The organism is Cobetia sp. L2A1 (assembly GCF_009796845.1).
Lineage (GTDB): Bacteria > Pseudomonadota > Gammaproteobacteria > Pseudomonadales > Halomonadaceae > Cobetia.
Map to the genome: position 1 here is coordinate 748,464 of NZ_CP047025.1, position 115,343 is coordinate 863,806.

Below are 115,343 nucleotides of genomic sequence, written 5' to 3' on the forward strand. Positions count from 1 at the left end.
GCGGGCACGATGGAATGATTTATCATTGCCTAGTGCACTGATGATGTCGCGTAGCCCATTGTGGCCGCCATGACCACCACCCTGCTTGTAGCGTGCGGTGCCGGGTTCGATGTCCAGCTCATCGTGAGCGACGAGCAGTTCATCCGGGGCAAGCTTGTAGAAGTTGCACAATGCGGCCACGGCCTGACCGCTGCGATTCATGAACGTCGATGGGAACAGCAAATGCAGATCCTGGCCGGCGAAGACAAGCTTCGCGTATTGGCCATGGAACTTGCGTTCCGGACGCAACGTGGTGTGACCGTGGCGCGCAAGGGCATCAAGGAGCCAGACGCCAGCATTGTGACGGGTGTCTTCGTATTCGTTCCCCGGGTTACCGAGGCCGATGATCGCTTTCACCTGTGACATGCGTTATCTGGCTCCTTGATTTAGAAGGCTGCGTTATTCTGCAGCAGCTTCTTCGCCTTCACCGGCAGCTTCGTCTTCTTCAGCAGCGGCGATGTTCGGACGAGTCACATTGACCACTGCGGCGTCGTGATCAGCACCGTGGGAAAGCGCAACAGACTCAGCGCCTTCCGGCAGAGTGATGTCAGACAGGTGCAGAGTGTGGCCGACTTCCAGTGCGGACACGTCCAGCTCCAGGTATTCCGGCAGTGCAGACGGCAGGCAGCTGATTTCGATGTCAGTCGCCATGACGTGCAGTACGCCGTCCTGGTCATTGACGCCGACACAGGCTTCCTGGCCAGTGATGTGCAGCGGCACATTCATGGTCAGTTTCTGGGTCAGATCGATGCGCAGGAAATCGATGTGAATCAGCAGCGGCTTGAACGGGTGACGCTGCAGGTCACGAATGACGACTTTCTCTTCCAGGCCAGCAACATTCAGCGTGATGATGGAGGAGTAGAACGCCTCGTCATCAACAGCTTTGTACAGGCTCGGCTTGTCGATCATGATCGGTGTCGGAGCTTTGTCAGCACCGTAGATGATGCCCGGCACGAAGTCGTTCGTATGACGCAGGCGGCGGCTCGCACCTTTCCCCAGGTCTTTACGAACTTCAGCATTCAGTTTGAACAGTTTCATTTTACACATACCTCAAGGGTCAATGAGAATCCGGCAACCCCCGCGACCAGAGCGCTGCCGGACTCATGAGGCCGACTCGAAGATGTTCGAGTCGGCCGCTTGTCAGCAGAAGACGGATCTTCTACTGCTGTCAGTGTCATCTTCCGAATCACTGGCGAAACATGTTCGCCGAGTGGGTCTTAGTGGAACATGGCGCTGACGGATTCTTCATTGCTGACGCGACGGATTGCTTCGGCGATCAGACCTGCCACGGTGAGCTGGCGAATCTTGCCTGAGCGACGAGCGGCGTCGGACAGTGGAATGGTATCGGCAACGACCACTTCGTCCAGCACGGAGTTGGTGATGTTGTCGACGGCCGGGCCGGACAGGATGGCGTGTGACGCATAGGCCACAACGCGATCAGCGCCGTGATCCTTGAGCGCTTCGCCTGCCTTGCACAGCGTGCCAGCGGTATCGATCATGTCATCGACCAGTACGCAGGTGCGGCCCTTGATATCACCGATGATGTTCATCACCTGGGCCTGGTTGGCCTGGGGACGACGCTTGTCGATGATCGCCAGCTCGCAGTTGAGCTGCTTGGCGATGGCACGGGCACGTACGACACCGCCCACATCAGGGGAGACGACGATCAGATTGTCATAGTTCTGACGTTCGATGTCGTCGAGCAGAATCGGTGAGCCGTAGACGTTGTCTACTGGCACATCGAAGAAGCCCTGAATCTGGTCGGCATGCAGGTCCATGGTCATGACGCGATTCACGCCAGCCTTGACCATCATGTCCGCGACCACCTTCGCCGAGATCGGTACGCGAGCAGAGCGCACGCGACGATCCTGGCGGGCGTAACCGAAGTACGGTACGACCGCAGTGATGCGCGCCGCTGACGCACGACGCAACGCGTCCACCATCAGGATCAGCTCCATCAGGTTGTCGTTGGTCGGTGCGCAGGTGGACTGCATGATGAAGACGTCCTTGCCGCGAACGTTTTCGTTGATTTCTACCGCAATCTCGCCATCGCTGAATTGACCGACGGTTGCATGGCCCAGGCGGGTATCGAGGGCTTCAGCTACCTTGCGGGCGAGAGCGGGATTGGCATTCCCCGCGAATACCATCAGTTTAGACACGCGCAGCCACCTTTGGAGTCTTGTGGGATCTCGGGAGTGGAGAATTCCGGGTTGACCGGGAACGGCCAGGATTGGCTGGGGTACCAGGATTTGAACCTGGGAATGTCGGTATCAGAAACCGGTGCCTTACCACTTGGCGATACCCCAGCAACGTTCACTTCAACCATTTGCTGTGCTCAGGCCTGAGCCAGAGCAGCATGTAGAGGGGAGATGTTGCAACCGCGTGCCAGGAAGGTGTGCCACATTGGGCGCTCGCATGCGAGTTTGCCCAGCACCTTGCTGGCCTGTCGTGCGTCATCAAACGCACAGAACACACAGGCGCCGGTGCCCGTCAGTCTGGCGGTGCCGAAATGATTCAGCCAGTTCAGAGCGTCGGCGACTGCCGGGTACAAAGTGCTTACGACGACTTCGCAGTCGTTTCGGCCCCCCTGCAGTGCGCGCGCCATACTAATAGCGGGGCTGGAACGTGTCAATTGCGGGTGGCCGAATACGGCAGGGGTTGAGACCTCGATTCCGGGGTGAATAACCACAAACCATGGGGTATCAAGCGTAGCGGGCGACAGCTTCTCGCCAACGCCCTCAGCCCAGGCAGCAAAGCCACGCACGAAGACAGGCACATCGGCTCCCAGCTCAAGGCCTAGTTCGGCTAGAGCGTCTTCGCCTAGCGATAGCTTCCATAGGCGGTCGAGTGCCAAGAGTGTTGTGGCGGCATCGCTACTACCACCCCCGAGGCCGCCGCCCATCGGCAGTATTTTCTCTAGTCGGATATCGACGCCAGGCAGTGCTGATACCGCCATCTTGTCTTGTGCCACTGCGGCTTCACGCAGTCGCCGTGCCGCACGTACGATCAGATTGGTTTCCTCGGGCACGCCATCAATGGCAGGCGTCAGAGTGATGGCGTCATCGTCACGCAACTGAAAGTGCAAGGTATCGCCGTGATCGAGAAACTGGAACAGGGTTTGTAGCTCGTGATAGCCATCGGCGCGCTGCCCGGTAATGTGCAGCATGCGGTTCAGCTTGGCAGGTGCCGGTAGGCTGAGGGCGGAGAGAGTCGAGTGGGTCACGGCGGGGCGGTCCTGTCAGGTATCGGGCGCATTGTGCAATGTTGGCATCAGAGGCTATCAAAAAGACGGCCGGCCTGTGAGCAGGTCGGCCGTCTTTTGATGATAGGCCGGCTGATGTGAGTGAGATAATGGTGCTTGAGCGATGGAGCTAGAGCTTGTGACTTACAGGGCCTGCCACTGATTGACGATCAGCGTCGCGGTCAGGTCGCCATAGTAGAGCTTGAGTTTGCGCGGCAGCCACATGCCTTCAGCACGCGTCCAGTCCTGGTAGCTCACTTTCCATCCGTCTTGATGCAACGTGGCGGGGAAGCCTTGTGCATCTTCCTCCAGCTGGTGGGCACCTTTACTCGGCAAGCCGCGCACCCAGTCATTCAGCGCGCCTAACGGCAATGACCACCCCAGCTGCTGCAGCATCAGGCTTTCGGCATCGGGAGCCTCAAAGTCACCATCTGAAGAGTTGAGGCGGACACCGTCAGCGTCACGCGTCACGGTAGTACGGCCTGCCCCCAGCGGACCCGTGATCAGCATGCGGTAATCGTCGCCATCCTGCTGCCAGTCAAGATTGGCGCTGTGGCCTTCATCTGGTGTGCGGATACCGACCTTGCCGGCCAGCTGCCAATGTGTCAGTGCTTCAAGGGATGTCGCTTGTTGCTGCCAATCACCATCACTACGGGTCAGGTCACCGGCATTATCGCTAGCCATCTGACTGGCGCAGCCGCTCAGCACCAGTGTCATGGCTAACAAGATGGAGGTCAGCAGACGGCGTGCGAAAGGTAATGAAGCATTGGATACAGACAGTGAAGAGGTCGTCATGACGCAGAAACCTTCCAGATGGCGAGGGAGTTGAGAGTGGTCACACGTTGAGCGATGGTAAAAGCAATCAGGACAATGGACTCGTGACCCTGCAGAAAGTGCCGCGCAGTTAACGCGGCAGTCAGTTAACACGGCAGTCAGTTTACGACAGCAGGAGCCGGATCGTCAGCGTACGTCAGGGCGCATCGACTACAGGGCGCAAGGCCGGAATACGCTGGAACAGTGCTTCCAGTTCGGTGGCCTCCTCGAAGCGTTCGCTTAATTCGACGGACAGGCTTCGCGCCTCGTCCTGACGATCCAGTGACCACAGCACCTCGATGAGATGAGCGCCAATCTCGGCGTCCTGTTGCTGGGCCCAGGCGGCCTCCAGCGGTGAAAGTGCACGCTCGTTATCGCCGGTCAGGTAGTAGCCCCAACCGAGGCTATCGAGAATGGCCGAGTCATCCGGCGACAGTTCATGCGCTCGTTCAATCAATGTCAGTGCTTCGTCACGGCGATCAGTTTCGACCAGCAGGGTATAACCCAAGGCGTTGTAGGCGCTGGCATTGTCTGGTTCCAGCGCGATCACTTCGCGTAGATCACTCTCCATACCTTCAAGCTGGCTATCCTCGAGGCGGCGAATGCCGCGCAGGAACAGCAGGCTGCCTAGCTCACTGCCGACAGCATTGCGTGCGTCGTTATCCTTGCTGGCAACCGCCTTGGTGAGTGCCTTGCGGCGTGTACTGATACTGCTGTCGAGCAGGGTATCAGCGTCAGCGAAGGCCTCATGAGTGTCGAGCAAGTCAATTTCGAAGCTGAGCAGTGTCATGGCGTGACGTGGATGACGTAGACGCTCCACCGCCAGGAACTGACGTGCCTCGTCGATGCGATCATGCTCAGCCAGTAGCTGGGCAGCACGTGCGCGGCTCGAGATATAGCGCTCACCATCCGGCACCTGTCGGTAGTAAAGGATGGCGTTGTCGATCTCGCCGCTGGCTTCGGCAGCCAGGCCGAGCATGGCAAAGGCTGCATCCGGGACGGGGTCTTCTTCCAGTAGCGGCAGTAGCAGGCGATGGGCATCCTGAGGAGCATCGGCATCCAGGAACAGGCTAGCCAGCGCCATGCGTAAGCGCGGTGCGTTGGGATGGCGAGTCACGAGTGTGTCGATGCGCTCGCGAGCGGAAGGCATGTCACCACTGGCGAGCTCGGTCTGTGCGGCACTCAATACCAAGCGACTGTCATCGGGTGCGATGTCCAGCCCACGGGTCGCCGCCTGACGTGAGGCGTTCAGGTGCCCGGCATCACGTTCAATTTCACTGCGTGCCAACCATAGCTCCGGAAGATCTGCATGAGAGGCTTCCAAGCGTGAGAGTCGAGCTCGGGCAGATGATTCATTGCCGAGACTAGCGTCCAGCAGGGCAGCCGCGATCTTTGGCATCGGTTGGGTGGGATACTGCGTAATATGCCTGGTCAGTAGCGACAACAGTGGTTCGAGATCGGCACCGGCATCAATGGCCTGTTCCATCAGGGTTGCCAGATTGCCATTGCCACCACTGGCTTCCACGACGAGTCGCTGCTCCAGCGCTGTCATCCAGTCACCGCGTTCCATCGCCAATCGTGCGCGGATGATGCTGGGCTCGCTGGCAGTATCATCCAGCTGTTGCCAGCGTTCAGCGGCACGTTCCAGCAGCGCGGGGTTATCGGCGTAGCGTGCGGCCAGCACTGCGCGGCGGGCCAGCTCCGGATCATCGAAGCGACGACTGGCCGCCAGATACCCATCGGCGGCGCGGGGATAGTCACCACGCTGACCGGCAAGTTCTGCACTCAGTAGCTGATTGAGGCTATCGGCATCCAGTCCCTTCTGTATGGCTGGCGCAGAGTCCAGTGGATCTGGCTGGTTGGCGAAGGGCGTCGAAGTGCTCACTGACTGACAACCGGCAAGCCCCAGCATCAGCCCGACCAGCAGCGTACCCTTGAGCCGATGGGATGCGATAGCGGGGTAACTGAGCGGTCTGCGAGCCGTTGTCGACGCGCGACAGGCAGCAGTGCCTGATGCACTCCGCGTGGCATCGGTCGGGGCATCCTGCAAGGTACCCATCTGTGCTTTCGCGTGTGGCGTCTCACGGGGCGTATGTTCAGCGGCAGTCGAAGCGTGCATGCAACCTCGCGGTCAGCGGTCGGAGTCTACAGAGTAACCCGCCAGCGGGGGCCGGATCAGAAAAATGGATGTCGTGATGTCCATCATTCCAGCATAACGGCTGCTGACCAGCGGGCATAGCGTTGCCGTTGCTGACGCAGTATTGAAAAGACATGAGAGCCTTTGTGAGAGTGATAGCGTCAGCCTGCCAGTGCCATGGAAAATCCTCATCAGCTGCGGCACGCTACAGGGTCGCGTGGTGCAGGCGCTGTGATAGAATGAGCACGCTAATATTATAATTCCAGCCGCTACGGCGACTGCACTTGCTGGCCTCGTTCCCATGCCTGCAAGCACTGCCCATGCCGACAGCAGCTTGTTTTTGACGCCAATCCTGCCGGCCAGACCCTGACGACTGACTGACTCCATGACCCTTCTTGCCCTTGGCATCAATCATCGCACCGCCGCCGTTGATGTGCGCGAACGCGTTGCTTTCACGCCTGCGCAGCTTGACGCCGCGCTGGGCGAATTGAAGCGGCTGCCGGCAGTCTCCGAGGCAGCCGTGCTGTCGACCTGTAATCGGACCGAGCTCTACTGCGTGACCAGTGATGGTGCGCAGTCGGTACTCGAGTGGCTGAGCCGTTTTCACGGCCTGCCGATGGAAGACCTCGAGCATTGCAGCTATCAGCATCTGGGCGATGAGGCCGTGCGTCATCTGATTCGTGTCGCGGTCGGGCTGGATTCCATGGTGCTGGGCGAGCCGCAGATTCTGGGTCAGTTGAAGGATGCCTACCAGTTTGCCCGCCAGTCGGTGGGCCTTGGTGGCGAGTTGGAGCAGCTCTTTCAGCATATCTTTCAAGTCGCCAAGCAAGTGCGTACTGAAACGGGTATCGGCGAAAACCCTGTCTCGGTAGCTTATGCCGCCGTCAGCATGGCAAGTCACATCTTTGACGACTTCACACGTGCCAACGCGCTGTTGATCGGGGCAGGTCAGACTATCGAGCTGGTCGCGCGCCATCTCAAGGAAGCTGGCATCGCCAATATCTGTATCGCCAATCGCACGCTGTCCCGCGCCGAACATCTGGCCAATGAGCTAGGCGGTACGGCGATTGGGCTGGAGGGCATTCCTCATGCGCTCGAAAAGGCTGATATCGTCATTTCCTCGACTGCCTCCCAATTGCCGATTCTGGGCAAGGGCATGGTCGAGCGTGCCCTGAAAAAGCGCCGTTACAAGCCGATGTTCATGGTCGATATTGCGGTACCACGTGATGTTGAGCCTCAGGTGGGCGAGCTTGACGATGTTTTCCTCTATACGGTCGATGATCTGCAGGAAGTCATCGAGGAAAATCGTCGCCACCGCGAGCTGGCCGCGGCACAGGCAGAAGAGCTGATTCGCCAAGGCGTCAGCGCCTGGTTGCATCTCAAGCGTGTGCGCAGTGGTGGCGAAGTCATCAAACGCTACCGCAGTCATGGCGAGCAGCTGCGCGCCGAATGTGAGGCGCAGGCATTGGCAGAGCTCAAGCAGGGTCGCGATCCGCAGGAAGTTGTCGCGCAGCTGGCGCGTCAGCTGACCAATCGCTTCATGCATTACCCGACGCTGGCGTTGCGCCAGGCCTCGGGTGATGACCGACAGGATATTCTTCAGACGGCACAGACGCTTCTGCTCGCGCCGGTTGATTCATCACAGGACCCTTCATGAAAGACAGCCTCATCACCAAGCTCGATACCTTCCACGACCGCTTCGAGGAGATCTCCGCACTGTTGTCGGAGCCAGAAGTCATCGGGAATCAGGCCAAATTCCGTGACCTGTCGCGGGAATACGCCGAGCTTGAGCCGCTGATCGAGGCATGGCGTCGCCATCGCGCGCTTATGGAAGGTCGTGAAGCGGCCCTGAGCATGTGTGACGACAGCGACCCTGAGATGCGTGACATGGCGCGTGAGGAAGTGCGCGATATCGATGCCGCACTCGAAGCCTTGGAAGGTGAAATCACCCAGTTGCTGATTCCGCGTGACCCAGACGATGGTGCCAACGTCTTCCTCGAAGTGCGTGCGGGAACCGGTGGTGATGAAGCCGCGCTATTTGCCGGTGACCTGTTTCGTATGTACTCGCGCTACGCCGAACTCAAGGGCTGGAAGGTTGAGACTGTCAGTGCCAGCCATGGTGAGCACGGTGGCTTCAAGGAAGTCATCGCACGGGTGAAAGGTGAGGGTGTTTATTCGCGACTCAAGTTCGAGTCGGGTGCGCACCGTGTTCAGCGTGTGCCGGCGACAGAGTCACAAGGACGCATTCATACCTCGGCGTGTACTGTCGCGGTGATGCCTGAGGCGGATGAAGTCGGCGACATTGATATCAATCCGTCTGACCTGCGGGTGGATACGTACCGCAGTTCTGGTGCCGGTGGTCAGCACGTCAATACCACGGATTCTGCCATTCGCATCACTCACCTGCCGACAGGCGTGGTGGTGGAGTGTCAGGACGAGCGCAGCCAGCACAAGAACCGTGCGCGCGCCATGTCACTGCTGGCGGCTCGTCTAAAGCAGGCAGCAGTAGACACTCAAGCGCAGGCGACCTCTGATGCGCGTCGCAAACTGGTCGGCTCCGGTGATCGCTCCGAGCGTATTCGTACCTATAACTTCCCGCAGGGGCGCCTGACCGACCACCGGATCAACTTGACGCTTTATAAGCTCAATGAAGTGATCGCTGGCCAGCTGGATGAGGTGATAGAACCGCTGGTGGTCGAATACCAGGCCGATCAGTTGACCGCATTGCAGGAGCACTAAGGTGAGAATTGATGTCACGCTAGCAGCAGCCACCGCACGCCTGAGTGAGGCGGGCAGTGACTCGCCGCGCCTGGATGCCGAGCTATTGCTGGGTGAAGTGATGGGGCGTGAGCGCACCTGGTTCTATACCTGGGGTGATCGGGATCTAGAGGCAGAAGCGAGCGCTGAGGATATTGCCCGCTTTGAAGCGCTGCTGGCGCGTCGTGCCGAAGGGCATCCGGTCGCTCATCTGCTTGGACGACGTGAGTTCTATGGCCTGACACTAGCGTGTTCACCGGTCACGCTGATTCCGCGTCCGGACACCGAGGTAATGGTGGAGTGTGCGCTGGAGCTGGCGGAAGCCTCGACAGGTCGTCTACTGGATCTCGGCACCGGCACTGGTGCCATCGCGTTGGCATTTGCACGCCACCGTCCACAGTGGCAGGTGCTGGGCGTCGACCTTGTCGAAGAGGCCGTGGCTCTGGCGCGCTGCAATGCTGAGACACTGGCGATTGGCAATGCTGAATTTCGGTGCAGTAACTGGTTCTCTGCAGTGAGTGAGAATGACTTTGCGCTGATCACTGCCAACCCTCCGTATCTGGCTGATGATGATCCCCATTTGATGCTGGGCGATGTGCGTTTTGAGCCGCGCTCCGCACTGGTGGCAGAACGTCATGGATTGGCAGACTTCATGCACCTCATTGAGGTTGCGCCACGCTACTTGGCGGCGGGTGGACATCTGATGTTGGAGCATGGCCTGAAGCAAGGGCCTGAAGTGCGAGGCGCGTTGTTGTCTGCTGGCTACACCGATGTTGATACGCTTGAAGATCTGGGTGGTCGCGAGCGAATCACACTGGGCAAGAAAATCTGATGGGTATTTGTGTCTGGCAGTAACGGGTACTGGCGGGTAGAGGTTTCATCCGAATTTGGTGGAGTGTGCGTGGAATCCTCGTCATGGTGCAGCCAGTGAAGGCATATCCTCTGCTGGCTGGGTATGATAATAATTAGTCACGCATGATTGGAAAGGACGTCTGATAACCCCCGTGTTATCCGATGGCCTGACTGCCCGAAAGACAGGAGTAAGGATGATCCTGCTGTAAGTCACCCCGCTGGGAAAACTATTACAATGAAAGCGAAATCACGTTCTCTGGACCGTATCGATCTCAAGATTCTGCGTTGCCTGCAAGAAAATGCACGTATTTCCTATGTCGATCTTGCCTCTGAAGTAGGCTTGTCGACCACGCCGTGTCTTGAACGCGTCAAGCGGCTTGAGCGCGCTGGCGTCATTCGCGGTTACAAGGCGGTGCTTGACCCCAAGGCACTCAAGGCCAATCTGTTGGTATTCGTCGAAATCAGCCTCGAAACCCAGTCTCCTTCAGTCTTTGATGAGTTCCGTCGTGCAGTGTCCAAACTGCCGCAGATTCAGGAATGTCATCTCGTCTCAGGCCAGTTCGACTATATTCTCAAATGTCGAATTCCCGAGATGTCAGCTTACCGTCAGCTGCTGGGTGATGTGGTATTGACCCTGCCCGGAGTCAAGGAATCCAAGAGCTACGTGGTAATGGAAGAGGTCAAGGAGCAGTTCTCGCTGCATGTGCCGGATATCGAGGAGTTGGAGGCCAAGTAAGCTTGTGCGCTCTTGTCTCGATTTAACGTCTTTCATCTGTGCAGTGATACTGCACAAGCGCCCGCTCAGGTATCGCTAGTCATGAATGGCTAGTGACGATCCGCTATCAAGCACAGGCAGTCCGTCTTCCATGCAAGATTCGCAATTACTGCGCTATTCGCGCCAGATTCTGCTTCCCCAGGTCGATATCGTCGGCCAGCAACGTCTGCTGGCGGCGCGAGTGCTGGTGATCGGGGCGGGCGGGCTGGGCTGTCCAGCGGCACTGTACCTGGCCGCTGCAGGTATCGGTACGCTGGTGCTGGCGGATGATGATCATGTCGAGCTCTCCAATCTGCAGCGCCAGATCGCGCATGGTGATGCAGATATTGATCAGCCCAAGGCAGCGTCGCTGGCAGCGTCGGTACTGGCGATCAACCCTGAGTTGAACGTTATCGTGTTGGCGCAGCGCCTGAACGGCAATGCGTTGTCAGAACAGGTCGCTGCGGCTGATGTGGTGCTCGATTGTACGGATCGCTTCAGTTCACGCTTTCCGATCAATGCGGCCTGCGTAGCGGCGGGCACGCCCCTGGTATCGGGGGCAGCGATTCGCTTTTCTGGCCAGTTGGTCGTGTTCGATCTACGTCAGCCGGAGTCACCCTGCTATGCCTGCCTCTATGCGCCGGATGAGCTGGGTGATGAAGAGATCACGTGTGCTGAAAGCGGAGTGATTGCACCACTGGTTGGCATCATCGGCGCCTTTCAGGCACTTGAGGCACTCAAGCTGATCAGTGGCGCGGGTAGCGCGCATCGTGGCCTGGCGACGTTTGATGGTTTGACCGGCGAGTGGCGGCGCATGGGGCTCAAGCGTGATCCTGGCTGCCAGGTGTGTGGGACTGCACGCTCATGAGCTTGTCTCGTCCGCTTCCTGCTGGCGCGGTCGTGGTAGGTTTTCCTTGATGGATGAGGGCAAGGGGGTGCTTGCAGGGGCTTACCGATTGCTGGCGGGCCTTGAGGCGTTTCGGATCTAGGCCAATGCGCTGCACCAGAGCTTGAGAGGTGCTTGCAGGGCTCGTCAGCACTCTCTTGTATTCTTCTTCCGTACTCCTCCCTCTATATCCCTACCGATCATCCTTCGCTCTTCTTCATACCTTCACGCGTCTTTCAATTCCTTAATTCCCTGCCTCCTGTTCTTGGCTCGTCATCGTCCAGCTTTAGCGCCTGACCTCATGCCTTCTGCGTGCTAGCCCCCCTTCCTGTTACCTGGTTGATAGCTTTTTCCTGTGCCTGGCGTTTGTTGATTATTGATTGACAGTCAATTGGCGCACGATTTCTTCCTCGTTCCTTCATTATTCGACGTCTGGAAGAAGATGTACTTTTATTCAGTAGTTCCAGCAAGTTGGATGGTTGCTTAATGTAGAAAGAATGTCGGTTCTGCGCAGCTTGCGTATAGAATCTCTCACTCAAGAGTGAATGATTGGTTGTTATTGAATACTTGACACCTGGTGCTGCTCTGGGGCCACATGAAGGCAAGATTGATGAACATGTTTTGCAAGATTCAACAACAACTACAAGACAGATGGATTCCTATCGCATGACTGACTCCTTGTCATCCACGCCGCCAGCCTCCTTGTCATCCACGCCGCCAGCCTCCTGGTATCGTGACTCGGTTGCGGTACACCTGGATTCTACTTCTCCCCTGGAGGGCGAGGTCACTGCCGATGTGTGCATCGTTGGCGCTGGTGTCACCGGCTGCTCGGCAGCCCTCCATCTCGCAGAGCGCGGTTACAAGGTCATATTGCTCGAATCCTCGACGGTGGGTCATGGCGCATCGGGTCGCAGTGGCGGCCAGATTCTGCCGGGGCTGGGCACGGACATCAGCACGGTGGAGAAGGCACTCGGTCACGAAAGAGCCAAGGATATCTGGGAAATGAGTCGCGAGGCTGTCCGCCTCACGGCTGATCTCATCGAGCGCCACGCCATTCCCTGTGAACTTGCCTGGGGATACCTGCATGCCGCAGTCAAACCTCGGCATGTGAAGGAGTTGCACGACTTTCAGAACCGCATGGCCCGCGATTATGGCTACGACTCCATGCAGTGGCTCGAAGGTCAGGTGCTGCGAGAGCACGTCGTGACTGATGAGTACCCTGGTGCCATGCGTGAAAGCGAAGGTGGCCATCTACATCCTCTCAATTACACCCTTGGCCTTGCGCGTGCTGCGCAGCAGGCTGGCGTCAGCCTGCACGAAAATAGTCCGGTGGTTGAGATCAAACGCGGCAAGCCGGCCACGATCATCACTGGCAAGGGTCGCGTGATCGCTGATCGAGTGGTGCTGGCCACCAATGCCTATGGAGATCGCCTCGTACCGGAAATGGCTGGGCGCATCATGCGTGCCGCCAACTACATGATCGCGACGGCGCCGCTCACTGCCGAACAGGCGGCTCAGGTTCTGCCCCAAAATGATGCCTTGTCCGATGCCAACTTCGTACTGGATTACTACCGGTTATCTGCTGATCGACGGCTGATCTATGGCGGCGAGGTGAGCTACGACGGACGCGAGCCGCGAGGGCTGGATGCACGTATCGATCGCAAGATCCGGCATCTGTTTCCGGTACTCGGGGAGGTGGATATCCAGTATCGCTGGGGCGGTGACGTCGCCATCACGCTCAATCGGGCACCTGACTTCGGGCGCATGGGTGCCAACCTCTATTACGCTCAAGGGTACTCGGGGCATGGCATGGCCATGGCCGGGCTGGCAGGGAAATTGCTGGCTGAATCCCTGAGTGGGGATAGCGAGCGTTTCGACACCTTTGCAGCGATGCCTCATCGCACCTTCCCGGGCGGGCGGCACTTGCGTACGCCGCTACTGGTGTTGGCCACCACCTTCTACAAGCTCCGCGATCGGCTGTGATGAGCTGCCTGAACGACAAGGATACCCCCATGAGTGATCCCCAGATGGTGATGGACGAGAGTCTCGCGCGTACACACTCTCGTGAACCTGTGATGAGCGAGCCTGCAGCAAATGAGATGGGTGGGCACCTGACGGCGTCTTCCATCGAGATGAAAGGGCTGCACAAGCGTTTTGGCAATGATGCCGTGGCGCTCAATGGTGTGGATCTGACCATTCGCGCAGGTGAATTCTTCACGTTGCTGGGACCATCAGGCTGTGGCAAGACCACCTTGCTACGCATTCTGGCTGGGCTTGAAGAGGCGGATGAAGGCACATTGATCATCGGTGGCAAGGATGTTACCGAGGTGCCGCCTCACCAACGTAGCGTGAACACGGTATTCCAGTCCTACGCGCTATTTCCGCACTTGTCCGTGCGCGAGAACCTGGCGTTCGGGCTCAAGATGCGCGGTGTCGGGGCAGTAGAACGCGACGCCAAGGTGGCGGACGTCGCCAATCTGATCAAGCTGGGGGAGTTGGTCGATCGACGCATCGATCAGCTTTCCGGTGGTCAGCGTCAGCGTATCGCGCTGGCGCGTGCACTGATCTGTGAGCCGGATGTGCTGCTGCTGGATGAGCCGCTCTCGGCGCTGGATGCCGGCCTGCGTTCTCAGCTTCAGGTAGAGCTGTTGCGTATCCAGAAACGTCTGGGGATGACCTTCGTGTTCGTGACTCATGATCAGGATGAAGCGATGGTCATGTCCGATCGGATCGCCGTGCTCAATGGCGGCAACATCCAGCAGATCGGCTCTCCGCGCGAGATCTATGAGACGCCCCTCAATGTCTTCGTGGCACGCTTCATGGGACACGACAATCTCTATCCCATCACTGAAAATGCGGGCAATCGGGCAATGACCGCGGTGGGAGCACTCGAACTCGAGACAGCAGGCAGCGTAGGTGAGTTCGTGCTGATACGGCCCGAGACACTGGATCTGAAACTGGGCCATGTCGCAGGCATCAATCACATGCACGGGCGCATTACCGAGCGACTCTATCGTGGCAGTCACGCCGAATATCGAATAGCGATCGGCGCTACCAGCCTTCAGGCGACGGTGAACAACCGTGGTCACCATCTTCCTGACGTTGACGACGAGGTGACCCTGGTGGTCTCCCCGGAAGATCTCGTCACGCTGAGTGAGTGAGGCCTGACATGCCGAAGACGACAGCCGTGATTGGACGTAGCCAAGCCATCGTGCGGGAAACACGTCATCTGCTGTTTACCGTGACACCGGGCGCCGCCTGGATCTTCTTCTTTCTGGTCTTGCCCAGCGCCTACCTGATGAGTGTGGCCTTCATGAGCAATGGCCCCTACGGGCTACCGGAAATGCCCTTGTCACTAACGTCATTTCATCAGTTGGCGGGGCAGGGTTTTCTGGGCTGGAGTCCGGGGAATCTGCTGACACTGATGCGCTCGTTATGGCAGACGGTGATTTCCACCGTGCTGGTCGTGCTGGTGGCGTACCCGGTCGCCTATTACATCTCGCAGGCAGACGTGCGCTGGCGGCCTATCTTGCTGCTGGTCGTGGTCGTGCCATCGTGGACCAATCAGGTCATTCGTACCTTTGGTTGGATGAACCTGTTGGCACCGGGCACGCCGCTGGCCGAACTGGCCGAGGCGATGGGCATGATCGCGCCCCATATGGGGCTTTATCCCTCAAACTTCGCGGTCACATTGGGGCTGATCTACAACTTCCTGCCCTTCATGGTGCTGCCGTTGTATGCCGCCTTCGAAAAGCTGAACTTCTCGTTGGTCGAGGCCGCGCGTGACCTGTATGCCTCTCCCATCAAGGCTTTCTGGTATGCAGTATTTCCTCAGACGTTACCGGGACTGCTGGCGGGGGTGGTGCTGGTCGCGATACCGGCCTTTGGCATGTACGTCATCCCTGAGTTGCTGGGAGGTGGCAAGGGCATGATGTTGGGCAATCTGGTTGCCAACCAGTTCTCGGGCAGCGCCAACTGGCCGCTGGGGGCGGCGGGCGCGATTCTGATGCTCATCGCCACTTTCATCGGTCTGTACGCGATGCGTCGCATCGGCAAGCGTCTGGGTGGCGGTGAAGAGGTGGTGATATGAAACATTCAGCCTTCAAGAAGGGATTACGCGGCTTCTGGTGGCTGACGGTCGGCTTTCTGTATCTGCCCTTGATCGTCGTGATGGTGTTTTCCTTCAATGCATCCAACAGTGCTGCCAGCTTCACCGGTATCTCGCTGCGGTGGTATCGGCGCCTGCTGGGTAATGACGCGATTCTGTCGGCACTGGGCAATTCGATGCTGCTGGCGGTGATCTCTTCGCTGGTGGCACTCGCGATTGGCTGCCTGATCGGCTACGGCATGTATCGCCATCGCCATCGCAAGCTGGGCTGGCTGATCGTGTTGATCTACCTGCCCATCGTGCTGCCCGACATCGTGTTCGGAATCTCGGAGATGACCTTCTTCATGAAGATCAACGAGCTGACGGGCCTGTTGTCCCCGGGACTCGGCACCATGATCATCGCGCATGTCACCTTCCAGATACCCTTCGTGGCACTGATCGTCTACTCACGCTTCGTCGGATTGGATCCCTCATTGTTCGAGGCAGCGAAGGATCTTTACGCCACGCCGCTTCAGCGAGTGCGGTTCTTCATGCTACCGACATTGAAGCCAGCGTTGATCTCAGCCTTCTTCCTGTCATTCACGCTGTCGCTGGATGACTTCGTGATCAGCTTCTTCACCTCTGGCCCCGAAAGCGCCACGCTCCCCATTTACATCTGGAGCGCGATTCGCAAAGGGGTGACACCGGAAATCAATGCCATCGCGACACTGATGATGATGGCGGTCGCCCTGGCGGCAATTGCCAGTCTGTGGCTGTCACGGCGCCGTACAGTGTCCTGAATACCCTGCTGAAAGCCTCACACGATCAGGTGGCTCTCCCATCAATGCACAGTGAGACGATGGGGGAGGACTTGAGCAACATGCAACATCTTCACGACAATCAAAGCGGAGCATCACAATGACAAACAACACGCTGCGTTTCGCTGTAGCCATCGGCAGTCTGCTGCTGGCCAGTGCCTCCCAGGCTGAAGACAAGAAGCTGTATCTCTTCAACTGGACCCAGTACATGGACCCGGAGGTCATCACCGCCTTTGAAAAGAAGTATGACGTTGAGGTGGTGGAGAATTACTACAACTCATTGCCGGAAATGCTGGCCAAGCTGAATGCCGGTGGTGTGTCTCAGTACGACATCATCGTGCCGTCCAATTATTACGTTCCGCGCTTGATCGAGACGGGTCTGGTGCAGAAGATCAACAAGGCGAAAGTGCCCAATCTGGCCAACGTCGATGAACAGTTCCGTGACCCGAGTTTTGACCCGGGTGCCGAATATACCGCGCCGTATCAGTGGGGCGTGACGGGACTGGTCTACAACGCCAAGACCTTCAAGGATGCCCCGAAGAGCTGGTCCGTGCTGTTTGATCCCGCCGTCAATGATGCCTATCCCTTCAGTCTGATGGGGGATGGTCAGGTCAGCATGGGGACAGCCTGTGCCTACCTTGGGCATGGCTATGACTGTACTGACATTGACGATTGGCGTGAGGCAGCCAAGCTGCTGATCGAAACCAAGCATCGTAGCAATTTCAGTGGTTTCTCCGATGGTACGCCTGCGCTGCAACAGATGGCGCGCAAGGTCACGCACGGCGCGTTGTCCTACAACGGTGACTACCTGTTCTATCTGGACGAAAACCCCGAATCCTTCTCTGACATCAAGTTCGTCATTCCTGACGAAGGCGCCGAGAAGTGGGTGGATTCCATGATGATTCCTGCCAAGGCACCGCATCCGGAACTGGCCAATGCCTTCATCAACTTCATCCTGGACGCCAAGGTCGGTGCACAGCTTTCCAACTACAACTACTACGCCAGCCCGAATGCGGCGGCGACACCGTATCTGGATGAGGTGCTGACTCAGCCGCCGATTCAGCCGTCAGAAGATGACATGGCCCGTCTGCGTTTCTCGCCGAGCCTCTCCGGCAAGCAGCTGCAGATATTCCAGCAGTTGTGGTCGGAAGTGCAGGCGCGCTGAGCACTGACACTTGATGCACTGCCATTCAAAAGCACCATCGTTCGGGTGTTCTACAAGCAGGCCACTGATGCCGTGGCCTGCCATGTCTTGTTCAAGGAAGGTTTCATGAAGTACGAACCCACTGGTCACGAAGATGAAGCATCCGCGTTGCAGGAATGGTTCACGGCTCATGGCATCACCGAGGTGGAATGTCTGGTCACTGACCTGACCGGCATTCTCAAGGGCAAGATCATGCCGGCGCGCAAGTACCTCAATGGTGGGCGGCCACGTTTGCCTGATTCGATCTTTATTCAGACCGTCACGGGAGGGTATCCAGACGACGAAGACAGTCGTTTCTGGAATCCTGCTGAGCAAGATATGGAGCTCATCCCGGACGTGAATGCGCTTTATCTGGTGCCGTGGGCAGAAGATGCCACAGCGCAGATCATCCATGATTGCTATTACCTCAATGGCGAGCCGGTGGAGCTATCGCCACGCTATGTGCTCAAGCGTGTATTGGCGCTCTATGCCGCACGAGGCTGGCAGCCGATTGTCGCGCCGGAGGCCGAGTTCTTCCTGGTCAAGACCAATACCGACCCCGACTATCCATTGGAGCCGCCCGTCGGCCGCAGCGGGCGGCAAGAGAGTAGTCGTCAGTCATTCTCCATCGATGCAGTCAATGAATTCGATCCGTTATTCGAGGAGATGTATGACTACTGCGAAGCGATGGGGCTGGATCTGGACACCCTGATTCACGAGGAGGGTGCCGGTCAGATGGAGGTTAATTTCGAGCACGGAGACCCGTTGATGCTGGCCGATCAGATAGTGATGTTCAAACGCACGCTGCGTGAGACAGCACTGCGCCATGGCATGTACGGCACCTTCATGGCCAAGCCGATGGCGAACGAGCCGGGTAGCTCGATGCACCTTCATCAGAGTTTGGTAGATGCGACGTCCGGCAAGAACCTGTTCGCCAATGACGAAGGGCAGCCGAGTACGTTGTTCCGTAATTTCATTGGCGGCCTGCAAACCTACATGCCGTCGGCTATTCCGTTCTTCGCACCTAATGTCAATTCCTATCGCCGCCTGATGCGTAACGATACCAGCGGCTCAGCCCCCATCAATGTGGAGTGGGGCTTCGATAACCGTACCGTAGGCTTGCGTGTGCCGGTCTCGGATGCGGCAGGCACTCGGGTCGAGAATCGTCTGGCCGGTGCCGATGCCAACCCCTATCTGGTGATGGCAGCCTCATTGGCGTGTGGCTATCTAGGCATGCTCTCTCAGCTTGAGCCGCGCCCACCCGTCGTCGGTTCTGCATGGGAGGGTGGTAACACACTCCCAGATGATATTGGCCCTGCGCTCAACGCTCTGCATGACTGCAAGCCACTGGCGGACATTCTCGGTGAGCGTTTCGTGAAGAGTTATCTCGCGGTCAAGCGTGCCGAGCATCGCGAATACTTCCAGGTCATCAGCTCCTGGGAGCGTGAGCATCTGCTGTTGAGAGTGTAAGCGGCGGTGATGACGGGGTTGGTGCGCTTTTCTCGACATCTGGTAGCAACAAGGGGGCGTGGTAGTCATCGCGGCCCCTTGTCGTTTCTGAGGCTCTCTTGGTTATCGCAAGATGATAGTGCTCTGACATCTGCCAATGTGGTGATTATTGCATGGCAAAAACTACAGATTTAGCAGTTTGTTCCGTGATAGTGTGTCAGGATGTTGATTAAAATAACCACAAGGAACTGTCATGAGTGCAATTCTGCCCATTGAACATGCTGCCTCCTGGTATGCATCCTCCGCCAATGCCTCTCCCGAGCGTCCGCCATTGTCAGGAGACGTCAGCTGTGATGTCTGTGTCGTCGGCGCTGGCTTCACGGGGATTTCAGCTGCGCTGCACCTGGCTGAGCAGGGGCTCAAGGTCATGGTGCTGGAGGCGGCCCGTGTGGGTTACGGCGCCTCTGGTCGCAATGGTGGGCAGATCGTCAACAGTTACAGCCGTGACATGGATGTCATCGAGGAGCGCTTTGGCGCACAGACTGCGCGCGCATTGGGTGACATGGCCTTTGAAGGCAATACCATCATTCGTGATCGTATTGCGCGCTACAGCATCGATTGCGATCTGCGTGAAGGGAATCTATTCGCGGCCTGCAATACTCGACAGATGAAAGGCCTGCGCGAACACAAGGCACTGTGGGAGCGCTACGGCAATACCAGCCTTGAGCTTTTGGAAGGCGATGCCTACCAGCGTGAAGTCAGTGCCGAAGGCTATGTGGGGGCACTGGTTGATCATTCTGGCGGTCATATTCATCCGCTGAATCTGGTGCTGGGTGAAGCCGCCGCTTTCGAGTCACTGGGCGGTGTCATCTTCGAGCAAAGCCCGCTGGTGAGTCTCGAACATGGCTCCCCTGTGGTGCTGAAGACGGCAGGTGGCACCATCCGTGCTGACCGTGTGGTAATGGCAGGCAATGCCTATCTGAATGGCGTGTTGCCGGTACTGGAAGGCAAATCGATGCCGTGCGGGACTCAGGTCATCACGACCGCGCCGCTGGAAGCGGACGTCGCGCGAGCACTGCTGCCCAACAACATGGCGGTGGAAGACTGCAATTACCTGCTTGATTACTATCGTCTGACTCGCGATAACCGACTCATCTTCGGTGGTGGCGTCAACTATGGCGGCGAAGATCCGACCGATATCGAGGCGCTGATTCGTCCCAAGATGCTCAAGGTGTTCCCGCAGCTGGCCAACGTCAAGATTGATTATGCCTGGAGTGGCACCTTCCTGATGACGCTCAACCGTCTGCCGCAGTTCGGCGTGCTCAATGACAACGTCTACTACGCCCAGGGCTACTCCGGTCATGGTGTGACCTGTAGTCACCTGGCGGGCCGCCTGATCAGTGAGGTGATGACAGGACGTGACGAGCGTTTCGATGCCTTCGCTGGCCTACCGCATCTGCCATTCCCCGGTGGGCGCATGCTGCGGGTACCGTTGTCAGCTGTCGGTGCCTGGTACTACCAGACACGTGACAAGCTCGGTATCTGATCAGCTCGCCATTCCTGCAGCGCCAGAGCCGCTCTCCCGAACAGGAGGGCGGTTTTTTTGATGGGTCCTCAACGCAAGATGCCCCGTCCAGGAGGACGGGGCATCTTGCGTGTCTTCAGGCAGACAGGCTAGCCGTTGATCCAGAAGCCCAGTACCAGGAAGCCAGTGGTGGTAACGGCTGCGCCAATCATTGTGTAGGGCAGTTGAGTCAGCGCATGTTGCATGGGTTGAACACCACACCCTTGAGACGACAGTACCGAGGAATCCGAGAAGAAGCAGGCATGGCTGCCGAAGCTTGAGGCCGACAGCAGAGCCCCGACGATCAGGGGAATCGAAGCATCCATGTGTATCGCAATGGGAAGCACGATTGGGATCGAGATCACGAACACCCCCCAGGACGATCCTGTCGCAAACACCACCACTGCCATGCTGACGAACACGATGGCCGGCAGAATCGCGGGTGTCAGGTAGGGCGTCAGGCTTTCGATCATGAAGGTGGTCATGCCGAGCTGATCATTGACCTCACGCAGCACGAAACCGACGGCGACGATGGCCAGAGGCAGCATCATGGTGCGAAAGCCATCCATCACGGCATCCATCAAGGCGGCAAATGACACCAGTCGCTGGGCGAGATAGAGCAGGATGGTGAACAGTGTCGCCACGATCACGCCCTTGAGCAGGTCGATCTCGAACCAGGCACTGGCCCCGATCAGTACCGCCATCGGCAGCACGAAATTCATCAGGCCGACCCACGGGCTGGACTTCGGTGCGTCAGCTTCCGGCATCGGTTCCGGGGCGCCATCGGGTATCGGTTGGCCAGCACGTGCACGTAGCTCTGCTGCTTTCATCGGGCCAATATCCGGCATCAGGCCAATGGCGACCAGCATGGCCAGCCCCATGGCGATCCAGCCGTACAGCATGTAGGGAATAGCCTGGATATAGAGCGACATGCCATTTTCGGTGGCGCCTCCTTCCTCAAGCAGCTGGGAGAAGTACACCGCCCAGGTCGACAGCGGCACCAGAATGCAGATCGGTGCAGCGGTGGAGTCGACGATGTACGCCAGCTTCTCACGCGAGACACCAAAGCGGTCGGTGAGGCGCTTCATGGCTGCCGGCGTGGCCAGTGCATTCAGGTAGTCATCAATGAAGATGAGGATGCCCAGTATCACGGTGCCGACCAATGACTGGCGACGTGTCTTGAGCAGCCGCCCGATCATGTTGCTGAAGCTCAGCGTGCAGCCGGATTTCTCCATCATCGCGATGAAGCCGCCCATCAGGCCACAGACCAGAATCAGCCAGGCGATGGTTTCATTCATCATCACGCTCAGCGAGATATCCGCCAGCTCGCCGATGTAGTCATCAGGTTGCAGTATCAAGAGCCCGGCGAGTGCGCCAATCGCCAGAGCTTCCAACGTGCGGTGCGTTGCGATGGCTATCACAAGCACGATCAGTGACGGCATCAGGCTTATCCAGCCAAAGGGAGTGCCGGCGTCATGCGTGAAGGTGATACCCAGCACCAGTGCCAGAACGGCACCGAACATGGCAATGCTGCGGCCCTTGCCACGCACGCTGACAGAGGGGGCGAAGGCATGTGGCTTTGGAGGCGTTGGGGAGGTCGTCTGGTTCATGCCAGCCCCTCCCGCTCAAGAAGGGACGCCTGAACGGCACTGACAAGAAGTGCGTTGGCAAGAAGTGTATTGCGGATGTTGCGGGCAGCGGCTGATCTTGTGATTGTCATGTTACGAGCCCAGAGAAGTCGCGTTGGAAAGGAAGTACTGTCTAGATATGACGCAGGTACCAGTCGTATTCCATGCGGCTGATGACCTGCATGGCAGACTCACGTTCGGAGCGACGGCCTGCGATAAAGACATCCAGAAAACGTTTGCTGAAGGCGGAGTTCAGCGGTGGGCTTTCTTCCAGCAGTGTCAGTGCTTCCGACCAGCTATTGGTCAGGCTGGGCTCGAACTGGTCATAGGCATTGCCAGTGACCGGCTCACCTGGGGAAACCTTGTGTTCAATGCCGTACGCCACGGATGCCAGCAAAGTGGCCAGTAGTAGATACGGATTGACGTCTGCACCCGCAACACGATGCTCCAGGCGCCGCGCTTCATTGGGGCCGGAAGGAATGCGGATAGCGACTGAGCGATTATCGAAGCCCCAGGTCGGTGCCATCGGGACGTATAGGCCCTGCTGAAAGCGACGATAGGAGTTGAGGTTGGGGGCAAACAGCGCCATGGAGGCGGGCATCAATTCCAGCAGGCCGCCGATGGCATGGCGTAGTGTCTCGGTACCCAGCGGATTTTCATCTGCAGCCGAGAAGACATTATTGCCATCGCGATCCAGTAGGCTCATGTGGGCATGCATGCCATTACCGGCTTCATCGCCATACGGCTTGGCCATGAAGGTGGCATCGAAGCCGTGGCGCAGGGCGACGCCCTTGATGAGACGCTTGAGCAGCACCGCGCTGTCACAGGCCTTCATGACGTCATCAAGATGGATCAGGTTGATCTCGAACTGGCCCGGCGCGCACTCCTTGAGAGCAGTATCCAGTGGCAGTTGCTGAACGCGCGCCGCATTCTGGATCTCTTCAAGGAAGTCGGCGTACTCGTCCAGCTCGCCGATGGAATAGAGCTGACTCTCGGTGGCGCGCTCTCCCGTAACGGGGGAGCAGGGAGGCTGTGCCATGCCCATGTCATCACGCTCACGATCGACCAGATAGAACTCGAGCTCTAATGCCACGACAGCCTTCAGGCCCATTGCGGCCAATACATCCACCTGCTTCTGAAGCTGGTTGCGTGGATCGGCAAAGAAGGGGCCGTCCTTGTCATCACGCATGTTCATCAGTAGCTGGCCCTGCTTGCCATTGCGCAGCCAGGGGGCCGGCATCAGTGTGCCAGCAATCGGACGGCAGACCTGATCGCTATCACCTGTTTCCAGGCCCAGCCCTGTCTCTTCGATGGTATTGCCGGCGATGTCGAGGGCGAATACCGAGCCAGGCAGGTTGATTCCGGACGCGTAGGCCTTCTCGAGATTTTCGCGAGGAATACGCTTGCCGCGCTGTATACCATTGATATCGCTGATCAGCAGGTCGATGTTTTCGACCTCGGGATGACGGTCAAGAAATTCTCTGACCTCATCGGCAGGAAGGCTGTGCATGTGAATCACCTGTGAACATGAAGGGCTGTTACGTATACATATATCGTCACGACGATGAGTGTTGTCAAATAATTTACAAAATATGCGTAATGCCACATTGAGTTTTTTTGATTAAATTGGATTTAATCTCTTTAATAACAATGAATTACTGTTGTTATATGCAAATAGTTTCTTTGGCAGGTTGGCAAGGAAAGACGATCAGTCTATGTTGATAAAAACATACCAACTATCCAAGGCCTGTCAGCATGCCTTGAAGGAGATTTCATGGCACCTCGTCCCTTGGTAGGCGTTATCGCTTGTCGCCGCACTATTGAAGGCCATCCGGCGCATATGGTGACTGACAAGTATGTGAGCGCGCTGCGCGATGTGGGCCTGCAGCCGGTGATGATTCCGGTGTGGGAGGATACCGATGCCGAGTCGGCGCGTGCTCTGTTGGCGCGACTGGACGGTCTGCTGCTGACGGGTAGCTATTCCAATATGCATCCTTCGCGCTATGGCGAAGCACTGGCGCCTGAGAACACCTATGAGGATGCCGCCCGCGATGCGGCGGCCCTTCAGTGGGTACCGCTGGCGCTGGCACTGAACTTGCCACTGCTGGGGATCTGTCGTGGTTTTCAGGAGTTGAATGTCGTCTTTGGCGGTAGTCTGCATCAGGTCGTGCAGCAGGTGCCGAGCCTGATGGACCACCGCGAGCCGAAGGGCGATCAGAACGCACAGTTTGCCCCCTCGCATGCCATCACCATCGTGGCGGGCGGCCAGCTGGCGGCGCTGTATGACGCACCAGAGGCGCGCGTCAACTCGCTGCATCAACAAGGCATTGCTCGGCTGGGCGAGGGTCTGCGCGTCGAAGCGCTCGCGCCGGATGGCCTGGTGGAAGCGGTATCTGTCAGTACGGCATCCTCCTTTGCGTTGGCAGTGCAGTGGCATCCAGAGTGGAAGCCGCGCCAGCATCCCTTGTATCTCGCGATTCTTGAGGGTTTCGCTGACGCCTGTCGTGACAAGGCGGCACATGGCGAGTGATCTTCTGGCGCCAATAATCAAGCAAACGTCAGACTGGCAGTATTTACCGCCATCTCAGGCAACATCCTCCAATGAGAGACATGACCATGACCTCACCCGGCACCGCGCGTCTCAAAGCGCTGGACAGTGATCATCATTTGCATCCATTCACCGACTTCAAGGCGCTGGGTGAGGAGGGTAGTCGTATCATCACGGCTGCGTCGGGAGTGTATATCCAGGACGTTGACGGCCAGCGGATGCTTGATGGCATGGCGGGGTTGTGGTGCGTGAATCTCGGCTATGGTCGACAGGAACTGGTCGAGGCTGCCAGCCAGCAGATGACGCAATTGCCCTACTACAACACCTTCTTCAAGACCGCGCATCCGCCGGCGATCGAACTGGCAGCCGAGCTGTGTCGTCTGGCACCGGATCACATCAATCATGTCTTCTTTACGGGTTCCGGTTCCGAGGCCAATGACACCATGCTGCGGATGGTACGCCGCTTCTGGGCGCTCAAGGGCAAGCCTGAAAAACAGTGGATCATCGCGCGCAAGAATGGCTATCACGGCTCGACTGTTGCTGGCATGAGCCTGGGTGGCATGGCACCGATGCACGAGCAAGGTGGTCCCTGTGTGTCGGGCATCACGCATGTCCGTCAGCCCTATTGGTTTGGCGAAGGGCGTGAGATGGATCGTGAGGACTTCGGGAAAGCCTGCGCCGAGGCACTCGAGGAGCGCATCATCGAACTCGGGCCAGATAACGTGGCAGCCTTCCTGGCGGAGCCGGTGCAGGGCGCGGGTGGCGCGATCATGCCGCCTGACAGCTACTGGCCGGCGGTCAAGGTGGTGCTTGAGAAATACGATATTCTGCTGGTGGTCGATGAGGTCATCTGCGGCTTTGGCCGTCTGGGCGAGTGGTTTGGCAGTCAGCACTATGACCTGAAGCCGGACCTGATGCCCATCGCCAAGGGTTTATCTTCCGGCTATCTACCGATTGGCGGCGTGCTGGTGGGAGATCGTCTCGCCGAGACTCTGATTCAAGAGGGTGGTGAGTTCTATCACGGCTTTACCTACTCCGGGCATCCCGTCTGCGCGGCAGTGGCGCTCAAGACGCTTGAGATCATGCAGCGCGAGAATATCGTCGAGCGGGTGCGCGATGACCTCGGCCCCTACCTTGCCAAGTGCTGGGCAACGCTGGCGGACCATCCATTGGTGGGTGAGGCTCGCTCGCTGGGCTTGATGGGCGCACTGGAACTTGTTGCTGACAAGGCAAGCGGTGAGCGCTTTGATACGTCGCTGGCAGTCGGCAGTATGTGTCGTGATATCTGCTTTGATACCGGATTGGTGATGCGCTCGGTAGGCGACACCATGATCATCTCACCGCCGCTGGTCATCACGCATGATGAGATTGATGCACTGGTCAGCCTGGCACGTGCTGCGCTCGATGAGACAGCTCGCCATCTCGCAGCATCACATTCCTCTCCCTCACGCTCTCAACATCTGGAATCCAGCCCATGAGTCGCCCACAGACCCTGAATGACTGGCAGGCGCTTGCTGCACGCCTAACCACGACGCTGAACGATCGTGCGTTCATCAATGATGAATTCGTGGCCGCCGTCAGTGGTGAGACGTTCGAGACGATCAATCCGGCCACCGGTGAAGTGCTGGCCCATGTTGCCAGCTGTGACAAAGCCGATGCCGAGATCGCCATTCGTCATGCGCGCGCAGCCTTCAAGAGCGGTGTCTGGTCACGCATGCCGCCGGGCGAGCGCAAACGCGTACTGCTCAAGCTGGCGGACCTGCTTGAGGCGAATCAGGATGAATTGGCACTGCTGGATACCCTCGACATGGGTAAGCCGGTGACCAGTGCGCTCGATGACATGGCGGGGGCGATCGGCTCCCTCCGTCATCAGGCAGAATCCATCGACAAGCTTTACGGCGAGGTGGCTCCTACCGGGCAGCATGCACTTGGCATGGTGCTACGTGAGCCGCTGGGCGTGGTGGCGTCCATCGTGCCGTGGAACTTCCCGATGATGATGACGGCATGGAAGATAGCGCCAGCGTTGGCTGCGGGTAATAGCGTCATTCTCAAGCCATCCGAGAAGTCACCGTTGTCTGCCTTGCGTCTGGCAGAGCTGGCACGCGAAGCGGGTATTCCGCAGGGAGTCTTCCAGGTGCTGCCGGGCTTCGGGCATACCGTCGGGCGTGCACTGGCGCTGTCGATGGAGGTGGAGTGCCTGGCCTTCACCGGCTCTACGGCGGTCGGCAAGCAGTTGATGCAGTATGCGGGGCAGTCGAATCTCAAGCGGGTATATCTGGAGTGTGGCGGCAAGAGCCCCAATATCGTCTTTGCTGACTGCGCGAATCTTGATCGTGTCGCGGAAAGCGCGGCCGCTGCCATCTTCTACAACCAGGGCGAGGTCTGCATTGCAGGTTCACGCCTGCTGGTCGAGCACTCGATTCGTGAAGTGTTCGTCGAGAAGGTCGTCGCTGCGGCTGAACGGATGCAGCCGGGCAATCCATTGGACCCGAAGAGCTTCATGGGTGCCATGGTCGACAAGGCCCAGTACGAGCGCGTGATGGGCTATATCCGTCAGGGAGTTGAAGAAGGCGCTGCATTGAGAGCAGGAGGCGAGGAGGTTGCCGGGCCTGGTCTGTTCATCCGTCCGGTGGTCTTTGATGGTGTGGTGCCGACCATGACGATCGGGTGTGAGGAGATCTTCGGGCCCGTGTTGTCGGTGTTCGGCTTCGAGACGGAAGAAGAAGCCCTGGTGCTGGCCAACGATAGTGACTTCGGTCTGGCGGCGGGGTTATGGAGTCAGGACATCGATCGCATCATGCGCATGACACATCAGTTGGAGTCGGGCCAGGTGTTCGTCAACAACTGGGCGGGCGGTGATCAGACCATGCCCTTTGGTGGCGTCAAGCAGTCGGGCAATGGTCGCGACAAGTCGCACCATTCACTCGCGGAGTACACTCAGCTCAAGAGTGTCTGGATTTCGCTGTCGTGATCAGAGTTGATCTTCTGGACAGCTGAGCCGCAATAAAAAGGCCACGCAGATGCGTGGCCTTTTGTGTTTCTACGCGGTGTCGAATCTTCGCTCAGAACATGCGTGCCGGCGTGGCACAGCTGACCAGACGACATTCGACATCACCGATATTGCGAAAGCGATGCGGCACGTTGGTATCGAAATAGTAGGCTTCGCCCGCTTTGAGGACTCGTGTGTCGCCGCCAATGGTGATCTCGATCTCGCCCTCGATGATCACGCCCGCTTCTTCACCTTGATGGGTGATCATCTCGCGGCCGGTATCGCTGATCGGCGGGTAGGTCTCGACCATGAATGACAGGCCACGACTCTTGCGGTTGGCCCCCACCAGCTTGAAGACCACTTCGCCGCTACCGACATTGGTAAGCTCTTCCTCGCCATAGAACACCTTGCCGGTATTCTCGAGCTCCATGGTAAAGAAGTCCCCTACGCTCATCGGAATGGCGCCCAGAATCTTGGTCAGTGAGCTTACCGAGGGGCTGACCTTGCCCTGCTCGATCAACGACAGGCTTGAGTGAGTCACGCCACAGCGCTTGGCCAGCTCACGCTGGGAAATACCGCGCAGGGTTCTCAATGCCCGCAGGCGAGCACCGACATCATCTGCCATCAGAACATCCTTGGGGGTAGCGACGATTGACTTGGGGATGGCAATCGCTGATATGAACATGTTGGCAATCACCTGAATGATTGCCGACGGCCAGCCTCAGGATTTCCGGAGACTGGCCGTTTTACCACATATCAGGCGATGTGCAATCAGGCGATAGGCAAGGTCGCGTGGAATCAGCTGAGGCTATCCAGCTTGTCCTTCAGCACCTTGTTGACCTGCTGCGGGTTGGCGGTGCCACGCGAGGCTTTCATGACCTGACCGACGAAGAAGCCGATCATCTTGCCGCGCTTGTCGACTTCTGCTTCCTGATACTGGGTGACCTGTGCGGGATTGTCGGCAATTACCTGGTCAACCACGGCTTCGATAGCGCCGGTGTCCGTTACCTGCTTGAGGCCGCGTGACGCGATGACCTCATCTGCGGTGGTGCCTTCGCCGTCCCACAAGGCGGCAAACACCTGCTTGGCCGCCTTGCCATTGATGGTCTCGTCGACGATACGCTTGATCAGACCGCCGAGTTGCTCGGAAGAGATCGGGCTGACGCTGATATCGAGATTTTCCTTGTTGAGACGACCTGACAACTCGCCCTGCACCCAGTTGGCGGCCTGCTTGGCATCGCCACAGACATTCTTCACTTCTTCGAAGAAGTCTGCCATTTCACGGGTGCCTGACAGCACACTGGCATCGTAGGCGGACAGGCCCAGTTCGCTTTCGAAGCGCGCGCGTTTTTCGGCCGGCATTTCCGGTAGGGTGCCGCGAAGATGCTCGATATAGGCTTCATCGACTTCTACCGGCAGTAGATCCGGGCACGGGAAGTAGCGATAGTCGTTGGCTTCTTCCTTGCTGCGCATGCTGCGCGTTTCGTCAGCATCCGGATCATACAGGCGTGTTTCCTGCACGACGCGGCCGCCATCTTCTATCAGGTCAATCTGACGCTCGACCTCGAAGTGGATGGCGCGCTCGATGAAGCGGAAGGAGTTGACGTTCTTGACCTCTGCACGCGTACCATAGGCCTCCTGGCCCTTGGGGCGCACCGAGATGTTGACATCACAGCGCAGCGAACCTTCGGCCATGTTGCCATCGGAAATACCGAGATAGGTCACGATGGCATGTATCGCCCGGACGTAAGCCACGGCTTCCTTGGCAGAGCGCAGATCCGGCTCGGAGACAATCTCCAGCAGCGGCGTGCCAGCACGGTTGAGGTCGATGCCCGTCATGCCCTGGAAGTCTTCGTGCAACGACTTGCCAGCGTCTTCCTCAAGGTGCGCGTGGTGGATGCGGATCGACTTGCGAGTGCCGTCTTCCAGCAGAATCTCGAGCACGCCCGGACCGACGATGGGCTGAGACATCTGGCTGGTCTGATAGCCCTTGGGCAGATCAGGGTAGAAGTAGTTCTTGCGCTCGAAGACCGAGTGGCCGGCAACGGCAGCATTGACCGCGAGGCCAAAGCGCACGGCCATGGCCACGGCTTGCTCGTTGAGTACCGGCAGCGTGCCCGGCAGGCCGAGATCGACGGCGCTGGCCTGGGTATTGGGCTCGGCACCATAGGTGGTGGACGAGCCGGAGAAGATTTTCGACTGAGTGGCGAGCTGAGCGTGAACCTCAAGCCCGATTACGACTTCCCATTGCATCAGGCGTGCTCCTGTCCGAATTCCGGGCGCTGGCGGTGCCAGTCGGTGAGTTGCTGGAACTGGTGCGCGACACCCAGCAGTGTTTGCTCGCCGAAGTGCGGGCCGAGAATCTGCAGACCTACCGGACGCTTGCCTGCCAGTCCGGCGGGCACGCTGATGCCCGGAATACCCGCCAGATTGATGGCGATGGTATAGAGGTCCTGCAGGTACATGGACAGCGGGTCCTTGTGTGCGCCGAGATCAAACGCCGGTGTTGGCGCTGCCGGGCCCATCAGCACATCGACTTGGTCGAAGGCATCGAGGAAGTCCTGGCGAATCAGACGACGCACCTTCTGTGCCTTGATGTAGTAGGCATCGAAGAAGCCTTCGGACAGGGTGTGAGTGCCGATCAGAATGCGACGCTTCACCTCGTCACCGAAACCTTCCTCGCGAGTGCGCTTGTAGAGATCTTCCAGGTCTTTCGGGTCAGCACAGCGATGGCCGAAGCGCACGCCGTCGTAACGCGACAGATTGGAAGACGCCTCGGCCGGTGCGATGACGTAATAGGTCGGGATGGCCAGATGGGTATGCGGCAGTGAGATTTCCTGCACGCTGGCACCAGCATCCTCGAAAACCTTGATCGCGGCGCGAACGGAAGCTTCGACTTCCGGCGTCAGACCTTCACCGAAATATTCCTTCGGCAGGCCAATCTTCAGGCCCTTGAGGCTGTACTTCAGTCCCTCGACATAATCCGGCACGCCACGCACGACGCTGGTGGAGTCACGCGGGTCCGCCCCGGCGATCACGTTCATCAGGCGTGCACAGTCTTCAGCACTGCGGGCCATCGGGCCGCCCTGATCCAGGCTCGAGGCATAGGCAATCATGCCATAGCGTGAGACACGGCCGTAGGTAGGCTTGAGGCCCGTGATGCCGCAGAAGGCAGCCGGCTGACGGATGGAACCGCCAGTGTCGGTACCCAGCGCGGCCGGAGCCAAGCCTGCTGCCACGGCAGCAGCACTGCCACCGGAGCTGCCACCGGGAACAGCGGTCAGATCCCACGGGTTCTTGACCGGCCCGTAGTAGCTGTTCTCGTTTGATGAGCCCATCGCGAACTCATCAAGGTTGGTCTTGCCCAGCATCACCACACCTTCCGCGCGCAGCTTTTCGATCACCGTGGCGTCGTAGGGCGAGATGAAGTTGTCGAGCATCTTCGAGCCGCAGCTGGTGCGAACGCCTTCGGTGCAGAAGATGTCCTTGATGGCCATCGGCACGCCGGTCAGCGGTGCCGCCTTGCCAGCCGCGCGGCGGGCATCAGCAGCATCTGCGTCACGCAGAGCCTCTTCTCGGCACACGGTGATAAAGCTATTGAGCTCGCCGTCGAGGCGCTCGATGCGCGCCAGGAAGACTTCCGTCAGCTCGCGGCTGGTGTATTCGCCGGCCTCAAGGCCTTGCGCCAGCTCGCTAAGCGTCTTGTCATGGAGTGCTATGGACGATGACATGTTCGATTCCATCAGTGCTAGCACTGCAACAAGGCAGTGCCGGCATAAATTCCGGGGCGGACGTGAGGCGTGCCGCGTGATGTTGAGCAGGCGTCATACACCGATGAAAAGCCATCGGGTACATGCATACGTTCACTCGACGACGCGCGGAACCAGGTATAGCCCCTGTTCGGTGACCGGGGCTACCTGTTGGAAGTGTTCGCGCTGATTCGACTCGGTGACTTCGTCGGCGCGAAGACGCTGGGTAGCTTCCAATGGGTGTGCCAGCGGCTCGATGCCATCGGTATTGACCTGTTGCAACTGGTCGACCATCGAGAGAATCTGGTTGAGATCCTCGACGTAGGCTTCGGCATCCTGCGAGGCAAGACCCAGGCGTGCGAGGTGAGCAGCACGCAGCACATCTGAATGTTCAAGGGCCATGAAGTTTCCCTGTCTTGGCTTCGAGAGGCTTTGAGATGAATTTCTGCGCATTTTATTCAATTAAATGCGACGATTCGTCATCTGGTGAACAACGCAACGACAGTTATGTGGCAACCTATGGTTTAGCGCGTTGTCACAGTGTTATCCGTTGTGAAATGTACCACATCTGCGTCGCTCTGGCAGGCGTGTCAGCTTGCCGCCATGGGGTGGCAATGGTACCGTTCGCGTCTGCACAGGGTTCCGGTCTGGACTAGGTGATCAACTTCCATGTTTAAACGTTTACGTGGGCTGTTCTCGAGCGATCTTTCGATCGATCTGGGTACCGCTAACACGCTTATTTATGTGCGCGGTCGCGGTATCGTGCTCGACGAGCCTTCTGTTGTGGCCATTCGCCAATCCGGGAATACACGCAGCGTGGCGGCCGTCGGCGCCGATGCCAAGCGCATGCTGGGGCGTACCCCCGGCAATATCACGGCCATTCGCCCGATGAAGGACGGCGTCATTGCCGACTTTACCGTCACCGAGCAGATGCTCCAGCATTTCATTCGCAAGGTGCATCAGAGCACCTTCCTGACCCCCAGCCCTCGCGTGCTGGTGTGTGTGCCGTGCATGTCGACCCAGGTCGAGCGGCGCGCCATCAAGGAATCGGCCGAGGGTGCCGGTGCACGTGAGGTCTATCTGATCGAGGAGCCGATGGCTGCCGCGATCGGTGCCGGCTTGCCGGTCGAGGAAGCCATGGGGTCGATGGTGGTGGATATCGGTGGTGGTACCACTGAAATCGCCATCATCTCGCTCAATGGCGTGGTCTACTCCGAGTCAGTGCGTATCGGTGGTGACCGCTTCGACGAAGCCATTACCTCCTATGTGCGTCGTCATTATGGCAGCTTGATCGGTGAAGCGACTGCCGAGCGCATCAAGGAAGAGATCGGCTGTGCCTATCCGGGTGGCGAACTGCGCGAGATCGATGTGCGCGGTCGTAACCTGGCGGAAGGCATCCCGCGCTCCTTCACGCTCAATTCCCACGAGATTCTCGATGCATTGCAGGAACCGCTGGCGGCTATCGTCTCCGTGGTGAAGAGCGCACTCGAGCAGTCACCGCCGGAGCTGGCATCCGACATCGCCGAGCGCGGTCTGGTGCTGACGGGTGGTGGCGCACTGCTGCGCGATATCGACAAGTTGATCGCGGAAGAGACGGGGCTGCCGGTCATCATCGCCGAAGATCCGCTGACCTGCGTGGCGCGTGGTGGTGGCAAGGCGCTGGAAATGATCGATCAGCACACCTTCGAGTTGCTGTCGAGCGATTGACCTCGTCCGGGGCCGGGCATGCTGTGTGCTGTATGGCTGGTCCCGGCCCGTGGAGGAAGTGCTATCAAACCCCTGTTCACGCGTGGCCCCGTGCCCGGCTATCGCATGCTGCTGTGTGCGGTGCTGTCGTTCGCGTTGATGTTTGCCGAAAACCGCTTCAGCTGGATGGTCGACGTGCGTGCCAGCATGGCGACACTGGTTTCCCCTGTGCAGTGGGTTGTCAGTCTGCCAACCGAAGGCCTCAGCTGGGGCGCGCTGGTGTTTGCTGACCAGCAGGAGCTTGCCAACGAGAATCGGGCGCTGCGTGAGCAGCTGCTCAATCTGTCTAGCCGTGTGCAACGCATGGCGAGTCTGTCCACTGAGAACGCGCGCCTGCGTGAGCTACTCAATGCTGGGCAGCGTAGTGATGTCCCCTATATCACCTCCCAGCTTTTGACGCTTGATGCTGACCCGTTCTCTCATCGCATGGTCGTAGACCGTGGTGAACAGGATGGTGTACGGATTGGCCTGCCGGTGCTGGATGCCTATGGTCTGGTGGGTCAGGTCATTTCCACTTCTGCCTATAACAGTCGCGTGCTGATGATCAGTGATGCGAGTCATGCTGTGCCAGTTGAAGTGAATCGCAATGGCCTGCGCTTCATCGCGCAGGGTAGCGGCAAGATTGATCAGGTAACCGTGCTGCACGTGCCGGACACCGCCGATATTCGCGTTGGCGACTTGTTGGTGACGTCTGGTCTTGCATTGCGCTTTCCGCGTGGGCTTCCGGTGGCACGTGTCACCGAGGTCTACCATGACCCCGGAAAACCGTTTGCCCGCGTCAGCGCTGAACCGATTGCCCAGCTTGAGCGCTCGCGTAACTTCCTGATCCAGATGCCGCCGGCAATCGATGTAGACAACCTCTATGTAGGCGACAGTCTCGATGAGTTGCCGCGCGATAATGTCGCTGCACCAAAAGAAGCGGAGGCAACGTCGGCAGAAGAGGCAACCGAAGCACAGGCAGCTGCCGAAGCTGATGGGGAGAACAACTGATGGCTTTTCGTCCCCAGACCACCTTGTTGTGCTGGTTTTCATTACTGCTCGCACTGTGTCTGCAGGTGATGCCATTACCGGATGCCTGGTTGATCTGGCGTCCGCAATGGCTAGGCCTGATGCTGGTCTACTGGTGTATCGTTTCGCCGCAGAGTGTCGGGGTCATCCATGGATTTACCTTTGGTCTGGCACTGGATGTTCTGCAAGGCGCGCCGCTGGGTCACAATGCGCTGGTGTTGTCGCTGACAGCCTTCATGGGGGTACTGCTCTATCAGCGGATACGTGCCTATTCGTTGTTGCAGCAGGCCTTTCTGATCATCGTAGTGCTGGGGATTGCTCAGCTGGTCGACCAGTGGCTAAGAAGTATCTTTGGTGCTGGCCCCGTGAATCTCTCCTTCCTGCTATCAGCAGTGATTGGTGGCGCATTGTGGCCGTGGCTCTATACCTTGCTCCAGATGCTACGCCGTCGATTGACGGCCTGATGCTGCTGTGATGTTTCTAGTCTGATGAAAAGCCGCCCATGGGCGGCTTTTTGCTGTCTGTCATGTTCAATTCAAGCGGCTCACGCAAGCTGTCTCGCGAATTCCCCATTCCCTCTCTTGGTGAGGTGTGCATGTCACATGATGTTCCTGTCCCCAGCCTTGGTGCTGGCTTGAGTTCACATTCACGTTCAAGCGTCTCAGCAGAGGCTTCCTCCTCATCGCCGCCATTGATATTGGCCTCAGGTTCACCACGCCGTCGTGATCTGCTGGCCAGCATCGGTGTGCCCTGTGTGGTCGCACCAGCGGATATCGATGAATCACCATGGGTGGGCGAGTCACCGGAGCATTATGTGTTGCGTATGGCGCGCGAAAAGGCACAGGCCGGCTATCGTGCCCAGCTGGACTGGCGCGGAAGCCACGCACGATCGCCTACTGGCATCGTGGTGTTGGGCGCCGATACGGCATTGGCGCTCGAAGGCAGGATTCTGGGCAAGCCGCGCGATGAAGCCGATGCGCGTGAGATGCTGCTGGGGCTTTCCGGGCGTAGCCATCAGGTATTGAGTGGCATTGCGCTATGTTATGGCCCGTTGGTGGGCGAGCACATGGAAGAAGGGGGAGGTAGCGCAAAGGGCGAGGAAGGCAGCTTGCAGATGCACTGCGAGGCTGAACTGGTTGAGAGTCGCGTCACCTTTCGCACCATTACACCGGAGGAGGTTGCGCGTTATTGGGCAACCGGCGAACCAGCCGACAAGGCCGGTGGTTATGCGATTCAAGGGTTGGGCGCTGTGTTCGTCAGCCATCTGCAGGGCAGCTACAGCGCGGTGGTGGGGCTCCCGCTACACGAAACATCACGAATGCTGATGGCGCAGGGCATAGGTTGCTGGCAGGACTGATGTGTGCCGTCGTTCTGTAGTTGGTGGATAGAAAATAGGTACTCAAGAAATTCCTTAGTCGATAGATCACAGCCGGGGCCTGCCTTGCTATGTCATAATCGCAAGCAACGACTTTACAAGGACTTGCGCTATGAGCGGCGAGGTATTGATCAACCTGACACCGATGGAGACCCGCGTAGCGGTTGTCGAAAATGGTGTCCTGCAGGAAGCGTTCATCGAACGCAGTGGACGACGTGGCATCGTCGGTAATATCTACCGTGGCAAGGTCGTGCGAGTGCTGCCGGGCATGCAAGCCGCTTTTGTCGATATTGGTCTCGAACGTGCTGCCTTCATTCATGCTCAAGAGGTGATGCCGGCCCATACGCCACATGATGAGCAGCGCTCGATTCGTGATCTGCTGAGCGAAGGTCAATCACTGGTGGTTCAGGTCACCAAGGACCCTATCGGCACCAAGGGCGCGCGGCTGACGACGCATCTTTCCGTGCCGTCGCGTTACCTGGTGTATATGCCGGATTCTCCGCACACCGGAGTGTCACAGCGGATTGAAAGCGATGCCGAGCGGGATCGTCTCAAGGAGATGACCGAGCGCTGCCTGATGGCACTTGATCCTGATGCGCCCGGTGGCTTTATCTTGCGAACCGCTGCGGAAGGTATCAGCGAGGCGGAGCTCAAGCAGGATATGCACTTCCTGTTGCGGTTATGGCGCAAAGTCAGTGAGCGTCGCCTGACTGCTGCTGTGCCGAGCGCGATCTACGATGACTTGCCGCTATTCATGCGGACTCTGCGCGATGTCATGCGTGACGAGATTGAACGCGTGCGTATCGACTCTCGTGAGAATTTTGTGCGGCTCAAGGAGTTCGCCAGCGAATTCATGCCGGACATGGAAAGCCGTATCGAGTACTACCCTGGTGAGCGGCCGATCTTTGATCTGTTCAGTGTCGAGGATGAGCTGCACAAGGCGATGGGGCGCAAGGTCCAGCTGAAGAGTGGTGGCTACCTCGTCATCGACCAGACAGAAGCGATGACGACCATCGACGTCAACACGGGCGGCTTTGTCGGGCATCGCAATCTTGAAGAGACCATTTTCAAGACCAACCTCGAAGCCGCAACTGCCATCGCCCGCCAGCTTCGACTGCGTAATCTTGGTGGCATCATCATCATCGACTTCATCGACATGGAAGAGACCGAGCATCAGCGCCAGGTGCTGCGCGTGCTCGAGAAGTCGCTGGAGCGTGATCATGCCAAGAACAAGATGACCGGCGTCACCGAACTTGGCTTGGTACAGCTGACTCGCAAGCGCACCCGTGAGAGTCTTGAGCAAGTCCTGTGTGAAGCCTGCCCGACCTGCCAGGGCCGCGGCACGCTTAAAACGCCCGAAACGATCTGCTACGAAATCTTCCGCGAGATCATGCGTGAAGAGCGTGCCTATAGTCCGGATACCTACATGGTGCTGGCGTCCCAGAATGTCGTGGATCGCCTGTTGGATGAGGATTCTGCCTCGGTGGCAGATCTTGAAAGCTTTATCGGCAAGACCATCCGTTTTCAGGTCGAAACGCATTACACTCAAGAGCAATATGACATTGTTCTCATGTGATGGAGTGTCGGTATCTGCGACTCGATACTGAAACGTTCGATGCTCGGGCGCTGGTCATTGCAGTGCCCGAGCAATGTGTTATCCGTCGAATGGCAACATGTGCTGCTTAAGGTAAGGGCATTGTTCATCCTGGCCTGTTCGGAGATTTGCAAGTGACCCGTCCTACCCCCGATGAAGTGGCACCGCAAGGCGCTGACGAAGCTTCGTCCTCTCTTTCCAAGACGTCTCCCTCGTATAAACGGCGCGGGTGGGGCGCCTTGCTGATGGCGATCGCCATCCTGTTGGCACTGCTGGCGATACTGATAGGCGGCCTGCGTGGGTGGTTGATCACGCTGGATACCCGTGAAGACTCGATCAGCGAATTCATTGCCGCGCAGACCAACACCAATGTTGGTCTTTCCTCTATCGCCGGGCGAATGGATTATCTCGATCCGGCGGTGATGTTCTCTGGACTCAACCTCTTCCGTCCCAGCGAGATGGATGCAGCGCCACTGTTGAGTATTGGCAGTCTGGATGCTCGCCTCGATGTTCTTTCCTCTCTACGCCATCTGGCTCCCGTCTTTGATCGTGCGACGGCCACGGGTGTCGTGCTTCATCTCTATCAGCGTGATGACGGTAGCTGGGGGTGGCCGGGCCCGCCGCGCCCCCCGGAGGTGCTTGAGCCAGAAGGGCAGATAAGTCTTGATGACATGGAACAGGGGGTGGCGCTGCTCGCACGTCAACGTGTGCGTCTCGAAGATGTCCGGCTGGTGCTGCATGGTCGCAATGACACCCTCAATCTGAATGCCGCCGAATTGTTGCTGTCCGGTCAGGGGGATCGTGCTCATATCGAGGGGCAGGTGCGGGTGGGGGAAGCCTTGCAAGCAGGCGCGAGCGTCGTGCTGGATGTCGTGCCGGGACAGCAAGGGCTGGCCGATTATTCGGCGCAATTGCAGATGGAGCTGGATGCAGGAGCGTTGGCCAGTGTCGGGCGACTGATGGGCGAGCGCGATAGCCTGATGCTGAGTGATGCTGATGGTAATGCGACGGTATGGGCGCGTTGGCGCAAGGCACGTTTGGAAGATGCGCGTCTGCGCCTTGATATCAACCGGCTGACACTCGATCACGATGGTACTCAGTTGGCACTCAAGAACATCCATGCCCGTGGACAGTGGTTGCGCGACATGGCGGGGGGGGATCGCTGGCAAGCCTGGTTGAATCAGCTCTCGATAGGGGCTCAGCAACTCGACGATCCTGTCACGTCAGTCGAGGCGATGGCCGACAAGACCAGTGAGGCTGTAGTGCCACAGGCTGGTGATAGCAGCAATGCCAGTGCCGCCAGTCTGCCCGAGCGCATGGCCTTGTCGGGCAATCTTGCCGATGGCAGTGTGTCACTGACCACCAGTGGCTTTGATCTCGAGCGCGTCGCACGCTGGCGTCATGTACTGGCACTGGGCGAGCTGGGTGGCATTCTCGATGCGCTCTCGCCACGAGGTTTCGCCACCGGCCTATCGCTTGAGTTGGGCAACATTGGCCATGATGAGCCAATGTCGATGCAGTTGGCGCTGGGGCTTGAGCAGACCGAAGTAGATGCTTGGCAGGGCGCCCCGGGCGTCGGACCGCTCACGGCATGGGTCACGGCAGAAAGTCGTGATGAAGGTGGTGTTGCAGGCAGCGTCGTCTTCGCTGGTGCTCCCGGCATGCGCTTTCATTTTCCGGAGGTCTTCGGTGATAGCTGGTCGCTACAGTCTGCAAGTGGCGCTGTTGACTGGCAGGTTGACGATGCTGGCAGCAGTATCAGTGGTCGTGATCTTCACATTCAGCGTGATGGTGCCAGCGTGTCGGGTAGTTTCGGGTTACAGATTCCTGCCAATGCCGCTGATCGCTTCCAGCTTGATCTCGACATGCGTGATGTCGATGCCCGCACTCTCCCACTCGCGCAATGGTTGCCGATGAAGGTGCTCGATCCATCACTGACACAATGGTTGACGCGTGACGTGGCGGGTCGCATGTCGCGAGGACGTCTGCACCTGAGCCAGGTGTGGGATGACAGTAATGACGGTAAGGAAAGCGAAGGCTACGGCCCTGATGAAGCGCTGGATCTCGAGCTTGCCATCGCGGATGGCAGGCTCGGTTATGCCGAAGGCTGGCCAGCACTTGAAGGCCTTGAGGGCACACTCGCACTGCACAATGATCAGCTGGATGGCACGGTCACTGCGGCACATTCTCAGCCGACAACTCCATTGGGCAAGGCTGCACTCATGGCAGTTACTCAGGCTGATATCGAGATGCGCGACGATGTGCTCGGTATTACGGGTAATGTGACAGGTAGTGTTCAGGCACTCTTTGATCTACTGGGCCATGCACCGCTCGAGGAGACTTCTGAGCTGCTACGGGAATGGCAGGGCAGCGGTTCATTGAGTGCTGGCCTGGATATTCGCGTACCGCTTGATGATGCAGAGCAGAGTCGAGTAGCGGTCAAGGGTGACGTTGGTGAGAGTGCTCCGGCAGCGCTTACCTTCCCTGGCCCTGATATTGCGATTGAGAGTATCCGTGGGCCGCTGAACTTCCTGCATGATCCGGCGAAGCCTGAGGGTCAACAAGAACAGCTGACGGGGGCCTTGACCGGTAAGCTGTTTGGCGGTGCGGTGAAGGCTGCGCTCAATATTGGTCAGTCGGATTCGTCTACCAAGGGCGCGGTGATCTTCTCCGGCCTTGCACCCTTGGCGCCTGTACTTGAATGGCTAGGTGCGCCAGCTTCTCTGTTGGGCGATGCTGCACAGAATACGCAACAGGCGCTTGAGACTGGCAACACACCGCGTGCGTTGGGGGGTGAATTCAAGTACCAGGCGCGCTTGATGCTACCGGACAGTGGCGCACGTTTGATGCTTTCAAGCGATCTCACTGGCGTTGCCATCAATCTTCCGGAGCCCTTTGGCAAGGCGCGTGATGCTGCCGTACCGCTGGACGTTGATGTAGGGTTGGCTGAGGGTGGCGGTGACGTTACGCTGGCCAATCGAGCGCGAGCGCGTTGGCGTGGAGGGAATTCGCGTGATGATGGCAGCAAGGTACCGATGACGGGTCAGCTCTGGCTTGAGCGCTGGCCGAGTCAGCCGCAGTGGCCAACGCGCAGTGGCTGGGACGTTGCCTGGCGCAATCCCATGCTGGCACCTGAACGCTGGAAGCCATGGCTCGGCGCACTCTCGGGCGATAGCGCTTCGTCGCAGAGTGATACCGACGGTGGCGAGTCTCTGCGGGCACTCAACCGTCTGCGTGTCGCCACTGACTGTCTGATGATTCAAGACCGCTGCACAGGCCCGATGACGCTGGAAGCGACACCACGCCAACGCTCACAACAGCAAGCGCTGGGGCTTGCCGTGACGCTTGATGGCCAACTGGCCAGTGGTGAATTGGTCTGGCAATCAAGTGCCGCGCAGCCGCTGAAGGTGGATCTCGATACGTTGAATCTTGATGCTTTATGGCCGGCTGACGAGGAAGAAGAGGTGGCTAGCCTCCCGAACAACTTCACCGAGGCAGTAGAAACGGGCATTGAGCCGACGCCTTATCCTGCTGCGCTGGCGGATCTTCCTGCTGGCAGCCTGCGATTGGCAAATCTGATCTGGGGTGAACAGCAGCTGGGCCCGATCAGTGCCGAGTGGCAGTCTGATCAAAATCGCTTGGCAGTCTCGCCACTGTCCATGACGCTCGGCAAGATTACCGCGCAGGGCAGCGTGACCTGGGAGGATGCCGGCACCAACAGTCTGACCCGGGCACGTCTGTCTGCTGATGGCAGTGATCTGGGCGATCTGCTGGTACGTCTCTCTCAGCCGCGGGGAATAGAGGCGGAACGTGCCCGTGCCGAGGTCAAGCTTGCCTGGCCGGGAGCGCCGCAGGACTTCGCACTGTCACGCTCCAATGGGCGTGTCGAGGTCAAGTTGGACAAGGGGCGCTTCATGAATCTCGGGTCGGCTTCCGCGCGTCTGCTGGGGCTGGTCAATGTGGATAATCTGCTGCGCCGGCTGTCATTGGATTTCTCGGATGTTACCGACAAGGGAACGGCCTTTGACAAGGTGCGCGGTGCAGCGACGCTTTATGATGGGCGTCTGGAAAGTGATGGCCCCTTGCGCATCGAAGCGCCGTCCACCACCGTGACACTCAATGGGCAGGTAGACCTGCTTCGCGGTACCCTTGATCAACGCATGGCCATCACAGTGCCGGTCAGCCAGAACCTTCCGCTGGCCGCCGTGTTGGTAGGCGCTCCCGCCGTGGGCGGTGCGCTTTTCGTGGCCGACAAGATCTTCGGTCGCTTCATCGACAAGGTGACGCAAATTCACTATCGGGTAACTGGCCCCTGGGGCGACCCGAAAATTACTCTGGAAAGTGCCGAATGACGCAAATTGCGAGTTCCGGTCGTGTGCTGGACGATGCCGCGGCCCTGTTGCTGACGCCCGGTGGGCTTAGCCTGGACGATCTTGATGCTGGTCTGGCCCATGCGATGGGCCCGGGCACTGATTATGCCGACCTGTATTTCCAGCGTATCTGGCAGGAAAGCTGGGTGTTGGAAGATGGCGTCGTCAAGGATGCCAGCTACAACATTGACGGCGGCGTAGGCGTACGTTCATTGGCTGGCGAGAAGACAGGCTTTGCCTACTCCAACCAGATTGATGCGGCAGCGCTGGCCGATACCGGTCGCACCGCAGCGGGTATCTCACGCAGTGGTAGCAGCGGCTCCGTCGCGCGCTCCATCATCACTGAAGCACCGGCCTTCTATGCGGGTATCGATCCGCTGAATGGGTTGAGTGCTGAAGAAAAGATCGCGCTGCTCAAGGAGGCAGACCGCATTGCGCGTAGTCTTGATCCCTCTATCACACAAGTCTCGGCCTCACTGTCGGCACTGTATGAAGTGATCATGGTGCGTGCCAGCGATGGTACCTTGGCGGCTGATTTACGCCCGTTGGTACGTTTCAACATCAGTGTGATCGCGGTGCGTAACGGTCGCCGCGAGCGCGGCAGTGCCGGTGGCGGTGGACGCTTCCCCTTGACTCGTCTGCGTGATGAGAATGTCGCCGAGCGCTATGCCCGTGAGGCGGTGCGTCAGGCATTGGTCAATCTGGAGGCTATCGATGCGCCTGCTGGCCAGATGCCTGTCGTATTGGGTAATGGCTGGCCAGGCGTCCTGTTGCATGAGGCCGTCGGTCATGGTCTGGAAGGCGACTTCAACCGCAAGGGCAGCTCGGCCTTCTCCGGTCGCATGGGTGAGCAGGTTGCCTCGCGCGGTGTCACGGTGGTCGATGATGCCACGTTGGCTGATCGACGCGGCTCGCTGTCTGTCGATGATGAGGGTACGCCGGGTCAGTACACGCCGCTGATTGAAGACGGCATCCTCACCGGTTATATGCAGGACAAGCTCAATGCCCGTCTGATGGGCATGGCGCCGACCGGTAATGCGCGTCGTGAGTCCTTCGCACATCTGCCGATGCCGCGCATGACCAATACCTACATGCTGGGAGGCGATCGCGATCCGCAGGAAATCATCAAGAGCGTCAAGCGCGGTCTCTATGCCGTCAGCTTCGGCGGCGGGCAGGTCGATATCACCTCCGGGCGCTTCGTATTCTCCGCCAGTGAGGCCTACCTGATCGAAGACGGCAAGGTGACCACGCCAGTCAAGGGAGCGACCTTGATCGGTAACGGGCCGGAAGCGATGGGGCGTGTCTCGATGATCGGCAACGATCTAGCGCTGGATACCGGTGTCGGTGTCTGTGGCAAGGATGGCCAGTCAATCCCGGTAGGCGTGGGCCAGCCAACTCTCAAGCTTGATGAGCTGACGGTCGGTGGTACTCAGTCCTGATGGCGCGAATCGCCCTGGACTGAGAGTGGCCGGCAGGCCAGGCGTGCCAAGTGCCTTTGGTGACGTCAGATACGACAACGCCGCAGTGGATGACCACTGCGGCGTTGATGTCGCGATACATGCTGGACGTGCGCCGTTATTACAGATCGAGCTCGGCACGTAGCAGCTTGAAGAGCTTTTTAGAGCTAGTAGGCTCCTTGCCTGCATCACGCTCGGCACGTGCATTGCGGATCAGCTGACGCAGTGCCTGACGGTCTACGTGAGGATAATCCTCGACGAAGATCACGAAGGCCTCGTCATCGTCGAGCAGACGGTCACGCCAGCGATCAAGACGCTGGAAGGATGCATCACGACGCACATTTTGCTGCTCCATGGCCTGGAAGACGGCACGAACGGCATCGAGATCTTCCTTGCGCATCAGCTTGCCGACGTACTGCATGTGACGACGCAGTCCTTCGTGACTACGAATACGGTGAGATTCGTCGATGGCGGCCAGCATGTCATCAGAGAGCGGGAACTTGTCGCGCTGACCGGCCGGCAGTTCAATGATCTGCTTGCCCAGTGCCTGCAGTTCGATCATTTCACGCTTCAACTGGGATTTGCTGGGACGCTCGGCGAGCTCCACAGGTCTTTCTTTACGCATGCCAATTCCAACGAGTCGGGGAAATTTGCGGCAGTATAGCACTGCCAGCGCTCCGTCTCCTCAGAAGGAGAACATCATGAGCCAGGCCTTTGATGCCGTTGCTCAGCAACAACTGCTCGAGCGTCGTGTCAGCGAAGCTCTTGAGCTGGCCCGTACACTGGGTGCCGACGCCTGTGAGGTCGGCGCTAGCGTCGATCAAGGCGTGAGTATTTCTGTACGTGATGGTGAGGTAGAAACCGTTGAACTCTCACGCGATCAAGGTATTGGCGTGACGGTATATCTCGGTAATCGCAAGGGCAGTGCCACTTCTTCGGATGCGGGGAGTGAGTCGATCAGTGCTGCCGTCGAAAAAGCGCTCTCCATTGCGCATTACACCGGTGAAGACAGCTTTGCTGGTTTGGCTCCCGCTGAGCTGATGGCGACTGACTTCCCTGACCTGGATGCGCATCATCCCTGGGCGATCAGCGTCGATGAAGCGACGGATCTGGCATTGGCCTGTGAGCGTGCCGGTTTGGCCGTCGCGGGTATCGCACAGTCAGAAGGTGCCAGCTTCTCCAGTGGTGAAGGCGTGCAGGTGTATGGCAACAGCCATGGTTTTCTCGCCAGTCAGTGCGGTAGCCGTCACTCGATGTCCTGCATGTTGATTGCCAAGGATGATCAAGGTATGCAACGTGACTATGACTACACCAGCGTGCGTAATCCGGTCGATCTGCGTTCACCGGAAGAGGTGGGGCGTGAAGCGGCGCGACGTACACTTGCGCGCATGAATGCTCGCAAGGTAACGACGGGTCGTATGCCGGTACTGTTTGATCCGCAGATGTCTGCGGGGCTGATAGGGCACTACCTATCAGCTATTGCCGGTGGCTCTCTGTATCGTGAGTCCAGCTTCCTATGCGATAGCCTTGAGCAGCCGCTCTTCCCCGACTGGCTCACCATCTGTGAGAAACCGCGTGAAGTAGGCGGTATGTCTAGCGCCGCCTTTGACAATGATGGTGTGGCGACACGTGACAACGTCTACTTTGCCGATGGGAAGGTGAAAGGCTATATGCTCAGTGCTTACAGCGCCCGCCGTTTGGGCATGGAGACCACGGGTAATGCTGGTGGCGCACGCAATATTCGCCTCAAGGCACCGCTGACCTCGCTGGAAGCGATGCTGGCCAAGATGGGGACTGGTGTACTGGTCACCGAGTTGATGGGGCAGGGCGTCAATGGCGTGACCGGCGACTACTCGCGTGGTGCGTCGGGTTTCTGGGTCGAGAATGGCCAGATCCAGCATGCTGTCGAGGAGTTCACCATTGCCGGCAATCTACGCGATATGGCAGCGAATCTGATCGCGATCGGTGATGATGTTGATACGCGAGGCAGTATTCATTGCGGTAGTTGGCTGATTGGCGACATGACAGTGGCAGGTATGTCGCAAGCAGAAGGTGAAGCAGGCGAACTTGAAGAAGAGTAAAGATTAAGGCACCAAGCAGCATCTGAGCGGTAAGCTAGGTGTGTTCGAGTCGTTCAAAAAAGGCCGCCCCGATGAGGGGGCGGCCTTTTGTCTTTCTGTCTGGCAGTGGCGTATTTGATGCACGATGCTGGCGCTACAGGTGGGCTCGTTACGGTTAGAGCTCGTCTCTTTATAGATAGAGCCAGGTCGCGAGGCCCAGAAACGCCATGAAGCCGATCACATCGGTCACGGTCGTCAGGATGACGCTACCGGAAAGGGCGGGGTCAATACTGAGCTTCTTGAGCAAGACAGGCAGCAGCGTCCCCGTCACGGCAGCGATGACAAGATTGATCATGATCGCGACACCGATGATGGCTCCCAGCTTGATATCACCGAACCAGACAATGGCAATGCCGGCGACCACCACAGCCCACAGCATGCCGTTCAGTACTGCGACGATGATCTCGCGCTTGAGCAGCCAGCGGACGTTGCCGCTTTTCACGTGGCCCAGCGCGATACCACGGATCAGCACTGTCAAGGCCTGAGAGCCCGCAATACCGCCCATACTGGCGACGATGGGCATCAGTACGGCCAGCGCAGTGATCTTTTGAATGGTGCCTTCAAACATGCCGATGACGGCTGAGGCCATGAAGGCGGTCAACAGATTGATGCCTAGCCAGATGGCACGGCGCCAGGACGTGCGCAGCACGGGCGAAAAGGTATCTTCATCCTCATCCATCCCCGCCATTGACATCACCTGATGCTCGGCATCACCGCGAATGACGTCGACCACGTCATCGATGGTGATACGGCCAAGCAGATTGCCATCGCCACCGACCACAGGTGCTGAGATCAAATCGTGCTTCTCGAACAGCGAGGCGACTTCGGTGTCTGGCATCAGGGCAGAAATTACCACGCTGTCAGTATCCATCACCTCACGCACCGTGACACTGGGGGCCGACACCAGCAAGCGATTGATCGGCAGGGTGCCGATGAACTCATCGCGCCGTGAAACGACGAGCAGTGTATCGGTGGAGTCAGGCAGACGTTCGTGGCGGCGAATATAACGCAGCACCACGTCGAGGGTGATGTCCGGGCGGATAGTGATGGTATCCGTATTCATCAACCCGCCGGCGGTGTCCTCGGGGAAGGACAGTACCGTCTCGACGCGTTGGCGCTCTTGCGCCTCCATCGAGTCGAGGACTTCGAGAATTACAGCATTTGGCAGGCGCTGGAGAATGTCAGCGACATCATCCGGTTCCAGATTCTCGGTCGCTGCCAGAACATCCACTGCGTCCATGTCGCGCAGGAAGTCGGTCTGGATGTCTTCGCCAAGATACTGGAGAACATCACCCTGTAGTTCAGCGTCGACCAGCTCCCAGAGCAGGTTACGCTCCTTGGGCGGTGACGACTCGAGAAGGTGAGCAACGTCTACGGGTGCCAGACCACGATTGAGCATTCGCCTGGCCTGATCCAGCTCGCCGCTTTCCAGCGCCTGTGACAGACGATCGAGTCTTGGCTTGAGTTTGTGTGACGTCTTGCTCATCCGTCGGCTTCCCCTGTCGACATTAAGGACAGCACTGATTCTACCATTGGCGTAGGGGGGCGCGTCGATAAAAGAAAACAGTGTTCTTTATCAAAAGGACGAGAGTGTGCCACGACCAGGGAATTAGTGCCTGATCACGCATGGCTCAGCAGGAAAACGATAAGCAAGCGCGAGGGAGGGAAGTCAGCAGAGTTCGCCAGGAGGCAGCGACGCCTGGGCGGTGCAAGTAGTGTGAGGTGTGAATGAGAACAACTGAGAGAGAGGAGTGCTTGAAGGCTGGTGCTTATTCGTCTTCCTCGAAGCGAGCATCGAATAGTGCTGTGATGGCAAGCATGGCCTCATCAGCATGTTCGCCTTCAACGTCGATTGTCAGTGGTGTGCCGCAAGGGGCTGCCAGCATCAGCAATGCCATGACATTGGTCGCATTGGCGCGGCGTTCACCGTGACTGACCATGACTGTTGCCGTGAAGGGAGCACAGCAGTTAACCAGCTTGGTTGCGGCCCGTGCATGCAGGCCGCGTTTGTTGGTCAGGATGAGTTCACGACTGTGCATCGCAATCTCCTCGCGCATCATCTGCCCCATTGAGAGCAGTATGAATCCCCAGCTCGCGATGGCGTAAGCGGACTTCCGGCAGTAGTGCAGCAAAGTGGGCAGCAAGCTTCTCGCACAGATAGACGCTGCGATGCTGGCCGCCAGTGCAACCGACAGAGACGGTCAGGTAGCTGCGATTGCTGGCCTGATACTCTGGTAGCCAGCGCTCCAGCCAGCCAGCGATGTCATCGTGCATGGCCTGTACGACGGGATAGTCTTCGAGAAACTTCACAACGCTTGTGTCACGGCCGGTATCGGCGCGCAGTGCGATATCCCAATAAGGGTTGGGCAGGCAGCGTGCGTCGAACACCATGTCGGCATCTGTCGGGACGCCATGCTTGAAGCCAAAAGACTCGAACGTAAGTGTCAGATGGCGCGAGCTATGCTGGGCTACCTGCTCAGTGATGCGTGAGCGCAAGTCATGCACACTCAAATTGGTTGAGTCGATGATCAGATCAGACTTCTCGCGGATGGGCGCCAGCGTCTGCTGCTCGATCTCGATGGCTTCCGCCAGAGTGCGGTCATTGTCGCGCGTGAGCGGATGACGGCGGCGAGTCGCGGAGTAGCGCTCCAGTAATACGCGGGAATCGGTCGTGATATAGACGACCTGCACGTCCATGCCGCTCTGACGTACTTCATCAAGCAGTTCCGGGAAGCGTGTCAGGGCATCAGGAAGATTGCGTGCATCGATAGACACTGCGATGCGACGTCGGGTAGGACTATCTTTCTCTAGCTGTTCGACAAGCGGTGCCAGCAGCATGCCGGGAAGGTTATCAATGGCGTAGTAGCCAATGTCTTCCAAGGCCTGAAGGGCGATCGATTTACCGGAGCCAGAGCGGCCACTAATGATCACGATCTTCATGAGTGCTCTCCAAAGGCGAGGTCAGCGTAGAGTGAGTGCGAATGGCGCCTGAGAGGGCAGCCTGAATAGTGGCTGTCAGTGCAAAAACCCGGACGATGTCCGGGCTCGATGATCAACGCGTCGGAAGATCGGCGATTGCTGATGTCAGTACATCGTAGAGCGCATGCTGGCTATCGGCCTGACGTAATGCTGATCGGTTGGTGGGTGAGTTCAGCAATTCAGCCACCTGCCCGAGCAAGGTGAGATGAGTGTCATCTGCCTCTTCGGGTACCAACAGTACAAACAGCAAGTCGATGGGCTCTCCATCGATGGCATCGAAGTCGATGGGGTCACCAAGCTTCAGAAATGCTGCGATGGGCGTCTTGCAGTGCGGACTACGTGCATGTGGAACAGCCACGCCGTGGCCGATACCGGTCGACCCCAGTCGTTCACGGCCAATCAGGCGCGAGAAGACTTCCTGGCTATCCAGGCTGGGAATGTTCTGGGCAATGAAGGTGCTGAAAAATTCCAGTACCCGCTTTTTGCTCCCCCCGGGGACGCCGTAAAGCGTGCGCTCGGGGGGAAGGATCTGATCAAGTGTCATGGCAGAAGGTCAACGTGTCCCGGTGCCCTGAGAGCGAGCCTGGGACTTTTCCTTGTGTTTGACCAGCTGGCGATCCAGCTTGTCGGCGAGCGCGTCTATGGCAGCGTACATGTTGGGGTCTTCTGCCAGGGCATGGAGGTCTGCGCCTGCAGCATGCAGCGTACAGGCTGCCTGCTGGCGCTCCTTCTCGATCGACAGAGTCACCTGAACATTGGTGATATTGTCGTAATGCCGTTCGAGGCGAGCGAGCTTCTCGTTGATGTAATCGCGGAGAGGATCGGTAAGTTCCACATGATGCCCGGTGATATTCACTTGCATGGACACGCTCCTTTATCCAACGGGTTACCTTTCAATTGTAACCCTTTTTGACTGCGAGCAAACCCTGATAAGACGCTCTGCTACATGGTTTGCGCATCCGCCACTGCCAGTAACAAAATTGGGCCGCGTCAGGTGCGCCGAGCGCCTACCCTGACAATGCCCAAGCTTTGAGCAAAGATCAACGCTGCGCTGCATCGTGGTGTAAGGCTTGTCTTCAACTCACTGAGGGATAACGGAACATTCCATCAAAGAGGAGTGCGTTGGTTTGCGTTAGAAGCGCAGCAAGAAGCCGCCTGTTAGTCGCCAATCACAGCATATACGTCGATATTGGCGGTCTTCTGAAACTGACAACAAGTGCGCTTCGAGTGTGACAAGAGCACGATCGGACGTGAGAAGAGTTACACGAATGATCGACAATACTAATAAAAGTGATTTGAAAAACAGGCGATTGGAAGCGCACGCCGGATTCTAGCGAAAATATCTTGGTAGAAAGCCGACGACTTTCACGCACGTCGGCTGGCCATCATGCGGATATTGACGATAGGGGAGGCCATGACAGAGAGGCCGTAGTCGAAGGGCGGCCTCTCTGTCATGTAATCAAGCGAGTCGCTTGCGCTCACTGGAAGACGGAATGCCCATGGCTTCGCGATATTTGGCGACGGTGCGGCGCGCGACTTCAATGCCATCGCTGGCGAGTAGATCGACCAGCCGTGAATCCGACAGCGGTTTTCGCGCTGGTTCGTCTGCAATCAATTTGCGGATGCGCGCACGAATGGCCGTGCTGGAATGCGCATCACCATTGCCGTTACCACCGACCTGGCTCGAGAAGAAGAACTTGAGTTCGAAGACGCCGCGTGGTGTATGAATGTACTTTTGCGTCGTGACGCGAGAGATGGTGGATTCGTGCATCTCGACTACCTCGGCAATATTGGCGAGGATCAACGGCTTCATGCCTTCCTCGCCTTGCTCAAGAAAGTCGATCTGCCGCGTCATGATCTCACGCCCGACCTTGAGCAGCGTGTCATTGCGTGACGAGAGACTTTTCATCAGCCAGCGCGCTTCCTGAAGATTATCCTTGAGAAAGGTGTTGTCTACTGACTTGTCTGCCCGTTTGATGAGCGCTGCATAGTCTGGCTGTATACGCAGCTTCGGGAGTGCCTCGGGATTGAGCTCCACTTGCCAGCCGCGCCGGGTATGGCGTACCAGCAAGTCGGGTATCACGTAGTCACTGGCGGGCTCCCCCCAGGCAGAAGCTGGCCGTGGGTCCAGTGCTCGTATCAGCCGGATGACGTGATCCAGCTCGTCATCATCCAGCCCCAGGCGGCGCTTGAGTAGCTTGCGATCATCGTTCCCTAGTGCTTCGAGAAACTGGCGTACCAGGCGGCGAGCTTGAGCAAGCAGTGTCAGGTCATCGGGCAGCAAGGCCAGTTGTAGCAGCAAGCATTCGCGTAGATCACGCGCAAAGACGCCGGTCGGATCGAACTGCTGCAGGCGGAGCAGGACCTGCTCAAGCTCCGATGCTTTGAGGCCAGACAGCCCTTGTCCACGTAGACCATCGACGAGCTCATCAAGCGACAGGCTCAAGTAGCCTGCGCCGTCCACGGCATCTATCAGGCTTTCCGCCATCTGCCGTTCACGGTCGTCGAGGTCGGTCATTGCCAACTGCCAGCGTAGATGATCTTGCAGGCTTTCTACACTCGTGTTGCGCTCGAAATCCTGGCCGTCATCACTGCCGCTACTGCTTCCCGAGTTTGTCAGGCTGCCAGCATGATCCTGATAGAGGTCCGACCAGTCGCTATCGAGAGGATATTCTTCCGGGATATCACTACTTGTTTCAGCTGAAGAGATTTCGCTCGCATCCTGAATCTCGACGACTTCCAGCGCCTCATAGTCCTCGTCGAGTTCCAGCATGGGATTGGACTCGAGCGCCTGTTGGATTTCCTGACGCAGGTCGAGCGTCGACAACTGTAGCAGCTGAATGGCCTGCTGCAGTTGTGGCGTCATGGTCAGTGAAGTGCCAAGGCGGAGTTGCAGGGTGGGTTTCATGGGGCTATCGATTCACGGCAAAGGAACGTGCTTCTACGCTATACCGTGGGTCGGGGCACTGACAAGGGGCGAAAGAAATTATTCAAGCAACTTGCATGCCATGTTTCAACGAAGGTGGTATGGACGTCATGCTCAAGGCTGATGTTCATGATGATATATCAGCCCTGAGCATGCACTGCGTGCGCGAAGGTGCGCTCGCCAGAGGGGTTTGCCAATGGACTACAGCTTGAACTCATGCCCCAGATACACGTCACGCACCTGCTGATTGGCCAGAATGGTTTCAGCATTGCCATGCGCAATGATCTGGCCGTCGCCAACGATATAGGCGGTATCGCAGATATCGAGCGTCTCACGGACGTTATGATCCGTGATCAGTACACCAATGCCGCGATCACGTAGCTGGCGTACGATGCTCTTTATCTCGCCTACCGAGATGGGATCAACGCCGGCAAAGGGTTCATCCAGCAGCACGAAATCCGGTTCCGTGGCCAGTGCCCTTGCGATTTCGACGCGACGGCGTTCGCCGCCAGACAAGCTCATGCCGCTACTGGCGCGAATGTGAGAAATGCTGAAATCGTTCAGCAGTTCTTCAAGGCGTGCCTTGCGCCCGTTGCGATCGAGATCCTTGCGTGTCTCTAGAATCGCCATGATGTTGTCGGCGACGGACAGCTTGCGGAAGATCGAGGCTTCCTGCGGGAGATAGCCGATGCCGGCGCGTGCGCGCAAATGCATGGCGGAGTCGGAAAGGTCATTGTCATCAATGGTGACGCTGCCCGCATCGGCGCGCACCAGGCCGACGATCATGTAGAACGAGGTCGTCTTGCCGGCCCCATTGGGCCCCAACAGACCCACGATATCGCCCTGACGAATCTCCAGCGAGATATCCTTGACCACCTTGCGGCCCTTGTAGGCCTTGGCAAGGTGGCGTGCGCTGAGTGTACGGAGAGGAGCGGCAGTCATGACTTAGTTTTCCTTGCTGGCATTGGTGCCGCGCGGCGTCAGCGTCATGTGCACACGAGAACTGCCGTCGGTCTTCTGCGTGGTATCACTGCTGTTATTGGCATTGACCTGACGCTTGTCGAGGAAATACTCCACGTAACCGCCTTCGAAGGTGTCAGCATCTTTTTCGAGGCGCGCATTGCCTACCAGCTCCACCCGACGCTCCAGCGCGTGATAGAGAATGGTATCCGCCCACCCCTTGACCAGCTTTTCGTTCGGGTTGGGTTGTTGTTCCATATAGGCTCGCTTGCCTGTTGCCTTGACCAGAGATATCTCGCCACTCTTGGCACGGCTGATGTCAACACGACTGGCATCCAGTTTCATGCTGCCTTGTCGCATTTCGACACTGCCGGTATAGACAGCAGTACCCGCCTTGTCATCCAGCGACAGGGAATCGGCGGCGATGTCGATACGCTGATTGGCATCACTGTCGAGCGCCAGTGCTGTTGGTGCAGCCATGGACATGCCAAGCGCCAGGCATAGGGCCATGGCACTGGTGTTGAGGGTGTGGCGCCAGGCCGACAAGGGCTTGAGAGTCGTTGAAGTCATGGGATGCTCCTTGGCAGAACTGGGTATGTCTTCTCGATCGGACATGCTGTCGGGAAGCAGGGAATGGGGGTTATCAGGCTGGCAGCGTACGTCAGCAACTCGTTACGCCAATCATGTGCCAGGAGATAGTGACTACTGACTGGCTGAAGGTGCAGCTTCGAAGGTGCTGTTGATGCGCTCTTCGCTATCGGTTGAGGCAGCATCGCTATCGTCGTCGATTTGCTCTGCTTCCTTGCTGGCTGCGCTCTTGCCCTTACCAGGCTGGAGCGTACCGCGGACACGACCGTCCAGCACAGCGGAGTCCTTGGATAAGTCCGCACTGAAGCTGTTGCTTTCGATCTGCTGACCATTCTGGGTAATGATGACGGGGACGTCGCTCCAGGCGCGGTTCTGTTCGCGGCTGTAGTTCAGTACGTCCGTATTCAATGTCCAGGCATCGGAAGGCTGGCGCAATGTGGCGTCACCCTCTAGCGTGAAGGTGTCTCCACCGGCGCTGAGAATGCCGCGCTTGCCAGTGGCATACCAACGCCGGTCTTCGCTATCGTTGGTGCGAATCTTGGGTGCCTCGGCGTAGGTAACGTCATCCTCGGGCGTATGTTCGATGCGCGGGGAGGTCATGGCCTGAAAAGGCACACCCCGCGCATCGAAGCGTGTCATGTCAGCCCCGTCGAGATAGTAGTCCGGCTCATCACTGTTGGCCTGTGTGTCTACGGCGGATTCAAGGCTGTTGCGCTGCTCGATCAGGGCGAGTACGCCCCCGACCAGCAGCAATAGCAGCAGCAACCACAAGCGCGGAGAAGGACGGGGCAGACGTAACATCAGGCGCGCGACCCCTGTAGATAGGTATCCAGTACTGACGCCCAGTGTCCCTGCGCCTTGAGCAGTAGATCACAGATCTCGCGCACGGCGCCGTCGCCGCCCTGGCGAGTCGTCACCCAGTTGGCTTCGCTCAATACATAGGGCATGGCATTGGGCACACTGATGCCAAGCCCGACGCGACGGATGGCTTCGCGATCTGGCAGGTCGTCACCACAGTAGGCGACCTGATCGAGCTCGATATCGTTATCACGGCACAGCTGAGTGAGTGCGACCAGCTTGTCCTCGCGCCCCTGGATGACATCATGAATGCCGAGTTCCTTGGCGCGTCGCTCTACCATTGGTGACGTGCGTCCGGTAATCAGCGCGACAAGGATACCACTGCGCAGAATCAGTTTGAGACCATGGCCATCCTGGACGTGAAAGCTCTTGGTTTCCACGCCATTGGCGTCATAGTGCAGATGATTGTCAGTCAGCACCCCATCCACATCCAATGCCAACAAGCGTACGTGACGCGCACGATCGATGATGTCCTGTGGATAGTCTTCCGGCAGGAAAATGTTCTCATTCATGATGTTTCTCCTCGCACTCCGTGCGTACTTGGCGCTGCCCCGTGAACGGCTGATGGCTTGGTGAAGCATGGTAGCTGCACGTGGTGGCCGTGATGACATCGATCTCTGCATCATATTGATGCCTTGGAAGACAGCACTCACGCCCAGTGGTTCAGATCACGCCGCTGGCCAGCAGGCCGTGCATATGGATTGCCCCGATAGGGTGCTCATCCTCATCACAGACTACCAGAACGCTGATACGGTTTTCTTCCATGATGCGTACCGCCTCTGCGGCCAGCATGCTGGCACGGATGGTCTTGCCGCCGCGTGTCATGACATCATCGACCTTGAGCGCGCGTAGATCGCCATGTTGATCCAGTGTGCGGCGCAGGTCACCATCGGTATAGACGCCGACCAGATGTTCGTCTGCATCAATGACGCAGGTAAAGCCCATGCCCTGTCGAGTGATCTCGAGCAGTGCGTCGCGCAGTGGACTGCCTAGTGCCACACGTGGCAGGTCATTGCCCTTGTGCATCACGTCCTGAACGCGCAACAACAGGCGGCGACCAAGGGTGCCCCCCGGATGCGAGAGGGCAAATTCTTCGGCAGTGAAGCCGCGTGCTTCAAGTAGCGCCACAGCAAGCGCATCACCCATGACCAGTGCAGCGGTTGTCGAAGCCGTTGGCGCCAGATTCAGCGGGCAGGCTTCCTGCGCAACACTCGTATCCAGATGTGCATCGGCATCACGCGCCAGTGTCGAGCCTGGCTTGCCGGTCATCGATACCAGCGGTGTCCCCATGCGCTTGAGCAGCGGCAGCAGGGCGGTTACTTCAGCCGTCTCGCCAGAGTTGGACAATGCCAGCACCACGTCGGCCGGTGTGATCATGCCGAGATCGCCATGACTGGCTTCGCCCGGATGCACAAAGAAGGCAGGGGTGCCGGTACTGGCCAGTGTCGCGGCGATCTTGCTCGCAATATGGCCTGACTTGCCCATGCCGGTGACGATGACACGGCCTTGCGTGGCCAGCATCAATTTACAGGCGCTATCGAAGTCCGCATCGAGTTGATGTTCGAGCGCGAGGATAGCAGCGCCCTCAATCGCGAAGGTGCGTCGTGCACTAGCGCGAAAATCGGTGTCGGCGGCACTGGGCGTGGCGTGCTGGGTGCTGAAAGACTCGGTCATGATCAGATTGTTGCCTGTGTGTGGCCAGGACTCAAGCCGTGCGAGAAGCGTGCCTTCCCCCACACGGCGATGATGGAGATTGTGCTGAATCAGCTAGTCAGACTGAAGGCCAACCAGGCGGTGTAGGCCAGGTAGCTGCCGAGTAGAATGGCACCGGGGCCGCGTCCGATCTTGCCGCGACGCTGCCAGACAAGTAGAGCGGCCAATAGCAGGGTCAGCCCCAGCATGACCGGGTAGTCACGACTGATGGCGCTGCCATCGACAAGGCCCGGTGCTATCAGACCTGGCATCGGCAATACCGCCAGGATATTGAAGAGGTTGGAGCCGATGATGTTACCGATCGCGATATCGTGGTGACGCTTGAGTGCACTGGCGACACTGGCAGCCAGTTCTGGAAGGCTGGTGCCGATGGCGATGACGGTCAGACCAATGATCAGATCAGGCACGCCGAGCGCTTCAGCGATGTCGGTGGCACCCCATACCAGCGCATGTGAGCTGGCGATCAGGACTGCCAGGCCGACAAGCAGCCAGAAGATGGCGCGCCCAGCTGTCATGTCGGGAATCTCGTCGTCGGTTCCTTCTTCGCTCGCTGTATCTCCCTTGAATAACCATACGATCGTGAAGACCAGCAGTGCCAGCAGCAGGATGCCATCAATACGGCTCAAGGCGCTGTCGGACAGGGCGTATCCCGCCAGTGCAGTAGCTGCCAGCAATAGCGGCAATTCGCGGCGTACCAGTCCAAAGTGCACTGGAATCGGTGCGACCAGTGCTGTCACCCCCAGTACCATGCCGATGTTGGCAATGTTGGAGCCTAGGGCGTTACCTGTCGCGATATCCGGGGTGCCATCGAGAGATGCCATGATGGAGACGACGATTTCCGGCGCTGAGGTCCCGACGGAGACGATGGTCATCCCGATCAGCAGTTTGCTCATGCCGGCACGGCGGGCTGTGGCGGCAGCGCCATCGACGAAACGGTCAGCGCTCCAGACAAGGCCGATCAGGCCAAGAACGATTGCAAGAATGGGATATAGCATCTGGACTCTCGAAGTAGGAGGTAGGGCAGTGGATATCGCCGGGAACCGCGTCATTAAACGCATCCCCTAGAGGCTTTGCAAGGTAACGGGGTGCATCACTGACGTATGAGACTGGCGGCAGGGGGGTGGGTTCGGATACGATGTTCGCTAACTAACTTGATCCTTGGATCTCATGACTCGGACATTCGGCGTGATTACGAGCTGCAAGCGATTTGCTCTGCGTGTCGATATTCCCTCACAGCGGATGCTTTTATGACTGAATTGCCCGGTCAGACCGCAACACCGGCCGATATGAACGGCCAGGGTGCGGGCGACCAGGATGCATCGCCATCCTCCATGGGCGCGGGAAGCGGCATTGATCTCGATGATGCGCTGATTCGTGTCGAAGGCTTGCGTTTTACCCGGGGCGAACGCGAAATTTTCTCCGGTATCGATATCAAGGTTCCCCGCGGCAAGATTACCGCCATCATGGGCCCCTCCGGGACGGGCAAGACCACGCTTCTCAAGCTGATCGGCGGACAGTTGACGCCCTCCGCAGGGCGCGTCGACATTGCAGGGCAAGAGGTACATGCCTTGTCGCGTCGCGAGCTCTTCCGCATGCGTCGCCGCATGGGCATGCTATTTCAGAGCGGTGCATTGTTTTCTGACCTCAGTGTGTTCGAGAACGTGGCCTTCCCGCTGCGTGTGCACACTGACCTCCCCGACGCGATGATTCGTGACATCGTGCTGATCAAGCTTGAATCTGTTGGCTTGCGAGGTGCGCGGGAGCTGATGCCAGCTGAGCTTTCCGGTGGCATGACGCGGCGTGTCGCATTGGCACGTGCCATTGCGCTGGATCCTGATCTGATCATGTATGACGAGCCGTTTGCCGGACAGGACCCCATCTCTATGGGGGTGCTGGTTAACTTGATTCGTCGCCTCAACGATGCATTGAGCATGACAGCATTGGTCGTTTCCCACGATATCAAGGAAACGCTGACCATCGCCGATTATGTCTATGTCATTGCCGACGGCAAGGTGATGGCACAAGGGACGCCTGCAGAACTTGATGCCGATGCAGATCCCCGCGTGGCTCAGTTCATTCACGGTAAGCCCGATGGGCCGGTTCCGTTTCACTATCCCGCGCCGGACTTTGCAGACGATATTCTCGATGGGCATGAGCCGTCATCGGAGTCATCAAGCAGGAGGCAGTCGTCATGAGTGCGCTGAATCGTGGGCTGCTGGGCTCCATCACTTCACTGGGCCGTGGCAGTATTGATGTCATTGCGGCCGTCGGTCGCGCTGGCATGTTGCTGGTACAGGCCGGTGTCGGCATTCCTTCCCGTGAAGGTATCGGGCTGTGGGTGCGGCAGATGCACTTCGTGGGGGTGTTGTCGCTGGCTATCGTGTTGGTGTCGGGACTGTTCATCGGCATGGTGCTGGCGCTTCAGGGGTACACCATTCTAGTGGGCTTTGGTGCCGAAGAAGCGCTTGGTCAGATGGTCTCGCTGTCGCTATTGCGAGAGCTGGCCCCTGTTGTGGCAGCGTTGCTGTTCGCAGGGCGTGCCGGCTCTGCGCTGACGGCCGAGATTGGTCTGATGAAGGCGACTGAGCAGCTGACCAGCATGGAGATGATCGGGGTCGATCCCCTGAAGCGTATCGTCGCACCGCGGCTATGGGCTGGCTTTGTTTCTCTGCCGCTGCTGACCATCGGCTTCAGTGTTGTCGGTATCTGGGGTGGCAAGCTGGTCGGTGTCGACTGGCTCGGCATCTATGAAGGGGCCTACTGGAGCAGCATGCAGTCGAATGTCGATTTTGTCGGTGATGTCATGAATGGCGTCGTCAAGTCACTGGTCTTCGGATTGGTGGTGAGCTGGATCGCCGTCTTCCAGGGCTACGACCTGATTCCGACCTCGGAAGGCATTTCACGCGCGACCACACGTACTGTGGTTTATTCATCGCTGGCGGTGCTGGGGCTCGATTTCGTCCTGACTGCCGTCATGTTTGGAGATATTGGATGAAACGTACCCGCATGGTCGAATTTGGCGTGGGCCTGTTTATACTCGCCGGTTTTCTGGGCATGGTGTTTCTGGGCCTGCGTGTCAGCGGGGTTACGTTCCAGCAAGCGGACGACACCTTCGTGCTCAATGCCAACTTTTCAGGGATAGGAAGCCTCAAGGCGCGGTCAAAGATCACCATGGCAGGTGTTGCCGTCGGTAGCGTCGAAAGTATCGCATTGGATCCGAAGTGGTTCGATGCGCGTGTCACCATGAAGCTGGACAGCAGTCTCAAGGGTAAATTGTCCAAGGACACCACGGCTGCCGTCCTGACCTCAGGTCTGTTGGGTGAGCAGTATATTGGCCTCAGTACCGGAGGAGATCCCGAAATGCTGAAAGATGGCGATACCATTCGCGACACCCAGTCGGCGCTAGTGCTGGAAGAGTTGATCCAGCAGTTCGTCTCCAATTTCTCGAAGAATTGATTCGGGTATTTCTCGAAACGCTGACGCAATCCTGACTCGCCGTTCGCGCGATGCACACTTTCAAGGAGCAAACCTGATGACCTATTTCCTCAAGCAGCTGATTCGTCCGCTGAGCGTGCTTAGCCTGTCGGCCCTGATGGCAATGAGCCCGCTGGCACTCGCTGCTTCTCAAGAACCTGACGTGTTGGTGCGTGATACTGTCGAAGGGTTGACCAAGACCATCGATAGCCGTGAAAGCTATTACAAGGATCATATCGAAGAGCTGGAAGGGCTGGTCGATACTGCGCTGGAGCCTGTCGTCGATTATCGCTATATCGCTGCCAGTGTGATGGGCAAGTACTTCAAGGCTGCCTCGCCGTCGCAGCGTACTGAATTTTCCAAGGTCTTCCACGACACGCTGATCGGCACCTATGCCAAGGGTCTGGTGAGCTTCGATTACGCCAAGCTTGAAGTGAAGGATAGCGACGGTGATCGTCGTTACGAAGATCAGGACACTGTCTACATGGACGTGATCGATACCAAGGGCAAGGTCTATCCGGTCGCCTACTCCATGCGTCTGCGTAACGATGAATGGAAGGTAGTCAATGTCATCGTCAATGGCGTCAATCTGGGGCTGACCTTCCGTAATCAGTTCGATCAAGCCATGCGTGACAATGGTCGCGATATTGATGCTGTGATCCACGGTTGGCAGCCTGATGTCGATCTCGACAAGACGGCTGCGGAGGACAAGGGCAACAGCAAGAGCTGAGTCCTGTCAGTGGCGATATGACCATGAAAACACTCTTTGATAGCGATGGTATAAAGCTTGAGGCAGATGATGCCCAGCTGACGCTGGGTGGTCAGCCAGACTTTGACAATGCCGCTGAGCTCGCCGAGGCTGGCAAGAAATGGTTGGGGTGTCGCAGTGATGGCGTGTCCATCGATCTGCGGGGCGTCGAGAGCGCCAGTACTGCCACCTTGAGCGTATTGCTCGAATGGCAGCGTCACCTGGGGGATCATTCGGGGCATATCGTACACCTGCGTCTATCGCCTGCACTTCATCGCCTGGCGGCGGTCTCGGGGCTTGAAAGCCTCTTGCCGGGCTTGGGCAGCAGCGCGTTGCCAACACAAGCCTCCGTCTCGATCGACACCGCCTGAAGGGCCGACAAGGCTCGATAGGGTGTCTTGGCCGCTATTTTGGCAAGCCCTTTCGTGACAAGCTCTGCCAATAGGTTCTCGTCAGTTGTTACTACGCCGCGCGGGAACGTGAAGGGCCGGATGCCTCCTGCCAATCGCGTTCCCGCGCGCTTTTGATTACCATGTGGGGTCATATTGTATCGGTCATATTCACTGACCCCGACACGCACAGCGAAGGAGTCACTGCCCGTCATGCAACCCAATGATGTCAAAGCCCTGCTCGAGGCTCGAATCGAGAACGTCGATTTTCATATCCAGGGTGAAGGCTGCAACTTCCAGGTCGTCGCCGTGGGTGAGGTCTTCGCTGACCTCAGTCGCGTCAAGGCGCAGCAGCTAGTGTTCGCCGCAATCAATGACGAAATTCGCTCTGGCGCGCTGCATGCCATCAGCATTCGTACTTATACCCCGGCGCAGTATGATGCTGCCGCTGGCAACGCTCAGGGCTGACCGGAACATTTCATGGACAAGCTGATCATCACCGGCAACGGGCCGGTCAACGGGGAAGTCTGGGCCAGCGGCGCCAAGAATTCGGCACTGCCTATTCTGGCGGCGACCCTGCTTTCGGAAGGTCCCGTGACCATCAGCAACCTGCCGCATCTGCAGGACATCACCACCAGTCTAGAGCTGCTCGGGCGCATGGGTGTCGAGCCGGTGATGGGCGACAACATGACTGTGCAGCTTGATGGCTCGAAGGTCGAGCACTGTCACGCACCGTACGATCTGGTCAAGAAGATGCGTGCCTCTATTCTGGTGCTGGGCCCGCTGCTGGCGCACTTCGGCAGTGCTGAAGTCTCGCTGCCGGGTGGCTGTGCCATTGGCTCGCGTCCGGTGGACCTTCATATTCGTGGTCTTGAAGCCATGGGTGCCGAGATTACGGTTGAGAATGGTTACATCCGTGCCAAGGCACCGACTGGACGTCTCAAGGGCGCACGCATCGTCTTTGAGGTGGTTACCGTCACTGGCACGGAAAACCTGTTGATGGCCGCGACCCTGGCTGATGGCCGCACCGTGCTCGAGAACGCGGCACGTGAGCCGGAAGTCGTCGACCTGGCTCAGTGCTTGATCGCCATGGGCGCAAAAATCACAGGCCACGGCACTGACACCATCATTATCGAAGGTGTCGAGAAACTGCATGGCTGCGAATACTCAGTGATGCCAGACCGTATTGAGACAGGCACCTTCCTTGTCGCTGCTGCTGCTTCACGGGGAAAGGTACGTGTCACCCGGACGCGCGCCGATACTCTCGACGCGGTGTTGGCCAAGCTGGAAGAAGCCGGTGCCACCATCACGACCGGTGATGACTGGATCGAGCTGGACATGCACGGCAAACGCCCGAAAGCGGTCAATATCCGTACCGCGCCGTACCCAGCATTTCCTACTGACATGCAGGCGCAGTTCGTGGCGATGAATGCGGTCGCGGAGGGTACCAGCACCGTGATCGAGACCATCTTCGAGAATCGTTTCATGCACGTACAGGAACTCAATCGCATGGGCGCGCATATCACGCTCGAGGGTAATACTGCGGTGGTGACTGGCACTGAACGTTTGTCCGGTGCTCCGGTGATGGCGACTGACCTGCGTGCTTCGGCGTCGCTCGTCATTGCCGCTATCGTCGCGAATGGCGAGACAATGGTAGATCGCATCTATCACATTGATCGTGGCTATGAATGTATTGAAGAGAAACTCTCGGGGCTTGGCGTACTTATCCGTCGTACCACGGGCTGAGCTGGTGTTTTCGCCACTCCATACTCTCTTTACCTGCGCCACGTCGCCGTTGGCATATTCATGTCGGCGGCGATTGCTGAGTTCTTCTGAACAGAACTCTACGGCGAATTCTTCTACACAAGCACGGGCGAATACCCCATGAGCAAGCAACTGGTCGTCGCCCTTTCCAAGGGACGTATCCTCAAGGAAACCCTACCGCTGCTGGCTGATGCCGGCATCGAGCCGCTTGAAGATCTGAGCAAGAGCCGCAAGTTGCTCTTCGATACCAATCTTCCTGACGTCAAGCTTGTCATCATTCGTGCTACAGACGTCCCGACCTATGTCCAGCTTGGCGCTGCTGATCTCGGGATTGCTGGCAAGGATGTACTGCTCGAGCATGGAGCTGAAGGTCTTTACGAGCCATTGGATCTGGAAATTGCCAAGTGCCAGCTGATGACTGCCGGGGTTGTGGGTCAGCTGCAGCAGGGCGCGCGTCGTCGCGTCGCCACCAAGTTTGTCGACGTGGCGCGTCGCTACTACGCCGAGCAAGGTATTCAGGCAGAGGTCATCAAACTATATGGTGCGATGGAGCTGGCACCGTTGATGAATCTTGCTGATGAGATCGTCGATATTGTCGATACCGGTAATACCTTGCGGGCCAATGGCATGGAGCCGCGTGAGCTGATCACCGATATCAGTACGCGCCTGGTAGTCAACAAGGCGGCCATGACCATGAAGCATGATCGCCTCAAACCGCTGATTGATCGTCTGCGTCAGGCCGTGGAAGCGCGCCGCGAGAGTTGAGACGGCGGCACCTAGGCATTGATCGGATTTTACCCTACAAGGTCGCCTAGACGGCCATGGCAGCTGGAAACGCCCGTCCCGTTCAGCCTTCTCTGCCCAAGATATATATGAGGTTCGCATGGATACTCTGATCAACCGGCTCGATAGCCGTGATACCGACTTTGCTTCACGTCTTGATAATCTGCTGTCCTGGGAAGGGGTTTCTGATGCCGAGGTTCAGCATCGTGTCACCGACATCCTTGCGCGGGTCAAGGCGGAAGGCGATTCAGCGCTGGTGGAGTTCTCCAATCGCTTTGATCGATTGAATGTCTCCAGCATGTCGGAACTTGTCATTGGCGCTGAGCGTTTGGCCAAGGCATATGCCGAGTTGCCTGATGCACAGCGTGAAGCGTTGGCGGTGGCAGCCGAGCGCGTGCGGGTCTATCACGTGCATCAGAAGCCGGAGAGCTGGTCGTTTCGTGATGAGTACGGCAGTTTACTCGGCCAGAAAGTCACGCCTCTGGATCGCGCCGGTATCTACGTCCCGGGAGGGAAAGCGGCATATCCGTCTTCCGTGCTGATGAATGCGATTCCAGCACATGTCGCCGGTGTACGCGAAATCATCATGGTGGTACCGACGCCTGATGGAGTGGTCAATGATCTTGTATTGGCAGCGGCGCATCTGGCAGGTATCGATCGTGTCTTCACCATTGGTGGTGCACAGGCGGTAGCAGCGCTGGCCTACGGCACCGAGACAGTGCCGCGTGTCGACAAGATCGTTGGTCCCGGTAATATCTATGTCGCGACAGCCAAGCGTGCTGTCTTCGGGCAGGTCGGTATCGACATGATTGCCGGTCCGTCCGAAATTCTGGTGGTCAGCGATGGTGTGACGGACCCTGATTGGCTTGCGATGGACCTATTTTCTCAAGCCGAGCACGATGAAGATGCTCAGGCAATCCTCATTGGTTGGGATGATGCGCACTTGGCGGCAGTGGAAGAAGCCATTACGCGCCTTGCTCCTACCATGGAGCGAGCTGAAATCATCCTCGCCTCTCTGCGTGCGCGTGGCGCATTGGTCCGCGTCAGTGGCCCGGAAGAGGCGCTTGAGCTGATCAATCGGATCGCGCCGGAGCACCTGGAACTGTCGGTTGTGAACCCGGAAGAGTGGGTCGAGGGTGTACGTCACGCTGGCGCTATCTTCATGGGGGCGCATACCTCTGAAGCGCTGGGAGATTACTGTGCAGGCCCTAACCATGTGTTGCCGACGTCTGGCACGGCACGCTTCTCTTCGCCGCTGGGGGTCTATGACTTCCAGAAGCGCTCTTCGCTGATTCAGTGTTCACCTGAAGGGGCGTCGAGTCTGGGGCGTACCGCGGCTGTGCTAGCGCGTGGTGAGTCGCTCACGGCGCATGCACGCAGTGCCGAGAACCGTATCATCGATTGATCGAGGTCGACTCTCAGTGATCAGCAGCTGGCTATTGAGATAGCAGTTGAACGACACAGAAGCGCCCGCCACGAATTTCGTGGCGGGCGCTTCTGTGTGGGTGGCGTGGCTGCAAATGGCTCGTTCGAAGTCTTGTATTGACGATGCTCAGCCCTGACGGTTCTCGCCTTGTTCTACCGGCGGCGGCGTGTTGTCTGGGATGGGTCGTTCACCCACCTTGACGTCGATATCCTGAGCCTCGCCGTTACGTAAAATACGCAGTTCCAAGGTATTGCCGGGTTTGACGGCAGCAATGTCTGCCATGGCCAATCGTGCATCGAGCAGGCGCTTGCCGCCGATACCGATCAGGATGTCGCCAGGTTTCAGTCCTGCGCGTGCTGCGGGGCCATCACGCAATACGGCAGCGACTACCACACCTTGTGGTGCGCTGAGGCCGAAGGAATTGGCCAGTGACGGCGTCAGCTCCTGTACCTCTAGTCCGAGCCAGCCACGAATCACACGTCCATGATCGACCAGTGCCTCGAGGATTTCGCGCGCCAGGTTGGCGGGGATGGCAAAACCGATGCCTTGTGATCCGCCTGAGCGCGAGTAGATGGCGGTATTGATACCGACCAGTGAGCCATCGGTATTGACCAGTGCACCGCCGGAGTTACCCGGGTTGATGGCGGCATCTGTCTGGATGAAGTCCTCGTAGGCGTTCAGCCCCAGGTGATTGCGCCCAGTCGCCGAGATGATGCCCATGGTGACGGTCTGGCCGACGCCGAAGGGATTACCAATCGCCAGCGCTACATCACCAACATGCACCTGCGTGGAATCTGCAATCGCTACGGTGGGCAGGTTGTCGAGATCGATTTTCAGAGCAGCGATGTCAGATTCCGGATCCACACCTACCACCTTGGCCAGTGTCTCGCGTCCATCACGCAAGGCGACCTGAATCTGGTCAGCGCCTTGAATGACGTGATTGTTGGTCAGAATGTAGCCATCACTGGACAAGATGACGCCAGACCCCAGGCTCGATAGCATGCGTTGGCTGCGCACCTTGTCGTCACCATAGAACTGATTGAAGAAGGGGTCAGACATCAGCGGATGTTTGCTATCGTCATTGACCTTGCGTGATGAGTAGATGTTGACGACGGCGGGCGCAGCGGCATCTACAGCCGTCTGATAGCTGGCAGGGCCATTGTTGCGCTGTAGCGGCGGGGCTTCGCGCAATATCGGGTCGGCCGACTCCTCACGCTGTGCTGCAGACAATGTCAGGCTCGGGGCTGGCAGCACTTGCTGTGAGACTGGCGCAGGGTAAGGCTCGACAATCGATTGACCGTCTTGCGCTGTCGCCGGCATGTCGTCAAGGCCTAATGTCGGGAAGCGATCAAGAACGACAATGGCCAGAAGAACACCCGTGACAACAGGCCAGAGCAAGGGCAATAAAGAGCTGCGAAGAGATCGGCGCATCTGAGGCATCGTGAATCCTGATGAAAAGCCCGCAGAGCCAGTTGGCGTTTGGCGGGCACAGAGATAAAGAAACTGAATATTACGTGCCATGCCCTACTGAAAATGGCGAGAGGGGGGGCACGCTTACATGGCACCGTTGCACCGTTACAATAAGCGCAAGTGTAACACCCGATGATCCTGACTGCTGGAGGCCCAATGGCTGATCGTGACACGTTGATTGACGCTTTGGATGCTTGCTTGGAGGCCAAGGCCTTCAAGGACTACACCGTCAATGGTCTACAGGTAGAAGGACGGCGTGATGTACGGCGCGTGATGAGCGGCGTCACTGCCTGTCAGGCCTTGCTGGATGAAGCGGTCGCCTGGCAAGCGGATCTGGTGTTGGTGCATCACGGCTACTTCTGGAAGAACGAGCAGGCACAGGTGACAGGCATGAAGCGTCGCCGCCTGAAGACGCTCTTGACGCATGATATCAATCTGGCGGCCTATCACCTGCCCCTGGATGCGCATCCAACGCTGGGAAATAATGCACGTCTCGCAGAGCGTCTCGGGCTTGTCAGCGAAGGATGTCTCGATGGCGTTATCGGTCGTGGGCTGGTTCATGCCGGGCGACTGTCAGATGAGCTGATGGCTGAGAAGGAGGGGGCAGGAGACGGGCTGGATAGCATCGCGCTAGGTACGGAATTTAGTGAGCGTTTAGGTCGTGACGTGCTGGTGGTGGCAGGGCATGATCGACCGATAAAGCGAATCGCCTGGTGTACGGGGGGCGCTCAGGATTATCTAGGGCTTGCCATTGATGCCGGTGTTGATGCGTTTCTGTCTGGTGAGATATCCGAGCGCACGACTCATGATGCGCGTGAAGAAGGCGTCACCTATTTCGCCGCAGGTCACCATGCCACCGAACGGGATGGAGTGAAGGCGTTGGGGGAGTGGTTGGCAGCGGAGTACGGACTCGAGCATCGTTTCGTGGATATCAATAACCCGGCCTGAGGGCAGAACGAGGGCTTGATGGTGTTAACGAAACAAAAAAAGACCGCCCCTGAGGGCGGTCTTTTTTTCTGCAAAGGCGGCAGCGATACACATTAGATGCGTGGCGGAGTGGCCGGTGCAGCATCGGTATCTTCGGGCTGCGGCTTGAGTCCGAAGTCTTCAGACAGCGTGCCACGATTGTCTGCGTAATCACGCGGCAAATCGAAGTTGTCGTCCTCGCTTGCTTCTTCGCTGGTGTCGGTGTCCAGCAGGCGACGTTTGAGCTGGCTGTCATCGCATAGAGTGGTGGCACCGCTGGCCAGGTGCTGGCGCAGTTCGTTGCCGGAACGCTGAATCTGGTCGGTCAGATCGCTTGCCTTGGCGAAATGGTCATTGAGTGCATCACGAAACTGAGTGAGTTCCAGTTCACGTTCTGCCAGTTTTTGACGAGTTTTCTGATTGCGCGCCACGTTGGCATTCAGCAGGTGGTAGCACAAGGCGCCGATACCGATGCCAGCCAGAAAACAGGCGATGGCCAGGATCCAGTCAATATTGCTCTCGTTCACGTCGCTCTCCTTGTGTCACGACTGCGGTGATCATCACCGCTGGGGCACAGTGCCAATATTCAAGCATGTCGATATTATGATCGCTCCAAGGTCCAACAGAGCCCATGCTCTTCGCTTTCGCCAATGGCAGGTGCTGTTACCAGCGCGCCCTTTGCGTTTGAAAGATGTTCGCGGGCCATTATATCGGTGTGATGGCGCGATGCGTCAATTCACCTTGCGGGATACCTTGGGGGTTCGGTGCGTGGCATGACGTAAAAACGTCGATATTTGCCTGGCAATTCCTGGTCTTTCCCATGATGTTGCCTCGTGGATTTGCATGCACGGCAGTGGGTAAAGCGCAGTTGAGGGCGTATAATGCCGCGCAAATTCGTCCTTGCCTGTCGGTTATACCGGTTCAGGTGTGATCTTCGTCCTTTCCGTGTCAGTCGCAGCGATTTGCTGGGTCTGGCCTGCACCGGGTTTCTCCATGCCAGCACTTACGCCCCTCGAGAAGTACCAGGCAGATCTCAGTCGTGATGATTTTGCCTACGATGCCGCCCAGGAAGATGCGGTCCGCCATCTGCAGCGACTCTATGACGAGTTGGTGCATACACCGCGCCAGACACCTGGCAAGTTCGCGGATGCCACGGGCAACAGCGGATTAGGTTCCAAGGTGCGTCGATTGTTCGGCAAGCCAGCACAGCCGGCAGTCGTCGATAAAGCGCCTGATATCATGGGGCTCTACTTCTGGGGCGGTGTGGGTCGTGGGAAGACCTATCTGGTCGACACCTTTTACGAAAGTTTGCCCTTCGCCGACAAGATGCGTACGCACTTTCATCGTTTCATGCAGCGCGTTCATAACGAGCTTGGCCACTACAAGGGCGAGAAGAACCCGCTGACACTCGTCGCAGCCAAGTTCGCGGTAGAGGCGAGAGTGATCTGCTTTGATGAGTTTTTCGTCAAGGACATCACTGACGCCATGATTCTGGCTACCTTGTTTGAAGAATTGTTCCGTCAGGGTGTGGTGCTGGTCGCCACTTCCAATATCGTACCGGACGATCTCTATAAGGATGGTCTTCAGCGGGCACGCTTCATGCCTGCGATTGAACTGGTGAAACGTCATTGCACCGTGGTCAACGTTGATTCTGGTATTGATTATCGTCTGCGCGCTCTGGAACACGCAGAGCTGTTTCATAGTCCGCTGAACGATGAAAGTGCAGCGAAGTTGGCGCGTGAATTTCGCTCCATTGCCGGTGCAGAGGGCCATCATGATGAAGGCTTGAGCATCAATCATCGCGTCCTGCACGCACTTCGCCGTCACGAAGATGTGGTGTGGTTCCATTTTGATGAACTGTGCGATGGTCCGCGCAGCCAGAATGACTACATCGAGCTGGCACGTGAGTTTCATACCGTGCTGGTCTCTGAAGTGCCGCAGATGGGGCGTGATAGTGATGATCAGGTACGTCGTTTCATCAATATGGTCGATGAATTCTATGATCGCGGCGTGAAGCTGTTGATGAGCGCCGAGATGACGGTCGAGAACCTCTATACCGGCGGAAATCTCGATTTCGAGTTTCAGCGCACGTTGTCGCGACTGCAGGAAATGCAGTCGCGCGAATATCTGGCGCTGCCACACAAGCCGTGAGGCAATGCGAGAAGGCAAATTAGCCTTTGTGATGGGCGCGCTCGCCATGTACAATGCGCGCTCGCTCGAACTGTTGACCGGTTCTCGAGTCATCCTGAGTCATTCACTCCTGATGAGCGAGAGCAGTCTGGAGATGAGATGAATGTCGCTGCGCAAGCAGCACGTCACTCACTGCCAGGCGTCGGACAACCAAGAAAAATAGGGATTGGTCGCGCACTAAGTGCAAGACCCGACTATAGGTGATTCATCCATGAAGACGTTTACTGCCAAGCCGCAGTCCGTCCAGCGTGACTGGTTCGTCGTCGACGCAGCCGGCAAGACGCTGGGCCGTATGGCTACTGAAATTGCTCGTCGCCTGCGCGGCAAGCATAAAGCCGAGTACACTCCGCACGTTGACACCGGCGATTACATCGTCGTCATCAACGCCGAGAAGGTAGCAGTGACTGGCCGCAAAGCTGAAGCCAAGACCTACTACCGTCACACCGGTTACCCGGGTGGCCTGCGCTCCATGACCTTCAACCAGATGATCGACCACAAGCCTGAGCGCGTGATCGAACTGGCTGTCAAGGGCATGCTGCCGAAGGGTCCGCTGGGTCGTGCCATGCAGTCCAAGCTGAAAGTCTATGCTGGCGCCGAGCATCCGCACGCTGCGCAGCAGCCGCAAGAACTGAACATCTGAGGGAAGCATCGCCATGACACAGCAGCATTATGGTACTGGGCGCCGCAAGACTTCTACCGCGCGCGTCTTCATGAAGCCGGGCACCGGCAAAATCACCGTCAACCAGCGTGACCTTAACGACTACTTTGGTCGTGTGACAGGTCGCATGGTGGTTCGCCAGCCGCTCGAGCTGACCGAAACTACCGAACAGTTCGACGTTTACGTGACTGTCGCCGGTGGTGGTGGTTCTGCTCAAGCAGGCGCTATCCGTCACGGCATCACTCGTGCCCTGATGGCATACAACGAGGACTTCCGTCCGGCACTGCGTGCCGCTGGTTACGTCACTCGTGACGCTCGTGAAGTCGAGCGTAAGAAAGTCGGCCTGCGCAAGGCCCGTCGTCGTCCGCAGTTCTCCAAGCGTTAAGAGAACAGCGTCGACCACAAAAACGTCCAGTACCCGAAAGGGTGCTGGACGTTTTTTTTGCTGTCTTGATGAACAGTTGAAGAAAGCAGCTTTGGCAAGGCTATTTTCTTGAGTTGTTAGGTTCCGCTTCTTGCCCTTTAATACACTCAAGCTTCGAATGCTTGGCGAAGAGATGGCTTGGCATCATGCGGTGGTGCTTGGGAGACAATAATAAAATGGCAAATCGCGGTGTGAACAGAGGGCGGCGACGCTTCCTTGTCAGCGCGACAACGGTGGTCGGAGCAGTAGGTGTTGTCGGAATCGCGACCCCCTTTCTAGCCTCATGGCAACCAAGCGCACGTGCACGTGCTGCGGGCGCGCCTGTCATGGCTGATATTTCGCGCCTGGCACCTGGTCAGCAAATGACCATCGAATGGCGTGGCAAGCCGGTATGGGTGGTTAACCGTACCCCTGAAATGATCGCGGATATTCGCGCTATTCCTCCTGCTGAGCTGCAGGATCCTGAGTCAAGGCGACCACAGCAGCCGGCATACGTTGATGCGGTGCTGCGTTCCATCAAGCCTGAATATGTCGTGCTGGTAGGTATCTGCACACACCTTGGCTGCTCGCCAGGATATCGTCCCGAGATAGGGGCGGCTGATCTCGGTACAGACTGGCCGGGTGGCTATCTGTGTGCGTGTCATGGTTCGAAATTCGATCTCGCTGGGCGTGTTTTCACTGGAGTGCCGGCACCTTCGAATCTGGAAGTGCCCCCGCATCGCTACGAGAGCGAGCAGGTGTTGGTCATCGGTGTCGACGAGGAGACTGGGTGATGAGTAATCCTGACCGTGCCAAGGCGCCGCGAGGCGTGATGCGTTGGATTGATGATCGATTTCCGGCGACCCAGCTGATGCAGGATCACCTGACAGGGTATTACGCACCAAGGAATTTCAATTTCTTCTATTTCTTCGGTTCGCTTGCGATGTTGGTGCTGGTCAATCAGATCATCACGGGTATCTGGCTGACGATGAGTTATACGCCGACAGCGGAAGGTGCTTTTGCATCGATCGAATACATTATGCGCGACGTGGAATATGGCTGGTTGATCCGCTATATGCATTCCACCGGTGCGTCGGCATTCTTCGTGGTAATCTACCTGCACATGTTCCGCGGCTTGATTTATGGCTCTTACCGGGCGCCGCGCGAGCTGGTGTGGATCTTTGGCATGTGTATTTATCTGGCGCTGATGGCTGAGGCCTTCATGGGGTACTTGCTGCCCTGGGGGCAGATGTCCTATTGGGGTGCGCAGGTAATTATTTCCCTGTTTACCGCTATTCCGGTAATTGGAGGCGACCTTGCGCAGATGATTCGTGGCGATTACCTGATTTCGGGTATTACCTTGAATCGGTTCTTTGCACTGCATGTCATTGCGTTGCCGTTGGTGATTGTAGGGCTTGTGGTGCTGCATCTTGTGGCGCTGCATGAGGTGGGATCGAATAATCCGGACGGCATCGAGATCAAGGATAAAAAGGATGAGGTCGGCAATCCACTGGATGGTATTCCGTTTCATCCGTATTACACGGTGAAAGACCTTGTCGGTGTCGGCGTCTTCTTGTTCGTGTTCTGCGCAGTAATATTCTATTTCCCCGAAGGCGGCGGCTACTTCCTCGAAACGCCCAACTTTGAACCGGCGAATTCGCTGAAGACGCCTGAGCATATTGCGCCGGTGTGGTACTTCACACCGTTCTACGCGATGCTGCGTGCAGTGAGTTACCCGCTGTTTGGCGTAGATGCCAAGTTCTGGGGTGTCGTGGTCATGGGGTTGGCCATTGCCATTTTGTTTGTATTGCCGTGGCTGGATCGCTCCCCCGTCCGCTCGATTCGTTACAAAGGCTGGTGGTCACGTGTTGCTATTATCGTATTCGTGGTGAGTTTCGTGACGCTAGGTGTGCTGGGTGTGATGCCGCCAACGACAGAGCGTACGATAATTGCGCAGGTGGCAACGGTGGCTTATTTTGCTTTCTTCATACTGATGCCCCTATACACGCGCTTCGAGACGACGCGAGCAGTGCCGGATAGGGTGACAGGCTGATGATAAAATATCTTGCGACCTATCTGTTGGCAGCGATAAGCCTATTTTCACCAGGACTGGTGATGGCAGCAGGCGACGACGTGCATCTGGATGTCATGCAGCCAGACCTGCGAGATCAGCCGTCGTTACAGCGTGGCATGCAGCTTTATGCCAATTACTGTCTAGGCTGCCATAGCCTGCAATATCAACGTTATTCGCGGGCTGCCGAAGACTTGGGTATGCCCGTGGATCTAGTCGAGAAATTTCTGATTTTCTCGCCAGAGCTCAAGATCAATGACACCATGCGTATCGGCATGAGTGCCACGGACGCCACTGACTGGTTTGGTGCGCCACCGCCTGATCTATCGCTCGAGGCGCGGCTGCGTGGCACGGACTGGATCTACACCTACCTGCGTAGCTTCTATCGTGATGAGTCACGCCCCTGGGGCGTCAACAATACTGTCTTCCCGCAGGTGGGAATGCCGCACGTGCTGGAGCCGCTGCAAGGGGTGCAGGAGAAAGTGTGCACCCAGAGTGATATTGCGCTATCGGGAGCAGCGCTGGACCTTGAAACAGGTCGTTATCAATCATGTGACGTGCTTGAAATTACCCAGTCGGGCAGTATGACGACGCAGGAGTTTGATCAGGCGATGTGGGATCTGACCAACTTTCTCTCTTATGTTGGCGAGCCATCGCGACTCAAGGCTGAGAACATGGCGCCCAAGGTGTTAATATTCATTCTGATCTTTACCTTGCTGGCGTATCTCCTCAAGAAAGAATACTGGCGCGACATTCATTGATGGCACTTGTTGAGCGTGCTCATCGATAATGGCGAGTCGGCAGTGACGGGCGCGCGGCTGACCAGTCGCGCGCCCGCTTGCGTCACCGCAAGATGACGTAAAGCTGACCCTTTGATCGACTCTTCTTCATTGATGTGTCGGTCAGAGGAAACTTATCCCCGATTGTCAGGCCAAAGGCTGACACGGGTATGTCTCGAACAGATGCGAGGACAGTTTCATGGGTGTTGTGGCCAAGCGTTCATCGATGACCTTCTACTCTGGTGGTGACGACCACTTCAGCCACCGAGTACGGATCGTACTGGCCGAGAAGGGTGTAGCCGTCGATATCATTGATGTGGATGATGATAATCGTCCGGCCGAACTGGCCGATCTGAATCCGTATAACAGTGTGCCGACGCTACTGGACCGTGACCTGGTGCTCTATGAGTCCAAGGTCATGATGGAATATCTGGACGAGCGTTTCCCGCATCCGCCGCTGTTGCCGGTGTATCCGGTAGCGCGCGCCCAGAGCCGTCTGTGGATGCACCGTATCGAGCGCGAATGGGTGCCGATGATGGAAACCATCCAGACAGGCACCAAGAAGGAAGCCGACAAGGCGCGCAAGGAATTGCGTGAAAGCCTGATCGGCATTTCTCCGATCTTCGATGACATGCCGTTCTTCATGAGCGACGAGTTCTCGCTGGTAGATACGTGTATTGCACCGATCCTGTGGCGCTTGCCGACACTCGGTATTGAATTGCCAGAGAAGCAGGTCAAGCCCCTGCTGAGTTACATGGAGCGGTTGTTTGGGCGTGATGCTTTCAAGGCATCATTGTCTGAAGCAGAGCGCGAAATGCGTCTCTGATCCATGTCTGGCTGACCATCGTTAGGGTGGTCAGCCATGCCAGCAGGCTCTATGCCTGACGGTTATATCTAGCCCTTGCGGCTAGTGAGGTACTGTCCGGTTGCCACGGGGCGCCGGTTGTTGCTGACCCCCCATTGCAGTTCAAGAGGTTTTCTCATGCTTTCCAGTCGCCCTTATCTGGCACGCGCACTCTACGAGTGGCTGCTGGATAATGACAATACACCGTACATTGTGGTGGATGCCGAGCAGGATGGTGTTCAGGTGCCGCGTCAACACGTCCAGAATGGCCAGATTGTGTTGAACATTGCACCGGGTGCGGTGCGTGATCTGTTGATCGCCAATGAAGGTGTCAGCTTCAATGCCCGCTTTGGTGGCCAGCCGATGCACGTCAGTGTGCCGACCCCTGCGCTGGTAGCGCTTTACTCACGTGAAAATGGCGTAGGTATGGTCTTTGGTCATGAACCGGTGATGCCGGGTGCAGACGAAATGACCTTTGGTGAGGTTGCGGATGTTGAGTCCGACACTTCATCGCGACCGACACTTTCCAGTGTGGGGAGTGCTGGCGTAGTCGTGGATGAAGATGATGGCAAGCAGCGCTCATCGGTGGCAGAAGAGAGCACTGATGACGTGCAGGATGGCGAATCGTCTGATTCTGGTGAACAGAGTGCTGATGGCGATAACCAGCCGAAGCCGCCGCGTAAAGGGCGTCCTTCGCTGCGCGTGATCAAGTAGCATGAAATCTGCTGTCGTGTTGCACCATTGAGGCACCGTACCAATAAAAACGCCCCGCAGGCCAAGCCTGCGGGGCGTTTTTATTGGTACGGTGCAGTGCTTGCTGATCAATCGAGGTATTCGAATACCTTGGCAATGCGCTGAATGCCGCCAACTTCAGAAACCTTGCTGACGATCTGGGTGGCTTCAGAGCGTGTGACGATACCCATCAGGTAAACACTGGCGTTCTCGGTGAGCACCAGGATGCGACCTGAATCGATATTGGCATCAGCAGCCAGCTTGGCCTTGATACGAGTCGTCAGCCAGGTGTCCTGAACGCGCTGAGAGGCCGGCGCATTGGCGCTGATTTCGATGGCATTCTGAACTTGGCGTACGCGACGTACATCCTTGGCAACGTCTGTGGCACGCTGCTTTAGCTCATCGCTGGCCACCTGGCCTGTCAGCAGTACCATGCCATTGTAGGAATTCACATTGACATGGGCGTCGTTGTAGCGGGCATCGGTCTTGCCGAGATTGACTTCAATCTTGGTTTCGATGCTTTCGTCTTCTACCTGAGCGCCCAGTGTGCGATCACCGTAATCCTCGTCGATGGTGCCACTGTTTGTCAGGTCGGCCATGGTCGTACAGCCAGCAAGGGTCAGGAAGCCGGCAGTGGCCATGAGGGAAAGCAGGTGCTTGGACGTCATGCCGTAATCTCCAGAGGGTCGCCGTGCGACACAGTACGTTATTCGTTGCTACCGAACAGCTGGTGGTCAATCAGATCACATAGGCAATGAATAACCAGTAGGTGAACTTCTTGGATGCGTGCGGTAGAGGTTGCCGGAACGCGAATCTCGCAATCATCACTGCCTAGCAGAGATGCCATATCGCCGCCGTCACGACCTGTCAGTGCCACGACATGCATATCACGATCGTGAGCAGCCTGAATGGCCTGGACCACGTTGGCGGAGTTACCGCTGGTTGAAATGGCGAGCAGGACGTCGCCAGGCTGGCCTAGCGCACGAATCTGCTTCGAGAACACTTCGTTATAGCTGTAGTCGTTGGCGATGGAGGTCAACGTTGAAGTGTCAGTCGTAAGCGCGATCGCTGGCAGGCTTGGGCGTTCACGTTCGAAGCGGTTCAAAAGCTCCGAAGAGAAGTGCTGGCTGTCACCGGCACTACCGCCGTTGCCACAAGCGAGAATCTTGCCGTCATTGACCAGGCTCTGAACCATCATCTGGCTCGCCGCTTCAATGAAGGGCGGCAGCACTTCGCTGGCGTAGGTCTTGGTGTCGATGCTGGCGTTGAAGTGGCCGAGAATACGCGATTGGAAATCCATGATGGCTCTTGGTCGTTGGCTTCAGAACGCTTCGAAGGCGTGGCGAATCCAGTGTATGGATCGAGGAGATGACCCCTCCACGCCTACCACGTCGAAGCGGCAGGAACATGATAGCCCGTGCTGGGCCAGATAAAAACGCGCAGCCTTGATTAGTCTGCGTTGCTTGGTGCTGGTCACGCTTTCTAGTGCACTACCAAATCGATTGCTGGCACGATAACGCACTTCAACGAAGACGAGAATGTCACCATCACGCATGATGAGGTCGATCTCGCCGCCCTTGGCATGCTGGTTTCGTGTGACGGGTATCATGCCCTGTGCTGCCAGCCATCGCTCAACTTCGGCTTCGATAACAGCACCGCGCGCTCTTGCGCGGTGCTGTGGAATCTCACGATCGCCATCGCTTGGCTGGTCAGTATGTGACATATCAGGGTGTGTAGGCATCGGCAGCATGATGTTCGATGCCTTTCAGCGGCGCGTGTGGCACGCCGTTGCGGAACTCAGCCCATTGTAGCGTGCGTTGAATACGGCCATCGTGTCGAGGATAAAGACTGCCGGTGGCGCCGAAGAGTTCCCCGCCCGCGCCGGCCAGCATCAGCGGTACGCGCTGAGCTAGACGATAAGCATCGACTCCCATCGCATTGAGCTTGAGCATGCCGGGTGAGGCATCAGAAAGAGCGCGATAGGTATCAACTTCCGGCAGGGAGTCAGTGCCACTGGAAGAGGCTTCTGGCACTTCCCAGGGAATATCCACGAAGTCGACGCCGTTGAGATCGCCATCCTGACGCGGCTGAGGTGTGCCTTCATAGAGATGGGAGGTGCCGTAGATCGGCAGACTGCTCGCGTAGTAGAAGTCCAGCATCGGCGGTACCTGGCGAGCATAGCTCGGCAGTGCCAGCAGGAAGATCATGTCAATCTTGCCAGAATGCGCACTGCTGTATTTATTGCCTTTTGTCTTGGCGGCTTTCATGCGCGCCTGATCCTGGCTAGAGACAGATAGCAGGTCCTTGACTGCACTGCTGACAGCACCTTTCGGGTTATAGCGCTCTATCGACACGATATCGCCACCTTCCTGCTCAAACTGTTCGCGGAAGGCTTCATATACGCGTTGGCCCCATGCGTTATCGGGGATCAGGGCAGCAGCTCCGCGATGACCATCCAGCCCAGCGCGTCGGGCAACCTGGCGGGCTTCGTCTTCTGCAGACAGACCGTACTGGAACAGATTGCGTGCAAGATTCTGCTCGTGAGTGCCGTAGTTCAATGCCAGGGTCGGCAGCGGCAGGCTGTCTTGTGTTTCCAGCTGGCTGACGAGGTCCTTGTCCAATGGGCCAAGGACGACCTGTGCACCTTCCATGGTGGCGCGCGCATAGAGTGTCTTGAGGTCGGCGCTGGTGGTATCGAAGAAGATAAGCTGAGGCGTGGCCTCGGCATTATCTATAGCGCTGCGGTGGCGTGCCTCAATCCCCTCGCGAATGGCTTGGGCCACTCGCTTGAGCGGACCGGATTCTGGCAAGAAGACCGCAATCTTGCGCACCTCTTGCCCCGAAAGTTCGCGTAGATCGAGTATGCCCTGTGGCATCTGGCGTGCTGCCGGATGCTGAGGATTGGCATCGCTCCAGCCATTGATGGCATCGAACATTTTTTCGATGTCACTGCCGTAGCGCCGCTGTAGGCGAGTCAGTTCGACCCAGCCACTGGCGATGGAGTTGGCGCTAGCCACGGTATTGAGCTGATCTGGAGATAGGCGTGTCAGCTGCTCCCACACGATGTCATTGATGCTCAGGTCATCGGTGTCGGCTTGCAGGGCGATGAGTGTCTGCACGCTGGCCAGCGGCTCACCAACCATGCCGAGTGCACGGCCACGACGCTTGCGTAGCGTGCGCTGATCATCGCTGGAGATCTGTATGTCATCGTCGAGGACGGAGGTGGCAAGAATCGTGTTCCAGCCATCCTGTTGCTCCAACGCAACACGCGAAAGCAGGAGGGCCCATTGAATCCGCTGTTGTGGTTCCAGTGAGGTAGGATCGATGTCGGCTGCAATGTTGATCGCCTGCGCGTTATCGCCGCTGCGTGCTAGGATATCGGCGGCTCGTAGGCGGGTGCTGGAAGCCTGTTTGCCTTGTTGCTGATCTGCCTGTGCGAGCAGTTCTTGAGCACCTGGGCCGCTGGAAATCGGAGATTGTCCAGCACACCCTGCCAATAGCATGGCTGATATGGCCATGCCGGCCAGCGCACGCAAGCCGGTACGGGAGGGACGAGATGTCTCCTGCCGGATGGCTGACGAAGTGCGCAGCACGCTGGCTGATGCACGGTTCCATGTCTGGTGCATGTACGACGGTCCCTTGGCTAGTGGGCGAAGCGGCCTGAAGCTGCATCGCCGCCTACTGTTATGACGGATTGAGAAGGCATTCTTGAGAAGACATTCTTGACAAGACATTATGGTGCCCGGTCGTGCAGCTGCGCGAACATATCAAGGGTCTTGGGCAAAGAGCCTTGGGCACGAGCTGTGAATACAGTGCTTTAGGCACAGGGTATTAGCACAAGGCTCCGTATGGAATGCCTTGGGCCCTCAGCGTAACCTGCCTGTGTCTGACGACCATTTCTACCATTGAGTTCAACGAGTCGAAGTATTGAATGTCTGAGTCTTCTGAAGGCGTATTATACGTGGTCGCCACACCGATTGGTAACCTCGATGACCTTAGCGCGCGCGCGGCGCGGGTGCTGGGTGAGGTTGATTTGATAGCAGCCGAGGATACCCGCCACAGTGCACGCCTGCTGCGTCATCTGGGGCTGGAAGTCCCCATGATGTCGCTGCACGACCATAACGAGCGTGGCCGTGTCGAGCAGCTCTGTCAGGCGTTGGAAGAGGGGCGCAAGATTGCGCTGGTGTCCGATGCTGGCACGCCGCTGATCTCCGACCCCGGCTTTATCCTCGTTCGCGCCTTGCGTGAACGTGGCTTCAAGGTGGTGCCGCTGCCTGGCGCCTGTGCGCTGATTACGGCCTTGAGTGCCGCAGGCCTGCCTACTGATCGTTTCACCTTCGAGGGCTTTCTGGCGCATAAGGGGGGGCCACGACAGGCACGCCTCGTCGCGCTGCGTGACGATAGTGCCACGCATGTGCTGTATGAATCTCCACACCGTATTCAAGCGCTGTTGGGTGACATTCGTGACGTGCTGGGTGAGCGTCGTGTAGTTCTTGCGCGTGAATTGACCAAAACCTTCGAGACTTTCCTTGATGGCACGGCCGCTGAATTGCTGGCCCGCATGGAAGTGGATAGCGATCAGACACGTGGCGAGTTCGTGGTGATGATCGAAGGCGCGCCGGCGCGTGAGGGTGATGAGGCTGCCAGCGTCGAAGGTGATGCTCTGCTACAAGTGCTGTTTGAAGAGGGTGTTGGCGTCAAGCAGATGGCCGCCATCGCAACGCGTCTTGTCGGTGGTCGCAAGAAAGCGTGGTATGCCAAGGCGCAGGCCATGAAGGATGCGGTTGCCGAGTGAAAAGCAAGTAATTGCCGTAGCAGTGTTTTTTTGCGTTGAGCCGTAGGGTGTGGTGTGTCGCTTCGGCTTGTGAAAGCTGCGTGACGCTGCTAGTCTTGCGCGCTTGGGAGATGGCCAGACAGTCGCCGCCAACTTCGGTTGGGGGAGGAAAGTCCGGGCTCCATAGGGCAAGGTGCCAGATAACGTCTGGGCGGCGCGAGCCGACGGCAAGTGCAGCAGAGAGAAGACCGCCTACGTCAGCTTCGGCTGACCGGTAAGGGTGAAAGGGTGCGGTAAGAGCGCACCGCGCGACTGGCAACAGTTCGTGGCGAGGTAAACCCCACCTGGAGCAAGACCAAATAGGCCCCCTATGCTGCTGCCCGCAGTGGGGGCGGGTTGGTTGCTTGAGCCCTGGAGTGATTCAGGGCCTAGATGAATGACTGTCCACGACAAGACCCGGCTTATCGGCCATCTCCCGCCTTACATTGAATGTGCTCTGCAGCGAGTCGTATTGCTGCAGGCGCTATGATCCGCATAACCGGCGCCGTCCGCTTTGTGTTTCGTGACTGACCATTGCTGGCTGAATGGCAACGAACATAAAGCCGTGACAGGCGCCGGTTGTCGGTTATGTCTTCTGAATTATATTGGTCTCTGAAAGTTGATCACATCTGACGTGTGATCGCTTCTCATGTTCGCTCGTCGTTGGCGCACTATCGCTATCGTCGGCTTCCACTGCTCGCATCGCGTGCCAAGGTCCCGAGTTTCGTCATGTCCAAGCCCAGCACTCCTTCTGTTGCCGAGTCCGATGTCATTGATCGCTTCGCGCATGTCAGTGTCATGCTCGATGGCGCAGTCGATGGCTTGATTCAGGACGCCTCCGGCATCTACTTCGATGGCACCTTCGGTCGTGGCGGACACTCACGCCTGATTCTGTCACGCCTTGCCGATGATGGACGCTTGATCGCGTGTGATCGGGATCCGCAGGCGCTGGCGGAAGCCGCCACTATCGAAGATGCACGCTTTACTATCCATGCTGGCGAATTTGCACGCCTTGGTGAGTATGCCGAGCGTGAGGGCGTGACGGGTCAACTGGACGGTATTCTGTTGGATATCGGGGTGTCGTCTCCGCAGCTGGATGACGCCGAGCGTGGTTTCAGCTTCATGAATGATGGTCCGCTCGATATGCGCATGGACCCGACCAGTGGTGCGAGTGCTGCCGAGTGGCTGTCAAGTGCTAGTGCAGAGGACATGGCCTGGGTCTTCAAGACCTATGGCGAGGAACGTTACGCCAAGCGTCTGGCGCGTGCCGTCGTGGAACGTCGTGTCGAGCGTCCCATTACACGTACCGGTGATCTGGCGAGCCTGATCAAGGATGCCCATCCGTCTTGGGAGAAGCACAAGCACCCGGCGACGCGTGTATTCCAGGCAATTCGTATTCACATCAACGGTGAATTGGATGAGCTGACCCGCGCGTTGGATGCTGGCCTTGAAGCGCTCAAGCCGGGCGGGCGCCTGGTCGTGATCAGCTTCCATTCGTTGGAAGATCGCATCGTGAAGCGTTTCATGCGTGACAAGGCACGCGGCGATCAGGCACCACGTGGCCTGCCTATCCGCGAAGATCAGCTTAACAAGCGTCTCATACTGGTTGGCAAGGCGCAGAAGGCCTCCGACAGTGAAGTGGATGCCAATGTGCGTTCCCGCAGTGCTGTGATGCGTATTGCTGAAAAGCTCAAATAGCGTTTCCGCTCATTACCCGTGTTTTGGTCATTCTTGCGCCTGCCTACCGGCAGGCGCGCTCGTAAGCGCCCTGTAGTGAGTGGGCGACAGATATGTTGCGTTGCGGCAACTCTTAGCAGCCGGCGCAACATGCTGACATAATGCGGCGTTCTCGTTTGAGTGGATCTCGGGTGTGTGGATCATGGTGATATCGATCCCGCACAATGGTAGCCCGCAGGGATAATCGTGATGCAGGGCATCGCGTTCAGAGTGATTAGGGAGTCAGCATGGCGGGACGGAGTCAGGGTGGCAGGTTGGGAGATTGGCCGATCAAGGTTCATATGCGTTGGCGCCACCTGTATTTCGTGGTGTTGATGCTGTGCCTGCTTGGTTCTGCTGCTGCCGTCGTGGTCAGCTCTCATCTGTCCCGTGTTCAATATGCTCAGCTGCAGACGCTTGAGGCTGCGCGTGATGATGCCCGTGCCCGTTGGGGACGTCTGTTGCTGGAAGAGAGCGCCTGGTCTGCGCCTGCACGTATCGAGAGTATCAGTAGTGAGCGTCTGGAAATGCGCGTGCCCGATGTGCACGACGTTGAGGTCATTCGCTAATGGCTACGCGTCGCCCTGATGCTCCGCGAGACAAGTCACCCCGTGACAAGACCTCTCGTGACAATGCTTCTAACGAGAAAGTGGTGCGCGGCAAAGCCGCCGCTGCCGCTCGTAAAAGTGCCCGTGCCCCAATGGGTGCTGGCCGCTATCGCATCATGCTGTTTATCGTGCTGGCCGGATTGTTGGCGCTGATCGGGCGTATTGGTTATCTACAGCTCTTTGATCAGCAGTTCCTGCAAGACCAAGGCGACGCCCGTACTCTGCGCGTTGACAGTATCAATGCCCACCGCGGCATGATCACTGATCGCACTGGTGAGCCGCTAGCCATCTCGACCCCTGTCGTGACGCTATGGGCCGACCCGCGCAAGGTACCCGATGATCCCGTGCGTCTGTCACTTCTCGCGCGCGCCCTTGGCCAGCAACCTGATGACCTGATCAATCGTATCCGTCGTTATCGTGACGGTGGTAAAGGCTTCATGTACATCAAGCGTCAGATGACGCCGCCTCAGGCTCAGCCGGCAATAGATCTTGATATCCCGGGCGTAAGTCACAAGCAGGAATACAAGCGCTATTACCCCTCTGGAGAGGTCTCCGCGCAGCTGGTCGGCGTCACCAACGTCGATGACAAGGGTCAGGAGGGGCTGGAGCTTGCCTACAATTCCTACCTTTCCGGCACGCCGGGCAAGCGCCGTGTACTCAAGGACCGCAAGGGGCGGCTAGTACGTGACCTGCATCTGATCAGCGAAGCCAAGCCCGGTGGTGACTTGAAGCTGTCTATTGATCTCCGTCTGCAATACATGGCCTATCGTGAGCTCAAGGCCGCCGTGGCCGAGCACCGTGCCGATGGTGGCACACTGGTGATGATGGATGCTCGTACCGGTGAAGTGCTGGCGATGGTCAACCAGAAGTCCTATAACCCGAACAATCGCGCTGGCCTGGATCCTGAGGGCCTGCGTAACCGCGCCATCACGGATGCCTTCGAGCCCGGCTCTGTCATGAAGCCGCTGGCGATGAGCGCCGGACTTGCTTCTGGCCAGTATCAGCCGGACTCCATCATCGATACCACGCCGGGCTACATGCGCGTCGACAGGTTCACCATTCGCGACTTCCGTAACTACGGCAAGCTCGACATGGCCGGTATTCTGTATCACTCATCCAATATCGGTATGAGCCGCATGGCATTGAGCCTTGAGGACGATGCCATCTGGAATCGCTACTATTCCTTGGGGTTGGGTCAGAGCCCCGGGACCGGTTTCCCCGGGGAGACGACCGGTGTCCTGCCGTCACCGACCAACTGGTCGCGTAGCAAGCGTGCGTCCATGGCTTATGGTTACGGCATCAGCGTTTCGGCCCTGCAGCTGGCGAGTGCTTATACTGCGCTTGCCAATGATGGCCGTCGTCTGCCGCCTTCACTGCTCAAGGTCAATACACCGATCGTGGGTGATCAGGTGATCTCCGCGGAAAATGCCCATTCCCTGCTGGGCATGATGGAGAAGATCGTGCAGCCCAATGGGCCAGCCAAGCGTGCGGTGGTCGAGGGCTACCGTATCGCAGGCAAGACCGGTACGGTGCGTAAGGTGACCTCCGGTGGTTATCAGAAGACGGCCTACCGATCGCTCTTTGCGGGTGTGGCGCCTGTCTCTGATCCGCGCATCGTCACGGTAGTGATGATCGAGAATCCCAAGGGCGAAGAATATTATGGTGGCCTGGTTGCAGCGCCGGTCTTTGGGCGTGTAGTCGGCAAGGCATTGCGTCTGTTGGATGTACCACCGGACAGCAAGATCGGCGAGTAGCGAATTTTTGTGTGGCACATGCGCTATTTGGAAAAAGCGGGTGTGTCTTTATCCATCATGTAGCGAATACGTTCCGGTACAGCAGGAACAAGGAAGGTCTTCCGACATGACTTCACCACGATCGACTCATGAGCAAACACCAGGCGAGCAAGCATCAGAGAGTCAGGGCGTCAGTGCGCGTCTTGATGAGTTTCTAACTCGACCTGTCGCGGTGGCGAGTGATTTGCTGAATGCCCTCATGGCATTGTGGCCAGTAGCGTTCAATGGTGGCTGCCTGGCAGCGCTCCTCCCTTCGCAGCCCGAGTGGCATCTCACAATCGATAGCCGTCGTGTGAGTAAAGGCTCCATCTTTATCGCGGTGCCGGGCATCGGCAGTGATGGCCGTGATTATATTTCCCGGGCACAGCAGAACGGTGCTGCACTGGTACTGGCTGAACGGCCAACTGCAGACGATGCTCAGGTTGCGGCTCACGCGCAAGACGAAACCGTCGTGTGGCTCGATGGGCTTGGCGAGCAGCTCGGCGAGCTGGGACGTCAGGCCTTTGGGGTGCCTGAGTCACTGACGTTGATCGGGGTCACGGGGACCAATGGCAAGTCTTCAGTCACCCATTACATCGCTGAGTTGGCGGAAGCCTTGGGTACGCCTGCTGGCATGATCGGTACGCTGGGTGTGGGTCGGCCAGGTGCGCTGGTCGCAGGTGAACGTACTACGCCGGATGCGCTGTCAGTGCAGGCTGCGCTCAAGGGCTTGAGTCTGGTGGGGGCTGAGCTGATCGCGATGGAAGTGTCCTCTCACGCGCTTGATCAAGGGCGGGTCAATGGCTGCCACTTCACCGTTGCCGGCTATACCAATCTTTCACGTGATCATCTCGATTACCACGGCAGCATGGCGGCCTATGCCGCGGCCAAAGCCAAGTTGTTCAAGCGTCCTGAGCTCTCATTGGCGGTACTCAACGCTGATGATGCACTGGCACGTCTGATGCTCGCCGGCATGCAACGTGGTGTGCGTGTATTGGCCATGGGGCGTGATGAAGTGGCCACACTGCGTGTCATCGATGTCTTCCCCGAGCCGCTGGGGCAGGTGGCCGTGATTGCGACGCCCGACGGTGAACGCGAGCTTGGCCTCAATCTTATGGGGCGCTTCAATCTTGATAACGCGCTGCTGGCGATGTTGATCCTGCATGGTCTTGATTACTCCTTGGCCGAACTGTTTGCTGCTGCCCCCAGCCTGACCCCTGTGCCAGGGCGCATGCAGCGTCTGACACGTGACGGTGCGCCAGTGGTCGTGGTGGATTACGCCCACACGCCGGAGGCTGTCGAAACGGCGCTGACTGCCTTGCGTGCCCACTTGCCGGCGCGTGACGATGCGCGCCTATGGTGCGTGCTTGGCTGTGGCGGTGATCGCGACACTGGCAAGCGTCCGCTGATGGCGAGTGCCGCCGAACAGGGTGCTGATCGCGTCGTGATTACGGATGACAATCCGCGTGGTGAAGATGCCGCCGATATCCGTCAGCAGATGATGAAAGGCATTCACGCATGTGAGCGCATAGAGAATATCGCGGATCGTGGTGAGGCCATCGCGCAAGTCATTCGTGAGGCCGGTGAATACGACGTCATTCTGATTGCTGGCAAGGGGCATGAGGACTATCAGGAAATCGGTGGGCAGCGTCTACCGTTCTCGGATGTCGCTCACGCCGTAGTCGCACTTGAGCGGCGTGGGCTCTCCACACTGGAAGGTCTGGAGAGCGACGCATGAGCATCGGGGATGATCTTCAGGTCGGTCTGAATTCCTTTGAGGAGTTGGCGCAGGCGCTTGGGTGTGACTTGCCTGAGGCGCTGGCAGGTCAGCCGCTGGGAGCGATCGAAACGGATACGCGCAAGCTGGCGGATCAGATCGCTCCACTATTCGTGGCGTTGAGAGGCGAGCGTTTCGATGCCCATGACTTCCTGGCGCAGGCACGTGAAAGCGGTGCCGTGGCGGCTCTTGTCGAGCGGCAGGTAGATGATCCGTTACCGCAGATTGTCGTGCCGGATACTCGATTATCCTTCGGACTGCTCGCAGCAGCTCGTCGTCGAACCTGGGGGCGCCCGCTGATCGCCGTGACCGGCAACAGTGGCAAGACCAGCGTCAAGGGCCTGATTCACGCGATACTGTCGCGGGATGCCGCGCGCTTCGGCGCTGAGAGTCTCGCCAATCATGGCAACCTGAATAATGATTTCGGCTTGCCAATGACGTTGTTGCGTCTGAACGAGTCTCACCGGCACGCCGTTGTTGAGTTGGGTGCCAATCATCTTGGTGAAATCGCCTGGACTACCGCACTGGCACGCCCTCAGGTGGCGGTGATTACCAATGTTACAGGCGCTCATGTCGGTGAATTCGGCGGCATGGGGCAGATCGCACAAGCCAAGGGCGAGATTCTGGCGGGGCTTAGTCCGCTGGGCGGCCGGCGTCCTGTCGCGGTGCTCAACCGTGATGATGCCTATTTTTCGCTCTGGCATTCATTGGCAGCGACTGGGCAGGCCGTCGAGGTGATCGACTTCAGCCTGGCGGTTGATGATCATGATTCGGCGCGGTTACAGGCACGTGATCTAGGCGCGGATGGCCTCGGGCGTTATGCTTTCGAACTGACGTTTGACAGTGAGTCTCTTGGACGAGTCCAGCTTCAGCTGCTGGGTCGGCATAATGTGGCCAATGCACTGGCGGCAGCGGCGGCGTGTCTCGCGCTGGGTGTTGATAGTCAGCTGGTGATCGAGGGGCTTGAAAGTGCCGAGAGCGCACCTGGCAGATTAGGTGTTGTGGCAGGCTTCAATGGTTCACGGCTGCTGGATGACAGCTACAACGCCAATCCGGGTGCCATGATGGCTGCGCTTGACTTGCTGGCCACCCTGCCTGCGCCGCGCTGGTGCCTGATGGGTGCCATGGGCGAGCTGGGAGAAGACGCCGAACGATTGCATGCCGAGGTGGGCTTATATGCCCGCACACTCGGCATAGATTTTTTTGCTACCTGCGGTGAGGGAGCTGAGGCTGCGACCGAAGCCTTTGGCGCGAGTGGCATGCATTTTATCGAGCGGGTAGCGCTGGAAGCCTACGCCCGTACCCATCTACCCACCGGGGCCAGCGTGCTGGTCAAGGGGTCTCGCAGCGCCGGCATGGAGAATGTCATTGCCGCGCTCAAGGTCGACGCATCAAGGTGAATGTGAGTCATGCTGCTGCTGCTTGCTGAGTTTCTGGCCCAATTCAATGGCGCCTTTACGGTTTTCAATTATCTGACCCTACGTGTGGTGCTTGCCACGCTGACGGCACTGTTATTGTGTTTATGGCTGGGACCCTGGGTCATCCGCAAGCTGGTCGATGGCCAGATAGGCCAGGCCGTGCGTGATGATGGCCCCAAGTCGCATCTTTCCAAGGCCGGTACGCCGACCATGGGGGGGGTGATGATTCTCCTGTCGATGGCCTTTTCGACGCTGTTGTGGGGCGACCTGACCAACCTGTACATCTGGGTGGTGCTGGCCGTCACGCTGGGCTTCGGTGCCGTGGGCTGGGTGGATGACTATCGCAAGGTCGTGGAGAAGAATCCGCGTGGCTTGCCGGCACGCTGGAAGTATTTCTGGCAGTCGGTAGTCGGGATCGGCGCCGCCATCGTGCTGTACATGACCGCGAGCACGCCAGCCGAGACGGGTCTTTTGGTGCCATTTTTCAAGGATGTCGTCATCCCGCTGGGCGTGTTCTACATGGTGCTGACCTATTTCGTCATCGTCGGTAGCTCCAATGCCGTGAATCTGACCGATGGCCTTGATGGTCTCGCGATCATGCCGACCGTACTGGTGGCCATGGGCCTGGCGATCTTCGCCTACGCCTCGGGCAACCTGAAGTTTGCCGAATACCTGCATATTCCCTTCATCGCGGGGTCTGGTGAGCTGGCGGTATTCTGCGCGACCATCGCGGGGGCTGGTCTTGGCTTCCTGTGGTTCAACACCTACCCGGCACAGGTCTTCATGGGGGATGTGGGAGCATTGGCTCTCGGTGCAGCGCTGGGCGTTGTCGCGGTCATTGTGCGTCAGGAAATCGTGCTGTTCATCATGGGTGGTGTATTCGTGATGGAGACCGTCTCGGTCATCTTGCAAGTAGGTTCCTACAAGCTGACCGGGCGACGTATCTTCCGCATGGCGCCACTGCACCACCATTTCGAGCTCAAGGGCTGGCCGGAGCCGCGCGTGATCGTGCGCTTCTGGATCATTACCGTGGTTCTGGTGCTGCTTGGCCTGGCCACACTCAAGGTTCGCTGAGGACGCCCTGCGATGACCCTCTCTGCTGCCACAGCACCGGTGACACCGGTGCTTGCCAAAGGACCGACCCTGGTGGTCGGTCTTGGTGTTTCCGGCCAGGCAATTGCGCGACATCTGAGTGACCGCGGAATCGATTTCGCGGTTGCCGATACCCGTAGTGAGCCACCGGGTCTCGAATCTCTGCATGAGTATGCTCCACAGGCCGAGGTGTACCTCGGGCCACTTGAAGCTCTGGATCTATCAGGCTTCTCTGAAATCGTGCTCAGTCCGGGCATCGATCCACGTCAGTCAGTGTTTGATGCCACGCGAGATCGCCTCGTCGGTGAAATTGCTCTGTTCGTGCGAGCGCTGGATGAGCGTGAAGCTGAAAGCGTCGTGCTGTCCAGTGAACATGGCAAGCGCCCGAGGCTAGTGGCCATCACCGGTTCAAATGCCAAATCTACCGTCACCACATTAGTCGCTCAGATGGCAGAGCGTGCCGGTCGTCAGGTTGCGGTGGGTGGCAATCTGGGGACTGCTGCACTGACATTGCTGCGCGAACAGCCTGATGCCGAGCTCTACGTGCTCGAACTGTCTTCCTTCCAGCTTGAGACGACGCCTGAGCTCAAGGCTGACGTCGCCTGCTTTCTCAATCTCTCTGAAGATCATCTCGATCGTCATGATGGCATGCTCGGTTATCAAGCTGCCAAGCGCGCCATTTTCCGCGGTGCAGGCTTGGCGGTGATCAATGCCGACGATGTCTGGAGTTGGCCGGCTGAAGATGATGTCGTGCCGTGCGTGTCCTTCAGTGTTCAGTTGGGGAATGTTGAAGCTGAGTGGCGGTTGGCAGGGAAGAGCGAGTCGCTTTATCTCTGTCATGCCGATGCACAAGGCTTGCACGAAGTCATGCCAGCCGGCGCTGTTCATCTGGCAGGGCGCCATAATCAAGCCAATGCGCTGGCAGCCCTGGCGATGGGAACGGCGATTGGACTTGAGGAAGCGGTGATGGTTGCCGAACTCAAGATATTCGCTGGTTTGCCACATCGCGGTGAACTGATTGCCGATCAGCAAGGTGTGCGTTGGATCAATGACTCCAAGGGCACGAATGTTGGCGCGACACTGGCAGCGATTGCCGGGCTCGGGCCGACGCTTGACGGCAAGTTGGTACTGTTAGCCGGTGGTCAGGGCAAAGGTGCTGATTTCTCTCCGTTGGCGGCGCCGCTGGCGGACTATGCGCGTGAGGTAGTGGTCTTCGGTCAGGATGCGGCATTGCTGGCTGCTGCCTTGCCTGACAGCGTGACAGTGACGCGAGTGAATACGCTGATTGATGCGCTGGCACAGGCGCAGCAAGTGGCCTGCTCAGGAGATTGCGTGCTGCTATCTCCTGCCTGTGCGAGCCTGGATCAGTTTGCCAACTATATGGTACGGGGTGACGTCTTCCGTAATTGGGTTGCACAGCATGTCGTTATTGAAAGTGTCGGTGAGGAAGAACGTGATGCGTGACAAGACCAGTCGACTGCGTGACACCCTCAGCACTGATCAACAACCCATCGATGGCTGGTTGGTCTTTGCGTCGATCGCGATTCTGTGTATTGGCTGGGTCATGGTGACCTCGGCATCCAGTGAGATTTCCAGCGAACGTTTTGATGGCAATGCGTTTTATTACAGCCTGCGTCACGGCATCTTCATCCTGATCGGCTTGATCGCTGCCTGCTGCACGCTCCGAATTCCGATGTCGGAATGGCAACAGCGGAGTTTTGCCATGCTGATGCTTGGCTTTGCATTGTTGATCGTGGTGTTGATCGTGGGGCGTGAGATCAATGGCGCCAAGCGCTGGATTCCTCTGCCTGTCGTCGGGGGGGTGCAGGCGTCGGAAATAGCCAAGTTGTGTTTGATGATCTGGCTAGCCGGCTATCTCGAACGGCGGCTTGACAAGGTGCGGAGCAGTGTCGTCAATGGCTTGATTCTGCCGTGCATCCCGCTGATGTTGATGGTGGTGCTGCTGGCACTGGAGCCTGACTTCGGGTCCGTCGTCGTCATGGGAGGCGCCGTGATGGGCATGCTATTGCTCTCCGGTGTCGCATGGTGGGGCTTTATCGTCCTGTTGGTGCTTGCCCTGGGCGGAGGGTGGTTGCTGGCCATCGCCGAACCTTATCGCTGGGAGCGCCTGACCACTTACACCGATCCCTGGGCCAACATGTATGACAGTGGTTACCAGCTCACCCAGGCCTTGATCGCTTTCGGACGCGGGCACCTGACAGGCATGGGGCTGGGAAACAGTGTGCAGAAGCTTTTCTATCTCCCTGAAGCGCATACCGATTTCGTGTTTGCGGTACTGGCAGAAGAGTTGGGGTTGATCGGCGCCACTGCTGTTGTTGGCTTGTTCGCCTTGCTGATTTATCGTGCCTTCAAGATCAGTCGCCGTGCGGAGCTGGCGGGTTTGCCATTCAATGCATACCTTGGCTACGGTATCGCTCTTGTGTTCGGCGCCCAGGCCTTCATCAATATCGGTGTGGCCAGTGGTCTGCTGCCGACCAAGGGGTTGACGTTGCCACTGATGAGTTACGGCGGCTCCAGTCTGATCATCAGTTGCGTGCAGGTGGCTGTTTTATTACGTATTGACGCCGAGACTCGCTTGTTGTCTCGCGGTACCGTCACGCCACGGCGCAAGGCCAAGCTGCCTACCGATACCCCGCAAGGAGCCAAGGCATGACGTCTTCTCCCACATCGTCTTCTCCCTCTGTAGTTGAGCGAGATATCAAAGAGGCAGAGGTTGATCGTGACACGCACGCCACGGCATCGCCGGGTGTCGTGTTGATGATGGCCGGCGGAACAGGGGGGCATGTCATCCCTGCGCTGTCACTGGCACGCGCCCTGGCAAGTGTCGGTCATGAGATTCATTGGCTGGGCAGCCCGCGCGGCATCGAGAATCGACTGGTGCCAGAGGCAGGGTATCCGTTGCATCGCGTTGAAGTGGCGGGGCTGCGTGGCAAGGGAGTCGTCGGTTACGCGGCAATCCCCTTTCGCCTGACCCGCGCGGTGCTACAGGCACGACGCATCATCCGTGAGCTCAAGCCTGTATTGGTCGTCGGGCTGGGTGGATTTGCCAGTGGTCCGGGGGGGCTCGCGGCACGCCTGGAAGGCATTCCACTGGTGATTCATGAGCAGAATGCCATTGCCGGATTGACCAACAAGGTGTTGGCCCGCATGGCCACGCGTGTCTATGCCGCCTTCTCCGGGGCTTTTCCACCGTCGCGTGGTGCTCAGGTGGTGGGCAATCCGGTGCGTGATGAAATAGCTCACGTGGGTGCGATGACACGCGATGTCTCAGAGCTTGAGCAACGTCCACTGCACCTCTTGGTGATGGGCGGCTCGTTGGGCGCTCAAGCGCTCAACGAGCAGCTGGCTCCCGCGCTTGCATTGCTCCCTGAGACGGTGCGTCCTGTCGTTCGTCATCAGGCGGGGCGTGACAAGTGTGAAGCAACGGTTGCTGTGTATCAGGCCGCGGAGATAGATGCTGAGGTGAGTGAGTTCATTACTGACATGGCCGAGGCCTATGCATGGGCCGATCTCGTGGTATGTCGTTCAGGCGCCCTGACGGTGGCGGAGCTTGCGGCGGCAGGGCGTCCGGCTATCTTCGTGCCGTTTCCCCATGCCGTGGACGATCATCAGACCGTCAATGCCAGGGTGTTGGTGGCTGCGGATGCGGCACGTTTGATACCCCAGGATACGTTGAATGCCCAATGTCTCTCCGAGACGCTGGGTGAATTGCTTGATCCCAAGATACTCACTGGCATGGCCGCTCACGCCCGCGAAAGCGCGGAACTCGACGCGGTGGCGACCATGCTGGCAGGCTGCATGGAGACTCGCCTTGAACGCTAGGAATTCTGATCGTGGTGCTGGTATGCGCCGTATTCGTCGTATCCACTTCGTTGGCATCGGCGGCGTGGGCATGTGTGGTATTGCCGAAGTGCTTGGCAACATGGGGTACGAGGTCAGTGGTAGTGATCTCAAGGAATCCTCGGTCACTGCACATCTGCGTGAGTGTGGGGTCCGCGTCGCCATTGGCCATGCTGCCGTCAATGCCGAGGGCAGTGATGTGGTCGTGGTGTCGACGGCTGTCGACACCACCAATCCTGAAGTGGCATGGGCTCGCGAGCATCGTATCCCTGTCGTGCGTCGTGCCGAGATGTTGGCTGAGCTGATGCGCTTCCGTCAGGGGATTGCCATCGCCGGGACGCACGGCAAAACCACCACCACAAGCCTGACTGCGACCCTGCTTGCCGAAGGCGGGATGGATCCGACCTTCGTGATCGGTGGCAGGCTGACCAGTGCTGGCACCAACGCGCGTCTTGGCGAGGGTGAGTATCTGGTGGCCGAGGCGGATGAATCCGATGCCTCCTTCCTGCACCTGCAGCCACTGATTTCCGTGGTGACCAATGTTGATGCTGATCACATGGCGACCTACGAAGGTGATTTCAATCGTCTCAAGGACACCTTCATCGAGTTTCTGCACAACCTGCCGTTCTACGGTCTGGCGGTGCTGTGCATTGACGATGCCAATCTTCGCGAATTGCTGCCGCGGGTTCAGCGTCAATTCGTGACCTATGGCTTCAGTGAGGATGCAGACTATCGCATCAGCAACTTCCGTCAGGGTGGCGGGCAGCTGAGCTTCACGGCGCTACGTCCGGAAGGGCATGCGCCGCTTGATATCACGTTAGCGATGCCAGGCGAGCACAACGCACTCAATGCGTTGGCAGCGATAGCGGTAGCGACCGATGTGGGCGTGAGTGATGATGCGATTGCCCGCGCGCTGGCCAGTTTTGCCGGTGTTGGCCGTCGTTTCCAGGTGCATGGCGAGTTTGCTGCACCCAACGGTGAGCAGAGCGTGATGCTGGTTGACGACTATGGCCATCATCCGCGTGAGGTCGAGATGGTAATTCGTGCCGTACGTGCTGGCTGGCCAGATCGCCGTCTGGTGATGGCATATCAGCCGCATCGTTATTCGCGTACTCATGACCTCTATGAGGACTTCGTGCGCGTGCTGTCCGAGGTAGACACTCTGCTGCTGCTGGATGTCTACAGTGCAGGGGAAGCCATGATTCCCGGCGCAGATGGTCGCTCTCTCGCGGGCTCCATTCGTCAACGTGGTCAGGTGGATCCGTTGTTCGTCGAGCACAAGCGGGCATTGCCGGAACTGCTCAATAACGTACTGCGCCCCGGCGATATCTTGATCACGCAGGGCGCTGGTGATGTGGGTGGTATCGCATTGGCACTGGCCGGTGCCGACTTGAAACTCTCCGAGGTGGTGCTATGAGCGAGCAAACCTCCGTGTCATCTCGTGTCACGGCAAGCCCTGAGGGAGTGGCAAGCCTGGAGAGAGCAGTAGTTCCTGAATTGGCAGTGCGCTATGGGCGTGTTGTCGTGCTCTTCGGTGGCATTAGCGCTGAGCGCGAAGTCTCACTGAAAAGCGGTACTGCCGTGCTCGCTGCACTGGAAGGCGCTGGGCTAGACGTACAGGGATATGACATGGCCGGTGGACTGGCGGGGCTTGAAGTCTTGCGGCCAGACCGTGTGTTCATTGCCATGCACGGTCGTGGTGGTGAGGATGGCACCTTGCAGGGCGCGCTGGAATTACTCGGCATCCCCTACACCGGCAGCGGTGTATTGGCCTCGGCACTGGGCATGGACAAGCTACGCACCAAGAAATTGTGGGACGCTGAAGGGTTGCCGACACCGCGCTCCTGCCAGCTGGCAGCCGATACCGACTGGCAAGCTGTACTTGATACGCTGGGCGTGCCGGTAGTGGTCAAGCCGGTTCATGAAGGTTCTACGCTGGGAATTCATATCGTCGAGGATGCCCAGACATTGGAAGCTGCGTGGCGTGATGCTAGCCAGTTTGATGCGGTGGTGATGGCAGAACGTTTCATCAAGGGCCCTGAGTACACCGTCTCCATTCTGGATGATGCGGCGTTACCTGCCATTCGTATTGAGGCTGATAGCGGCTTTTATGATTACGAAGCCAAGTACCTTGCCAATACCACGCGTTATCTACTGCCTTGCGGACTTGCGGCTGAGTGTGAAGTCGCATTGGCTGAATTGTCTTTGAAGGCATTTTCTACGCTAGGCTGTGAAGGTTGGGGGCGCGTGGACGTGATGCAGGATGCCGAAGGAGCTTTCTGGTTGCTTGAGGTCAATACCTCGCCAGGCATGACAGATCACAGCTTGGTGCCGCAGGCAGCTGCACATGTTGGCCTCGACTTTGCGTCGCTGGTGCTGCGAATTCTAGATACGACCCTGACCGAGCGCACTGACGCTGATGTGTCAGGCTGTCTGCCGAGCGATCACTGATTCATGGCCTCACGTAGCTCTGCCGGCACGCTCTTCGGCCTTATACTGGGCTTGGCCCTGATGGTGGCAGGTGGCCAGGCTCTGTGGACGTGGCTGGATCGTCCGATCGAACGTGTCACCATCAAGGGTGACTTCGAACACGTCAGCGCAGCCTATCTGCAACGGCATATTGCACCCTTGATTCGCGGTCAAAGCTGGCTTTCTGTGCCATTGGGTGATGTTCGTCAGCGTGCATTGACGATTGATTGGCTCAGTGAAGTCAGCATTTCGCGTCGCTGGCCGGATACACTCGAATTTGAACTGTTTGAGCAGCAACCGGTGGCGTACTGGAATGATGGTGAATTGCTCAATGTACGCGGTGAAGCCTTCAAGGTAGGTCCTGTCACTCGCCTGGGAAATCTACCGACGTTGGCAGGCCCGCAAGACAGTGGTTCTGAGGTCCTTGCTGAGCTGGATGCCCTGCAGAGTCAGCTTGGTGGGCTAGGACTCAATGTTTCTCAGCTACGACTTGAGCCTCGCGGTGCATGGCGTTTTCAAGTCAATGACACTGTCTGGGTGATGCTGGGACGCAATGATCGTGATGCGAGATTGGCGCGCTTCATGGCCGCGTGGCAGCGTCGCTTGAGTGGCGAGGCGTCGCAGATTCGCTACATAGACCTGCGCTACCCCAATGGCGTAGCAGTGGCATGGCATGGTGAGACGACAGCACCAGAAAGTGGGCAGGGTGGCTGAAGAAAATGGCGACACCTGTCTTTAGTGACTTTTAAGGCGCAGTATTAGTGAAATGAAGTTTTCGCCAGTTTCATTTAAGTACAATCCCGCCTATTCTAGCGGGGTTTTGTGCCACCCTGTATATTTGGCTGGTATGCCTGAACTTGCTCCTCCTATACTGAGAAGCAGAGTCACTCATCGGGTTAAACGGAACGTAAACCCGGTCCGGGTAGTGCTGGAGTCATTTGCCGCCTACCGATCGCTAAATTATTTTTTATGATGAACCAGAATCAAGGAGCTGGCCCGACCTATGGCAGGACATTCCAAATCACAGGATATGGTGGTCGGGCTGGACATCGGAACATCCAAGGTGGTCGCGATCGTGGGTCAGCCCACCGATGATGGTGGCATTGAAATTGCTGGCATTGGTTCACACCCCTCTCGCGGTATGAAGAAGGGTGTCGTGATCAATATCGAGTCGACGGTTCAGTCGATTCAGCGTGCAGTGGAAGAAGCTGAGCTGATGGCCGGGTGTGATATCCACTCGGTATATGTCGGTATCGCCGGCAGCCATATCAGCTCGATGAACTCCGATGGCGTAGTGGCAATCAAGGACCGTGAGGTCTCACCGTCAGATATCGAACGTGTGATCGACTCTGCTCGCGCACGAGCAATTTCTGAAGGTCAGCGCATTCTTCACGTGCTGCCACAGGAATATGCCATCGACCGGCAGGAAGGCATTCGTGAGCCATTGGGCATGTCCGGGGTGCGCCTTGAGGCGCGCGTTCACCTGGTCACAGCGGCACTGAATGCTGTACAGAATATAGAGAAATGTGTCCGTCGCTGCGGTCTTGAAGTCGACGACATCATTCTCGAGCAGCTCGCCTCAAGTCATGCAGTACTGACTGAGGATGAGCGTGAGCTTGGGGTGTGCATGGTCGATATCGGAGGAGGGACTACCGATATCGCGGTGTTTACCGAAGGGGCCATTCGACATACGGCAGTGATCCCCATCGCAGGTGATCAAGTGACCAATGATATTGCCATGGCGCTTCGCACCCCCACTCAGTACGCTGAAGAAATCAAGGTCAAGTACGCCTGTGCTCTGACCCAACTGGCGTCCAGCGACGAGACGATCAAGGTGCCTAGTGTTGGTGATCGACCGGCCCGTGATCTGTCTCGCCAGGCGTTGGCAGAAGTGGTTGAGCCCAGGTACGAGGAACTCTTCACTCTGATCCGCGATGAGCTACGTCGCAGTGGCTATGAGGATCTCGTGGCAGCCGGTGTAGTACTAACCGGCGGCACGTCGCGTATGGAAGGTGTCGTGGAGCTGGCGGAAGAGATCTTCCATATGCCAGTACGCATAGCCTGCCCGCAAAATGTACGTGGACTGGCCGATGTGGTCCGTAATCCAATTTATTCTACGGGTGTAGGTTTGCTACATTATGGAATGAAGCAGGAACGGCATACGCCATCGTCGACTACGGTCGCGGTGCGCAGAGAGGAATCTGCCGCGCGACGCGTTCACGGCCACGAGCATGACATCTCCACGCTGGAGCGGATCAAGGGCTGGTTCAAGGGAAATTTCTGACAGGGATTACAGGAAGACTGTGATCCAGGAGACAGGGCATATGTTCGAACTGGTAGATAACGCACCCTCCAGCAGCGCGGTCATCAAGGTGATCGGTGTTGGCGGCGGCGGTGGTAACGCCGTCAATCACATGGTCGAGAGCAACATCGAAGGCGTCGAATTCATCTGCGCCAATACCGATGCCCAGGCGCTCAAGCGCGTGGCTGCCAAGACTATCCTTCAACTAGGCAGTGAGATCACGAAAGGACTTGGCGCAGGCGCCAACCCGGAAGTGGGTCGTCAGGCCGCCATGGAAGACCGTGAGCGAATCGTCGAGCTGCTGCAGGGCGCCGATATGGTCTTCATCACTGCGGGTATGGGTGGTGGCACCGGTACCGGCGGTGCGCCTGTCGTTGCACAGGTTGCCAAGGAACTCGGCATCCTGACTGTCGCTGTGGTCACTCGTCCGTTCCCGTTTGAAGGGCCGCGTCGTCAGAAAGCTGCCGAGCAGGGCATGAAGGAGCTCTCCGAGCACGTCGACTCCCTGATCACCATTCCCAATGAGAAACTGCTGTCAGTGCTGGGCAAGAGCGCCAGTCTGCTGAGCGCGTTCAGCGCAGCCAACGATGTCCTGCTAGGCGCTGTACAGGGCATCGCAGAGCTGATCACCAGTCCGGGCATCATCAACGTCGATTTTGCTGATGTGCGCACCGTCATGTCCGAGATGGGCATGGCGATGATGGGAACCGGTGATGCAGTGGGCGAGAACCGTGCTCGCGAAGCCGCCGAGAAGGCCATCCGCAGTCCGCTGCTGGAAGACATCGACCTCCACGGTGCACGCGGTATCCTGGTGAACATCACGGCTGGCCCGGACCTGTCCATCGGCGAGTTCAATGATGTTGGTGCGACGGTTCAGGAGTTCGCTTCTCCGGACGCTACCATCGTTGTCGGTACGTCCATCGACATGGACATGACAGACGTACTGCGTGTCACCGTCGTGGCAGCAGGTCTTGATGGACGTGTGGAGAAGCCCGCCGCTCGTGAGACGGCTCCGGCCAAGCGCACTATCGAGAAGCCTGCGGACTATCGTAGCCTGCAGACACCGACTGTTACGCGTCAGGCCAAGGAAGATCAGGCTGCCGCTGCCAAGAAGGCAGAGCCGCGCAAGAGCCGTGACATGGATGACTATCTCGACATCCCGGCCTTCCTGCGCCGTCAGGCTGACTGAGCGTACTGCGGCGCCAGTGGTATGAACTGAGACCACTGACACTGCCAGGCGATGGCTCAGCGTGAGCCTTACTTCACCCACCCGAGGTCACTCGGGTGGGTGAAGTCGTTTTCAGGGCAGATGACGGAAGGAAAGGATAAGCGTGTCGCTGATGAGTGCCCAGTGCAGGCTTGTCAGATGCATCCAGTGGCGCTCTTGCGTACGTAGTTCGGAAGGTCCCCGAGAGTTCTTTCACTATGGTTGACGTTTTATGACAGTGAGAGTGAGAACTGTTTGGGGATTGTGTGTTCATACTCTACAGGGGGCTGATGGGCGCGTTGTTTGGCCTGAATGGTGCTCCAAAAGCAATGTTGAATTTCCCTAACAGCGGCAGGTGACAATTTGTTGAATACCTGCTTTGCTGTTATCATGAACACTGTTTCCAAATTCAGGCTGACTGGCTATCTACCTATGATTAGACAAAAAACACTTCAAAATACGATCCGCGCTACAGGCGTTGGTCTGCACTCCGGCGACAAGGTCTATTTGACTCTGCGCCCGGCTCCGGTCAACACGGGTATCGTTTTCGTGCGTACTGATCTTGAGCCGCATGCACACATTCGCGCAGATGCCATGAATGTGCGTGACACCACCATGTGTACCGCCGTTTTCAATGGCGAAGCCAAGGTGACCACGGTCGAACACCTGATGTCCGCCTTCGCTGGTCTCGGTATCGATAACTGCTTCGTCGAGCTGTCTGCACCGGAAGTGCCAATCATGGATGGCAGTGCTGGGCCGTTTGTATTCCTGATCCAGTCCGCTGGCATCCAGGAGCAGTCTGCACTCAAGAAGTTCATCCGTATCAAGCGTGAAATCGAAGTGCGTGATGGCGATAAGGTCGCTACCTTCCTGCCGTATAACGGCTTCAAGGTTTCCTTTGCCATTGACTTCGATCACCCGGTATTCGAGCAGCAGAAGCAGACCACTACCGTTGATTTCTCTACCACGTCCTTCGTGAAGGAAGTGTCTCGCGCACGTACCTTTGGTTTCATGCGTGATCTGGAGTTTCTACGCTCCCAGAATCTGGCGCTGGGCGGAAGCCTGGATAACGCCATCGTGGTGGATGACTACCGCATTCTCAACGATGAAGGCCTTCGTTACGACGACGAATTCGTCAAGCACAAGGTGTTGGACGCCATTGGTGATCTTTACCAGCTCGGTCATAGCCTGATTGGTGAGTTCCGTGGCTACAAGTCAGGTCACGGTCTCAATAATATGCTGTGCCGTGCATTGCTTGAAAATGCTGACAGCTACGAGATTGTGACGTTTGAGAATTCCGCTGCGATGCCTATTTCCTATGCATCTCCGGCACTTGCCGTCTGATGGTTCAGAAGCAGATGGTTCAGCGGTAGCCGCAAGACAAGATGACTGCGACCTAGCCCGTCCAGCCTGAACGTATTTCTTCAGTCCTTGCCAGCTGAAGATTGGAAACGACAACAGCCGCGCCGCCCACAAGGGCGGCGCGGCTGTTTGTATTCATGGTAGATATTTTCATGTATTGCGAAGAGGTTACGCGGGTAGGTTTCGAAGCATTCAAGTGATGGCACGACGCTATTCACTGACGTCTTCATTGCGACTGATGTCTTCGCTACCCTCGGCGTCTGGGCTCTCTCCCGCATGGGAAGCCAGTCTTTGCAGTGCCTCACGCAGATGGGAATCCTCAGTATGCGAGGCACAATCCAGTAGATGCTCTGCGGCGGCTTCTGGTAGATGCCTAAGCTGCCTTGCAGGCACAAAGGCGGGGCGAACCGGCCTCACCTTGAATGTCAGGCTGGAAAGCGTGGCCAGCTCGGGTAGCTCGCGCAGCACGCTGATCAGACGACGTTGCTCGTAGCGTAGCCAGGTGAGCCAGGTGGCACGATTGGTGATGAGAGACAGCTTGCCATCATCATAGCCACCGACAAAGACGTGCTCACGCATGTCATTCGGGAGGGCTTCACGCAGGTGTATCTGGGCCTGCTCGAGCATGCGTGCCTGACGCATGACGCTACCGAGCTGCCCCTTGCCGTTCAACAGGCGCGCCGCGGGCTGGGCGCGGAAACGCTTAGCCTTTATACTCATGGGCTTGCATGCCGGTTTGGTGATTTCCGGCAATCTATCATGAGCGGGAGTCTGGCAACAGCATGAGCCTTGTCGATACCACAGCACGCCCTCGCACGTTACCGGCTTCCGGTAGCGTCGCTTCGCGTCGTTGGTCGGTACGTACGGCACCGCGCTGGTTGCTGGCCAGTCTTCTACTCAGCTGTTTGTTCCCTGCTGGCTTGAGCGTGGCACAGGTTGAACGTGTCAATTTGACGTTGGCCAGCATTCAATTGCTGGTGCCTGCGGTCATCCGAGCGGAGAGCCGTCGCCAGGGGCTGCGCTCACTGCGAAGATTGGCGCGTCCTGCACGGCAAGGTTGCCCTCGTTCACCACGTCATCTCCGCTGTTTCTCAGGTGTCTTTACGCTACTACGTGGCTTGATCAGCGCTGCTTCGCCACGTGCTCCGCCCGTCCTGTCCTGAAACCGTCTGTCTTGTGCTTGGCGCTGCCAGTACTACAGACGACCATCATGGTAATCACATTTCTTCGAGCTTGAGTTTCAATGCCTCCTCCATCGCATTGAGCTGTCTTTTGACGGTACTCCGCTCGAGTTTCATGACATTTGAAGGCGTGACTCTTCGAAGAGTCGCGAATAAGGACAGACAATGCTGGGTAAATTCCTGACCAAGGTAGTGGGCTCCAAGAACGACCGTGAGGTAAAGCGACTGCGCAAGCGTGTCAATGCGGTCAATACGTTTGAAAGTGAGCTTGAACCCCTGTCGGACGAAGCACTGACAGCCAAGACGTCTGAACTCCGCGAGCGACTTGCCAAAGGAGAGAGTCTCGAGAAACTGCTGTCAGAAGCTTTTGCCGTGGTCCGTGAGGCCAGCAAGCGTGTCATGGGGATGCGTCACTTCGATACTCAGGTCGTCGGCGGCATGGCGCTGCATGAAGGGCGTATTGCAGAGATGAAGACCGGTGAAGGCAAGACACTGGTCGGTACGCTGGCGGTCTATCTGAATGCGCTCTCGGGTGAAGGCGTGCACGTGGTCACCGTCAATGACTATCTGGCTACGCGTGATGCCAATTGGATGCGCCCGCTGTATGAATTTCTTGGCCTGAGCGTCGGCGTCATCTTCTCGGGGCAGAGCAACGAGGACAAGCGTGCCGCTTACAAGGCGGATATCACCTACGGCACCAACAACGAATATGGCTTTGATTATCTGCGCGATAACATGGCTTTCTCGCTGGAAGACAAGGTTCAGCGCAAGCTGCACTACGCCATCATTGATGAAGTCGATTCCATCCTGATCGATGAAGCACGTACGCCGCTGATCATCTCAGGCCCGGTGGAAGAAAATACCGACCTCTACAAGATCATCGACCGTATGGCGCGTGACCTGATCCAGTGCACGGACGAGGAAGATCCCGAGAGCGGCGACTTCACGCTCGACGAGAAGCAGAAGCAGATCGAGTTGACCGAGCAGGGTCACCAGAAGGTTGAGATGTTGCTGCGTGCTCAGGAGCTGCTGGGTGAAGAAGATTCTCTCTACGCTGCCCAGAACCTGAGCTTGCTGCACCACGTGCACTCCGCGCTACGCGCTCAGAATCTGTTCGTTCGTGACGTGGACTATATCGTCGATAACGGTGAAGTGGTCATCGTCGATGAGCACACCGGTCGTACGATGGTGGGGCGTCGCTGGTCCGAGGGTCTGCATCAGGCTGTCGAAGCGAAGGAGGGTGTGGCCATCCAGAAGGAAAGTCAGACATTGGCGTCGACGACCTTCCAGAACTACTTCCGCCTTTACGAAAAGCTGGCCGGAATGACGGGCACTGCAGACACCGAAGCCTTCGAATTCCGCCAGATCTACAGCCTTGATGTGATGGTCATCCCGACCAACAAGCCCATCGAGCGCAAGGACATGAACGACCTGGTCTATCTGACAGGTGAAGAGAAGTTCAACGCCATTATCGAAGATGCCCGCGAGAAAGTCAGTGAAGGTCGTCCGGTACTGGTCGGTACCGCTTCGGTTGAAACCTCTGAATTGCTGTCGCGCATGATGCACGAGGCAGGCGTCAAGCATCACGTTCTGAATGCCAAGCAGCACGTCAGTGAGGCTGCCATCATTGCTCAGGCGGGTCGTCCCGGTGCAGTGACGATCGCCACCAACATGGCGGGTCGTGGTACCGACATCATGCTTGGTGGTAACTGGGAAGCCGAACTGGCAGCTCTCGAAGCGCCTACTGACGAGCAGGTCAACGAGATCAAGCATGGTTGGCAGGAGCGTCACGAAGCGGTGCTGGCAGCGGGTGGCCTTCACGTCATTGGCTCCGAGCGTCATGAATCACGTCGTATCGATAACCAGTTGCGTGGTCGTGCTGGGCGCCAGGGTGATCCGGGCTCCACACGCTTCTTCCTGTCACTGGAAGATAGTCTGATGCGACTGTTTGGTTCCGATCGTGTTCAGCGCCTGATGGGGGCATTGGGTCTCGAAGAAGGCGAGGCGATCGAGCACAAGATGGTCTCCAATGCGGTCGAGCGTGCGCAGAAGAAGGTTGAGGGTCGTAACTTCGATGTCCGCAAGCAGCTGCTTGAGTACGATGATGTCGCCAACGACCAGCGCAGCGTCATCTATGAGCAGCGCAACGACATTCTTGAGGCGGATGAGATTTCCGAGAACATCACGGGGATTCGCCGTGAGGTGCTGGATGACGCCATCTCCATGCGCGTACCGCAGCAGAGCTTGCCGGAACAGTGGGATCTGCCGGGACTGGAGAATGACCTCAAGGCCGATTTCAATCTTGACCTGCCGCTGGTGCAGTGGGCAGAAGATGACGAGCACTTCCACGAAGAGACACTGCGTGAGCGTCTGCAGACAGCTCATGAAGAGCTTTATGCAGCCAAGGTTGTGGCCGTCGGCCCTGAATTGATGCGTCGCTTTGAGAAGCAAGTCATGCTTCAGGTGCTCGATACTCGCTGGAAAGAGCATCTGCAGGCGATGGATAACCTGCGTCGTGGTATTCACCTGCGTGGTTATGCTCAGAAGAATCCGAAGCAGGAATACAAGCGCGAGGCCTTTGAGCAGTTCCAGACGCTGCTGGTCAATATCAAGGCCGATGTCGTGCGTATCCTGAGCCATGTTCAGGTGCGTCGCCAGGAAGAGGTCGACACGCTGGAAGAAGAGCGCCGTGCCCATCTTGAGCGTGAGCAGGCCAGTGCCGAGATGCTCCGTGTCGATGAAGATACGGTCAGCGAAGAGGGCATTGAAGCAGCCGAGCAGATCGTTGAAGCCCAATATGGTGCACAAGATAGCGAGGCTTCCCGTGACCAGGGGCAGGCAGAAGGTAGTAATGAGCCGGTGCGTCGTGATGCCCCCAAGGTCGGCCGCAATGATCCATGCCCGTGTGGTTCAGGCAAGAAATACAAGCAGTGCCACGGCAAACTGAGCTGAGCCCTGCCAGGCAAGGCCAGGTTGGCCAGACAGGTGAATCAAGATAGACAGGCGCATACGTGGGCTAGCGTTGGCTGGCCCACGACAGATTGATGTGACAAGACAATGTGACTGGAGACGTGAGCGATGGCGGTAGGGCATTCCACCTTTCCCACCGATATGCCGGAAATTGCCGGCTTTCGGATTGGGGTTGCTGAAGCGGGTATCAAGAAGCCGGGCCGTCGTGACCTGGTCGTGATGTCGCTCGATGCAGGTTCGCGCCTTGCGGGTACCTTTACTCGTAACGCCTTTTGCGCAGCGCCGGTACAGGTCGCACGTGAGCATCTGAAGGCCAATGTCGATGGGCCGCGTTATCTCGTCGTCAACACTGGCAATGCCAATGCTGGCACTGGCCCGCAAGGCCTGAAAGATGCATATGCCACCTGTGAGCAGTTTGCACAGATTGCTGGCTGTGACTCACGCGCAGTGCTGCCTTTCTCGACCGGCGTCATCGGCGAGCCATTGCCGATGGAGCGTTTGACTGCTGCATTACCAACGGCTTTCGAGACGCTAGGTCAGGGCGATTGGTCTGCTGCTGCACACGGCATCATGACCACCGATACGCGCCCTAAAGGTAGCTGGCGTGCAGTGACGCTTGCGAATGGTGAAGTCGTGACCATTGCCGGTGTCTCCAAGGGCTCTGGCATGATCTGTCCGAACATGGCGACCATGCTGGGTTATGTGGCCACGGATGCTGATCTCGCTATCGAGCAGTCGGTCTTGGATGCCATGTTGCAGCGTGTTGTCGTCACCAGCTTCAACAGCATCACGGTTGATTCTGACACCTCAACCAATGATGCGTGCATGTTGGCCGTCACTGGCAAGGGCGCTCATGTCGAAGGTGATGATCTGTTGACGTTCGAAGCCGCACTTGGTGAGGTCATGCTCGAGTTGGCTCAGGCCATCATTCGAGATGGCGAAGGCGCGACCAAATTCGTCACGGTTGAGGTCAGCGAAGCACGCTCGCTGGAAGAGGCGCGTGCCGTTGGCTTTACGGTCGCACACTCACCACTCGTCAAGACGGCGCTTTATGCCAGCGATGCCAACTGGGGGCGTATTCTTGCTGCCGTCGGGCGTGCACCGCTGGAAGACCTTGATGTCGATGGCGTGGCGATCGCACTCAACGGTGTGAGTATTGTCGAGCAGGGCGGCCGCGCCGCCAGTTATACCGAAGCCGCCGGCAGCAAGGCGATGGCTGAGGAAGAGCTGGTCATCGCGATTCGTCTGGGACGTGGTCAGCAGAAGGCGCGTATCTGGACATCGGATCTATCGCACGATTACGTCTCGATCAATGCCGATTATCGCAGCTAGAGCGATGTATTTTAGGAAATGACGCAGCATCTCCCGCAGGCTCTGTCCTCTGAGGGCAGGGTCGGTTGTACAACGCGAGTCAAAGGTACAGGCATCATGCCGAAGCGAAGGGTTCATGTGGCGGCTGCCGCCATCTTAAACGAACAGGGCCAGGTCCTGATTGCACGCCGTCCGGCGACGGCGGATCAGGGCGGCCTGTGGGAGTTTCCGGGTGGCAAGCTGGCACCTTACGAAACCGGACTGGAAGCGCTCAAGCGTGAACTGTGCGAAGAGCTGGGGATCGAGATCATACGCGCTCAGCCACTGATCCGTATTCACCATGAATATCCAGATAAGCATATTCTGCTGGATGTGTGGGAAACCCGTCAGTTCAGTGGCGAACCGTTCGGGCGCGAAGGGCAGGCAGTGCGTTGGGTAGAGATCAAGGATCTCTACAATTACGCCTTCCCGGCGGCTAACTTGCCGATTCTACGTGCTGTCGCACTGCCGCGTGAATATCTGATCACGCCCGAAGAAGCGGATGAAGCCATCTTCGAGACGCGCCTGATTCGTGCGTTGGATGAAGATGGTGTGCGCCTGGTTCAGTTGCGTGCCAAGACACTCGATGAGGCGGCTTACATCGCACGTGCAGAGAAGGCGCTCGCCGTCTGTCATGCACGCGGTGCACGTCTGTTGTTGAATGCAGAGCCGGCGATGCTGAACAAGGTCGACGCCGATGGTATCCACCTGACCAGTGTTCGGTTGGCTGAACTTGCGGAGAAGGGAGTGCGTCCGATTCCGGAGAACAAGTGGCTATCGGCTTCAACGCATGATCAGCAGCAACTGGATCAAGCGGGGCGAGTCAGCTGTGATTTTGTCTCTCTGTCGCCACTGCGTGTCACTCCATCGCACCCAGAGCGTCCGCCGTTGGGCTGGCATGACTTCCAGAGCCTGGTCGAGCAAGCCTGTATGCCCGTCTACGCCCTTGGCGGTATGTCGCGCCATGATAGTGATCACGCTCGCGCGGTCGGAGCTCAGGGTATTGCGTCGATCCGTGATTTCTGGAAGTGAGATTGATCCTCTGATCGATGTCACTTGATGTAAAAAAGACCGCCAAGGCTAGCCTTGGCGGTCTTTTTATTACCTGCTGTTCACGGCGATGAAGGCGACGTCATTGCTGATTCAAGTCTCGCTCCATCCTTGCGACCATCTCGTCGATGCTGGTCTCGTCCATGGCCATTTCACCCGCGATGCGATGGGATTCATCCGCCCATGCACCAAGGTCCAGCAGGTGGCAGCGCTTGCTGCAGAAGGGCCGAAATGTGCTTTCGGGTCCCCATACGACGGGAGTACGGCACTGAGGGCAGGCGACCGTTAACGGCGTGCCGGTCTGTTGAGATGAAGAGGAGTCAGACATGGGAAACATCCTGAAGCGGTGAATGATGGGAATTCAATCGACTGGCATGCAGTAAGGCGAGTCGTCACAGGTTCAAGGCGATACCTGTGCCAGCGCGCGATAGCGAGCATCAAGCGCGATGACCTGCTCGCGTAACTGCGTCTGTGTCCCTGCATTGTCGACCACATCACACGCCTTGGCTAGCCGTGTTGCACGTGGCAGCTGTGCGGCGAGAATGGCGCGCACCTGTGTTTCGCTGACGCCATCGCGCTGTAATGTGCGTGCCAGTTGCACCTCTTCCGGTACATCAACCACCAGGCAGCGGCTTACCAATGCGTCTTGCCCAGACTCGAAGAGTAACGGCGATACCAGCAAGCGGTATGGGCCAGTCATGGCCGCCAGATGCTGCTCGATGCGTTCGCGAATACGCGGATGCGTGCAGCGCTCCAGCCATTGGCGTTGTTCGGGGGCGGCGAAGATGCGCTCGCGTAGCGCCGCACGATTCAGCTGGCCGGCGCTGTCGACTATCTCATCACCGAAATGAGCGATGATCTCGCCCAGTGCCAACTCTCCCGGGCGAACAATCTCGCGCGCAATATCGTCGGCATCGACCCATTGAATGCCCAATTCACCAAACAGACGCGCGACACTGGACTTGCCACTGCCGATGCCGCCGGTAAGTCCGATGATCGGGCCTTGGTTGATCGTATGATGTCGTGTAGTCATGCGCCGATGACACTGAGGTAGAGACTCATCAACGGCGTGCCGAACAGTAGGGCGATCCAACCGGCAACGGCGAGATATGGCCCGAAGGGCATCGGCGCACCACGCAGGCGGGGTACCATCAGTTGCAGCAGAATGCCGAGAACTGCGCCAAGGCCGGCTGACAGAATCAACAGCAGCGGTAGCCACTGCCAGCCCAGCCAGGCACCGAGCGCACCAAGTAGCTTGAAGTCACCGTACCCCATGCCTTCCTTGCCGGTAATCAACTTGAACAGCCAGTAGAAGCTCCACAGCACCAGATAGCCGGCCATGGCACCGACAACAGCACTGGAGAGCATCAACGGCTGGAACATCAACTGATAGGCAAGGCCAGCCCACAACAGCGGCAGCGTGATGGCATCGGGCAGCAGCTGGGTACGAAAATCAATGACTGACAGGACAAGCAATGTCAGGCAGGCACCGAAGATCCACAGGCTCTGCATGTCGAGGCCATAGATGAGGGTGATGGCCACCGCCAGGGCGCCACCGGCAAGCTCTACCAGCGGGTATTGCGGACTGATGCGTGTGTTGCAACTCGCGCAGCGGCCACGGCGCTTCAACCAGCCCAACACCGGGATATTGTCATGCCAATGAATGGGCGTATCACAGCCGGGGCAGCGTGAGGCCGGTACCAGTAAATTGAAGCGCGGATTCTCCTCTGTCTCGAGTTCCAGCGCCTCGCGGGCTTCGTCGCGCCATTGGCGCATCATCATGACCGGTAAGCGTGTGATCACGACATTCAGAAAGCTGCCGACCATCAGGCCAAAAACGCCCGCCAAGCAGACCTGAAGTGTGAGAGGGAGCTGGGCAAGTAAATCCACGTAAAATCCTTGTCAGAAAATGACTTGGCCGCGTTACTTTTGCATCGCGGCCGATAGAGATAGATCTAGAGGTAAGCTTGAACCACAAATCAACGACTCATATTGCGTTGCCGAGTTCGAAGATAGGCAGGTACATCGAAACCACTAGTCCACCGACTATTGTGCCTAGCACTACAATGATGAAAGGTTCCAGTAGCGACGTCAGCGCATCGACCTTGTTGTCGACATCTTCTTCATAGAAGTCCGCTACCTTGTTGAGCATGGCATCCAGAGAACCTGATTCCTCACCAATCGCCACCATCTGCACCGCCAATGTCGGGAACAGTTGAGTATTGCGCATGGCAAAGTTGAGCTGCTGGCCAGTAGAGACATCTTCCTTTATCTGGGCGATCGCGCGCTCGTAGACCTTGTTGCCTGAGGCTCCAGCAGCGGTATCAAGCGATTCTATCAGCGGTACACCTGCCTGAAACGTCGTCGCCAGTGTTCGCGAATAGCGCGCCACGGAAGACTTGTCCAGGATATCGCCCAATACGGGCACTTTGAGCATGAATTTATGAGCGGCATAGGCGAAGTTATCAGAACGTTTCATGCCTTGGTTGATCAAGAAAACCGTCAGTAACGCAGCGCCTAGCGCGATATACCAATAATCTTGCGCATATCCGGATAGCCTTACCGTTAACTGGGTGAAAGCGGGTAGTTCGGCACCAAAACCCTGAAATAGACTTTCAAACTGCGGAACAACCTTTATCAATAGAATCGCAGTGACACCAATCCCGACACAGATGACGGCAATAGGGTAATAAAGCGCCTTCTTGACGCGAGCCTTGAGAGAATCAATCTTCTCTTTATAGGTCGCGACGCGATCAAGCATCTTGTCCAGCGCGCCTGCCTGTTCACCGGCAGCCACCAGGTTGGTAAATAGATTGTCAAAATGTTGCGGATGCTTGCGCAGTGCCTCGGAGAAACTGGTGCCTGCGCCAACCTGATTCATCAAGTCCTCGACCAGATGGCGCATGCCAGGACTTTTCATGCTCTCGGCTACAATGCCAAAGGCTTGCAGTACCGGCACACCGGCACGAATCATGGTCGCCATCTGGCGCGCGAACATCGTGACGTCCTTGCCGCTAACCTTCTTGCTACCCCCGAATAGTGTTGACTTCTTGCGCAGGCGCTTGACGACGATGCCCTGACTGACAAGCGTATTCTTGACGAGATCGACATTGGCTGACATCAATTCGCCCTTGACGTTCTCGCCACGGGTATTTTTTCCCGACCATTGCCAGGTTTCAATGCCTGCCTTTTTTTTCTTGTGCTTGGCAGTTTTGATTGTTGCCATATAAGTTATCGTTCCCTGGTAAATGGGCAGTATCCTTTCAGCCTCGTCAAGCTCGCAGTACACATTCAACATGTTTCATGGCGCACTAGAGATACGCGTCATCCCGTACATGTGAAAAGAGCATGCCTGGGAGTGTGCTGATCAATACATCCTACCGCTAATCTGTCTCATGGCAGAAGAAATGCTAGTGTCGTTCACACATCTTGACCTCAGTCTGAGGTAATGATCATCGAGAGCTTCAGTCCTTGGTAATGCGGTTGACCTCTTCAAGTGACGTCATGCCAGCCATTACCTTGCGTAGCCCGCTACGCCTTAGATCAGAAAGCCCTTCCTTGCGTGCCTGATCCGCCAATTCGATTGCACTGCCTTCACGCATGATCAAACGACTCATCTCATCCGAGATAGGCATGACTTCATAGATACCCACACGCCCCTTGTAGCCAAGTGTGCATTGACTGCAACCGACTGGGCGATGAATGGTTGCGCTCTCAAGCTCCTCAGCGCTAAAGCCGTTCTCTGTACTGAAACCCATCGATACCAGAGCTTCAGGAGGAATCTCGGCAGGTTGACGGCAGTGAGTACACAGACGGCGGGCCAGTCGCTGCGCGATGATCAGCGAGACCGAACTGGCAATATTGAAGGGCGCTATGCCCATGTTACTGAGGCGTGTCAGTGTTTCTGGCGCCGAGTTGGTATGTAGCGTGGACAGTACCAGGTGACCTGTCTGTGCCGCTTTGATGGCTATTTCGGCGGTTTCCTTGTCACGAATCTCACCGACCATCACCACATCAGGATCCTGGCGCAGGAAGGCACGCAAGGCCGAGGCAAAATCCAGCCCGATCTTGGGCAGTACATTGACCTGATTGACGCCTTCGACCTTGAGCTCGACCGGGTCTTCCGCGGTCGAGATATTGCGCTCAGCGGTGTTGAGGATATTCAAGCCGGTATAAAGGGTGACCGTCTTGCCGCTACCCGTTGGCCCAGTGACGAGAATCATCCCTTGTGGTTCATCCAGTGTCTTCTCGAACATGGCGCGCTGTTCAGGCTCGAAGCCCAGAGCCTCAATCCCCATCTTGGCAGAGCTAGGGTCGAGAATACGCAGTACCAGCTTTTCGCCATACACCGTTGGCAAGCTATTGACGCGGAAGTCGATGGAGCGCGACTTGGAAATTCGCAGCTTGATGGCACCATCCTGCGGCAGGCGTCGCTCGGCGATATCCATCCGCGACATCACTTTCAGGCGTGCCGAAATACGATTACGCATGTTGAAGGGCGGTCGTGTGTTCTCGATCAGCATGCCATCGATGCGGAAACGAATACGATAGGTGGATTCGTAGGGTTCGAAGTGGATATCCGAGGCGCCACGCTTGATGGCATCGAGGAGTACCTTGTGAACGAAACGCACGACCGGGGCATCATCACTATTAGCTGTGATGGCATGATCATTACTTTTATCTTCCTCGTTCTCAAATTCAAGATTATCGAGTGCCTCGCCTTCCTCGCCGAGCATATCCATGGCGCTTTCTTCGCCAGCCTCCAGATATTGCTCGAGGGCAGGTGTCAGTTGGTCGGCAGCGACCAGTACGCTCTCGATTGACAGTCCGGTGGCGAATTGCAGCTCATCAAGATGTGTCAGCGTCGAAGGCGAGGGCACACCCACTGTCAGGCGATGCTCGCGGCGATAAAGGGGCAGTACGCCTAACTTGCGCAACACCTTCTCAGGAAGCTCGTCTATAGAAGGGAGAGAGTCGATACGCAGCGCATCGATATCTACATAGGGCAGGCCGTACTCCCATGCCGCCGCCAAGGTGGCTTCACGTGCCGGTGCCAAGCCATGCGTAATCACATGTAGCAAGAGGCTTTCTCCGGCCTCGTTGGCTTCCTGCTCGGCAAGCTTGGCAGCCTGAGCCTCCAACAAGCCAGCCTCGACCAGGCTAGCGGCAAACCCTTTAAGCGTGTGATTTGTCTGAGGCATGGAAATTTCCTGTTCCGTGTCCTTGCGCTTACCTGGGAAGGTATCCCCGAAGAAGCTTGCCTGACCTCACAGCACTCGCCTTGCTTTCAAGGCGTGAAAAGCCTGTGCTGATAGAGAGTTGATACTGACCTGATGCTGCTGGCCTCTTGCGATCAGTGTAGCTCGAAAGCTTTCTATCAGAAATGCTGCTGTGAGATTGATTCTCCCCTGGTCGATACCAGGACTCTGGTATCGGTGGTGGTGGGAGCGTGGTGCGCTAAACGTTGAATATATAGTGCACCCAGAGGAGAAAGATTTTTTGGCGTTGCTTGCAATGTCACTGAGTGTAATCTATTGTAACAACCAAGCAGCCGTCAGCGCCGCCAGAGTAGCGTCTTGCGACATGGCAATGGCACCTAATCTGTGGCTGTGGTATCAATCGTCCCGTCCGGTCGATACCCCGTGATATCAAAATGTTATGCTAATAATATGATGTGTGGATAATAGCTAAACGCAGACACAGATCATGACAAATAACATTATAGGCATCAGGGAACGTAACCGGGGTCTCAGGACGCACGACCTGATCTCACTACGCAAACGCAAGGGAGTCATACACATGACACGCAAGCAATCTGGTTTTACATTGATCGAGCTGATGATCGTTGTGGCGATTATCGGTATTCTGGCCGCTATCGCTATTCCCCGTTATCAGGATTATGTTGCACGCTCTCAAGCGACTAGCGCATTAGCAAGCTTGCGCGGTGTTCAGACCACCGCTGAAGAAGCGATTCTACGCGGTGAAACTCCAGCGCTGACTGATGAAGTTGCGGATGGACAGCTGGATATCGGTATTGCTTCAGATGAACTTGATTTAGGTACTATTACCTTAGCAGCTCCTGAGGGAGGTGAAGCCGGTGAGTTTGAACTTGTAATGGTCTTTGATGGAGAAGTTAATCCACGTTTATCTGTGGCCGGTGAAAATGAACTTGGCCTTTATCGTGACGAAACTGGTCGCTGGTCTTGCTCAGGCAGTATCCCTGATGATTTTCTCCCTCAGAATTGTGATGTTGCAACAGAATAACAATATTGACATGGATCGACATTAAACATCCTATAATAAAAACCGCCCCGAAGGGCGGTTTTTATTATATTGGAAACCATCAATACAGCGCTTCTTCTTCTTCTACTACATCCTTCAGTAGTTCCAGGAATAACTTATCCGCATCAGAGTGTTCTGCCGGATCTTCCGGAATATGAATGCTGGTAGTGTCGGACACTTCGTTGGCGATGATGGCCAGCATCTGCGCTTCGCTTTGGCCCTGTTCTGCCCCTTCCTTGAGGCGCGCCCGCGCCACCACCAGCGACTGTTCAAGTATCTTCGGGTCTTGCAGCAGCTTGCGAATGAAGCCTTTCAGCTCATTGATGATACGAGTCTTGTGCATTTCGCCGGATGCATTGCTCATGGGCGTGCTCCTTGATGATCGAGTGTTGTCGTGACTGATATATGTTCAGTGTAACGCAGACTTCAGCGCGTGGGAGTAGGCGAAATGGCACTGAGCTCGAGGTTTCCAAGCCAGTCAATATCGGCTGTCAGGCGCTTCATTTCGCTTATCTCAGTGTTGCGTATGCCCGCATTTCGGTAACGTTCCATTGCTGTCTCGGCATCATTTTCCAATACGTCCAACACGATATCCACATGCGGTGAGGTCGTGATGGCCGAATCAGGCATGGATGACGCTGCTGGCTGCTGTTGATGTTGGAAATAATGCAGTGTCATGCCGCTACGCGCGTGCCACAGCGGTTGCAGCTGCCAGCGCTCATCCAGCATGGCGATGATCTCACTGCGCAGTGGCAGTGGTTGGTGAGAGGGCGGATGAGGTGAGTCGGCCTGCGTCAAATGGGAGTCGTCTTCAGGGTCTATGTGATAAAGCACATCACTGAGCTGAGGGAATTCTCGCTTGAGGCGTGCCACCGCATGGTGGCCGATGGCATGTCCTTCGGAGACGCTGATGCGCGATGCCACCAGCAGATGCACTTCCAATACGATACGTCCGGCGAGTGTTCTGCTACGCAAGTCATGTACACCGCGAACTTCCGGCAGGGTGAGTAAGCACTCACGAATCTCGTGTTGTTGTTCACGCGGCAGCGCGGTATCGATCAGCTCACGTGAGGCCTCCCAGGCCAGTGACACGCCAATCTTGCCCACCATCACGCCGACCACGATGGCTGCGATACCATCCAGCCAGCCGGCACCCAGCTGCGTGCCAATCAGGCCCACGAGTACCGCGACGGTGGAAAGTGCATCACTACGCGAGTGCCAGGCATTGGCTTCCAATAGTTTGGACTTCTGGCGATGGGCGACCTTGAGCGTAACGCGAAAGATCCATTCCTTGCCGATCAATGAGATGACGGCAATGCCGATGCCCAGTACGCCCGGCAGCGGGGCTGTCAGCGTGCCGAATATCAGCGCCCAGCTACGTAGGATCCCTTCCCAGCCAATCGCGCCGGCAACGGCCAGCAATAGACTGCCGAGCACCAGGGTGCCGAGTGTCTCAATGCGCTCATGCCCCCACGGATGCGAGTGGTCTGGCGCTTGACGGCCGTAGTGAGTGGCCACCAACACGAAGGCGTCTGTCACCAGGTCCGATAGTGAATGAATGCCATCGGCGATCAACGCCTGTGAGCCGACCATCTTGCCGATGATCAGCTTGGCGACCCCCAATATGCCATCCAGCACTGCCCCGATGAGTGTGATGCGCTGGGCTTCACGCTTGGCGCTGGCCTTGAGTGCCGAATCTGTTTGAGTCGAAGAGGGCATGTCGGTACTCGCAATCAGAGGCGGGTATGCAGGCTTCGGTGGCAGGTGTTTTTCTGCGGCACAAAAGTGAGTGTTGACTTACGTGGTATCGCTTTTCATGCGCCATGCTGTCGAGTCCGAGCACTAGCGGACACAGCTGTCTTCCGAGATGTCACTCTTCGGACGTAGGCGGCGCGCGAGGCTATCCACGGCAATATTGAGTATTGCGGTTAACAGCAGCAGCGCAAATGCCTGATCGAACATCATGTACTCGAAGCTCGAATCAATATGGAAGCCCAGCGTTGCCACACCAAGCATGCCGAGTATCGCCGTCTCGCGGATAATGGTTTCGGCGCGGTAGAACAGCAGCGCGAACATGCCCGGCGCGACGCGTGGGTTGAGTTCGTACAGCCAGCACTCCAGACGTCCTTGCGGCTTGCTGAGAGGCAGCTGAATCTGATTGGCATGACGAGCACACAGGAAAGCGATGATGGCCCCGTTATGCAGTGACAAAGCCAGCCAGGCGGGGAGTAGAGATGGCCCAAGCAGCAGCAGCAGGATAAAGGCGAGCATCAGCTCTGGCGTGGTGCGCAGGAAGATCAGCACGCCGCCAGTGGTGCGTTGGGTGAGCCGATTGCCGACATGACGGCTGGCCAGTGGCCACAGTGCCATGGCGATCAGCAGGCTGCCCGCCGTACCCAGCAGGCCAAGCAGTAGCGTATTGCCGAGCGCTGGCAGCAAGTGCGGGAGATGTTCAGCCCACTGGAGCATGCCTGAGAACAGTTCTCCGGAGGCGATCGTCTCCAGTGAGGCGTTGACGAGCGGTGCCGGCCAGATGTCGTGGCTGACAAAGCGCCACAGAAGTGCAGGATTGACGTCGGGCCATGGCCCCAGCCACCACAGGCTGGCGATAGCCAACACCGGCAATAGGCGACGATGACCCCACCACGGCAGCGTGGCAATCAGTAGATAGAAGATCCACAGCAGTGCACCGGCCTCATGATAGCGCCCTTCACGGAAGGCGCTTTCCAGATAGAAGCCCAGTGTCGGCAGGCCAACGAAGCCCAGCAATACGCTGGCGCGCAGCGCGCACTCAAAGCGATAGCGGGTGTAGCTGGCCAGTCGCGGCCACGCCATCGGTAGCTCGGCATAGACGAAACGCATCAGGCGTGAGGTGGCTGCAGGCAGTGCCTTGATCGGCGCCTGGGGTAGCTGTTCGAGTATCTCGGCGTAGACCTTGGCGAACGTCGCTGCGTAGGGAATCGTGATGGCAGCCAACGCCGTGACGGCGGATAGGCCGAAGACCTGCAGCAGCATCAGTGCCCAGAACAGTTCATGTATGGCTCGCAGGCCCGCACATGCGCCGCGCAGCAGTCGTGAGCGCGAGTAGACCAGTGCCAATGGCAGGCCTAGCAGCGCGCCCAGCAAGGTGCCCCACAGCGCGAAAGCGACGGTCAGGATCAGAGCATGCAGTGGCGATTCCAGCAGGCTGGGTGAAGGAGACACCAACCCCGCCAACATGCGGAGCAGCTCCTGCCACGGGTCACGTGAGGTAATCGAAAGATCGCCGAACGGTGCTAACACCAGCATGGCCAGAATCAGCCCCGCGCCTAGCCGCAACAGGCGAGCGCCTTCACTGCGCGCCTTCCACCAGGGCGGTGGTTTGGATGCGACAGGCGTAGCAGGGGAGATATCAGTGAGCATTGCGATGTTCTTGAGACACGTCTTGCTGAGCGAGCTTCTCGTCAGCCGACTCGCCAGACGACTCGTCGGGGGAGTGCGGGCCAGCACTGGATGCAGCGGGATACAGGCAGTCGAGATCCTGTAGCGTCAGCCCATCGGTCGAAATATCGAGCAGCACCGCACCGTGGCCTTCGCTGTTCTTGCCAAGGCCAATGACACGCGTGAAGTGAGTGAGTGCCAACTCACGCTGATGCAGTGCAACGATGCTGGTGGCATGTAGAGAGTGAATCAGCTCAATTAACTCACTGGCCTGATGCTGGTCGACACTGGCGACGGGCTCATCACCCAGGAAGAGTGCTTGTCCCTGATAAAGCGCCCGTGCGATGGCGACACGTTGGCGTTGGCCGCCGGAGAGTGCTTCAACTGAGCGCTCCATCAGCGATGCAATCCCCAGTGGTTCGCATAGCGTCACTACCGCCTGCCAATGAGCAGGCTTCGGGCGCAGTAGATTAAGCAGATTGGTCAGCCGTGAGTGCTGATCCAATCTCCCCATGAAGATATTGTGATAGACGGATAGCTGCGGAACCAGGCCCTGCCGCTGAGGGCACCAGGCAGCAGGCACCTGAGACATGTGCAATGCAGTGCGCAGTGCCTCAAGCAGCGTTGATTTCCCGGCGCCGCTTGCGCCCAGCAACGCGATACGTTCGCCTTGATGAAGGCGAACGTCGACGTCACGCAACACAATCTCGTCACCATGACCGAGATTGTGTTGCGTGAGATGTAGCAGAGGGAGGGGCGATGCTTGCGTCATGAGCTCAGCGCAACAGGCCGAGCTGTGCGCCCACGG

Annotated in this window: 104 protein-coding genes, 1 tRNA gene and 1 other RNA gene (2 of these 106 cut by a window edge); 63 read left to right on the top strand and 43 right to left on the bottom strand. The window is 57.6% G+C overall.

Going from position 1 to position 115,343, the window contains the following annotated elements; translation table 11 throughout:
- The 7 genes from pth to GQR90_RS03250 all read right to left on the bottom strand — a co-directional run.
- On the bottom strand, nt 1-405 hold the 5' portion of the coding sequence (gene pth, locus GQR90_RS03220; protein ID WP_158772855.1) for an aminoacyl-tRNA hydrolase. 180 nt of this gene lie to the left of the window's left edge; 405 of the gene's 585 nt are visible here — the first part of the coding sequence; the start codon lies at nt 403-405; its stop codon lies beyond the left edge, outside the window.
- A 33-nt stretch (nt 406-438) separates the two neighbouring features.
- Nucleotides 439-1,077 carry a 50S ribosomal protein L25/general stress protein Ctc gene (locus GQR90_RS03225; protein WP_158772856.1) on the bottom strand — a complete coding sequence of 213 codons (639 nt, stop codon included), beginning with the start codon at nt 1,075-1,077 and terminating at the stop codon, nt 439-441.
- Nucleotides 1,078-1,256: 179 nt separating this feature from the next.
- Nucleotides 1,257-2,198, bottom strand: coding sequence for a ribose-phosphate pyrophosphokinase (locus GQR90_RS03230; RefSeq protein WP_199269467.1), 942 nt, complete (start codon nt 2,196-2,198; stop codon nt 1,257-1,259).
- A gap of 72 nt (nt 2,199-2,270) precedes the next feature.
- Nucleotides 2,271-2,345: transfer RNA gene (locus tag GQR90_RS03235), tRNA-Gln, on the bottom strand.
- Between the two features lie 29 nt (nt 2,346-2,374).
- The gene (gene ispE, locus GQR90_RS03240) at nt 2,375-3,262 is read right to left on the bottom strand and encodes a 4-(cytidine 5'-diphospho)-2-C-methyl-D-erythritol kinase (protein WP_267902042.1); all 888 of its coding nucleotides are present in this window, start codon (nt 3,260-3,262) and stop codon (nt 2,375-2,377) included.
- Nucleotides 3,263-3,424: 162 nt separating this feature from the next.
- On the bottom strand, nt 3,425-4,075 hold the full coding sequence (gene lolB, locus GQR90_RS03245; protein WP_158772857.1) for a lipoprotein insertase outer membrane protein LolB: 651 nt from the start codon (nt 4,073-4,075) through the stop codon (nt 3,425-3,427).
- Nucleotides 4,076-4,250: 175 nt separating this feature from the next.
- Complete coding sequence (locus GQR90_RS03250) at nt 4,251-6,212, bottom strand: tetratricopeptide repeat protein (RefSeq protein WP_158772858.1); 1,962 nt, start codon at nt 6,210-6,212, stop codon at nt 4,251-4,253.
- A 403-nt stretch (nt 6,213-6,615) separates the two neighbouring features.
- Here GQR90_RS03250 and hemA point away from each other — a divergent pair, with 403 nt between their 5' ends.
- The 12 genes from hemA (at nt 6,616) to GQR90_RS03310 (ending at nt 20,562) form a co-directional block, all read left to right on the top strand.
- Nucleotides 6,616-7,887, top strand: a complete 1,272-nt coding sequence (hemA, locus tag GQR90_RS03255; RefSeq protein WP_158772859.1) for a glutamyl-tRNA reductase — start codon at nt 6,616-6,618, stop codon at nt 7,885-7,887.
- Nucleotides 7,884-8,969, top strand: a complete 1,086-nt coding sequence (gene prfA, locus GQR90_RS03260; protein WP_158772860.1) for a peptide chain release factor 1 — start codon at nt 7,884-7,886, stop codon at nt 8,967-8,969. Before hemA ends, prfA begins: the two co-directional genes overlap by 4 nt.
- A 1-nt stretch (nt 8,970) precedes the next feature.
- Complete coding sequence (prmC, locus tag GQR90_RS03265; protein ID WP_158772861.1) at nt 8,971-9,819, top strand: peptide chain release factor N(5)-glutamine methyltransferase; 849 nt, start codon at nt 8,971-8,973, stop codon at nt 9,817-9,819.
- 255 nt (nt 9,820-10,074) lie between these two features.
- Nucleotides 10,075-10,575 (top strand): Lrp/AsnC ligand binding domain-containing protein, encoded by a 501-nt coding sequence (locus GQR90_RS03270; RefSeq protein ID WP_158772862.1) that lies wholly within the window; start codon nt 10,075-10,077, stop codon nt 10,573-10,575.
- 130 nt (nt 10,576-10,705) lie between these two features.
- Nucleotides 10,706-11,461, top strand: coding sequence for a HesA/MoeB/ThiF family protein (locus GQR90_RS03275; protein ID WP_158772863.1), 756 nt, complete (start codon nt 10,706-10,708; stop codon nt 11,459-11,461).
- 684 nt (nt 11,462-12,145) lie between these two features.
- Entirely contained in the window at nt 12,146-13,462 is a 1,317-nt protein-coding gene (locus GQR90_RS03280; protein WP_158772864.1) for an NAD(P)/FAD-dependent oxidoreductase, read from the top strand.
- A gap of 29 nt (nt 13,463-13,491) precedes the next feature.
- Nucleotides 13,492-14,640: an ABC transporter ATP-binding protein gene (locus GQR90_RS03285; RefSeq protein ID WP_233266414.1), complete on the top strand. Its 1,149-nt coding sequence runs from the start codon at nt 13,492-13,494 to the stop codon at nt 14,638-14,640.
- Between the two features lie 8 nt (nt 14,641-14,648).
- A complete protein-coding gene (locus tag GQR90_RS03290) occupies nt 14,649-15,569 on the top strand; it encodes an ABC transporter permease (RefSeq protein ID WP_158772865.1) in 921 nt (306 codons plus the stop codon).
- The gene (locus tag GQR90_RS03295) at nt 15,566-16,366 is read left to right on the top strand and encodes an ABC transporter permease (protein WP_158772866.1); all 801 of its coding nucleotides are present in this window, start codon (nt 15,566-15,568) and stop codon (nt 16,364-16,366) included. Before GQR90_RS03290 ends, GQR90_RS03295 begins: the two co-directional genes overlap by 4 nt.
- 118 nt (nt 16,367-16,484) lie before the next feature.
- Nucleotides 16,485-17,549, top strand: coding sequence for an ABC transporter substrate-binding protein (locus GQR90_RS03300; protein ID WP_158772867.1), 1,065 nt, complete (start codon nt 16,485-16,487; stop codon nt 17,547-17,549).
- 105 nt (nt 17,550-17,654) lie between these two features.
- Complete coding sequence (locus tag GQR90_RS03305) at nt 17,655-19,037, top strand: glutamine synthetase family protein (protein WP_158772868.1); 1,383 nt, start codon at nt 17,655-17,657, stop codon at nt 19,035-19,037.
- Between the two features lie 232 nt (nt 19,038-19,269).
- Nucleotides 19,270-20,562, top strand: coding sequence for an NAD(P)/FAD-dependent oxidoreductase (locus GQR90_RS03310; RefSeq protein WP_158772869.1), 1,293 nt, complete (start codon nt 19,270-19,272; stop codon nt 20,560-20,562).
- Between the two features lie 128 nt (nt 20,563-20,690).
- Here the strand turns inward: GQR90_RS03310 and GQR90_RS03315 are convergent, their stop codons facing one another.
- Together GQR90_RS03315 and GQR90_RS03320 are read right to left on the bottom strand one after the other, a co-directional pair.
- The gene (locus GQR90_RS03315; RefSeq protein WP_158772870.1) at nt 20,691-22,190 is read right to left on the bottom strand and encodes a Na+/H+ antiporter NhaC family protein; all 1,500 of its coding nucleotides are present in this window, start codon (nt 22,188-22,190) and stop codon (nt 20,691-20,693) included.
- Between the two features lie 151 nt (nt 22,191-22,341).
- Nucleotides 22,342-23,718, bottom strand: coding sequence for a glutamine synthetase family protein (locus GQR90_RS03320; protein ID WP_158772871.1), 1,377 nt, complete (start codon nt 23,716-23,718; stop codon nt 22,342-22,344).
- Nucleotides 23,719-23,982: 264 nt separating this feature from the next.
- On the opposite strand from GQR90_RS03320, the gene GQR90_RS03325 reads away from it, so the two are divergent.
- The 3 genes from GQR90_RS03325 (at nt 23,983) to GQR90_RS03335 (ending at nt 27,727) form a co-directional block, all read left to right on the top strand.
- Nucleotides 23,983-24,738, top strand: a complete 756-nt coding sequence (locus tag GQR90_RS03325; RefSeq protein ID WP_158772872.1) for a gamma-glutamyl-gamma-aminobutyrate hydrolase family protein — start codon at nt 23,983-23,985, stop codon at nt 24,736-24,738.
- 80 nt (nt 24,739-24,818) lie between these two features.
- Complete coding sequence (locus GQR90_RS03330) at nt 24,819-26,234, top strand: aspartate aminotransferase family protein (RefSeq protein ID WP_158772873.1); 1,416 nt, start codon at nt 24,819-24,821, stop codon at nt 26,232-26,234.
- Entirely contained in the window at nt 26,231-27,727 is a 1,497-nt protein-coding gene (locus GQR90_RS03335) for an aldehyde dehydrogenase (RefSeq protein ID WP_158772874.1), read from the top strand. The genes GQR90_RS03330 and GQR90_RS03335 overlap by 4 nt, the downstream gene beginning before the upstream one ends.
- Before the next feature lie 91 nt (nt 27,728-27,818).
- Here GQR90_RS03335 and GQR90_RS03340 read toward each other — a convergent pair whose 3' ends face one another.
- The 4 genes from GQR90_RS03340 to gatC all read right to left on the bottom strand — a co-directional run bounded on the left by GQR90_RS03340 (nt 27,819) and on the right by gatC (nt 31,896).
- Nucleotides 27,819-28,370 (bottom strand): cupin domain-containing protein, encoded by a 552-nt coding sequence (locus GQR90_RS03340; RefSeq protein ID WP_158775279.1) that lies wholly within the window; start codon nt 28,368-28,370, stop codon nt 27,819-27,821.
- A 173-nt stretch (nt 28,371-28,543) separates the two neighbouring features.
- Nucleotides 28,544-29,998 carry an Asp-tRNA(Asn)/Glu-tRNA(Gln) amidotransferase subunit GatB gene (gene gatB, locus GQR90_RS03345; protein WP_158772875.1) on the bottom strand — a complete coding sequence of 485 codons (1,455 nt, stop codon included), beginning with the start codon at nt 29,996-29,998 and terminating at the stop codon, nt 28,544-28,546.
- Nucleotides 29,998-31,476 carry an Asp-tRNA(Asn)/Glu-tRNA(Gln) amidotransferase subunit GatA gene (gene gatA, locus GQR90_RS03350; protein WP_158772876.1) on the bottom strand — a complete coding sequence of 493 codons (1,479 nt, stop codon included), beginning with the start codon at nt 31,474-31,476 and terminating at the stop codon, nt 29,998-30,000. Before gatA ends, gatB begins: the two co-directional genes overlap by 1 nt.
- 132 nt (nt 31,477-31,608) lie before the next feature.
- Nucleotides 31,609-31,896, bottom strand: a complete 288-nt coding sequence (gene gatC / locus GQR90_RS03355) for an Asp-tRNA(Asn)/Glu-tRNA(Gln) amidotransferase subunit GatC (RefSeq protein WP_158772877.1) — start codon at nt 31,894-31,896, stop codon at nt 31,609-31,611.
- A gap of 267 nt (nt 31,897-32,163) precedes the next feature.
- On the opposite strand from gatC, the gene GQR90_RS03360 reads away from it, so the two are divergent.
- From GQR90_RS03360 to tldD, 7 genes are all read left to right on the top strand, one after another.
- Nucleotides 32,164-33,201 (top strand): rod shape-determining protein, encoded by a 1,038-nt coding sequence (locus GQR90_RS03360; protein WP_024951352.1) that lies wholly within the window; start codon nt 32,164-32,166, stop codon nt 33,199-33,201.
- An 18-nt stretch (nt 33,202-33,219) separates the two neighbouring features.
- On the top strand, nt 33,220-34,230 hold the full coding sequence (gene mreC, locus GQR90_RS03365; protein ID WP_158772878.1) for a rod shape-determining protein MreC: 1,011 nt from the start codon (nt 33,220-33,222) through the stop codon (nt 34,228-34,230).
- Nucleotides 34,230-34,712, top strand: coding sequence for a rod shape-determining protein MreD (gene mreD / locus GQR90_RS03370; protein ID WP_158772879.1), 483 nt, complete (start codon nt 34,230-34,232; stop codon nt 34,710-34,712). Before mreC ends, mreD begins: the two co-directional genes overlap by 1 nt.
- Nucleotides 34,713-34,843: 131 nt before the next feature.
- Nucleotides 34,844-35,605, top strand: a complete 762-nt coding sequence (locus GQR90_RS03375) for a Maf family protein (RefSeq protein ID WP_158772880.1) — start codon at nt 34,844-34,846, stop codon at nt 35,603-35,605.
- Nucleotides 35,606-35,735: 130 nt separating this feature from the next.
- The gene (gene rng / locus GQR90_RS03380; RefSeq protein WP_158772881.1) at nt 35,736-37,199 is read left to right on the top strand and encodes a ribonuclease G; all 1,464 of its coding nucleotides are present in this window, start codon (nt 35,736-35,738) and stop codon (nt 37,197-37,199) included.
- Nucleotides 37,200-37,351: 152 nt separating this feature from the next.
- Nucleotides 37,352-41,569, top strand: coding sequence for a YhdP family phospholipid transporter (locus GQR90_RS03385; protein ID WP_158772882.1), 4,218 nt, complete (start codon nt 37,352-37,354; stop codon nt 41,567-41,569).
- Entirely contained in the window at nt 41,566-43,026 is a 1,461-nt protein-coding gene (gene tldD / locus GQR90_RS03390) for a metalloprotease TldD (protein WP_158772883.1), read from the top strand. The genes GQR90_RS03385 and tldD overlap by 4 nt, the downstream gene beginning before the upstream one ends.
- A 139-nt stretch (nt 43,027-43,165) precedes the next feature.
- On the opposite strand, the gene yjgA is transcribed toward tldD, so the two are convergent.
- On the bottom strand, nt 43,166-43,669 hold the full coding sequence (gene yjgA / locus GQR90_RS03395; RefSeq protein ID WP_158772884.1) for a ribosome biogenesis factor YjgA: 504 nt from the start codon (nt 43,667-43,669) through the stop codon (nt 43,166-43,168).
- Between the two features lie 76 nt (nt 43,670-43,745).
- Here yjgA and pmbA point away from each other — a divergent pair, with 76 nt between their 5' ends.
- Nucleotides 43,746-45,125: a metalloprotease PmbA gene (pmbA, locus tag GQR90_RS03400; RefSeq protein WP_158772885.1), complete on the top strand. Its 1,380-nt coding sequence runs from the start codon at nt 43,746-43,748 to the stop codon at nt 45,123-45,125.
- A 169-nt stretch (nt 45,126-45,294) separates the two neighbouring features.
- Here the strand turns inward: pmbA and mgtE are convergent, their stop codons facing one another.
- The 12 genes from mgtE to GQR90_RS03460 all read right to left on the bottom strand — a co-directional run bounded on the left by mgtE (nt 45,295) and on the right by GQR90_RS03460 (nt 56,183).
- Nucleotides 45,295-46,650, bottom strand: coding sequence for a magnesium transporter (gene mgtE / locus GQR90_RS03405; protein WP_158772886.1), 1,356 nt, complete (start codon nt 46,648-46,650; stop codon nt 45,295-45,297).
- Nucleotides 46,651-46,933: 283 nt separating this feature from the next.
- Nucleotides 46,934-47,203 carry an HPr family phosphocarrier protein gene (locus GQR90_RS03410; RefSeq protein ID WP_158772887.1) on the bottom strand — a complete coding sequence of 90 codons (270 nt, stop codon included), beginning with the start codon at nt 47,201-47,203 and terminating at the stop codon, nt 46,934-46,936.
- On the bottom strand, nt 47,190-48,104 hold the full coding sequence (gene rapZ / locus GQR90_RS03415) for an RNase adapter RapZ (RefSeq protein WP_158772888.1): 915 nt from the start codon (nt 48,102-48,104) through the stop codon (nt 47,190-47,192). Before rapZ ends, GQR90_RS03410 begins: the two co-directional genes overlap by 14 nt.
- A 112-nt stretch (nt 48,105-48,216) precedes the next feature.
- Entirely contained in the window at nt 48,217-48,687 is a 471-nt protein-coding gene (gene ptsN / locus GQR90_RS03420) for a PTS IIA-like nitrogen regulatory protein PtsN (protein ID WP_158772889.1), read from the bottom strand.
- Between the two features lie 9 nt (nt 48,688-48,696).
- Nucleotides 48,697-49,005, bottom strand: a complete 309-nt coding sequence (gene hpf, locus GQR90_RS03425) for a ribosome hibernation-promoting factor, HPF/YfiA family (protein ID WP_158772890.1) — start codon at nt 49,003-49,005, stop codon at nt 48,697-48,699.
- 597 nt (nt 49,006-49,602) lie between these two features.
- Entirely contained in the window at nt 49,603-51,051 is a 1,449-nt protein-coding gene (locus GQR90_RS03430; protein WP_158772891.1) for an RNA polymerase factor sigma-54, read from the bottom strand.
- A 219-nt stretch (nt 51,052-51,270) separates the two neighbouring features.
- Nucleotides 51,271-52,011 carry an LPS export ABC transporter ATP-binding protein gene (gene lptB / locus GQR90_RS03435; protein WP_158772892.1) on the bottom strand — a complete coding sequence of 247 codons (741 nt, stop codon included), beginning with the start codon at nt 52,009-52,011 and terminating at the stop codon, nt 51,271-51,273.
- 3 nt (nt 52,012-52,014) lie between these two features.
- On the bottom strand, nt 52,015-52,599 hold the full coding sequence (lptA, locus tag GQR90_RS03440) for a lipopolysaccharide transport periplasmic protein LptA (protein ID WP_233266415.1): 585 nt from the start codon (nt 52,597-52,599) through the stop codon (nt 52,015-52,017).
- A 132-nt stretch (nt 52,600-52,731) separates the two neighbouring features.
- Nucleotides 52,732-53,418 (bottom strand): LPS export ABC transporter periplasmic protein LptC, encoded by a 687-nt coding sequence (gene lptC / locus GQR90_RS03445; RefSeq protein WP_158772893.1) that lies wholly within the window; start codon nt 53,416-53,418, stop codon nt 52,732-52,734.
- Nucleotides 53,418-53,987 (bottom strand): KdsC family phosphatase, encoded by a 570-nt coding sequence (locus tag GQR90_RS03450; protein ID WP_158772894.1) that lies wholly within the window; start codon nt 53,985-53,987, stop codon nt 53,418-53,420. The genes lptC and GQR90_RS03450 overlap by 1 nt, the downstream gene beginning before the upstream one ends.
- 151 nt (nt 53,988-54,138) lie before the next feature.
- On the bottom strand, nt 54,139-55,149 hold the full coding sequence (locus tag GQR90_RS03455) for a KpsF/GutQ family sugar-phosphate isomerase (RefSeq protein WP_158772895.1): 1,011 nt from the start codon (nt 55,147-55,149) through the stop codon (nt 54,139-54,141).
- Between the two features lie 89 nt (nt 55,150-55,238).
- Nucleotides 55,239-56,183, bottom strand: coding sequence for a calcium/sodium antiporter (locus tag GQR90_RS03460; protein ID WP_158772896.1), 945 nt, complete (start codon nt 56,181-56,183; stop codon nt 55,239-55,241).
- A 336-nt stretch (nt 56,184-56,519) separates the two neighbouring features.
- Here GQR90_RS03460 and GQR90_RS03465 point away from each other — a divergent pair, with 336 nt between their 5' ends.
- From GQR90_RS03465 to hisD, 9 genes are all read left to right on the top strand, one after another.
- Nucleotides 56,520-57,383: an ABC transporter ATP-binding protein gene (locus tag GQR90_RS03465; RefSeq protein ID WP_158775281.1), complete on the top strand. Its 864-nt coding sequence runs from the start codon at nt 56,520-56,522 to the stop codon at nt 57,381-57,383.
- Nucleotides 57,380-58,183, top strand: a complete 804-nt coding sequence (mlaE, locus tag GQR90_RS03470; RefSeq protein WP_158772897.1) for a lipid asymmetry maintenance ABC transporter permease subunit MlaE — start codon at nt 57,380-57,382, stop codon at nt 58,181-58,183. The genes GQR90_RS03465 and mlaE overlap by 4 nt, the downstream gene beginning before the upstream one ends.
- The gene (gene mlaD, locus GQR90_RS03475) at nt 58,180-58,644 is read left to right on the top strand and encodes an outer membrane lipid asymmetry maintenance protein MlaD (protein ID WP_158772898.1); all 465 of its coding nucleotides are present in this window, start codon (nt 58,180-58,182) and stop codon (nt 58,642-58,644) included. The genes mlaE and mlaD overlap by 4 nt, the downstream gene beginning before the upstream one ends.
- Nucleotides 58,645-58,720: 76 nt before the next feature.
- Complete coding sequence (locus GQR90_RS03480) at nt 58,721-59,392, top strand: MlaC/ttg2D family ABC transporter substrate-binding protein (RefSeq protein WP_158772899.1); 672 nt, start codon at nt 58,721-58,723, stop codon at nt 59,390-59,392.
- Between the two features lie 23 nt (nt 59,393-59,415).
- The gene (locus tag GQR90_RS03485; protein ID WP_158772900.1) at nt 59,416-59,781 is read left to right on the top strand and encodes an STAS domain-containing protein; all 366 of its coding nucleotides are present in this window, start codon (nt 59,416-59,418) and stop codon (nt 59,779-59,781) included.
- Nucleotides 59,782-60,012: 231 nt separating this feature from the next.
- A complete protein-coding gene (locus GQR90_RS03490) occupies nt 60,013-60,267 on the top strand; it encodes a BolA family protein (protein ID WP_158772901.1) in 255 nt (84 codons plus the stop codon).
- Nucleotides 60,268-60,279: 12 nt separating this feature from the next.
- Nucleotides 60,280-61,545, top strand: a complete 1,266-nt coding sequence (murA, locus tag GQR90_RS03495) for a UDP-N-acetylglucosamine 1-carboxyvinyltransferase (RefSeq protein ID WP_158772902.1) — start codon at nt 60,280-60,282, stop codon at nt 61,543-61,545.
- Between the two features lie 138 nt (nt 61,546-61,683).
- Nucleotides 61,684-62,328 carry an ATP phosphoribosyltransferase gene (gene hisG, locus GQR90_RS03500; protein WP_158772903.1) on the top strand — a complete coding sequence of 215 codons (645 nt, stop codon included), beginning with the start codon at nt 61,684-61,686 and terminating at the stop codon, nt 62,326-62,328.
- A 118-nt stretch (nt 62,329-62,446) separates the two neighbouring features.
- A complete protein-coding gene (hisD, locus tag GQR90_RS03505) occupies nt 62,447-63,751 on the top strand; it encodes a histidinol dehydrogenase (RefSeq protein WP_158772904.1) in 1,305 nt (434 codons plus the stop codon).
- A 147-nt stretch (nt 63,752-63,898) separates the two neighbouring features.
- Here hisD and GQR90_RS03510 read toward each other — a convergent pair whose 3' ends face one another.
- Nucleotides 63,899-65,203: a S1C family serine protease gene (locus tag GQR90_RS03510; RefSeq protein WP_158772905.1), complete on the bottom strand. Its 1,305-nt coding sequence runs from the start codon at nt 65,201-65,203 to the stop codon at nt 63,899-63,901.
- A 195-nt stretch (nt 65,204-65,398) separates the two neighbouring features.
- Here GQR90_RS03510 and GQR90_RS03515 point away from each other — a divergent pair, with 195 nt between their 5' ends.
- On the top strand, nt 65,399-66,190 hold the full coding sequence (locus GQR90_RS03515; protein WP_158772906.1) for a Nif3-like dinuclear metal center hexameric protein: 792 nt from the start codon (nt 65,399-65,401) through the stop codon (nt 66,188-66,190).
- Nucleotides 66,191-66,282: 92 nt separating this feature from the next.
- Here GQR90_RS03515 and GQR90_RS03520 read toward each other — a convergent pair whose 3' ends face one another.
- The gene (locus GQR90_RS03520; protein ID WP_158772907.1) at nt 66,283-66,735 is read right to left on the bottom strand and encodes a YhcB family protein; all 453 of its coding nucleotides are present in this window, start codon (nt 66,733-66,735) and stop codon (nt 66,283-66,285) included.
- 466 nt (nt 66,736-67,201) lie between these two features.
- Here GQR90_RS03520 and zapE point away from each other — a divergent pair, with 466 nt between their 5' ends.
- The 8 genes from zapE to GQR90_RS03560 all read left to right on the top strand — a co-directional run bounded on the left by zapE (nt 67,202) and on the right by GQR90_RS03560 (nt 73,867).
- Nucleotides 67,202-68,359, top strand: a complete 1,158-nt coding sequence (zapE, locus tag GQR90_RS03525; protein ID WP_158772908.1) for a cell division protein ZapE — start codon at nt 67,202-67,204, stop codon at nt 68,357-68,359.
- Between the two features lie 250 nt (nt 68,360-68,609).
- Nucleotides 68,610-69,038: a 50S ribosomal protein L13 gene (gene rplM / locus GQR90_RS03530; protein ID WP_024951321.1), complete on the top strand. Its 429-nt coding sequence runs from the start codon at nt 68,610-68,612 to the stop codon at nt 69,036-69,038.
- Nucleotides 69,039-69,051: 13 nt separating this feature from the next.
- A complete protein-coding gene (rpsI, locus tag GQR90_RS03535; protein ID WP_024951320.1) occupies nt 69,052-69,441 on the top strand; it encodes a 30S ribosomal protein S9 in 390 nt (129 codons plus the stop codon).
- 215 nt (nt 69,442-69,656) lie between these two features.
- Nucleotides 69,657-70,253, top strand: a complete 597-nt coding sequence (gene petA, locus GQR90_RS03540) for a ubiquinol-cytochrome c reductase iron-sulfur subunit (RefSeq protein ID WP_158772909.1) — start codon at nt 69,657-69,659, stop codon at nt 70,251-70,253.
- Entirely contained in the window at nt 70,253-71,512 is a 1,260-nt protein-coding gene (locus GQR90_RS03545; protein ID WP_158775282.1) for a cytochrome b, read from the top strand. The genes petA and GQR90_RS03545 overlap by 1 nt, the downstream gene beginning before the upstream one ends.
- Entirely contained in the window at nt 71,512-72,291 is a 780-nt protein-coding gene (locus tag GQR90_RS03550) for a cytochrome c1 (RefSeq protein WP_158772910.1), read from the top strand. Before GQR90_RS03545 ends, GQR90_RS03550 begins: the two co-directional genes overlap by 1 nt.
- Before the next feature lie 217 nt (nt 72,292-72,508).
- Nucleotides 72,509-73,135, top strand: a complete 627-nt coding sequence (gene sspA, locus GQR90_RS03555; RefSeq protein WP_158772911.1) for a stringent starvation protein SspA — start codon at nt 72,509-72,511, stop codon at nt 73,133-73,135.
- A gap of 156 nt (nt 73,136-73,291) precedes the next feature.
- Nucleotides 73,292-73,867: a ClpXP protease specificity-enhancing factor gene (locus tag GQR90_RS03560; protein WP_158772912.1), complete on the top strand. Its 576-nt coding sequence runs from the start codon at nt 73,292-73,294 to the stop codon at nt 73,865-73,867.
- Nucleotides 73,868-73,974: 107 nt separating this feature from the next.
- On the opposite strand, the gene GQR90_RS03565 is transcribed toward GQR90_RS03560, so the two are convergent.
- Genes GQR90_RS03565 through GQR90_RS03580 form a run of 4 tightly spaced genes read right to left on the bottom strand, consistent with a single transcriptional unit; the run spans nt 73,975 to nt 77,511 of the window.
- A complete protein-coding gene (locus GQR90_RS03565; RefSeq protein ID WP_158772913.1) occupies nt 73,975-74,553 on the bottom strand; it encodes a BON domain-containing protein in 579 nt (192 codons plus the stop codon).
- Between the two features lie 38 nt (nt 74,554-74,591).
- Nucleotides 74,592-75,185: a phosphoheptose isomerase gene (locus tag GQR90_RS03570; protein ID WP_024951313.1), complete on the bottom strand. Its 594-nt coding sequence runs from the start codon at nt 75,183-75,185 to the stop codon at nt 74,592-74,594.
- Nucleotides 75,186-75,206: 21 nt separating this feature from the next.
- A complete protein-coding gene (locus GQR90_RS03575; protein WP_158772914.1) occupies nt 75,207-75,608 on the bottom strand; it encodes a YraN family protein in 402 nt (133 codons plus the stop codon).
- A gap of 1 nt (nt 75,609) precedes the next feature.
- Nucleotides 75,610-77,511 (bottom strand): penicillin-binding protein activator, encoded by a 1,902-nt coding sequence (locus tag GQR90_RS03580; RefSeq protein ID WP_233266416.1) that lies wholly within the window; start codon nt 77,509-77,511, stop codon nt 75,610-75,612.
- A gap of 305 nt (nt 77,512-77,816) precedes the next feature.
- Here GQR90_RS03580 and rsmI point away from each other — a divergent pair, with 305 nt between their 5' ends.
- The 17 genes from rsmI to lpxC all read left to right on the top strand — a co-directional run bounded on the left by rsmI (nt 77,817) and on the right by lpxC (nt 98,264).
- Nucleotides 77,817-78,680 (top strand): 16S rRNA (cytidine(1402)-2'-O)-methyltransferase, encoded by an 864-nt coding sequence (gene rsmI, locus GQR90_RS03585; protein WP_158772915.1) that lies wholly within the window; start codon nt 77,817-77,819, stop codon nt 78,678-78,680.
- A gap of 106 nt (nt 78,681-78,786) precedes the next feature.
- Nucleotides 78,787-79,139, top strand: an RNA gene (rnpB, locus tag GQR90_RS03590) — RNase P RNA component class A.
- 288 nt (nt 79,140-79,427) lie between these two features.
- Entirely contained in the window at nt 79,428-80,396 is a 969-nt protein-coding gene (rsmH, locus tag GQR90_RS03595; RefSeq protein ID WP_158772916.1) for a 16S rRNA (cytosine(1402)-N(4))-methyltransferase RsmH, read from the top strand.
- A gap of 266 nt (nt 80,397-80,662) precedes the next feature.
- A complete protein-coding gene (gene ftsL, locus GQR90_RS03600) occupies nt 80,663-80,983 on the top strand; it encodes a cell division protein FtsL (RefSeq protein WP_158772917.1) in 321 nt (106 codons plus the stop codon).
- A gap of 131 nt (nt 80,984-81,114) precedes the next feature.
- Nucleotides 81,115-82,776 carry a peptidoglycan D,D-transpeptidase FtsI family protein gene (locus GQR90_RS03605; protein WP_158775284.1) on the top strand — a complete coding sequence of 554 codons (1,662 nt, stop codon included), beginning with the start codon at nt 81,115-81,117 and terminating at the stop codon, nt 82,774-82,776.
- Between the two features lie 238 nt (nt 82,777-83,014).
- Nucleotides 83,015-84,532 carry a UDP-N-acetylmuramoyl-L-alanyl-D-glutamate--2,6-diaminopimelate ligase gene (locus GQR90_RS03610; protein ID WP_158775285.1) on the top strand — a complete coding sequence of 506 codons (1,518 nt, stop codon included), beginning with the start codon at nt 83,015-83,017 and terminating at the stop codon, nt 84,530-84,532.
- A complete protein-coding gene (locus tag GQR90_RS03615) occupies nt 84,529-85,971 on the top strand; it encodes a UDP-N-acetylmuramoyl-tripeptide--D-alanyl-D-alanine ligase (RefSeq protein ID WP_158772918.1) in 1,443 nt (480 codons plus the stop codon). Before GQR90_RS03610 ends, GQR90_RS03615 begins: the two co-directional genes overlap by 4 nt.
- 9 nt (nt 85,972-85,980) lie before the next feature.
- Nucleotides 85,981-87,063, top strand: coding sequence for a phospho-N-acetylmuramoyl-pentapeptide-transferase (gene mraY / locus GQR90_RS03620; protein ID WP_158772919.1), 1,083 nt, complete (start codon nt 85,981-85,983; stop codon nt 87,061-87,063).
- Nucleotides 87,064-87,075: 12 nt separating this feature from the next.
- Nucleotides 87,076-88,545 carry a UDP-N-acetylmuramoyl-L-alanine--D-glutamate ligase gene (gene murD, locus GQR90_RS03625; RefSeq protein ID WP_158772920.1) on the top strand — a complete coding sequence of 490 codons (1,470 nt, stop codon included), beginning with the start codon at nt 87,076-87,078 and terminating at the stop codon, nt 88,543-88,545.
- A complete protein-coding gene (gene ftsW, locus GQR90_RS03630; protein ID WP_158772921.1) occupies nt 88,538-89,755 on the top strand; it encodes a putative lipid II flippase FtsW in 1,218 nt (405 codons plus the stop codon). The genes murD and ftsW overlap by 8 nt, the downstream gene beginning before the upstream one ends.
- A gap of 107 nt (nt 89,756-89,862) precedes the next feature.
- A complete protein-coding gene (gene murG, locus GQR90_RS03635; protein WP_158775286.1) occupies nt 89,863-90,924 on the top strand; it encodes an undecaprenyldiphospho-muramoylpentapeptide beta-N-acetylglucosaminyltransferase in 1,062 nt (353 codons plus the stop codon).
- 22 nt (nt 90,925-90,946) lie between these two features.
- On the top strand, nt 90,947-92,359 hold the full coding sequence (gene murC, locus GQR90_RS03640; protein WP_158775287.1) for a UDP-N-acetylmuramate--L-alanine ligase: 1,413 nt from the start codon (nt 90,947-90,949) through the stop codon (nt 92,357-92,359).
- On the top strand, nt 92,356-93,393 hold the full coding sequence (locus GQR90_RS03645) for a D-alanine--D-alanine ligase (RefSeq protein ID WP_158772922.1): 1,038 nt from the start codon (nt 92,356-92,358) through the stop codon (nt 93,391-93,393). The genes murC and GQR90_RS03645 overlap by 4 nt, the downstream gene beginning before the upstream one ends.
- Before the next feature lie 3 nt (nt 93,394-93,396).
- Nucleotides 93,397-94,125 carry a cell division protein FtsQ/DivIB gene (locus tag GQR90_RS03650; protein ID WP_158772923.1) on the top strand — a complete coding sequence of 243 codons (729 nt, stop codon included), beginning with the start codon at nt 93,397-93,399 and terminating at the stop codon, nt 94,123-94,125.
- A gap of 289 nt (nt 94,126-94,414) precedes the next feature.
- The gene (gene ftsA, locus GQR90_RS03655; RefSeq protein WP_158772924.1) at nt 94,415-95,695 is read left to right on the top strand and encodes a cell division protein FtsA; all 1,281 of its coding nucleotides are present in this window, start codon (nt 94,415-94,417) and stop codon (nt 95,693-95,695) included.
- A gap of 40 nt (nt 95,696-95,735) precedes the next feature.
- Nucleotides 95,736-96,902: a cell division protein FtsZ gene (gene ftsZ, locus GQR90_RS03660; protein WP_158772925.1), complete on the top strand. Its 1,167-nt coding sequence runs from the start codon at nt 95,736-95,738 to the stop codon at nt 96,900-96,902.
- 450 nt (nt 96,903-97,352) lie between these two features.
- Entirely contained in the window at nt 97,353-98,264 is a 912-nt protein-coding gene (lpxC, locus tag GQR90_RS03665; RefSeq protein WP_158772926.1) for a UDP-3-O-acyl-N-acetylglucosamine deacetylase, read from the top strand.
- A gap of 228 nt (nt 98,265-98,492) precedes the next feature.
- Here the strand turns inward: lpxC and GQR90_RS03670 are convergent, their stop codons facing one another.
- Nucleotides 98,493-99,002: a DUF721 domain-containing protein gene (locus tag GQR90_RS03670; protein WP_158772927.1), complete on the bottom strand. Its 510-nt coding sequence runs from the start codon at nt 99,000-99,002 to the stop codon at nt 98,493-98,495.
- Between the two features lie 62 nt (nt 99,003-99,064).
- On the opposite strand from GQR90_RS03670, the gene GQR90_RS03675 reads away from it, so the two are divergent.
- The 4 genes from GQR90_RS03675 (at nt 99,065) to GQR90_RS03690 (ending at nt 104,815) form a co-directional block, all read left to right on the top strand.
- Nucleotides 99,065-99,445, top strand: coding sequence for a hypothetical protein (locus GQR90_RS03675; RefSeq protein WP_158772928.1), 381 nt, complete (start codon nt 99,065-99,067; stop codon nt 99,443-99,445).
- 183 nt (nt 99,446-99,628) lie between these two features.
- Nucleotides 99,629-102,415 carry a preprotein translocase subunit SecA gene (secA, locus tag GQR90_RS03680; protein WP_158772929.1) on the top strand — a complete coding sequence of 929 codons (2,787 nt, stop codon included), beginning with the start codon at nt 99,629-99,631 and terminating at the stop codon, nt 102,413-102,415.
- A gap of 126 nt (nt 102,416-102,541) precedes the next feature.
- Nucleotides 102,542-103,765, top strand: coding sequence for a bifunctional glutamate N-acetyltransferase/amino-acid acetyltransferase ArgJ (argJ, locus tag GQR90_RS03685; RefSeq protein ID WP_158772930.1), 1,224 nt, complete (start codon nt 102,542-102,544; stop codon nt 103,763-103,765).
- A gap of 96 nt (nt 103,766-103,861) precedes the next feature.
- Complete coding sequence (locus GQR90_RS03690) at nt 103,862-104,815, top strand: Nudix family hydrolase (protein ID WP_158772931.1); 954 nt, start codon at nt 103,862-103,864, stop codon at nt 104,813-104,815.
- Nucleotides 104,816-104,915: 100 nt separating this feature from the next.
- On the opposite strand, the gene yacG is transcribed toward GQR90_RS03690, so the two are convergent.
- The 5 genes from yacG to pilB all read right to left on the bottom strand — a co-directional run bounded on the left by yacG (nt 104,916) and on the right by pilB (nt 110,034).
- Entirely contained in the window at nt 104,916-105,161 is a 246-nt protein-coding gene (gene yacG / locus GQR90_RS03695) for a DNA gyrase inhibitor YacG (RefSeq protein WP_158772932.1), read from the bottom strand.
- Between the two features lie 72 nt (nt 105,162-105,233).
- On the bottom strand, nt 105,234-105,866 hold the full coding sequence (gene coaE / locus GQR90_RS03700; RefSeq protein WP_158772933.1) for a dephospho-CoA kinase: 633 nt from the start codon (nt 105,864-105,866) through the stop codon (nt 105,234-105,236).
- Nucleotides 105,863-106,660, bottom strand: a complete 798-nt coding sequence (locus tag GQR90_RS03705) for a prepilin peptidase (protein ID WP_158775288.1) — start codon at nt 106,658-106,660, stop codon at nt 105,863-105,865. Before GQR90_RS03705 ends, coaE begins: the two co-directional genes overlap by 4 nt.
- Before the next feature lie 160 nt (nt 106,661-106,820).
- The gene (locus tag GQR90_RS03710; RefSeq protein WP_158772934.1) at nt 106,821-108,059 is read right to left on the bottom strand and encodes a type II secretion system F family protein; all 1,239 of its coding nucleotides are present in this window, start codon (nt 108,057-108,059) and stop codon (nt 106,821-106,823) included.
- 238 nt (nt 108,060-108,297) lie between these two features.
- A complete protein-coding gene (pilB, locus tag GQR90_RS03715) occupies nt 108,298-110,034 on the bottom strand; it encodes a type IV-A pilus assembly ATPase PilB (protein WP_158772935.1) in 1,737 nt (578 codons plus the stop codon).
- A gap of 598 nt (nt 110,035-110,632) precedes the next feature.
- Here pilB and GQR90_RS03720 point away from each other — a divergent pair.
- Nucleotides 110,633-111,097: a pilin gene (locus tag GQR90_RS03720; RefSeq protein ID WP_158772936.1), complete on the top strand. Its 465-nt coding sequence runs from the start codon at nt 110,633-110,635 to the stop codon at nt 111,095-111,097.
- A 79-nt stretch (nt 111,098-111,176) separates the two neighbouring features.
- Here GQR90_RS03720 and GQR90_RS03725 read toward each other — a convergent pair whose 3' ends face one another.
- The 5 genes from GQR90_RS03725 to GQR90_RS03745 form a co-directional block, all read right to left on the bottom strand.
- Complete coding sequence (locus tag GQR90_RS03725) at nt 111,177-111,479, bottom strand: hypothetical protein (protein WP_158772937.1); 303 nt, start codon at nt 111,477-111,479, stop codon at nt 111,177-111,179.
- A 62-nt stretch (nt 111,480-111,541) separates the two neighbouring features.
- Nucleotides 111,542-112,834 (bottom strand): cation diffusion facilitator family transporter, encoded by a 1,293-nt coding sequence (locus GQR90_RS03730; protein ID WP_158772938.1) that lies wholly within the window; start codon nt 112,832-112,834, stop codon nt 111,542-111,544.
- A gap of 123 nt (nt 112,835-112,957) precedes the next feature.
- Nucleotides 112,958-114,517: an ABC transporter permease subunit gene (locus GQR90_RS03735; protein WP_233266418.1), complete on the bottom strand. Its 1,560-nt coding sequence runs from the start codon at nt 114,515-114,517 to the stop codon at nt 112,958-112,960.
- The gene (locus tag GQR90_RS03740; RefSeq protein ID WP_158772939.1) at nt 114,507-115,307 is read right to left on the bottom strand and encodes an ATP-binding cassette domain-containing protein; all 801 of its coding nucleotides are present in this window, start codon (nt 115,305-115,307) and stop codon (nt 114,507-114,509) included. Before GQR90_RS03740 ends, GQR90_RS03735 begins: the two co-directional genes overlap by 11 nt.
- A 4-nt stretch (nt 115,308-115,311) precedes the next feature.
- Nucleotides 115,312-115,343, bottom strand: partial view of a putative selenate ABC transporter substrate-binding protein gene (locus tag GQR90_RS03745; RefSeq protein WP_158775290.1) — the end only. It continues 850 nt past the right edge of the window; only the last 32 of its 882 coding nucleotides appear in the window; the start codon falls outside the window, past its right edge; its stop codon occupies nt 115,312-115,314.

Coding starts and splice junctions, on each gene's coding strand:
- GQR90_RS03225 (WP_158772856.1), bottom strand. CDS start 1,077: ATGAAACTGTTCAAACTGAATGCTGAAGTTCGTAAAGACCTGGGGAAA.
- lolB (WP_158772857.1), bottom strand. CDS start 4,075: ATGACGACCTCTTCACTGTCTGTATCCAATGCTTCATTACCTTTCGCA.
- GQR90_RS03250 (WP_158772858.1), bottom strand. CDS start 6,212: ATGCACGCTTCGACTGCCGCTGAACATACGCCCCGTGAGACGCCACAC.
- hemA (WP_158772859.1), top strand. CDS start 6,616: ATGACCCTTCTTGCCCTTGGCATCAATCATCGCACCGCCGCCGTTGAT.
- prfA (WP_158772860.1), top strand. CDS start 7,884: ATGAAAGACAGCCTCATCACCAAGCTCGATACCTTCCACGACCGCTTC.
- GQR90_RS03270 (WP_158772862.1), top strand. CDS start 10,075: ATGAAAGCGAAATCACGTTCTCTGGACCGTATCGATCTCAAGATTCTG.
- GQR90_RS03275 (WP_158772863.1), top strand. CDS start 10,706: ATGCAAGATTCGCAATTACTGCGCTATTCGCGCCAGATTCTGCTTCCC.
- GQR90_RS03280 (WP_158772864.1), top strand. CDS start 12,146: ATGACTGACTCCTTGTCATCCACGCCGCCAGCCTCCTTGTCATCCACG.
- GQR90_RS03285 (WP_233266414.1), top strand. CDS start 13,492: ATGAGTGATCCCCAGATGGTGATGGACGAGAGTCTCGCGCGTACACAC.
- GQR90_RS03290 (WP_158772865.1), top strand. CDS start 14,649: ATGCCGAAGACGACAGCCGTGATTGGACGTAGCCAAGCCATCGTGCGG.
- GQR90_RS03295 (WP_158772866.1), top strand. CDS start 15,566: ATGAAACATTCAGCCTTCAAGAAGGGATTACGCGGCTTCTGGTGGCTG.
- GQR90_RS03300 (WP_158772867.1), top strand. CDS start 16,485: ATGACAAACAACACGCTGCGTTTCGCTGTAGCCATCGGCAGTCTGCTG.
- GQR90_RS03305 (WP_158772868.1), top strand. CDS start 17,655: ATGAAGTACGAACCCACTGGTCACGAAGATGAAGCATCCGCGTTGCAG.
- GQR90_RS03310 (WP_158772869.1), top strand. CDS start 19,270: ATGAGTGCAATTCTGCCCATTGAACATGCTGCCTCCTGGTATGCATCC.
- GQR90_RS03315 (WP_158772870.1), bottom strand. CDS start 22,190: ATGAACCAGACGACCTCCCCAACGCCTCCAAAGCCACATGCCTTCGCC.
- GQR90_RS03320 (WP_158772871.1), bottom strand. CDS start 23,718: ATGCACAGCCTTCCTGCCGATGAGGTCAGAGAATTTCTTGACCGTCAT.
- GQR90_RS03325 (WP_158772872.1), top strand. CDS start 23,983: ATGGCACCTCGTCCCTTGGTAGGCGTTATCGCTTGTCGCCGCACTATT.
- GQR90_RS03330 (WP_158772873.1), top strand. CDS start 24,819: ATGACCATGACCTCACCCGGCACCGCGCGTCTCAAAGCGCTGGACAGT.
- GQR90_RS03335 (WP_158772874.1), top strand. CDS start 26,231: ATGAGTCGCCCACAGACCCTGAATGACTGGCAGGCGCTTGCTGCACGC.
- GQR90_RS03340 (WP_158775279.1), bottom strand. CDS start 28,370: ATGGCAGATGATGTCGGTGCTCGCCTGCGGGCATTGAGAACCCTGCGC.
- gatB (WP_158772875.1), bottom strand. CDS start 29,998: ATGCAATGGGAAGTCGTAATCGGGCTTGAGGTTCACGCTCAGCTCGCC.
- gatA (WP_158772876.1), bottom strand. CDS start 31,476: ATGTCATCGTCCATAGCACTCCATGACAAGACGCTTAGCGAGCTGGCG.
- gatC (WP_158772877.1), bottom strand. CDS start 31,896: ATGGCCCTTGAACATTCAGATGTGCTGCGTGCTGCTCACCTCGCACGC.
- GQR90_RS03360 (WP_024951352.1), top strand. CDS start 32,164: ATGTTTAAACGTTTACGTGGGCTGTTCTCGAGCGATCTTTCGATCGAT.
- mreC (WP_158772878.1), top strand. CDS start 33,220: ATGCTGTGTGCTGTATGGCTGGTCCCGGCCCGTGGAGGAAGTGCTATC.
- mreD (WP_158772879.1), top strand. CDS start 34,230: ATGGCTTTTCGTCCCCAGACCACCTTGTTGTGCTGGTTTTCATTACTG.
- GQR90_RS03375 (WP_158772880.1), top strand. CDS start 34,844: ATGTCACATGATGTTCCTGTCCCCAGCCTTGGTGCTGGCTTGAGTTCA.
- rng (WP_158772881.1), top strand. CDS start 35,736: ATGAGCGGCGAGGTATTGATCAACCTGACACCGATGGAGACCCGCGTA.
- tldD (WP_158772883.1), top strand. CDS start 41,566: ATGACGCAAATTGCGAGTTCCGGTCGTGTGCTGGACGATGCCGCGGCC.
- yjgA (WP_158772884.1), bottom strand. CDS start 43,669: ATGCGTAAAGAAAGACCTGTGGAGCTCGCCGAGCGTCCCAGCAAATCC.
- pmbA (WP_158772885.1), top strand. CDS start 43,746: ATGAGCCAGGCCTTTGATGCCGTTGCTCAGCAACAACTGCTCGAGCGT.
- mgtE (WP_158772886.1), bottom strand. CDS start 46,650: ATGAGCAAGACGTCACACAAACTCAAGCCAAGACTCGATCGTCTGTCA.
- GQR90_RS03410 (WP_158772887.1), bottom strand. CDS start 47,203: ATGCACAGTCGTGAACTCATCCTGACCAACAAACGCGGCCTGCATGCA.
- rapZ (WP_158772888.1), bottom strand. CDS start 48,104: ATGAAGATCGTGATCATTAGTGGCCGCTCTGGCTCCGGTAAATCGATC.
- ptsN (WP_158772889.1), bottom strand. CDS start 48,687: ATGACACTTGATCAGATCCTTCCCCCCGAGCGCACGCTTTACGGCGTC.
- hpf (WP_158772890.1), bottom strand. CDS start 49,005: ATGCAAGTGAATATCACCGGGCATCATGTGGAACTTACCGATCCTCTC.
- GQR90_RS03430 (WP_158772891.1), bottom strand. CDS start 51,051: ATGAAACCCACCCTGCAACTCCGCCTTGGCACTTCACTGACCATGACG.
- lptB (WP_158772892.1), bottom strand. CDS start 52,011: ATGACTGCCGCTCCTCTCCGTACACTCAGCGCACGCCACCTTGCCAAG.
- lptA (WP_233266415.1), bottom strand. CDS start 52,599: ATGACTTCAACGACTCTCAAGCCCTTGTCGGCCTGGCGCCACACCCTC.
- lptC (WP_158772893.1), bottom strand. CDS start 53,418: ATGTTACGTCTGCCCCGTCCTTCTCCGCGCTTGTGGTTGCTGCTGCTA.
- GQR90_RS03450 (WP_158772894.1), bottom strand. CDS start 53,987: ATGAATGAGAACATTTTCCTGCCGGAAGACTATCCACAGGACATCATC.
- GQR90_RS03455 (WP_158772895.1), bottom strand. CDS start 55,149: ATGACCGAGTCTTTCAGCACCCAGCACGCCACGCCCAGTGCCGCCGAC.
- GQR90_RS03460 (WP_158772896.1), bottom strand. CDS start 56,183: ATGCTATATCCCATTCTTGCAATCGTTCTTGGCCTGATCGGCCTTGTC.
- GQR90_RS03465 (WP_158775281.1), top strand. CDS start 56,520: ATGGGCGCGGGAAGCGGCATTGATCTCGATGATGCGCTGATTCGTGTC.
- mlaE (WP_158772897.1), top strand. CDS start 57,380: ATGAGTGCGCTGAATCGTGGGCTGCTGGGCTCCATCACTTCACTGGGC.
- mlaD (WP_158772898.1), top strand. CDS start 58,180: ATGAAACGTACCCGCATGGTCGAATTTGGCGTGGGCCTGTTTATACTC.
- GQR90_RS03480 (WP_158772899.1), top strand. CDS start 58,721: ATGACCTATTTCCTCAAGCAGCTGATTCGTCCGCTGAGCGTGCTTAGC.
- GQR90_RS03485 (WP_158772900.1), top strand. CDS start 59,416: ATGAAAACACTCTTTGATAGCGATGGTATAAAGCTTGAGGCAGATGAT.
- GQR90_RS03490 (WP_158772901.1), top strand. CDS start 60,013: ATGCAACCCAATGATGTCAAAGCCCTGCTCGAGGCTCGAATCGAGAAC.
- murA (WP_158772902.1), top strand. CDS start 60,280: ATGGACAAGCTGATCATCACCGGCAACGGGCCGGTCAACGGGGAAGTC.
- hisG (WP_158772903.1), top strand. CDS start 61,684: ATGAGCAAGCAACTGGTCGTCGCCCTTTCCAAGGGACGTATCCTCAAG.
- hisD (WP_158772904.1), top strand. CDS start 62,447: ATGGATACTCTGATCAACCGGCTCGATAGCCGTGATACCGACTTTGCT.
- GQR90_RS03510 (WP_158772905.1), bottom strand. CDS start 65,203: ATGCGCCGATCTCTTCGCAGCTCTTTATTGCCCTTGCTCTGGCCTGTT.
- GQR90_RS03515 (WP_158772906.1), top strand. CDS start 65,399: ATGGCTGATCGTGACACGTTGATTGACGCTTTGGATGCTTGCTTGGAG.
- zapE (WP_158772908.1), top strand. CDS start 67,202: ATGCCAGCACTTACGCCCCTCGAGAAGTACCAGGCAGATCTCAGTCGT.
- rplM (WP_024951321.1), top strand. CDS start 68,610: ATGAAGACGTTTACTGCCAAGCCGCAGTCCGTCCAGCGTGACTGGTTC.
- rpsI (WP_024951320.1), top strand. CDS start 69,052: ATGACACAGCAGCATTATGGTACTGGGCGCCGCAAGACTTCTACCGCG.
- petA (WP_158772909.1), top strand. CDS start 69,657: ATGGCAAATCGCGGTGTGAACAGAGGGCGGCGACGCTTCCTTGTCAGC.
- GQR90_RS03545 (WP_158775282.1), top strand. CDS start 70,253: ATGAGTAATCCTGACCGTGCCAAGGCGCCGCGAGGCGTGATGCGTTGG.
- GQR90_RS03550 (WP_158772910.1), top strand. CDS start 71,512: ATGATAAAATATCTTGCGACCTATCTGTTGGCAGCGATAAGCCTATTT.
- sspA (WP_158772911.1), top strand. CDS start 72,509: ATGGGTGTTGTGGCCAAGCGTTCATCGATGACCTTCTACTCTGGTGGT.
- GQR90_RS03560 (WP_158772912.1), top strand. CDS start 73,292: ATGCTTTCCAGTCGCCCTTATCTGGCACGCGCACTCTACGAGTGGCTG.
- GQR90_RS03565 (WP_158772913.1), bottom strand. CDS start 74,553: ATGACGTCCAAGCACCTGCTTTCCCTCATGGCCACTGCCGGCTTCCTG.
- GQR90_RS03570 (WP_024951313.1), bottom strand. CDS start 75,185: ATGGATTTCCAATCGCGTATTCTCGGCCACTTCAACGCCAGCATCGAC.
- GQR90_RS03575 (WP_158772914.1), bottom strand. CDS start 75,608: ATGTCACATACTGACCAGCCAAGCGATGGCGATCGTGAGATTCCACAG.
- GQR90_RS03580 (WP_233266416.1), bottom strand. CDS start 77,511: ATGCACCAGACATGGAACCGTGCATCAGCCAGCGTGCTGCGCACTTCG.
- rsmI (WP_158772915.1), top strand. CDS start 77,817: ATGTCTGAGTCTTCTGAAGGCGTATTATACGTGGTCGCCACACCGATT.
- rsmH (WP_158772916.1), top strand. CDS start 79,428: ATGTCCAAGCCCAGCACTCCTTCTGTTGCCGAGTCCGATGTCATTGAT.
- ftsL (WP_158772917.1), top strand. CDS start 80,663: ATGGCGGGACGGAGTCAGGGTGGCAGGTTGGGAGATTGGCCGATCAAG.
- GQR90_RS03605 (WP_158775284.1), top strand. CDS start 81,115: ATGGGTGCTGGCCGCTATCGCATCATGCTGTTTATCGTGCTGGCCGGA.
- GQR90_RS03610 (WP_158775285.1), top strand. CDS start 83,015: ATGGCATTGTGGCCAGTAGCGTTCAATGGTGGCTGCCTGGCAGCGCTC.
- GQR90_RS03615 (WP_158772918.1), top strand. CDS start 84,529: ATGAGCATCGGGGATGATCTTCAGGTCGGTCTGAATTCCTTTGAGGAG.
- mraY (WP_158772919.1), top strand. CDS start 85,981: ATGCTGCTGCTGCTTGCTGAGTTTCTGGCCCAATTCAATGGCGCCTTT.
- murD (WP_158772920.1), top strand. CDS start 87,076: ATGACCCTCTCTGCTGCCACAGCACCGGTGACACCGGTGCTTGCCAAA.
- ftsW (WP_158772921.1), top strand. CDS start 88,538: ATGCGTGACAAGACCAGTCGACTGCGTGACACCCTCAGCACTGATCAA.
- murG (WP_158775286.1), top strand. CDS start 89,863: ATGGCCGGCGGAACAGGGGGGCATGTCATCCCTGCGCTGTCACTGGCA.
- murC (WP_158775287.1), top strand. CDS start 90,947: ATGCGCCGTATTCGTCGTATCCACTTCGTTGGCATCGGCGGCGTGGGC.
- GQR90_RS03645 (WP_158772922.1), top strand. CDS start 92,356: ATGAGCGAGCAAACCTCCGTGTCATCTCGTGTCACGGCAAGCCCTGAG.
- GQR90_RS03650 (WP_158772923.1), top strand. CDS start 93,397: ATGGCCTCACGTAGCTCTGCCGGCACGCTCTTCGGCCTTATACTGGGC.
- ftsA (WP_158772924.1), top strand. CDS start 94,415: ATGGCAGGACATTCCAAATCACAGGATATGGTGGTCGGGCTGGACATC.
- ftsZ (WP_158772925.1), top strand. CDS start 95,736: ATGTTCGAACTGGTAGATAACGCACCCTCCAGCAGCGCGGTCATCAAG.
- lpxC (WP_158772926.1), top strand. CDS start 97,353: ATGATTAGACAAAAAACACTTCAAAATACGATCCGCGCTACAGGCGTT.
- GQR90_RS03670 (WP_158772927.1), bottom strand. CDS start 99,002: ATGAGTATAAAGGCTAAGCGTTTCCGCGCCCAGCCCGCGGCGCGCCTG.
- GQR90_RS03675 (WP_158772928.1), top strand. CDS start 99,065: ATGAGCCTTGTCGATACCACAGCACGCCCTCGCACGTTACCGGCTTCC.
- secA (WP_158772929.1), top strand. CDS start 99,629: ATGCTGGGTAAATTCCTGACCAAGGTAGTGGGCTCCAAGAACGACCGT.
- argJ (WP_158772930.1), top strand. CDS start 102,542: ATGGCGGTAGGGCATTCCACCTTTCCCACCGATATGCCGGAAATTGCC.
- GQR90_RS03690 (WP_158772931.1), top strand. CDS start 103,862: ATGCCGAAGCGAAGGGTTCATGTGGCGGCTGCCGCCATCTTAAACGAA.
- yacG (WP_158772932.1), bottom strand. CDS start 105,161: ATGTCTGACTCCTCTTCATCTCAACAGACCGGCACGCCGTTAACGGTC.
- coaE (WP_158772933.1), bottom strand. CDS start 105,866: ATGACTACACGACATCATACGATCAACCAAGGCCCGATCATCGGACTT.
- GQR90_RS03705 (WP_158775288.1), bottom strand. CDS start 106,660: ATGGTCGGCAGCTTTCTGAATGTCGTGATCACACGCTTACCGGTCATG.
- GQR90_RS03710 (WP_158772934.1), bottom strand. CDS start 108,059: ATGGCAACAATCAAAACTGCCAAGCACAAGAAAAAAAAGGCAGGCATT.
- pilB (WP_158772935.1), bottom strand. CDS start 110,034: ATGCCTCAGACAAATCACACGCTTAAAGGGTTTGCCGCTAGCCTGGTC.
- GQR90_RS03720 (WP_158772936.1), top strand. CDS start 110,633: ATGACACGCAAGCAATCTGGTTTTACATTGATCGAGCTGATGATCGTT.
- GQR90_RS03725 (WP_158772937.1), bottom strand. CDS start 111,479: ATGAGCAATGCATCCGGCGAAATGCACAAGACTCGTATCATCAATGAG.
- GQR90_RS03730 (WP_158772938.1), bottom strand. CDS start 112,834: ATGCCCTCTTCGACTCAAACAGATTCGGCACTCAAGGCCAGCGCCAAG.
- GQR90_RS03735 (WP_233266418.1), bottom strand. CDS start 114,517: ATGCTCACTGATATCTCCCCTGCTACGCCTGTCGCATCCAAACCACCG.
- GQR90_RS03740 (WP_158772939.1), bottom strand. CDS start 115,307: ATGACGCAAGCATCGCCCCTCCCTCTGCTACATCTCACGCAACACAAT.